Source organism: Comamonas testosteroni, from assembly GCF_000761245.1.
GTDB lineage: Bacteria > Pseudomonadota > Gammaproteobacteria > Burkholderiales > Burkholderiaceae_C > Comamonas > Comamonas testosteroni_C.
This window is the reverse complement of record NZ_AWOR01000046.1, coordinates 57672-173014: the sequence shown is the minus strand read 5'-3', so window position 1 is coordinate 173014 and position 115343 is coordinate 57672. Positions and strand designations below refer to the sequence as shown.

The 115343-nt window shown below is 61.8% G+C and carries 101 protein-coding genes, 3 tRNA genes, 1 pseudogene and 1 riboswitch (2 of these 106 cut by a window edge); of the genes and pseudogenes, 33 read left to right on the top strand and 72 right to left on the bottom strand.

The features are described from left to right. Together P353_RS12120 and P353_RS12115 are read right to left on the bottom strand one after the other, a co-directional pair. Nucleotides 1-672, bottom strand: the start of a protein-coding gene (locus P353_RS12120) for a cobyrinate a,c-diamide synthase (protein ID WP_232776449.1). The gene continues 696 nt to the left of window position 1, outside the view; the window shows 672 of its 1368 coding nt (coding positions 1-672); its start codon is at nt 670-672; the stop codon falls past the left edge of the window. A 75-nt stretch (nt 673-747) separates the two neighbouring features. After that, on the bottom strand, nt 748-2634 hold the full coding sequence (locus tag P353_RS12115) for a TonB-dependent receptor (RefSeq protein WP_232776447.1): 1887 nt from the start codon (nt 2632-2634) through the stop codon (nt 748-750). Between the two features lie 145 nt (nt 2635-2779). Further along, nucleotides 2780-3021, bottom strand: a riboswitch (cobalamin riboswitch). 240 nt (nt 3022-3261) lie between these two features. Between P353_RS12115 and P353_RS12110 the strand changes: the two genes are divergently transcribed. The 4 genes from P353_RS12110 (at nt 3262) to P353_RS12095 (ending at nt 5916) form a co-directional block, all read left to right on the top strand. Beyond that, the gene (locus P353_RS12110) at nt 3262-3471 is read left to right on the top strand and encodes a hypothetical protein (protein WP_003063053.1); all 210 of its coding nucleotides are present in this window, start codon (nt 3262-3264) and stop codon (nt 3469-3471) included. 40 nt (nt 3472-3511) lie between these two features. Then, nucleotides 3512-3892, top strand: a complete 381-nt coding sequence (locus P353_RS12105; RefSeq protein WP_034369518.1) for a cell division protein ZapA — start codon at nt 3512-3514, stop codon at nt 3890-3892. 411 nt (nt 3893-4303) lie between these two features. Beyond that, a complete protein-coding gene (locus tag P353_RS12100) occupies nt 4304-4705 on the top strand; it encodes a thermonuclease family protein (protein ID WP_232776445.1) in 402 nt (133 codons plus the stop codon). A 314-nt stretch (nt 4706-5019) separates the two neighbouring features. Next, complete coding sequence (locus P353_RS12095; RefSeq protein ID WP_034369966.1) at nt 5020-5916, top strand: PhzF family phenazine biosynthesis protein; 897 nt, start codon at nt 5020-5022, stop codon at nt 5914-5916. A 242-nt stretch (nt 5917-6158) separates the two neighbouring features. Here the strand turns inward: P353_RS12095 and P353_RS28090 are convergent, their stop codons facing one another. Beyond that, a complete protein-coding gene (locus P353_RS28090; protein ID WP_232776443.1) occupies nt 6159-6377 on the bottom strand; it encodes a hypothetical protein in 219 nt (72 codons plus the stop codon). A 16-nt stretch (nt 6378-6393) separates the two neighbouring features. On the opposite strand from P353_RS28090, the gene P353_RS12090 reads away from it, so the two are divergent. The 3 genes from P353_RS12090 (at nt 6394) to P353_RS12075 (ending at nt 9618) form a co-directional block, all read left to right on the top strand. After that, nucleotides 6394-6849 carry a LysR substrate-binding domain-containing protein gene (locus tag P353_RS12090; RefSeq protein WP_232776441.1) on the top strand — a complete coding sequence of 152 codons (456 nt, stop codon included), beginning with the start codon at nt 6394-6396 and terminating at the stop codon, nt 6847-6849. A gap of 848 nt (nt 6850-7697) precedes the next feature. Beyond that, nucleotides 7698-8087 carry a hypothetical protein gene (locus tag P353_RS29205; protein WP_034369512.1) on the top strand — a complete coding sequence of 130 codons (390 nt, stop codon included), beginning with the start codon at nt 7698-7700 and terminating at the stop codon, nt 8085-8087. A gap of 610 nt (nt 8088-8697) precedes the next feature. Then, entirely contained in the window at nt 8698-9618 is a 921-nt protein-coding gene (locus P353_RS12075; protein ID WP_034369965.1) for a GGDEF domain-containing protein, read from the top strand. A gap of 565 nt (nt 9619-10183) precedes the next feature. Here the strand turns inward: P353_RS12075 and P353_RS12065 are convergent. The 5 genes from P353_RS12065 to hemN form a co-directional block, all read right to left on the bottom strand. Next, a complete protein-coding gene (locus tag P353_RS12065; protein ID WP_034369505.1) occupies nt 10184-11434 on the bottom strand; it encodes a helix-turn-helix transcriptional regulator in 1251 nt (416 codons plus the stop codon). Nucleotides 11435-11616: 182 nt separating this feature from the next. After that, nucleotides 11617-14061, bottom strand: a complete 2445-nt coding sequence (locus P353_RS12060; RefSeq protein WP_230847651.1) for a bifunctional diguanylate cyclase/phosphodiesterase — start codon at nt 14059-14061, stop codon at nt 11617-11619. Nucleotides 14062-14102: 41 nt separating this feature from the next. Next, entirely contained in the window at nt 14103-15347 is a 1245-nt protein-coding gene (locus P353_RS12055; RefSeq protein WP_232776439.1) for an HD-GYP domain-containing protein, read from the bottom strand. 110 nt (nt 15348-15457) lie between these two features. Then, nucleotides 15458-16171 (bottom strand): sulfite exporter TauE/SafE family protein, encoded by a 714-nt coding sequence (locus P353_RS12050; RefSeq protein ID WP_034369498.1) that lies wholly within the window; start codon nt 16169-16171, stop codon nt 15458-15460. Nucleotides 16172-16174: 3 nt separating this feature from the next. After that, nucleotides 16175-17557 carry an oxygen-independent coproporphyrinogen III oxidase gene (gene hemN / locus P353_RS12045; protein ID WP_034369497.1) on the bottom strand — a complete coding sequence of 461 codons (1383 nt, stop codon included), beginning with the start codon at nt 17555-17557 and terminating at the stop codon, nt 16175-16177. 268 nt (nt 17558-17825) lie between these two features. Here hemN and fnr point away from each other — a divergent pair, with 268 nt between their 5' ends. Next, nucleotides 17826-18548 carry a fumarate/nitrate reduction transcriptional regulator Fnr gene (gene fnr / locus P353_RS12040; protein WP_034369963.1) on the top strand — a complete coding sequence of 241 codons (723 nt, stop codon included), beginning with the start codon at nt 17826-17828 and terminating at the stop codon, nt 18546-18548. Between the two features lie 63 nt (nt 18549-18611). Here fnr and P353_RS12035 read toward each other — a convergent pair whose 3' ends face one another. From P353_RS12035 to P353_RS11995, 9 genes are all read right to left on the bottom strand, one after another. Further along, nucleotides 18612-18875 (bottom strand): hypothetical protein, encoded by a 264-nt coding sequence (locus tag P353_RS12035; protein ID WP_034369494.1) that lies wholly within the window; start codon nt 18873-18875, stop codon nt 18612-18614. Between the two features lie 257 nt (nt 18876-19132). Continuing rightward, on the bottom strand, nt 19133-19438 hold the full coding sequence (locus P353_RS12030) for a FixH family protein (protein WP_034369492.1): 306 nt from the start codon (nt 19436-19438) through the stop codon (nt 19133-19135). A gap of 126 nt (nt 19439-19564) precedes the next feature. Next, nucleotides 19565-21007 (bottom strand): cytochrome c oxidase accessory protein CcoG, encoded by a 1443-nt coding sequence (gene ccoG / locus P353_RS12025; protein ID WP_034369489.1) that lies wholly within the window; start codon nt 21005-21007, stop codon nt 19565-19567. Nucleotides 21008-21089: 82 nt separating this feature from the next. Further along, nucleotides 21090-22001 (bottom strand): cytochrome-c oxidase, cbb3-type subunit III, encoded by a 912-nt coding sequence (gene ccoP, locus P353_RS12020; RefSeq protein WP_034369486.1) that lies wholly within the window; start codon nt 21999-22001, stop codon nt 21090-21092. A gap of 27 nt (nt 22002-22028) precedes the next feature. Then, nucleotides 22029-22166, bottom strand: a complete 138-nt coding sequence (locus tag P353_RS12015; protein ID WP_003063128.1) for a cbb3-type cytochrome oxidase subunit 3 — start codon at nt 22164-22166, stop codon at nt 22029-22031. Nucleotides 22167-22183: 17 nt separating this feature from the next. Beyond that, the gene (gene ccoO / locus P353_RS12010) at nt 22184-22816 is read right to left on the bottom strand and encodes a cytochrome-c oxidase, cbb3-type subunit II (protein WP_034369484.1); all 633 of its coding nucleotides are present in this window, start codon (nt 22814-22816) and stop codon (nt 22184-22186) included. 19 nt (nt 22817-22835) lie between these two features. Beyond that, the gene (gene ccoN, locus P353_RS12005; RefSeq protein ID WP_034369481.1) at nt 22836-24272 is read right to left on the bottom strand and encodes a cytochrome-c oxidase, cbb3-type subunit I; all 1437 of its coding nucleotides are present in this window, start codon (nt 24270-24272) and stop codon (nt 22836-22838) included. A gap of 63 nt (nt 24273-24335) precedes the next feature. Next, nucleotides 24336-24473: a cbb3-type cytochrome oxidase assembly protein CcoS gene (gene ccoS, locus P353_RS12000; RefSeq protein ID WP_003056328.1), complete on the bottom strand. Its 138-nt coding sequence runs from the start codon at nt 24471-24473 to the stop codon at nt 24336-24338. After that, nucleotides 24473-26854 (bottom strand): heavy metal translocating P-type ATPase, encoded by a 2382-nt coding sequence (locus P353_RS11995; RefSeq protein WP_034369960.1) that lies wholly within the window; start codon nt 26852-26854, stop codon nt 24473-24475. The genes ccoS and P353_RS11995 overlap by 1 nt, the downstream gene beginning before the upstream one ends. Nucleotides 26855-27042: 188 nt before the next feature. On the opposite strand from P353_RS11995, the gene P353_RS11990 reads away from it, so the two are divergent. After that, on the top strand, nt 27043-27486 hold the full coding sequence (locus P353_RS11990; protein WP_003063135.1) for a universal stress protein: 444 nt from the start codon (nt 27043-27045) through the stop codon (nt 27484-27486). Nucleotides 27487-27822: 336 nt separating this feature from the next. On the opposite strand, the gene P353_RS11985 is transcribed toward P353_RS11990, so the two are convergent. From P353_RS11985 to P353_RS11955, 7 genes are all read right to left on the bottom strand, one after another. After that, nucleotides 27823-29376, bottom strand: a complete 1554-nt coding sequence (locus tag P353_RS11985) for a malonate--CoA ligase (protein WP_034369958.1) — start codon at nt 29374-29376, stop codon at nt 27823-27825. A 161-nt stretch (nt 29377-29537) separates the two neighbouring features. Continuing rightward, nucleotides 29538-30554, bottom strand: coding sequence for a Bug family tripartite tricarboxylate transporter substrate binding protein (locus P353_RS11980; protein WP_034369956.1), 1017 nt, complete (start codon nt 30552-30554; stop codon nt 29538-29540). Between the two features lie 112 nt (nt 30555-30666). Continuing rightward, nucleotides 30667-32082, bottom strand: coding sequence for a malonyl-CoA decarboxylase (locus P353_RS11975; protein WP_034369479.1), 1416 nt, complete (start codon nt 32080-32082; stop codon nt 30667-30669). 156 nt (nt 32083-32238) lie between these two features. Further along, nucleotides 32239-33081 (bottom strand): prolipoprotein diacylglyceryl transferase, encoded by an 843-nt coding sequence (lgt, locus tag P353_RS11970; RefSeq protein ID WP_034369477.1) that lies wholly within the window; start codon nt 33079-33081, stop codon nt 32239-32241. A 145-nt stretch (nt 33082-33226) separates the two neighbouring features. Beyond that, nucleotides 33227-34234: a Bug family tripartite tricarboxylate transporter substrate binding protein gene (locus P353_RS11965; RefSeq protein WP_034369955.1), complete on the bottom strand. Its 1008-nt coding sequence runs from the start codon at nt 34232-34234 to the stop codon at nt 33227-33229. 124 nt (nt 34235-34358) lie between these two features. Continuing rightward, a complete protein-coding gene (gene ilvD / locus P353_RS11960) occupies nt 34359-36218 on the bottom strand; it encodes a dihydroxy-acid dehydratase (RefSeq protein WP_034369475.1) in 1860 nt (619 codons plus the stop codon). A 140-nt stretch (nt 36219-36358) separates the two neighbouring features. Then, nucleotides 36359-36598 carry a TIGR04438 family Trp-rich protein gene (locus P353_RS11955; RefSeq protein ID WP_034369472.1) on the bottom strand — a complete coding sequence of 80 codons (240 nt, stop codon included), beginning with the start codon at nt 36596-36598 and terminating at the stop codon, nt 36359-36361. 113 nt (nt 36599-36711) lie between these two features. Between P353_RS11955 and P353_RS11950 the strand changes: the two genes are divergently transcribed. After that, the gene (locus tag P353_RS11950; protein WP_034369953.1) at nt 36712-37017 is read left to right on the top strand and encodes a c-type cytochrome; all 306 of its coding nucleotides are present in this window, start codon (nt 36712-36714) and stop codon (nt 37015-37017) included. 82 nt (nt 37018-37099) lie between these two features. On the opposite strand, the gene P353_RS11945 is transcribed toward P353_RS11950, so the two are convergent. Then, complete coding sequence (locus tag P353_RS11945) at nt 37100-39085, bottom strand: alkyl/aryl-sulfatase (RefSeq protein WP_034369469.1); 1986 nt, start codon at nt 39083-39085, stop codon at nt 37100-37102. Nucleotides 39086-39243: 158 nt separating this feature from the next. Here P353_RS11945 and P353_RS11940 point away from each other — a divergent pair, with 158 nt between their 5' ends. Then, complete coding sequence (locus P353_RS11940) at nt 39244-40149, top strand: LysR family transcriptional regulator (RefSeq protein WP_034369467.1); 906 nt, start codon at nt 39244-39246, stop codon at nt 40147-40149. Nucleotides 40150-40268: 119 nt separating this feature from the next. Here P353_RS11940 and typA read toward each other — a convergent pair whose 3' ends face one another. The 7 genes from typA to P353_RS11905 all read right to left on the bottom strand — a co-directional run bounded on the left by typA (nt 40269) and on the right by P353_RS11905 (nt 49130). Next, nucleotides 40269-42095 (bottom strand): translational GTPase TypA, encoded by a 1827-nt coding sequence (gene typA, locus P353_RS11935; protein ID WP_034369466.1) that lies wholly within the window; start codon nt 42093-42095, stop codon nt 40269-40271. After that, the gene (gene truB, locus P353_RS11930; protein WP_034369462.1) at nt 42092-43084 is read right to left on the bottom strand and encodes a tRNA pseudouridine(55) synthase TruB; all 993 of its coding nucleotides are present in this window, start codon (nt 43082-43084) and stop codon (nt 42092-42094) included. Before truB ends, typA begins: the two co-directional genes overlap by 4 nt. Before the next feature lie 4 nt (nt 43085-43088). Then, on the bottom strand, nt 43089-43466 hold the full coding sequence (gene rbfA, locus P353_RS11925; RefSeq protein WP_003056352.1) for a 30S ribosome-binding factor RbfA: 378 nt from the start codon (nt 43464-43466) through the stop codon (nt 43089-43091). Nucleotides 43467-43561: 95 nt separating this feature from the next. Further along, nucleotides 43562-46396, bottom strand: coding sequence for a translation initiation factor IF-2 (infB, locus tag P353_RS11920; RefSeq protein ID WP_034369458.1), 2835 nt, complete (start codon nt 46394-46396; stop codon nt 43562-43564). Between the two features lie 23 nt (nt 46397-46419). Beyond that, a complete protein-coding gene (gene nusA / locus P353_RS11915; protein WP_034369455.1) occupies nt 46420-47907 on the bottom strand; it encodes a transcription termination factor NusA in 1488 nt (495 codons plus the stop codon). An 83-nt stretch (nt 47908-47990) separates the two neighbouring features. Then, entirely contained in the window at nt 47991-48569 is a 579-nt protein-coding gene (gene rimP / locus P353_RS11910) for a ribosome maturation factor RimP (RefSeq protein ID WP_003080490.1), read from the bottom strand. A 180-nt stretch (nt 48570-48749) separates the two neighbouring features. Then, nucleotides 48750-49130, bottom strand: coding sequence for a thioredoxin family protein (locus P353_RS11905; RefSeq protein WP_034369452.1), 381 nt, complete (start codon nt 49128-49130; stop codon nt 48750-48752). Nucleotides 49131-49359: 229 nt separating this feature from the next. On the opposite strand from P353_RS11905, the gene P353_RS11900 reads away from it, so the two are divergent. Beyond that, on the top strand, nt 49360-50340 hold the full coding sequence (locus P353_RS11900) for a DnaJ C-terminal domain-containing protein (protein ID WP_034369951.1): 981 nt from the start codon (nt 49360-49362) through the stop codon (nt 50338-50340). A gap of 11 nt (nt 50341-50351) precedes the next feature. Next, the gene (locus tag P353_RS11895; protein ID WP_034369449.1) at nt 50352-50684 is read left to right on the top strand and encodes a chaperone modulator CbpM; all 333 of its coding nucleotides are present in this window, start codon (nt 50352-50354) and stop codon (nt 50682-50684) included. A gap of 102 nt (nt 50685-50786) precedes the next feature. Here P353_RS11895 and P353_RS29545 read toward each other — a convergent pair whose 3' ends face one another. From P353_RS29545 to P353_RS11875, 5 genes are all read right to left on the bottom strand, one after another. Beyond that, on the bottom strand, nt 50787-50948 hold the full coding sequence (locus P353_RS29545; protein ID WP_196354051.1) for a hypothetical protein: 162 nt from the start codon (nt 50946-50948) through the stop codon (nt 50787-50789). 197 nt (nt 50949-51145) lie between these two features. Further along, nucleotides 51146-52801 carry an ABC transporter ATP-binding protein gene (locus tag P353_RS11890; RefSeq protein ID WP_034369447.1) on the bottom strand — a complete coding sequence of 552 codons (1656 nt, stop codon included), beginning with the start codon at nt 52799-52801 and terminating at the stop codon, nt 51146-51148. Beyond that, nucleotides 52798-53898, bottom strand: coding sequence for an ABC transporter permease (locus P353_RS11885; protein WP_113707717.1), 1101 nt, complete (start codon nt 53896-53898; stop codon nt 52798-52800). Before P353_RS11885 ends, P353_RS11890 begins: the two co-directional genes overlap by 4 nt. Nucleotides 53899-53946: 48 nt before the next feature. After that, a complete protein-coding gene (locus P353_RS11880) occupies nt 53947-54975 on the bottom strand; it encodes a microcin C ABC transporter permease YejB (RefSeq protein WP_034369441.1) in 1029 nt (342 codons plus the stop codon). Between the two features lie 299 nt (nt 54976-55274). After that, a complete protein-coding gene (locus P353_RS11875; RefSeq protein WP_034369439.1) occupies nt 55275-57089 on the bottom strand; it encodes an extracellular solute-binding protein in 1815 nt (604 codons plus the stop codon). 120 nt (nt 57090-57209) lie between these two features. Between P353_RS11875 and fabI the strand changes: the two genes are divergently transcribed. The 3 genes from fabI (at nt 57210) to P353_RS11860 (ending at nt 59807) form a co-directional block, all read left to right on the top strand. Next, a complete protein-coding gene (fabI, locus tag P353_RS11870; protein WP_003063172.1) occupies nt 57210-58010 on the top strand; it encodes an enoyl-ACP reductase FabI in 801 nt (266 codons plus the stop codon). A 172-nt stretch (nt 58011-58182) separates the two neighbouring features. Beyond that, complete coding sequence (locus P353_RS11865; protein ID WP_034369437.1) at nt 58183-58704, top strand: superoxide dismutase family protein; 522 nt, start codon at nt 58183-58185, stop codon at nt 58702-58704. A gap of 263 nt (nt 58705-58967) precedes the next feature. After that, nucleotides 58968-59807, top strand: coding sequence for a DNA ligase (locus tag P353_RS11860; RefSeq protein WP_034369433.1), 840 nt, complete (start codon nt 58968-58970; stop codon nt 59805-59807). A 61-nt stretch (nt 59808-59868) separates the two neighbouring features. Here P353_RS11860 and P353_RS11855 read toward each other — a convergent pair whose 3' ends face one another. Next, nucleotides 59869-60597, bottom strand: coding sequence for an IclR family transcriptional regulator (locus P353_RS11855; protein WP_034369430.1), 729 nt, complete (start codon nt 60595-60597; stop codon nt 59869-59871). Nucleotides 60598-60738: 141 nt separating this feature from the next. On the opposite strand from P353_RS11855, the gene P353_RS29540 reads away from it, so the two are divergent. The 3 genes from P353_RS29540 (at nt 60739) to P353_RS11840 (ending at nt 64063) form a co-directional block, all read left to right on the top strand. Continuing rightward, a complete protein-coding gene (locus P353_RS29540) occupies nt 60739-61674 on the top strand; it encodes a hydroxymethylglutaryl-CoA lyase (RefSeq protein ID WP_034369427.1) in 936 nt (311 codons plus the stop codon). Between the two features lie 45 nt (nt 61675-61719). Then, nucleotides 61720-62937 (top strand): CaiB/BaiF CoA transferase family protein, encoded by a 1218-nt coding sequence (locus tag P353_RS29535; protein WP_198529060.1) that lies wholly within the window; start codon nt 61720-61722, stop codon nt 62935-62937. Nucleotides 62938-63049: 112 nt separating this feature from the next. Further along, on the top strand, nt 63050-64063 hold the full coding sequence (locus P353_RS11840) for a Bug family tripartite tricarboxylate transporter substrate binding protein (RefSeq protein WP_034369421.1): 1014 nt from the start codon (nt 63050-63052) through the stop codon (nt 64061-64063). 91 nt (nt 64064-64154) lie between these two features. Here the strand turns inward: P353_RS11840 and P353_RS11835 are convergent, their stop codons facing one another. Continuing rightward, nucleotides 64155-64568, bottom strand: coding sequence for a VanZ family protein (locus P353_RS11835; protein WP_232776436.1), 414 nt, complete (start codon nt 64566-64568; stop codon nt 64155-64157). Between the two features lie 118 nt (nt 64569-64686). Then, the gene (locus tag P353_RS11830; RefSeq protein WP_034369415.1) at nt 64687-67224 is read right to left on the bottom strand and encodes an arginine/lysine/ornithine decarboxylase; all 2538 of its coding nucleotides are present in this window, start codon (nt 67222-67224) and stop codon (nt 64687-64689) included. 139 nt (nt 67225-67363) lie between these two features. Here P353_RS11830 and P353_RS11825 point away from each other — a divergent pair, with 139 nt between their 5' ends. The 5 genes from P353_RS11825 (at nt 67364) to P353_RS11805 (ending at nt 69301) form a co-directional block, all read left to right on the top strand. Further along, nucleotides 67364-67789 (top strand): NfeD family protein, encoded by a 426-nt coding sequence (locus P353_RS11825; protein WP_034369413.1) that lies wholly within the window; start codon nt 67364-67366, stop codon nt 67787-67789. Between the two features lie 90 nt (nt 67790-67879). Further along, nucleotides 67880-68800: an SPFH domain-containing protein gene (locus P353_RS11820; RefSeq protein WP_034369411.1), complete on the top strand. Its 921-nt coding sequence runs from the start codon at nt 67880-67882 to the stop codon at nt 68798-68800. 92 nt (nt 68801-68892) lie between these two features. Further along, nucleotides 68893-68983, top strand: a tRNA-Ser gene (locus tag P353_RS11815). A gap of 68 nt (nt 68984-69051) precedes the next feature. Next, nucleotides 69052-69142: transfer RNA gene (locus P353_RS11810), tRNA-Ser, on the top strand. A gap of 68 nt (nt 69143-69210) precedes the next feature. Continuing rightward, a tRNA-Ser gene (locus P353_RS11805) sits at nt 69211-69301 on the top strand. On the opposite strand, the gene P353_RS28075 is transcribed toward P353_RS11805, so the two are convergent. The 7 genes from P353_RS28075 to P353_RS11775 all read right to left on the bottom strand — a co-directional run bounded on the left by P353_RS28075 (nt 69261) and on the right by P353_RS11775 (nt 79687). After that, entirely contained in the window at nt 69261-69536 is a 276-nt protein-coding gene (locus tag P353_RS28075) for a hypothetical protein (protein WP_080750519.1), read from the bottom strand. The genes P353_RS11805 and P353_RS28075 overlap by 41 nt on opposite strands. Before the next feature lie 63 nt (nt 69537-69599). After that, nucleotides 69600-72008: a TonB-dependent siderophore receptor gene (locus tag P353_RS11800; protein WP_232776433.1), complete on the bottom strand. Its 2409-nt coding sequence runs from the start codon at nt 72006-72008 to the stop codon at nt 69600-69602. Between the two features lie 189 nt (nt 72009-72197). Beyond that, entirely contained in the window at nt 72198-73196 is a 999-nt protein-coding gene (locus tag P353_RS11795) for a FecR domain-containing protein (RefSeq protein WP_052084836.1), read from the bottom strand. Nucleotides 73197-73198: 2 nt separating this feature from the next. After that, nucleotides 73199-73681 carry a sigma-70 family RNA polymerase sigma factor gene (locus P353_RS11790; protein WP_034369408.1) on the bottom strand — a complete coding sequence of 161 codons (483 nt, stop codon included), beginning with the start codon at nt 73679-73681 and terminating at the stop codon, nt 73199-73201. A gap of 204 nt (nt 73682-73885) precedes the next feature. Next, nucleotides 73886-75301: an efflux transporter outer membrane subunit gene (locus P353_RS11785; RefSeq protein ID WP_034369405.1), complete on the bottom strand. Its 1416-nt coding sequence runs from the start codon at nt 75299-75301 to the stop codon at nt 73886-73888. Next, entirely contained in the window at nt 75298-78444 is a 3147-nt protein-coding gene (locus tag P353_RS11780) for an efflux RND transporter permease subunit (protein ID WP_034369402.1), read from the bottom strand. The genes P353_RS11785 and P353_RS11780 overlap by 4 nt, the downstream gene beginning before the upstream one ends. Before the next feature lie 64 nt (nt 78445-78508). Further along, nucleotides 78509-79687, bottom strand: a complete 1179-nt coding sequence (locus P353_RS11775; RefSeq protein ID WP_034369399.1) for an efflux RND transporter periplasmic adaptor subunit — start codon at nt 79685-79687, stop codon at nt 78509-78511. A gap of 193 nt (nt 79688-79880) precedes the next feature. On the opposite strand from P353_RS11775, the gene P353_RS11770 reads away from it, so the two are divergent. Together P353_RS11770 and P353_RS11765 are read left to right on the top strand one after the other, a co-directional pair. Next, complete coding sequence (locus tag P353_RS11770) at nt 79881-80444, top strand: TetR/AcrR family transcriptional regulator (RefSeq protein WP_034369397.1); 564 nt, start codon at nt 79881-79883, stop codon at nt 80442-80444. A gap of 129 nt (nt 80445-80573) precedes the next feature. Next, complete coding sequence (locus P353_RS11765; RefSeq protein WP_034369394.1) at nt 80574-80966, top strand: VOC family protein; 393 nt, start codon at nt 80574-80576, stop codon at nt 80964-80966. 59 nt (nt 80967-81025) lie between these two features. Here P353_RS11765 and P353_RS11760 read toward each other — a convergent pair whose 3' ends face one another. From P353_RS11760 to phaR, 5 genes and pseudogenes are all read right to left on the bottom strand, one after another. Further along, nucleotides 81026-82282: a tetratricopeptide repeat protein gene (locus tag P353_RS11760; RefSeq protein WP_232776431.1), complete on the bottom strand. Its 1257-nt coding sequence runs from the start codon at nt 82280-82282 to the stop codon at nt 81026-81028. A gap of 419 nt (nt 82283-82701) precedes the next feature. After that, nucleotides 82702-83094 carry a VOC family protein gene (locus tag P353_RS11755; protein WP_034369388.1) on the bottom strand — a complete coding sequence of 131 codons (393 nt, stop codon included), beginning with the start codon at nt 83092-83094 and terminating at the stop codon, nt 82702-82704. Between the two features lie 153 nt (nt 83095-83247). After that, nucleotides 83248-84012: an SDR family oxidoreductase gene (locus P353_RS11750; RefSeq protein ID WP_034369384.1), complete on the bottom strand. Its 765-nt coding sequence runs from the start codon at nt 84010-84012 to the stop codon at nt 83248-83250. A 139-nt stretch (nt 84013-84151) separates the two neighbouring features. Beyond that, nucleotides 84152-85533 (bottom strand): annotated as a pseudogene (locus P353_RS11745) (DUF1329 domain-containing protein). A gap of 215 nt (nt 85534-85748) precedes the next feature. Further along, nucleotides 85749-86294, bottom strand: a complete 546-nt coding sequence (gene phaR, locus P353_RS11740) for a polyhydroxyalkanoate synthesis repressor PhaR (RefSeq protein ID WP_034369380.1) — start codon at nt 86292-86294, stop codon at nt 85749-85751. A 262-nt stretch (nt 86295-86556) separates the two neighbouring features. On the opposite strand from phaR, the gene P353_RS11735 reads away from it, so the two are divergent. Next, complete coding sequence (locus tag P353_RS11735) at nt 86557-87048, top strand: hypothetical protein (RefSeq protein WP_034369378.1); 492 nt, start codon at nt 86557-86559, stop codon at nt 87046-87048. 60 nt (nt 87049-87108) lie between these two features. Here the strand turns inward: P353_RS11735 and murB are convergent, their stop codons facing one another. Next, nucleotides 87109-88206 (bottom strand): UDP-N-acetylmuramate dehydrogenase, encoded by a 1098-nt coding sequence (gene murB, locus P353_RS11730; protein WP_034369374.1) that lies wholly within the window; start codon nt 88204-88206, stop codon nt 87109-87111. 103 nt (nt 88207-88309) lie between these two features. Here murB and P353_RS11725 point away from each other — a divergent pair, with 103 nt between their 5' ends. From P353_RS11725 to P353_RS11715, 3 genes are all read left to right on the top strand, one after another. Then, nucleotides 88310-88795: a YajQ family cyclic di-GMP-binding protein gene (locus P353_RS11725; RefSeq protein WP_003063225.1), complete on the top strand. Its 486-nt coding sequence runs from the start codon at nt 88310-88312 to the stop codon at nt 88793-88795. A gap of 135 nt (nt 88796-88930) precedes the next feature. Next, entirely contained in the window at nt 88931-89560 is a 630-nt protein-coding gene (locus P353_RS11720) for a retropepsin-like aspartic protease family protein (RefSeq protein WP_034369943.1), read from the top strand. A gap of 15 nt (nt 89561-89575) precedes the next feature. After that, nucleotides 89576-90568: an HD-GYP domain-containing protein gene (locus P353_RS11715; RefSeq protein WP_034369369.1), complete on the top strand. Its 993-nt coding sequence runs from the start codon at nt 89576-89578 to the stop codon at nt 90566-90568. 25 nt (nt 90569-90593) lie between these two features. On the opposite strand, the gene P353_RS11710 is transcribed toward P353_RS11715, so the two are convergent. From P353_RS11710 to P353_RS11680, 7 genes are all read right to left on the bottom strand, one after another. After that, on the bottom strand, nt 90594-92330 hold the full coding sequence (locus tag P353_RS11710; RefSeq protein WP_034369366.1) for an NAD(P)-binding protein: 1737 nt from the start codon (nt 92328-92330) through the stop codon (nt 90594-90596). Beyond that, on the bottom strand, nt 92330-93880 hold the full coding sequence (locus tag P353_RS11705; protein WP_034369363.1) for a polyamine aminopropyltransferase: 1551 nt from the start codon (nt 93878-93880) through the stop codon (nt 92330-92332). Before P353_RS11705 ends, P353_RS11710 begins: the two co-directional genes overlap by 1 nt. Nucleotides 93881-94046: 166 nt before the next feature. Further along, nucleotides 94047-94262 carry a DUF350 domain-containing protein gene (locus P353_RS11700; protein ID WP_003056416.1) on the bottom strand — a complete coding sequence of 72 codons (216 nt, stop codon included), beginning with the start codon at nt 94260-94262 and terminating at the stop codon, nt 94047-94049. Between the two features lie 29 nt (nt 94263-94291). Next, nucleotides 94292-95818 (bottom strand): DUF4178 domain-containing protein, encoded by a 1527-nt coding sequence (locus P353_RS11695; protein ID WP_034369361.1) that lies wholly within the window; start codon nt 95816-95818, stop codon nt 94292-94294. An 80-nt stretch (nt 95819-95898) separates the two neighbouring features. Then, nucleotides 95899-96585, bottom strand: a complete 687-nt coding sequence (gene plsY, locus P353_RS11690) for a glycerol-3-phosphate 1-O-acyltransferase PlsY (protein WP_034369358.1) — start codon at nt 96583-96585, stop codon at nt 95899-95901. A gap of 194 nt (nt 96586-96779) precedes the next feature. After that, nucleotides 96780-97280, bottom strand: a complete 501-nt coding sequence (ybaK, locus tag P353_RS11685) for a Cys-tRNA(Pro) deacylase (protein WP_034369356.1) — start codon at nt 97278-97280, stop codon at nt 96780-96782. Nucleotides 97281-97349: 69 nt separating this feature from the next. Beyond that, a complete protein-coding gene (locus P353_RS11680; RefSeq protein WP_034369353.1) occupies nt 97350-98411 on the bottom strand; it encodes an aldo/keto reductase in 1062 nt (353 codons plus the stop codon). A gap of 157 nt (nt 98412-98568) precedes the next feature. Between P353_RS11680 and P353_RS11675 the strand changes: the two genes are divergently transcribed. After that, complete coding sequence (locus P353_RS11675) at nt 98569-99549, top strand: alpha/beta fold hydrolase (protein ID WP_034369352.1); 981 nt, start codon at nt 98569-98571, stop codon at nt 99547-99549. A 132-nt stretch (nt 99550-99681) separates the two neighbouring features. On the opposite strand, the gene P353_RS11670 is transcribed toward P353_RS11675, so the two are convergent. Then, a complete protein-coding gene (locus tag P353_RS11670) occupies nt 99682-102297 on the bottom strand; it encodes a penicillin acylase family protein (RefSeq protein ID WP_232776428.1) in 2616 nt (871 codons plus the stop codon). Between the two features lie 193 nt (nt 102298-102490). Here P353_RS11670 and P353_RS11665 point away from each other — a divergent pair, with 193 nt between their 5' ends. Beyond that, nucleotides 102491-102883, top strand: coding sequence for a hypothetical protein (locus P353_RS11665; protein ID WP_034369346.1), 393 nt, complete (start codon nt 102491-102493; stop codon nt 102881-102883). 35 nt (nt 102884-102918) lie between these two features. Here the strand turns inward: P353_RS11665 and P353_RS11660 are convergent, their stop codons facing one another. Further along, nucleotides 102919-103167, bottom strand: coding sequence for a hypothetical protein (locus P353_RS11660; protein WP_034369343.1), 249 nt, complete (start codon nt 103165-103167; stop codon nt 102919-102921). A 249-nt stretch (nt 103168-103416) separates the two neighbouring features. Between P353_RS11660 and fusA the strand changes: the two genes are divergently transcribed. After that, a complete protein-coding gene (gene fusA, locus P353_RS11655) occupies nt 103417-105540 on the top strand; it encodes an elongation factor G (RefSeq protein ID WP_034369339.1) in 2124 nt (707 codons plus the stop codon). A gap of 64 nt (nt 105541-105604) precedes the next feature. Here the strand turns inward: fusA and P353_RS11650 are convergent, their stop codons facing one another. The 10 genes from P353_RS11650 to P353_RS11605 form a co-directional block, all read right to left on the bottom strand. Beyond that, on the bottom strand, nt 105605-105970 hold the full coding sequence (locus P353_RS11650; protein ID WP_034369336.1) for an STAS/SEC14 domain-containing protein: 366 nt from the start codon (nt 105968-105970) through the stop codon (nt 105605-105607). A 122-nt stretch (nt 105971-106092) separates the two neighbouring features. Then, the gene (locus P353_RS11645; protein ID WP_034369333.1) at nt 106093-107907 is read right to left on the bottom strand and encodes a hypothetical protein; all 1815 of its coding nucleotides are present in this window, start codon (nt 107905-107907) and stop codon (nt 106093-106095) included. Beyond that, nucleotides 107904-108359, bottom strand: coding sequence for a hypothetical protein (locus tag P353_RS11640; RefSeq protein ID WP_034369331.1), 456 nt, complete (start codon nt 108357-108359; stop codon nt 107904-107906). Before P353_RS11640 ends, P353_RS11645 begins: the two co-directional genes overlap by 4 nt. Before the next feature lie 151 nt (nt 108360-108510). After that, on the bottom strand, nt 108511-109560 hold the full coding sequence (locus tag P353_RS11635; RefSeq protein WP_198529066.1) for an LD-carboxypeptidase: 1050 nt from the start codon (nt 109558-109560) through the stop codon (nt 108511-108513). Between the two features lie 293 nt (nt 109561-109853). Further along, a complete protein-coding gene (gene tadA, locus P353_RS11630; protein ID WP_034369330.1) occupies nt 109854-111245 on the bottom strand; it encodes a tRNA adenosine(34) deaminase TadA in 1392 nt (463 codons plus the stop codon). A gap of 61 nt (nt 111246-111306) precedes the next feature. Further along, a complete protein-coding gene (locus tag P353_RS11625) occupies nt 111307-112494 on the bottom strand; it encodes a branched-chain amino acid ABC transporter substrate-binding protein (RefSeq protein ID WP_034369328.1) in 1188 nt (395 codons plus the stop codon). Nucleotides 112495-112989: 495 nt separating this feature from the next. Further along, nucleotides 112990-113901, bottom strand: a complete 912-nt coding sequence (locus P353_RS11620; RefSeq protein ID WP_034369325.1) for an ADP-ribosylglycohydrolase family protein — start codon at nt 113899-113901, stop codon at nt 112990-112992. After that, on the bottom strand, nt 113898-114467 hold the full coding sequence (locus P353_RS11615; protein WP_034369321.1) for an NADAR family protein: 570 nt from the start codon (nt 114465-114467) through the stop codon (nt 113898-113900). Before P353_RS11615 ends, P353_RS11620 begins: the two co-directional genes overlap by 4 nt. Beyond that, on the bottom strand, nt 114464-115087 hold the full coding sequence (locus P353_RS11610; RefSeq protein ID WP_034369319.1) for an HAD family hydrolase: 624 nt from the start codon (nt 115085-115087) through the stop codon (nt 114464-114466). Before P353_RS11610 ends, P353_RS11615 begins: the two co-directional genes overlap by 4 nt. Further along, a protein-coding gene (locus tag P353_RS11605) for an RNA 2'-phosphotransferase (protein ID WP_034369317.1) crosses the window boundary here: on the bottom strand, nt 115084-115343 show its 3' end. 292 nt of this gene lie beyond the right edge of the window; 260 of the gene's 552 nt are visible here — the last part of the coding sequence; the start codon falls outside the window, past its right edge — the gene reads right to left on this strand; it ends in the stop codon at nt 115084-115086. The genes P353_RS11610 and P353_RS11605 overlap by 4 nt, the downstream gene beginning before the upstream one ends.

Genomic DNA, 115343 nt, shown 5'->3' with positions numbered 1-115343 from the left:
GTCCGAACCCCAGGCCCTCTGCCCCAGCGGCGTCTGGGCCAGGGCATCGGCTGCGGCATCCAGACGCTGCAGCGCATCGCCAAGTTCATGGGCGGCAATCAGGCCCAGGTGGCGCTCCGGCAGCAACGCCGCAGACCTGGCCTTGACTGCCGCATCGCCCAGTTGCACCCCAGGCATGGCCCCCAGCCACAGCGACTGATCGCGCAGGCCTTGCCTGAGCAGATCGGCATGGTGAACCGTGGCGACTCGGTTGGCCAGCATGCCGGCCCAGCGCAGACCCTCACGGAAATGCTGCAAGCCATAGGCCAACGCCCCGAAAGTGCCCGCCATGGCCGAGGCATCGACCACGGCCAGCACGGGCAGACCCAGCAACTGCGCCAGGTCGCCAGCACTGAAATTGCCGTCGAACAGACCCATCACGCCTTCGACAAGAATCAGGTCCGCATCCTGGGCCGCCTCATGCAGGCGCTGGCGCACATCGGCCTCGCCCGTCATCCACAAGTCCACCGAATGCACGGGCGAACCACTGGCCAGTTCGTGCCAGTAGGGGTCCAGAAAATCCGGCCCACACTTGAATACGCGTACCTTGCGTCCCTGGCGCGCATGCAGCCGTGCCAAGGCTGCCGTCACGGTGGTCTTGCCCTGGCCAGAGGCCGGAGCACTGATAAGCATCGCGGGGCAGCGGACTGCATCCTGGGCTGGTTGCAAAGTCAGTACAGCCTCCATTTCACTCCCTCTGCTCACTGATCAGAAATGCTGACGCAGCGTCGCCATGACGGTGCGGCCTGCCTCGGGATAGATAGACGTGGTGACACCGCCCGCGCAGCCATAGGCCTGGGTGTAGAACTTTCGGTTCATCAGGTTGCCCACGGCCAGCGCAAATTCCGTGTCCCGCCACTGGTAGGCGTAGCGCATGTCTGCGTTCATATAACCGGGCATGCGACATTGGTTGGAAAAATCTGGCCGCTGCGACGAAACCCACTGAATCCCGCCACTCAGACGATGCGCGGCTGCTATCTGCCAGCCTGCGCGCAGCGATATCGTGCGGTTTGGCGACAGGGGGACCTGGCGACCGGCATAAGGCCCTTCACGGAAGGTGGAGCGGCGCAGTGCGACATTGGCGCTCAAGTCAAACGCTGCGCTCACCGCATAGCTGGCACTGACCTCCAGCCCCCGGCGGAGCGTGGGATCGAAGTTGATGTTCGAGCCAGGACCGAAAGGTCCCACGCCGTTGGGGTCATAACCGATCTCATTCGTCAGCGCGCTGCGATACAGGCGGACATCAGCCTTGGCTCTCTCGCCCGCCCAGCGCAGTCCCAGCTCGGTATCGCGCGAAGTTTGAGGACGCAGAGCCACCGTGGGGTTGGTAAAAGTGAACTCGTCTACATTGGCCAGACGGAAGCTACGACCCACGCGAGCATAGGCAGTCCAGACCATGCCCAGAGGTTGGCTGACGCCCAGCTCCCAAGCATTTTGGCGATCGGACAAACCATCGGTACTCGACGACGAGAGTTTTTCGATCCGTTCGGTGCGCAGACCAAAACTCAGGCGGGTGCGGCTCCCCGACAGCGTCAGATCATCCTTCAGGTAGAACGCATGCGTAGTAGCCTTTGACCGCGATCCAGAGTTTCCCAACACATCGCGCGTCCAACGGCTGTAATCGCTGCCAACGACAAACACATTGTCCAGACCCGCCAAACGCGCGGAGTGGCGGGCGCGCAGCGCATAGCTATCAGCCTCAATGTCATAGGCATAGGCCCCCCAGGACGCCACATAGCGCAGTTGCTTTTCGCGGTGGCCCATATCGGCAGCCAACTCCCACTCGCCCAGCGTGGCGCTGGCAAACACCGTGGTACGTTGGTTGTCGATGCGGCCATGGTCCGCAGGAGTGTTGGTCTGTCGCGGATTGGCCGCATACTGGGCCGCCGTCAGCGAGCCCGGCAAGCCAGTGTCCAGCGAATCCTCGGCATAGCGCACGCCTGCACGCAGCCAGTCGTTGGCCCATTGCCCCGTAGCCGATATGCCGTCGAAGTCAGACTTGAAATTGTCGCGATGGTTGTCGGCTTTGCGCTTGGTGCCAGACACATCCATCGAAAAGCCTCCGCCCACCAGCGTTGCACTGGCGCGCGCCTCTCGCAAGCCATAGTTGCCGACGCCCGCCTGCACCATGGCTGTGTTGCCACGATCCTTGCCCGCACCGGCCTTGGTCGTAATGACTATCGCGCCCCCCGTAGCGCCTTCGCCATAGAGCACCGCACCGCTGCCGCGCAGCACTTCTATGCGCTCCACACTCTCGATTGGAATCCCGGCCAAGCGTGTGCCGCCCAGGTCGGCCTCGCTGACTTTGATACCGTCAACGATCACCGCCTGATTACTATCGGCCGTAGTCCCAAAGCCGCGCAAATCCAAGGCATAGTCGCCGCCCCCATACATATCTTGTCGCCCGACCACTCCGAGCATGCGCATCAGCGCTTCATTGACAGTACTCACGCCTGCGGCCTGGATGTCCTGCGCCGTAATCACACTCACACCCAGAGGCAGGCTGGCAGCCGGTTCCGGAAAGCGCGTGGCAGTGACTATGGTTTCGGGCAGTGCGCTGGCACCGGTTTCCTGTCCCTGTGCGGTCGCAGGCAATACACCAGCGATGGCAAGGTTCAGCGCGCCCAAATATGCGCACGAGGGATATCTCTTCATAGGGGGAAACAAAAGCAAAAAACCCCGCCGACTTCCCCGTCGACCTATGGGCAATAACGGCTGAGCACCCCTATCGGAAAAAGACGCGCGCATCCACTGTGTTGGCCGGTATCCGGGCTAGGCGAATCATCCTTTTGCCGGCCTTCCCAGCGCGCAGCGCCAGTGACCATGGGGAAAAGGCGGAATGCCGCAGCATTCCATTCGCCGACCGTTGCGGGGGCAGCGCAGGTTCGGAGTGCCAGTGCATCTGGCCAGCCCCCTCCCTGCTTCCCGTTGAACTGAGACCACAGAAAAGCGGCCTCGAGCACCAACAGGCGCCCATTGTAATGAGCGCTACGCGGCACAAATCCTTCATTCGGAGTAACCGTGCGCGGTTCAGGTGACGATTTTTTACCTTAAACATGCGTTTGAGGCACACAGAACTTGCTCAGCACGCTACGATTTTGAGAGAAATATTGCAGTTTTACGATTGCGGCAGTCAAGCAGACTGTGCTCTGGCGCAAACTGCGAATTTGCCTGCACATTTATACTCACCCACGGACTGCAAGACCTACAATGGCAGAGTCTATGACCACCCAGCCCTCTCTTGATCTCATTGCCGAGCGCGTGGAGCGTCTGCTGGTGCGCCACGAGGAACTGCAGCGCACCAACACCCTGCTCACCGATCAGGTCATCGCTCTGACACAAGAGCGCGATTTGCTGCGTCTGCGCCTGCAGGCTGCACGTGCGCGTGTCGATGCACTGATTGAACGCCTGCCCGCCAACCAGGGAGAGTGACAGCCGTCACCCTCCATCACCAGACCCGCCACTGACGCCCATGAAGCAGATCGATGTGCAAATCATGCAGCAAAGCTATGTGCTGACCTGCCCCGATGGTCAAGAAGAACGTGTGCAGGAAGCCGTTCGCCGCGTGGACGAGGCCATGACCCGCATCCGCGACAGCGGCAAGGTCCGCTCACGCGAACGTGTGGCAGTGCTGGCAGCCCTCAATATGGCTTTCGATGTGCTCGACCGCGACGCCCAGCAGGCCCACATGGCCAACGCCCAGGCGGAAATGCAGGCACTTGTTCAGGAGCAGCTCGCGCGCCCCGAGGTCAATGAGGCCGCCCAGGCTGAGCTGCAGCGCCAGCAGGAGCTGGCCGAGCAACTGGTGCTCAAGCTCGATCAGGCACTGGATGCTGACGCCAGGCTGCTCTGATTAGGTAACCTCAGCAGCAAAGCAGTCATGACCTCCGCGCGACTGCCAATACCCGTTAGAATAAAACCGTCTGCAAATCTGCCGGTTTTTATATTTCCTTGAACCAATGCTCAACGAGCATGGGCTTGATAAATCACCTATTGAGCGTGATCGTCTCGCGTCAGATGAACCCAACGATAGGTTGCTCTTGCCCACCTGAACCCCCGGTTCAGGATGACGAGCCGGTGGCATTTGCAGACACCTTTACACACACAAGCTGTTGATTTTCTTGCTTTCCAGCCACGAAGATTGCCTGAAGAATCAAACAAAGCCGAGCAATCGCAGGCAATTGAAATCAACAACTTGTGCATCTATCTGGATTGATGATTGGCCCGCATTGCGGGCCTTTTTCTTGCCCAATAGACTGAAACCATGCTTGCAGCTACTGTCCTCTGCCTCGTCATCGGCATCTCAGACGGCCGCACCCTGAACGTGCGCTGCGGTGAGCCTGGCGCTTATGAGCAGGTCACGGTCAGGCTGCAGAGCATCGATGCACCCGAGCGCAAGCAGCCATTCGGCGAGAGCGCCCGACAAGCATTGGCTGAGCTGACATTTCTTAAGGAGGCCGAACTGCGCTGCACCAAGACAGATCGGTACCAACCGCAGGTCTGCTCTGGTTGGGTGACGCCTGCATCGGCACCCAGCGGGCCGCGCACACTCGATGCCGGCCTGGCCATGATCACCCAAGGCATGGCCGGTGGCACCGCACCTGTGGCCACGAACAGTCTCCCCCGGCGCGTGGACAGTATGAGTTTGCCGAGCAAGAAGCCATGACTCGCGAAGTCGGGCCGTGGCGTGATCCAGAGCCGGTTGCGCCTTGCAATCGGCATATTCATGCAGATCTCTGCAAACTCTAAGTCAGTAGTCGCCCTAGTGGAGTAGATCGAGATTTTCATGCCATTGCCCGCTGCGCCGGGCGGATTCAACCGACCGTTGCAACACAAAGCAGCCGTTCCGACGTGAAATCAACAGCACGCGTATGACATGATTCATCGCCACCCTCGTCGCAGGCATACCCTGCCCCGCGCGCAGCTCCTTGCAGGCTGTGCGCCTTCTTGTTTGCCGCTGTCCACCAACATCCCTCCGCCATGAGCACCGCCATCCCCCTTCAGCCCCGCCCTTTCATGACCGTGGATGTCTTCACGGCCGTGCCCTACCGCGGTAACCCCGTGACTGTGGTGCTCGACGGGCGCGGCCTTGACGATGCTCAGATGCAAAACTTTGCGCGCTGGACCAACCTGTCCGAGACTACCTTTGTCCTGCCCCCGACGGACGCGGGCCGTGCCCAGGGGGCCGACTACCGGGTGCGCATCTTCACCCCGGCCGCCGAAATGCCGTTTGCCGGATACCCGACGCTGGGCACCTGCCACGCTTGGCTAGCCCAGGGCGGGGTCCCCAAGCATCCAGAGCGCATCGTGCAAGAGTGCGCCAAGGGTCTGATCCCCATCCAGCGCTCGATCCACGGACTGGCATTCGCCACTCCGGACCACCAGGCCTTGCCCCTGCCCGACCATTTGCACCTGATCTACGAGGCTCTGGGCATAGGCGCAGCACAGGTGCAGGATGCGGCGTACCTGGACAATGGAGCACAGTGGCTGTGCCTGCTGCTGGACAACACGGACAGCGTTCTCGGCCTGGTGCCCGACTTGGCACGCATCAAGGCTCTGGGCCACAAGGTGGGGGTGGCTGCTCTGTACCAGGCCGCCAATGGGATGCCACTGATCGGCGGCGCCTGTCAGGAGACACAGGCACAACTGGAAGTGCGCGCCTTTTCCACCACCGGTGTGGAAGACCCGGTTACCGGTAGCCTGAATGGCAGCCTGGCTCAGTGGCTAATCGCCCAGAAATATATGCAGGCGCCCTACGTGGCAAGCCAAGGAATCTGCGTGGGCCGCAGCGGCCGAGTGTCCGTGCAGCAGGATGCACAACAACTGTGGATTGGAGGCCACACAGTAGCCTGCATGCAAGGCACGGTCCAACTGTAAGAGCGCCCCTGATCCACGAGACGTGCGCCGACGATCAATGCAGCCAATTTCAGCAGCTCCTCGTGGACACCAATCGCGATTTGTACAAGCTGGCTGGCAGCTTGACCAAGCTTGAAGTGAGATGCTGTGTACAAGGTGACATGACAGACGCCGAACCGGTTTCTTAACGGCTCGGCCCATTGAGTCTGTCGCTGCTCGGTCGAGAAGACCGCAATAACGTTGTAACTGGGCCTGAAGTAGGCTCAGCTCGAAAGCACCGCACGAATCAATGCCTCTACGTGGATTTCAACGGTATCAAGGCAAGGAGCAGGGCTGTTGCAGCCACTAAGGATCAGCGGCAGTTCAGTGCGAGCGAGTGCTATACGGTCAATACCTTCACGTTGCTGCAAATCCTGAATGATGGCAACGAACTCCTGGTGAGTGTTCGCGTTGACCAGATCCACATCACGGTTGCTGGACATGGTTTAGCGTTATGAAGTGGATGCAGCACTGATTTCTAAGCCCTTCACGGCACCGGAACTGGCGACCCAGAAAGCATCCGATGAGGACCTGGTGCTCATCGCCGCACGCTCGGCTACCGGTGTGCTGGATTCGGAACAGTTGTCACGCTGCACAGTGATTGCATTCCCAGCAGGCTGTTCGTACCGTCGAATCCTGGAGGAATGGTTCGCCAGTATCGGAGCGGCCCCTCACCCCATTCTGGAGACGGCGTCCTACCACGCCATCGTGGCTTGCATTGCAGCCGGTACGGGAGTTGGCATCATGCCGCGCTCCATCTTGAGGGCAGTACATGCTGAACCACAGTTGCAAGTGCTTCCCCTGCCCAGACACTATGCAGACATGAGCACGCATCTGGTCTGGCTGCCACAGCAGGAGTCAGCCTCCACGGATGCGCTGAGGCAAATGCTGACCGCCGAGCCCCCAAAGAGTTGACTTAGGCTCCTTGAGCTTAAGCGGCCGCTTCTGGTCGTTTCCGACCGGACACCATGCCGCAGCCGCAACTGCCTGCTACGGGTCGCTCTCGTCTGCCCGATGAGCCACCGATCAAAATCGTCCACAAGCGCATCTGCCAAACCTTCCTGCAGCCCTGAAGTCCCACAACAACGCCTACCCAAGCTCATCAAAGTACCGCAGGAAGGGCTGAGGCAGGCCAACCACGTCAACTCCTTCGACAAGCCCAATGATTTCCTATTGAAATCGACGCCAACGCCACAGGCGTGATGATTGCGGTCGATGGCTGGGAAATGCCTTTGGTTGAAGGGTGCTGGACTTGCCCAGTCAATACTGGGCGATCGGAACCTCCTTGAGTGGCTGAGCGACAAGAGCGTGCAGTACCTAAAGGAAGATCCTTGGGGCGTCAGGGAAGAAATAGCGGCATTCGCGCAAGATGTGGTTCTTCCGGCTTAATCACGGCGCCAGCCAAGGCCTCCAGAAGTGTCATCCCCGCCTGCCCATAATGGCATGTTGCCTGGGCCTTGATACGCTCCACGCCCCCATTCATAGCGCATATCACTGCTTCCCATCGTCCGTTGGGCACCTTGCTCTTGCATGCGTCCGGCATCACGCCCCGGCATCATTGAGCAACCCGCCAGCGTACTGGCTACTGCTGCAATTAAAAGTAGCGCTTTCATGACAACTCCTTGAGAAGAAGGAGCCTTCAAGACTATTCCTGAGGAGTATGCCCTCTGTAAATTCTTGTTGAACGGCTACTTTGCTTACCTAATTCGTACAGCAGTCAGTATCCACGCGCTCTGTTTTTTGAAGCTTTGAAGCCATAAAGCTTGGATGCCTACCAGATGTCGGGGCTGATCGGCTCTTTCGCACAGGCTGATGAACCCTTTGTTCCAGTGAAGGCACCGCGCGACGAATTCGTGCGCCTAGGCTCGTATGCCGAGTGGCTGGACGAAAGGACCGTGCAGGGCCTCAAAACAAACCTTGACCCAGCTATTCACCTACATGTTCTGAGCGCCATAGAAGGCACCACCACCTCCGGTCCAAGGACCACCATTGTCGTCATGCATCCAGCGATCCCGGTCACCGCCCATATTCATGCCACCCATCGTCTGACTGGAACCCTCGGCAGGCATACACCCGGAACTATGCCCCGGCATCATCGATGCATTCTGGCAAGTGCCGCGATTAAAAGTAGCGCTTTCATAGCAGCTCCTTAAGAGCGTGGAACCCTGCAGACTAGTCTTGCCGCGCGCGCCGCATGCCAGCTCTTGTTGAACTTCCTGTTTGCCTACCCAAATCGCGCACCAGCCCGGCTCAAGCGGGCTTTTCTTGTTTCTGGAGCGCAATGTTCAAGAGCATGATCATTTACCGAAGTGCCGTAGGTCGGCATGTCGAGTTAATGGTGCCAGGAAACACCTCTACCGTTATAGCCCTCCAATGGGTCTGGGTCGCATTGCCGTATGCCCCGATAGCTATCAGTTCGGCCCGAGCTTTGTCAGGTCACTCATCGTAATTTTTCAGGGCCAGAATTCGGGCAAACTGTTATTTGTAACAACCAATCGCACTTTGCACTTTAGCGACCATTAACCGGCAATGGCTCACTCCCCTGAAAAAACACGCGCTCCACCGTTGTGGGGCCCTAAGTCTTCATCGCCTCTTGCCAATGAGACTCGGCATTTCGAACGCTGGCGTAAGCGCACTTGGCAGTTGCACGCTTCGGTCCTAGTGAGCCATCTATATGCATTCATGCTATTTCTCGGCCACTGCTGGGCAGGCTACGTACCGTTGCACGCAGTGCTGCTGTATGGACTCTGGATAGGCGCTGGGATGGCCTTTATCACCTGGGCCTACGCCAGTGGGTGGAGCCAGACTCAGAGTGACCCTGGCTTGTTCTTCTGGCACCAACTGGTCGCGGTTACAGGGGTGCTGGGCCTGCTTGTCGCAGCTCCTCAGGTTGCGTTCCAGGCGCTGGTTATGCTTCTGGTCTTCAGTACCGACGGCTTCCTTGCGCCGCGGCGTACCAGCTTCTGGATGACCTGGAGTTGCACGCTCATTGCAATTGCGCTGGCCGTTTACTGGGTAGGACCACAGATGCGCATGACCACCGATACCCTCATCGGACAATTCCTCACTGTCGGTGTCATGCTCGGAGCAGTCGTCCGATGCAGCGTGCTGGTCACCTACTTTCGCAGCATGCAATATCGACTCAGTGCGAGTAATGAAAAACTGGCCGTCGCGCTGAAGCAGATTGAAAACTTGGTGCGCAACGATGACTTGACGGGACTGGCAAACCGCCGAGGGGTCATGGATCGACTGCAACAATGTATCCATGCGGCTCAACGCAGAGACGCCCCGTTTTGCATCGCATTGCTTGACATTGACTTCTTCAAGCAGGTCAATGACCGCTACGGGCATGAAGGAGGAGATCAGGTGCTTCGTGCCTTTGGACAACTTCTGTCTTCGCAGATTCGTGCAACCGATTGCGCTGGTCGTTACGGCGGAGAAGAGTTTCTTCTGGTGCTCTGTGATACACAACTGGCCCAGGCAGGAGTGCTGCTCGAAAGAATTCGCGAAAGCACAGAAGCACTCCAGTGGGCACTGTTAGTGCACAAAGATCTGCGAGTGACATGCACGTTGGGCGCGACTCAGTATCGACTGGGAGAAACCGCAGAAGCCCTCATCTCGCGCGCTGATGCGGCCATGTATCGAGGCAAGGCCGCTGGACGCAATCGCGTGGTACTCGCCTAGTTCAATTTTTTGCTAGGCAAGATCCTTAGCCGTCAGATCATTTCATAGTGAATGGTCATTCCAGCCCACTGCCCACCGCTATCAAGCACTTTGCGCTTCTTGATGCGGTCATGAATGCCGAGAACCTGGATGATCGCAGCTTTGATACAGCTGGTGCCATTGCCAGGGGCGAGCACCGCCCTGCAGCAACCGTCGACAAATACCCCTGCATGCAGCCTACGCAGGCAACTCAGCCGACAGTGCTTGATGCTCTCGCCTCTGCAGCAATCGTGCTAAGCGACTAACTGAAAGACTGTGATCGGCATTCGACGGCTCCAGGCGTCGGCAGCGCACCTGCCTTCGCATTCAAAACTGATTTCAACCTTGCAGGCTGCGTCTCAGCCCTGATAGTGCCGACCTTTAAGGCATGACCCAGCCAATGAATGACGACTTCAAGCATCCTGACTGCGACTCCAACAACTACGAGGTAATGACAGATGCAAGCCCCATACTGGCAACAGCTTCCAACTGGGCACAAGAAACAGCCGGCAATGCAGGACTTTTTTGCCTGTTTTCCGTGCTGGAATCAATGGTTGCCCAGCCAGGCCACGCTGTTGAGAAAGAGTCGCACCAGTTCAGTCTGACGGCGAACCCCTGTCTTGGAGAAGATGGAGCGCAAATGGGCGCGGGCGGTATTGGGTTTGATACCCAGAGCCTCGGCCGCCTCCTCCAAAGACATGCCGTTGCTCAGGTGCGTGGCCACTGCTGTCTCTGCAGGAGTCAGATGGAAAAGCTGCTGCGTGAGCTTGACGGGCGGCTCTGCCTTGCCCGTCGTATCGCGCAGAAAAACCGCTACGCTGGGACGCTGCTTGCCTTCGGTCCATTCGTCGGGAGAGATGCTTTGCACCACCACTCCCCAGTTGAGTTGACCGGACTGGCGAGTGATGGACATGCCCTCGGTCATGGAGACGCTCTCCAGCTTGGGAGAAAGCAAGGCATCACGGATCAGACGCTGCAGCCGGCGATTATCATTGGCATAGACGGCCTCGAGCGCACCGTTGTTGACCCGTATTCCATCACCCACGTTCAAAATGGTGATGGCCGCTGGGTTGGCCTCTATCATTTTCCCCGTCTGATCGAGAATGACCACGCCCATCATCAGCTGCGCAGTGGCACGCCCGTATAGCGAAATGACCTGCCGGTCACGATGCAGATTCAGCTGCATGTTCAAAACCCGCTTGAGGTGCGGCACCAACATGCGCACCACGTCCAGATGTGTTGACTCGAATGCTCCCGCTGCCGCAGACCGCGTGATGCGCCAACCATAGGAGCAGCCGTTATCGGTCATGACATCCACGGCCAGAATGTGCTCGATGTCCACCCCCTTGCACCAGTCGGTGTAGTAGCGACAGGAATGCCATTCGGCCTCTGTCATCACATCCGACAGGGTGAGCACCTTGTCCTTGACGATACCGAGAAACGGACTCCATTGCGCATAAGGGTCGTAAGGAATGACTTCGGAGCGACCGCCCGTTGCTGAAATTACCCAGCCCACATTCTCACCATGAGGGTCTCGCACCACGAGCGAGGCGTAGTTGCCATTGGCGCTTGAGCGCAGCAGCTCCAGAAATACCTTCCAGTTCTGCGGGTCCATGGCTGACTCGTACAGCGCAGTAATCAGTTGACTCAAGGCTTCGGTACCGATGACCGAGGCCTGTTCCGGCGAAGAAGCAGCCTCAGGCTCCGCAGCATACGGAACGGGAAAGCCGGCGACGGTCTGAAGAGCATCCGAGCGATAGCTGTAGAAATCAAAAGTTGCGTAATCGCCTTTGGGCATTTGCTGTCTCAAAAAATCCGGCCCATCAAATACCGCACAGTTACTCAACTCTGCGCGCGCTCTTCATTGATGCACGCACCCGGAAGTCGGCCCAAGAAATGCCTTGATTTTGTTGAGTCCTCAGAAACTGCGCATCGTCAAATCAGACGATAGGAAACCTAGCAAAAAAGCATGCCCTCAGACTATTGCAGACCTGCAATATGAATACCGCTGACATCGTCATCCGGTGAATACGGCTGAACTCTCGGCTCCTGCTCGGATGCACCCTGCTCCAAACGCTTTCGGAATTGCTCCGCAGGCAAGGCTGGCGAGCACAGATAGCCCTGAAAGTAGTCGCCTTGTAACTGCTCGATTGCCTGGCATTGTTCCTGCGTTTCCACACCTTCTGCCACAAGTTCCACGCCCAATGCCTGCCCCATGCTGATGATGGCGCCCACAATGGCCTTGTCTCCCGCATCATGCGGCAGGCCGCGCACAAAACTCTGGTCGATCTTGATCTTGGAGATCGGCAGTTTTTTCAAATACGCCAAGCTCGAATAGCCGGTACCGAAATCGTCAATGACCAGACCCACACCCAGCTCTGCGATCTGGTGGACGCGCAAAGCCATTTCCTGCGCCTCCTGCAGCAAAATGCTCTCGGTCAGCTCCAGCTCCAGCCACTGTGCCGGCAAGCCGCTGGCTTCCAACACATATTTGAGGCGATCCACAAAGTCCGGCTGCCTGAACTCCAGCGCGGAGACATTCACCGATACCTTGACGGGCATGTCCATAGCCAGCCAGCGCGCCGCCTCTTGTACTGATTGCTCCAGCACCCAGGCATCCAGCGCAACCACGTAGCCGGACTCCTCCGCTAAGGGAATGAAGGCTGCAGGAGAGATCACCCCGAGTTCGGGGTCCGTCCATCGAAGCAAAGCCTCTGCCGCCACGATGCGACCCGAACGGATATGTACCTGTGGCTGAAAGTGCACGGCCATATGCCCTTTGTCCAGCGCCTGGCGCATGGCATGCTCCAGCTTCATGCGCGAGAGCAGACCCGCACTCATTTGCGGCTGATAGAAGCTGAAATTGCCGCGTCCACGCTCCTTGACGCGATACATGGCGATATCGGCCTGACGAATCAGCTCGTCCAGCGTCAAACCATCTGCCGGAAATTGCGCAGCCCCAATGCTGCACTGAACGGAAAAGCCCAGACCGTCAAGCATGAAGGGCTGGCGCATTTCGTCCAGAATACGGGCGGCCACGGCCGAAGCCCCTTCCCCCGTGCAATCATGCAGATAGAGAACAAATTCGTCCCCGCCCTGACGGCACAACACATCGGCAGGGCGCAGCAGTCCGCTCAGCCGCTGAGCAACCAGCTTGAGCACCCGGTCGCCGAAGTCATGGCCCAGTGAATCGTTGATGATCTTGAAACGGTCCAGATCCAGAAACAGAATGCTGAAGGGCTGCTGTGTGAAGCGCGCAGCAGTGATGGCGGCTTGCACGTGACGGCTCAAACTCAGGCGATTGGGCAGCCCTGTCAACGCATCACTGTAAGCCAGCTGCTCAATCTGCTTTTGCGCACTGCGCTGCATGGTCATGTCGCGCATAAAGCCAATGCTTTGTACCAGACGCCCATAGCCGTCACGCAATGCCACCCAGGACAGCCAGACCGCGCAGCGCTGACCGTCACTTTGCTTGAGCCAAAGATTGCCCTCCCAGAAGCTGCCCACATCCCAGCGCGCAGCGGCCAGCTCCAGCAGGTCGGACACAGCCCCCCCCTCAGACTCGAACAAAGTCCAGGCGGCGAGCCCCAGCACCGCCTTGCCATGCAGCAACTGCCCGCCAGCCGGGTTGACCTGAACGATGACACCATTGGCATCTGCAATGAAGATACCATCCAGGCTGGACTCGAACACTCTTGCAGCCAGACGCAGTTCGGTCGCCGAGCTGGACTCCACCGTGATATCTCGATAGGAGTAGATACGTCCTATCGCCACACCGCGACTGAGCTGAGGCACGGAGCGGCGCTCCAGAACCCTGCCACTGAGCAGTTGCAGCACCTCCGAGGTTTCAGGAGCCGACAGGTCCTGCGCATCCTGCAAAAGAGTGAACTGACTCTCGCTGCTGATGGTCTGTGCTTCCAGGTGGGTAAAGATGGCCGCATCATCTCGCTGCACGAGCAGTGGCTCGGGTAGTTGCCACAGCTCCGCGAAGCGGTGGTTGAATGCACGAATGCCGCCGCGCAGATCACAGACCAGCATGCCATCTGCAGCGGACTCAAGCGTCGCCCGCAACTCTGCAAGCAACATGTCCAGTTCGCTCTCGTGCCGCAACTGCTCGCTGCGGTCGAGCATGGTGAGCATCAACCAGCGTGGGTTCAGGGCGACGGAGCCCACCCCCATCTCAACAGCCGTCAATGAACCATTGGCTGTACAAATTTCCGTGAGAAATTTCGCCCCACCCACCCAGTTTGAGGCATCCTGCCAGAACGCTTTTTGCACCAGGGAGGCGCACAGCACATCAACATACTGCTCCTGCGCCTGCTCGGGCGTGTAGCCTGTGAGTTGCATACTGGCTGCATTGGCATGCACGACACGCAGTGTCTGTGCATCCAGCAGCCAGACCGCCTCCTGCAAACCATCGAGCATGGAGGCAAGCAGAGGGTCGATCAAAAAACTCTGCTGCAAAGTCACGCGATGTCTTTCTCGGCAGCAGGTGCTGCAGAACTATCAAAAAAGTAGCAAAGACGCCTTTGCGGCTGTAAAGCTTCTAACGCATTTCGAGAAAGCTGATTTCGCGTCAAACCTCGGCGAATACCCAAACCCACATATTCAAGCAAATCTACGAACCGCAGCTTCTGCGGCGCCTGCATGTCATAGGTCAGCACCTGCGGCTTGAGCGACTGGCTGGTGTTGACGGACACCACCACGCCCATCCGCCCATCACTTAGCTCCACCAAAGAGCCCGGCGGATAGACCCCCAATGTCTGCACGAATGCCTTGAGCACATCGGGCGCATATCGCTGGCGATACTGCCCGTACAGTGCAGCCATGGCTTCATGAGGCGTCATTTCGTTGCCTTGCAGTGGCAGATTGCACAAGCGCTCAAAATTATTGACCAGCGCCAGGATCTGTCCGGCAATGTCCATATCTGCGGCCAGCAAGCCGAGTGGAAAGCCTGACCCATCGGCCCATTCATGATGCTGGGCGATGGCCGTCGTGACGGAAGGAGGATAGCCCATGGATAGAGCCAACGCCACCGACTCTCCGACATGACGTGCATACACGGTCTCTCGCAGAGGCGTGCGGCCCGCACCTTGATTCAGTGCATTGGCCGATGCGGAAATCTCCAGCCCCGGCTTGCCGATGTCATGCAACAGGGCCGCCGTGCCCAGATCCTGCAATACGTCATTGCACAGACCCAGCGTCTTACCCAACAACAGGCTCAGTACGGAGACATTGACACCATGAACGCCAAAGGTGGCGCCCCCCGTATCCGCGAGCAGATGCAAACTCAGATCACGAGCCTGCGCCAGTTTGACGACTTGCTGCGCAACCAGCATATCCGTCGTTGTCCGCGCCTTCTCGGGGTTGACTGGCAACAAGGCCTGCACGTCATCAAATACGGAAACCGCGCCCAGAAACCTGGATTGCATGCCCAAAATACTGTTACGCCATGCATGCGCATCATTCTCGGGGGGGGAAGGTGCGAGTTGAGGGTCTGCAGCCGCAGACGCCGCTGCCTCTTCCAGATCGCTTCTCGATAGATCAACCTGAACTGCCTTGAGCTTCAGGGTCCTGAGTGTCTGCAACTGCTCGTCATTGACAATCTTGAAGCTGCTGACGGGAAACGGATGGCGCAACCAGCCAGTCTCCAGATGGACATACATACCGATACGCAGTTGTCCGATATCAATAGCAACGAAACGATTCACTTTGAGCGCTACACACAAGATAAGACATTATTCCGCAGTTCCATGACTGCTCAACCATGACTAGGGTCTGTTGGGATGCAAACAGCGTCAACAATCCCCTCTTGTGTGACTTATCGGCACCAAAGGCTGGGTTTGTAGACCAGGTCCATCCACAAAGCCCAACTCGCAACACCAATCAGCATCAGACCTGCGACTCTGGTGCCCCATCTGGCCCGCAATGCATTGACATGCGACTGTCCCAGCTGCCACAGCCAGGGTCCCGCCAACAGCCACAGTGCACCACCAACGGCAAAGGCTGCCATGGACAAAGCACCTTGCCAGGCGCCGCCACTCAAGGCCGCCACCAACACCGCCGAATACAGCAAACCACAAGGCATCAGTGCCCAGGCAAAGCCTGCTGCCAGACTGCCGCCCGGCGCGGTGACCCAGGGCTGAGCCCTGGCCCAGACGGAACGCCCCGCCCGCTCCAGCCAAGCTGGTTGCCGCGCCTGCACCACCATGGCCAGTCCCCAGGCCATTACCGCCACATGCATCAGCGTCCAAAGTCTCTGCAATGCCGTTGTCTGACTGGTCAGCCAGGCCAGACTTTCCATGGCCACGGCCGCGACCCCTCCCAGCAGGGCATAGGCAGCGATGCGACCCAGATGAAACAGGCTGGTACGCAGCCATTGGCGTTTTTGCAGGCCGTGCACGGCAACGGGCTGCCCGCCACCGACAGGCTTCGCTGCTGTGACCACACTGCAGGGGGCAGCGCACATTACAAGACAATGGGGCCCACCCACGAGCCCCATGATCAAAGCAGTCCAGACCAGCGAAAACAACATGCGCTAGATGATGCGCGAAAAGCGCGCGCGGTTTCGGTCGGCCTGCAAATATCGATCAAACAGCATGGCTACTCCGCGCACAAAAAACCAGCCCAGGCCCGTGACCTTGAAGCCCTCGTCGGATAGCTGAACCAGGCCATTGCGCTGCATTTCCGCCAGTGCGGCGAGCTCCGAAGCAAAGTACTCGCGGAAATTGATCAGCCAGGCCTGCTCCATCGGCTCATACAGGACGGAGCCCTGACACATGATGGACATGATGACGGCTCTGCGCACCAGATCGTCACGTGAAAGCGCCAGTCCACGCTGCACGGGCAGCATGCCGCCATCGACGGCATCGTAATACTCTTCAAGAGTCTTGACGTTCTGACTGTAGGTCGCGCCCACCTTGCCGATAGCCGATACGCCCAGTGCAATCAGATCGCAATCAGGCTGGGTGCTATAGCCCTGAAAGTTTCGATGCAAGCGCCCCTGGCGCTTGGCAATGGCCAGAGAGTCGTCAGGCAGTGCAAAGTGGTCCATGCCCACATAGACATAGCCGCCATTCATGAACGCATCGATGGCGCCGGAAAGCATGTTCAGCTTGTCCTGTCCCATGGGCAGGTCTGCCGACTCGATACGCCTTTGCGGCTTGAAGCGCTCGGGCAAATGCGCATAGGCATACAGTGCAATGCGATCGGGGCGCAGCTCATTGACCTGTGCCAGCGTGCGCGCAAAAGACTCGGGCGTCTGCCTGGGCAACCCGTAGATCAAGTCCACATTGATGGAGACAAAGCCCAGGCGGCGCGCCTCGGCCACCAACGCAAAGACTTGCTCGGCGGGCTGCTCGCGGTGCACCGCTTTCTGCACCGCGGGGTCAAAGTCCTGCACGCCAAAACTCAGTCGATTGAACCCCATGTCCTTGAGAGCTCTCAGCCGCTCGTTGCTGACGGTGCGCGGATCGACCTCGATGGAGTACTCCCCCGCGGGATCCAGCTTGAAATGCTCACGCATCAAGACCATCAGCTGCTGCAACTCGGCATCGCTGAAGAAGGTCGGTGTACCTCCGCCCAGATGCAGCTGGCTTACGAGCTGGCCTTTGCCGCAGTGCTCGGTATGCATGGCCAGCTCGCGGCTCAAGTAGTCCAGATACTCGGCAGCCTTTTCATGATGCTTGGTCACGATTTTGTTGCAGGCGCAGTAATAGCAAAGCGACTCACAGAACGGCACGTGCACGTAAACGGACAGGGGCAAAGCGCGCGAGCCAGAATGCGTCTTGCGCTGCTTGAGTGCCAGTATGTAGTCGTCTGCACCAAAAGCCTCAACAAAACGGTCGGCTGTTGGGAACGATGTGTAGCGTGGGCCGGGGATATCAAAGCGGCTCAGCAACTCAGGCGTGACTGCGGTCATAACTGGGAGTTAGGGTGCGCCCACACTCTGTATAGAGCATATTTCAATGGAAATCAGATCCTGAAAATCATGCCCCAAATAGGCAAAAGCGCATGTTTTTGAACGAATACGGTCAATGTGCCCCAAGGCAATCACCCTGTCCTTGATCAAAATCAAGAGACCTCAAGGCAAGTGCTGCGACAATTTGATCCATCTCATCTTCAACCACGAGGTCAATGACCAGCGCGACTCTCCACTCTGTGTCTGTCTGCGCAGTTGCAAAAAGCCCATGAATCTTCAGACCATCAAAGCATCCTGCTCCAACTGCAATCTGCGTGAACTGTGCATGCCCATGGGCCTGGACGATGAACAAATGGAGCGCATTGACGAGATTGTGGCCACGCGCCGCAAGGTCAAGCGCGGCGGGCTGCTGTTTCGCAATGGCGAAGAGTTCACCTCTCTGTATGCCATTCGAACCGGCTTCTTCAAGACCAGCGTGGCTACCGAAGACGGACGCGATCAGGTCACAGGCTTTCAGATGGCGGGCGAAATCATTGGTCTGGACGGTATCGTCAACGACCACCACACCTGTGATGCCGTGGCCCTGGAAGACGCCGAGGTCTGTGTCATGCCGTTTGACAAGCTGGAGCAGCTCTCGCGCGAGGTCACGGCGCTGCAGAACCATGTGCACAAGGTCATGAGCCGCGAAATCGTGCGCGAGCATGGCGTGATGCTGCTGCTGGGCAGCATGCGTGCCGAAGAGCGCCTGGCGGCTTTTGTGTTGAACCTGGTCCAGCGTCTGTCGGCACGCGGCTTTTCCAAGTCGGAGCTGGTGCTGCGCATGACGCGCGAAGAAATCGGCAGTTACCTGGGCCTCAAGCTCGAGACCGTGAGCCGCACTTTCTCCAAATTTGCAGAGGAAGGCATTGTGGAAGTCAAGCAGCGCCACCTGCGCATTCTGGATACCGAGGCGCTCAAACGCATCGTCAACAGCCAGCAATGCCAGAGCTGAACCGAGTCAGCAGACGCTCTCAAGACAAAGCCCGCGGACAGCGGGCTTTTTTATCTGGGCGAATTACTCGGGCAGAGGCTCGGAAACGATGCCGCCATTGAGATCGCTGACGGAGCGCCCCAGCATCACCGTCATCGCACCTCCCATCAGGGTCACGACCCAGAAGGCAAAAAAGGCGACCGTATAGATGGCCTGGCGTGACCAGTCCAGGGGAGAACCCAGCCAGTGCACATCCAGCGGGTCCACAAAGGCGAAAACCACCGTCTCCATGATTGCTGCCGCCAGAAAGGCCGGCCAGACAATCCACATCCAGCGTCGAGCATCCATCCTGATTCTCCTTGGGCTGTGGGCTTGGTCATATTTTGCACAACAGTAGTGGCCGTTCATGCAGGACTGCGGGCATGCACCGTGGCGGGAAACCCTGAATCACTCTCTTTTCAGTAGCACCCTGCGCCATCGGGATAACAAAAAACCATTTACTTCTATATCAACGTTAGACGGAGCATGCGCAACACGCTCTGATTTTGATATCGGCAACAAAAAAGGCCGCAAAAGCGACCTTGGCGAAGCAAGCACCGGAGCGCTCAGCGATCCAGAGGATGGTCCTTGGCTGGAGTGGCCGCATGATTGCGGCCGGTGACTGCAGGAGCCATGCTTTTTTCACTTTCGCTCAGGCGCTGGTTGATTTCCATGCCATGGCGGTAGTAGTCAGGGTCAATCACGGGATCGGGCCTGCTCAGTGCGATGTATGCGGTGACAAAGCCGGCAATCACCACGATCACCGGGCCGGCGATGATGAGCCAGACATGGGCAAACTTCCACCAGGACTTGCCGTCCTCGGGGTGGATGATCTTGGCCGTTTGCGAGACCTTGGCTTGTGCTGCCGACATGATGAAACCTCTTTCCAAAATTCTGGCCACCCAGGCACATATGGCAAGGTGGCATAGATTGTTGCCGATTGGCGGTGTCCTTGTCCGGCCTCCGTGATGGCTCACGAAGACCGGCAAGACCTGGCATTAACGCGGCACCAGGAACACCGTCTTCTCGGAAATACGCCCTGCTCCGGCAGTCACTGCATCCACATTGAAGTGTACGGGGTGCGAGCCGGGAGTTGCTGAGCCATACGGAATCTGCAGCCGCACCGCAATGCCGCGCGTCTCGGCAGGGCCAACGGTCACTTCCTGCTCGGATGCGACTTCCAGACCCTCCAGGCCCACGGCGCTGATACGGTAGCGCTGTTCGGACTCGGTGGCGTTCATGATCTGCAGACGGTAGACGTTCTCCAGCTTGCCGCCCGCCACGATGCGCGAAAGCGCCGCACGGTCGCGAATCACGTCGACCTTGAGCGGCTCGCGCAACACCAGACTGGCGATCATGGCGGCGCTGAGGGCCACCAGCACGGCCGAGTAGATCAACACACGGGGGCGGAAAATACGGCGAATCACCTGCACCTGCTTCCAGGCCTTGGCCACGGCATTCTGAGTGGTCAGCCGGATCAGGCCGCGCGGATACTCCATCTTGTCCATCACGGAGTTGCAGGCATCGATGCACAGACCGCAGCCAATGCACTCGTACTGCAGCCCTTTGCGGATATCGATGCCCACGGGGCAGACCTGAACGCAAAGCTTGCAATCTATGCAGTCCCCCAGGCCCTGTGCCTTGTAGTCAACGTCTTTCTTGCGCGGGCCGCGAGCTTCACCACGTTCGGCGTCGTAGCTGACGATCATGGTGTCCTTGTCGAACATGGCACTCTGAAAGCGTGCATAGGGACACATGTACTTGCAGACCTGCTCGCGCATGTAGCCGGCGTTGCCGTAGGTGGCGAACCCGTAGAACGCCACCCAGAAAATCTGCCAGTTGCCCTGGAAGGCCATCAACTGCACACCCAATTCACGGATGGGCACGAAGTAGCCGACAAAGGTGAAGCCTGTCCAAAGAGACAGAACGATCCAGAGAAACTGCTTGAACGACTTTTTCCAGATCTTCTCCAAAGTCCAGCCGCTCTTGTCGATACGCATGCGGGCACTGCGATCGCCTTCGACCTTGCTTTCGATCCACATGAAGATCTCGGTGTAGACCGTCTGCGGACAGGAGAAGCCACACCACAGACGCCCGGCCACGGCGGTAAACAGAAACAGCCCCAGCGCGCTGATGATCAGCAGCCCCGTCAGATAGATGAAGTCCTGCGGATACAGCACCAGTCCGAACAGATAAAAGCGCCGGGCTTCCAGGTCGAACAGCACCATCTGGCGCTCGCCCCACTGCAGCCAGGGCAGGCCGTAGAAGACGAGCTGGGTCAGAAACACCATGGCCCAGCGCCACCGTGAGAACACGCCACTAATAGAGCGTGAGTACACTTTTTGCTCGGAAGCGAACATAGGCACCAACTCAGGCCCGCCCTCATGAGGCTCAGGCGTGATCGGTATGACTTTTCGGGGCTTGCCCTGATCGCACGGCATCGCAGTTCCTTAATGTTTTTGTAATTACTGAAAATTGAAATGCGAAAAAGGCGGTGCCAGGGCACCGCCTTTTAATAACGCATTACTTCTGGTTTTGCGTATTCGAAAGACTCCAGACATAGGAAGCCAGCACCGCAATTTGAGCCTCCGTCAACTTCTCTTTCTGGGCAGGCATCTCATTGTGCTTGCCGCTGTTGACGATGTTGACGATTGCCGCCTCACCCCAGCCATGCAGCCAGATGTCATCGGTCAGGTTAGGTGCTCCCAGCGCAGGGTTGCCCTTGCCGTCCATGCCGTGACAAGCCGCACAGGCCACGAACTTGGACTTGCCTTGCGAAGCCTTGACGGCATCGTGAGGGCTGCCCGACAGGCTCAGCACATAGTGCGCCACATTGCGCACATCTTCCGCCGAGCCCACGGCTGCCGCCATGGGCGGCATCATGCCGATGCGGCCGTTGGTGATGGTCTCCCTGATCTTCTCGGGAGATCCACCATGCAACCAGTCGCCGTCCGCCAGATTCGGGAAGGACTTGCTGCCGCGAGCATCAGAGCCGTGGCATTGCGCACAGTTGTTCATGAACAGACGCTCGCCAATGGCCATGGCCTGAGGGTCCTTGGCCATTTCTTCGGTAGGCATGCTGGTGAACTTGGCATACAGAGGCTCCAGGTCTGCCTTGGCCTTGGCCATTTCCTTGTCGTAGGCGCCGGTCTGGCTCCAGTCCAGCTTGCCGCTGAAGCCGCCCAGACCTGGGTAGACCACAAGATAGGCCAGGCTGAAAACCACGGTGATCACGAACAGACCCATCCACCACTTGGGCATGGGATTGTTGAGTTCACGCAGGTCTTCGTCCCAGACATGGCCTGTGGTGTTGTCGCCCGAGGGAACGACCTTCTTGCTGGCCACCAGAATCAGCAGCAGCAAGCAGCCAAAGATGCCTATCAGCGTAATCGCCGCGACATACACCGACCAGAAATTGTTAATGAAATCGCTCATGGGATGTTCTCGTTGTGGTGATCAGACTCAGTCTTCCAGGAATGGGACCTGAGCTGCCTCGTCAAAACGGGCCTGGTTGCGGCGGGCATACGCCCACCACCAGATGCCCACGAAACACGCCAGCGATGCCAGCGTGGCCACGATACGCATGGTGGTGATATCCATTTCCAGCCCTTTCTCTCTTACTTGACGGCGCGACCAAGGACCTGCAGATAGGCAATCACTGCCTCCATCTCTGTCTTGTCCTTGACCTCGGCCTGAGCACCGGCGATTTCCGCATCGGTGTACGGCACGCCCACCTTGCGCAGCGCGCTCATGCGCGTTGCCACGGCCGTGTCATCCACCTTGTTGGCTTCCAGCCAGGGGTAAGCAGGCATGTTGGACTCGGGCACCACGTCACGCGGGTTGTTCAGGTGGATGCGATGCCATTCGTCGCTGTACTTGCCGCCCACGCGATGCAGGTCGGGACCGGTACGCTTGGAGCCCCACTGGAAGGGGTGGTCGTACACGAACTCGCCAGCTACCGAGTAGTGGCCATAGCGCATGGTCTCGGCACGGAAAGGACGGATCATCTGCGAGTGACAGTTGTAGCAACCCTCGCGCAGATAGACGTCGCGCCCCATCAGCTGCAACGGCGTGTAGGGCTTGAGACCCGCCACTGCTTCGGTCGTGGACTTCTGAAAGAACAGCGGCACGATTTCCACCAGGCCACCAATGGTCAGCACGAACAGCGTCAGCGCGATCAGCAAAAAGTTGCTGGTCTCGATCTTCTCGTGCGAAAAGCTCTTGGGAGCTGCGTTTTTTTGATCAGACATTGCTTTTGCTCCTCAATGCTCAGGCGTGAGCCACCACGGCAGGCACTGCCACCTTGACGGAACGGCCGGCCATTGCGGTCTTCCAGGTGTTCCATGCCATAACCAGCATGCCGCCCAGATACAGCAGACCGCCAGTCACGCGAATCACATAGAAGGGATAGGTCGCCTTCACGCTTTCCACGAAGGTGTAGGTCAGCGTGCCGTCGGGGTTGACAGCGCGCCACATCAGGCCCTGCATCACACCGGCAATCCACATTGCGGCGATGTACAGCACGATGCCGATGGTCGCCATCCAGAAGTGCAGCTCGATCGCGGGCAGGGAGTGCATCTTCTCGCGGCCGAACAGACGGGGGATCAGGTAGTACAGAGAGCCCATGGTGATCAGACCCACCCAGCCCAGAGCGCCGGAGTGCACGTGGCCCACGGTCCAATCGGTGTAGTGGCTCAGCGCGTTCACGGTCTTGATGGCCATCATCGGGCCTTCGAAGGTGGACATGCCGTAGAACGACAGGGACACGATCAGGAAACGCAGGATGGGATCGTCGCGCAGCTTGTGCCAGGCACCCGACAGCGTCATGATCCCGTTGATCATGCCGCCCCAGCTGGGAGCCAGCAGGATCAGCGAGAACACCATGCCCACGGACTGGGTCCAGTCAGGCAAAGCGGTGTAGTGCAGGTGGTGAGGACCCGCCCACATGTACGTGAAGATCAGCGCCCAGAAGTGCACGATCGACAGGCGATACGAGTACACGGGACGACCCGCCTGCTTGGGGATGAAGTAATACATCATGCCCAGGAAGCCGGCGGTCAGGAAGAAGCCCACGGCGTTGTGCCCGTACCACCACTGCACCATCGCGTCCTGCACACCAGCGTAAGCCGAGTAGCTCTTCATCCAGCCGGCGGGGATGGAAATATTGTTGACGATATGCAGCAGGGCCACGGCCAGGATAAAGGCGCCGAAGAACCAGTTGGCCACATAGATGTGCTTGACCTTGCGGATGCCGATAGTGCCGAAGAACACAATGGCGTAGGACACCCATGTCACGGCGATCAGCAGGTCCAGGGGCCATTCCAGCTCGGCGTATTCCTTGCCCTGGGTGTAACCCAGAGGCAGGCTGATAGCCGCACCCACGATGACAAGTTGCCAGGCCCAGAACGTAACGCTGGCCAGCTTGGGCATGAACAGCTTGGTCTGGCAGGTGCGTTGCACCACGTAGTAGCTGGTCGCGAACAGCGCCGAGCCACCAAAAGCGAAGATCACGGCATTGGTATGCAGCGGACGCAGACGTCCGTAGCTCAGCCAGGGAATGCCGAAGTTGAGTTCCGGCCAGGCCAGCTGGGACGCGATCAACACGCCCACCGCCATACCTACCACCCCCCATACCACAGCCATGATAGAGAACTGTCTTACGACGGTGTCGTCGTAATAGACAGCATTGTTATTTGTTGCTTCCATCGGGCACCTCTTAGATATCTTGCAAAGTGTTCATTGGTTTCTGGTCGGGCTCGTTGAGCCACATCAATCGTCGCGAAGAATGCGCTCGCCTTCTTGTTCCACGCTCTCGAACTGGCCCCGGTACACGGCCCACCACAGGGCAGCCACAATGGCCATGACCAGAACAACCGACAGCGGAATCAATACATACAAAATGTCCATCAATGGCCTCCTTGAGTCAGTGGCATGACGGTGCCCCGCGGCGCAAGGTGCGCGGGGGCGGACGCGTTGCTATCTGCAGCCTGCAGCGGCAACGCACGTGCAAGACGGGCTGCGTTGGCGACGACCAGCAAGGAGCTCAGCGCCATGCCGAGCCCTGCCAGCCAGGCAGGCATCCAGCCCACAAGGGCCAGAGGAATAGAGATCGCGTTATAGGCTGCTGCCCAGCCCAGGTTCTGGCGCACCACGGACAGGGTCCGTCGGGCCAGTAACAGGCTTTGCAACACTAACTCCAGGCTGTCTCCCAGTACCACGAAGTCTGCTCGCGATTGTGCCAGCGGCACTGCTTTACCAAAAGCAAAAGAGACATGCGCTCCGGCTAAAACTGGGCCGTCATTCAGGCCGTCGCCCACCATGGCAACCTTATGCCCTGCAGCCTGTGCCGCCTGCATGGCTGCCAGCTTGTCCTGCGGTTGGCAATCACCCTGCGCCTGCTCTATGCCCAGCTTGGCGGCCACGGTTTGCACCGCTGCAGAACGGTCACCCGAGAGCAGCTGCACCGCCACACCTTGCTGCCTGAGGTCGGCAATGACCTGGGCTGCTTCGGGACGCACGTCCTCACTCAGATGGAACTGCGCCAGGGGCAGCCAGCCACTTTGCGATTCCTCGGCCAGCATCACGCTCTGCCCTGGCTCATGCGGAGCCAACTCGGGCACGCCGCAATGCGCGGCAGAGCCCAGACGAAGGTGGCGGCGCAAAGCGGTATTGCTACGCGCCTGCACCCAGACGTCAAGGCCGCTGCCAGCAACTTCCTGAACGGAGTCCAGCAGCCACGCGCTTGCAGGCAGTTCGGCCACCTCGGCTGCCTGCGCCAGGGCCCTGGAAGCGGGATGCATGGACTGACGCGCCAGCAAGGCGGCCAGCGCCAGCAGCTCATCCGTGTTTTGACCTTCAGCAGGTGTCAGCGCGCGCAGCACCAGGCCGTCGCGCGTCAGCGTTCCGGTCTTGTCGAACACCAGCGTATCCACAGCAGCCAGCGCCTCCAGCCCCTGCAGATTGCGCACCAGCACGCCGCTGCGCGCCAGGGTGCCGGCCGCCGTCAGCATGGCCACGGGCGTGGCCAGCGAAAGCGCACAGGGGCAGGTGACGATGAGCACCGCCACGGCCACCATCATGGCCTTGCCCGGGTCGGTAGGCCACCACCAGATGGCCGCAGCCAGCGCCGCCAGCAGCACCACGACAAGGAAAGGCCGGGCCACCTTGTCGGCCAGCTGGGCCAGGGTGGGCTTTTGCAGCGAAGCGCTTTCCATCAGATTCACGATCTGCGCAAAGCGGGTGCCCTCACCCACGCTGTCCACTCTCACATCGACAACACTGTCCAGGTTGTAGCTGCCAGCGGTGACTGCATCGCCCTGTGCGCGCAAAACAGGCGTGGATTCGCCGGTCAGAAGAGCCTCATCGGCATGGGTGGTACCGCGCAGAATCCGGCCGTCTGCGGGGAAAGCCTCGCCCGTGAGCACACGCACCACATCGCCCACGCGCAGGCGGCGCGTGGCCACTCGCTCGAACTCGCCCGATTCGGGCTGCTGACGCAGCACCGAATCCGGCAGCCGGTTCATCACGGCCTCCAATGCACCGGCCGTGCGGTCGCGCAGGCGCAGCTCCAGCCAGCGCCCTGTGAGCAGGAAGAAGACAAACATGGTCAGCGAGTCGAAGAAGACTTCCTGACCGAAGGGACCGGAGGGATCAAAAGTGCCCAGCGTGCTGATGACAAAGGTGATCAGCATGCCTATGGCCACGGGCAGGTCCATGCTCACGCGGCGCTGGGTGATGTCCTTGAGCGCGCGCTTGAAGAACGGGCCGCAGCAAAACAGCACCACGGGCAGAGAAATCACCCAGGAGGCCCAGCGCAGCAAGGTCTCCATCTCCAGCGACAGGTCGCCGGGCCGCGCCGTGTAGGCCGGCCATGCATACATCATCACCTGCATCATGCACAGGCCGGCCACCAGCCAGCGCCACAGGGCACGGCGCGTCTCGGCCTGGCGCAGCTCGCGCGCAAACGCATCGCGCGCGGGCAAGGCCCGATAGCCGGCACGCGATACGGCCTCCATCCATTGCGATGGAAGCACCTGGGCAGGACGCCACTCGACACGGGCTCGGCGCGTTGCGGCACTGACTTCGGCTGCCTGCACTCCGGGGACGGCCCGAAGCGCCTCCTCGATGGTCAGCGCACATGCAGCACAGTGCATGCCCTCCAGAACCACGAAGGAATCCCACACCGGGGACTCGGTTGCGTTTTCGGAGATTGGGGCCTTGGGGCTCTGACCGGCGGGGCGACCAAACGAGCTCCATTCTTGCGGATCGTCCAGCAGATGACTGTGCATCTGGGACAAGTTCAGGAAACCGGTGTCAGCAACAGCATGCTCTGCCGCGGAAGGCTGGACAGTAGTGTGTTGGGACATGTTTCAAGCGTAACTACGCCAGATGATACCCACCTTGACATTAATCAACCGTTAACTGCCCAATCGACATATGCTTGTATTTACAACACCTGCAACCTAAGGAGAAAGCTATGTACAACCGCATTTTGATTGCTACCGACGGCACCGAACTCTCGGACAAGGCTGTGCATGCAGGCCTGGATCTGGCCGCTTTGTGCGGCGCCAGCGTGATTGCGCTCAAGGTTGTCTCGCACTATCCGCGCAGCTATCTGGAAGGCAGCGACTTGCTGGACATCAAGGAAGCCAAGCGCATTGAGGAGCAATGGACCAATCAGGCCCAGACCCTGCTGAACGGCGTCAAAGCCTTTGGTCATGAGCGCAAGGTCAACGTCACGACCGAAATCGCCCACTCCGACCTGGTGGCCGAGTCGATTGTGGAGATGGCCAAAAAGCACGACTGCGACCTGATCGTCATGGCTTCGCACGGTCGCAAGGGTCTGCAGCGCCTGCTGCTGGGCAGCGAAACCCAGCATGTGCTGACACATTCGCCCGTGCCGGTGCTGGTGCTGCGCTGACTGGCTCTCCTTGAGCCGCTTCGCGGCTTGCACTGAAGGGACGGCATCTGCACTGGGGAACGACCCTGGCCGGGCGCCCCTTGCTGGGCTTGCCCTGATATCCAGTATCCAGTGCACAGGCCGCTAAGAGGCCGCCGTTTGCTACTCACAAATTAAAAGCAGCTTGCGTACAAGCTGCTTTATTTTTAGGCCGATTCGATGCTGAATTCGCCTTCCAGGCTACGTAAACAGCTCACTTTTCAGGAGTCAAGTCAAAAGACAAGCGCCTGAAACGCAGCCAATAGTGCAGCCAAAAACCAACGCTTGGCGTGCGGCTGGAGACGCTCGGCAGCAGGTTCAGGAGAACTCCTGCTGATACTGATCGCGCAGCAGCTTCTTCTGGACCTTGCCCATGGTGTTGCGCGGCAGGCTGTCCACCACATAGCAGCGCTTGGGCACCTTGAAGTTGGCCAGCCTGGCCTTGAGCGACTCCAGAATCTTCAGCCCATCCAGCTGCGCGCCCTTGCGCGGCACGATGACGGCAACGCCGACCTCGCCAAAGTCCGGGTGCGGCACGCCCACCAGGGCGCTTTCGTCCACGCCAGGCAAATCGTTGATGAAGCCCTCCACCTCGGCCGGATAGACGTTGTAGCCGCCCGAGATGATCAAGTCCTTGCTGCGCCCCACGATGCTGAAATAGCCGCGCGCATCCTGCATGCCCACATCGCCGGTCTTGAACCAGCCGTCTGCCGTGAACTCCTCGGCCGTCTTCTCCGGCATGCGCCAGTAGCCCTTGAACACATTGGGCCCCTGCACCTCGATATTGCCGATCTCGCCTGCGGGCAGGGCCTTGCCGTCGTCGCCATGAATGCGCACGCCCACGCCGGGCAGGGGAAAGCCCACGGTTGCGCCGCGACGCTCGGCCTCGTTGCCGTAGCGCGCATCTGCCTGATAGGGGTTGGAGGTCAGCATGATGGTCTCGCTCATGCCATAGCGCTCAAGGATGGTGTGACCGGTACGCGTCTTCCAGGCGCGGAAGGTCTCGATCAGCATGGGAGCCGATCCCGAGACGAACAGGCGCATGTGCGCGGCCATGTCGCGGTCCAGCCTGGCATCGGCCAGCATGCGTACATAAAGGGTCGGCACCCCCATGAAGACGGTCGCATCCTTGAAGCGCGCCATGACGGCCTCGGGCTCGAAGCGGGCAAACCAGATCATGGGGCTGCCGTTGAGCAGCGCTCCGTGAATGGCGACAAACAGGCCATGCACATGGAAGATGGGCAGCGCGTGAATCAGCACATCGCCTTCCTGCCAGCCCCAGTAGACCTTGAGCATGGCTGCATTGCTCAGCAGATTGCCGTGACTGAGCATGGCGCCCTTGCTGCGCCCCGTGGTGCCGCTGGTGTAGAGAATCGCCGCCAGATCGTCGGCGCCGCGCGAAACGACCTGGTGCTCGTCGCTGTGGTGGGCCGCGCGCTCCAGCAAGCTGCCCGTGCGATCGGTGCCCAGGGTGTAGACATGGCCCACGCCGTGGTTGAATGCAATCTTGGACACCCAGCCAAAACAGCCGGGTGCGCAGACCACCACGGCCGGCTCGGCATTGGTGATGAAGTACTCCATCTCTGCGCTCTGGTAGGCGGTGTTCAGCGGCAGGAACACATGGCCGCTGCGCAGCGTGGCCAGGTACAGCATCATAGCTTCGACCGACTTTTCCACCTGCACCGCAATGCGGCTGCCCTCGGGCAGATCCAGAGAGGCCAGCAGATTGGCCATGCGTGCACTGCCCTGCTCCAGATCGGCCCAGGTGTAGTAGAGACTGGAGCCATCGGGCTCGATGGCCTCCACGGCATTTTTCGTCAGATCCGCAGGAAATGCAGCGCGCAGCGCGCTGAAAAGATTGGCTTGAGGCATATCGGTCATCGTGATGCTGTCGAACTGGGCAACGGTGAAAGCAAAAGGTCCATGGCCATCATAGGCCCGGCCCTGGCCTGGCTGATGGCAGCAGGCACTGAAAAAACGCACTTCTTAAATGGGGCGCCTGCAAAGGCCGCCCCGTAAAGCGGCCAGCGGGCTCAGGAGTCAATCTTCACATTCGCCGCCTTGACCACATGGGCCCAGCGCTGGATCTCGCTTTGCACCATGGCGGCAAACTGCGGCTGGCTCAGCTGCCCATAGTCGGCGCCGTTCTTGGCCCAGGCAGCCTTGATGTCCTCGGCTGCTCCGATCTTGCGCACCTCGTCCAGCATCTGCTGCTGCACGGCAGCAGGCGTGCCCTTGGGCGCCCATAGCCCATACCAGGTGGTGACGGTGAAGTCCGGCAGGCCGCACTCGGCAGCGCTGGGCACATCGGGGAAGGCAGGGTTGCGCTTGGCGCCCGCCACCATCAAGGCCTTGATGCGGCCGCCCTTGATATGCTGGGCCGATGAGCCCAGGCCGTCGAACAGCATGTCCACATTGCCGGCTATCAGGTCCTGCAGCGCCGGGCCCGCCCCCTTGTAGGGAATATGGGTGATCTGGGTCTTGGTCTGCAGCTTGAACAGCTCACCCGCCAGATGGTGCGAGGATCCCGGCCCTGCCGAGGCATAGTTGTACTTGCCGGGGTTGGCGCGCAAGTCCTGAACCAGAGCCTGCAAGCTGGCATGCGTCACCTTCTTGGGGTTGACCACCACGACCTGCGGCACGCTGGCCAGCAGCGCCAGCGGGATGAAGTCGCGCTCCAGATCGTATTCGAGCTTGGGGTAGACCGAGGGCGCAATCACATGGTGGGTGCCGCCCATGAAGAAGTTGTAGCCGTCGGGTGCGGACTTGGCCGCAATGCTGGCGCCCAGCGTGCCGCCCGCGCCACCGCGGTTGTCTATCACCAGGGTCTTGCCCGAGGTCTTGGCGAACTGGGCAGAGAACGGTCTGGCAAAGGTGTCGGTGCCGCCGCCGGCAGGAAAAGGCACGATCAGATTGACCGGCCTGCTCGGCCATTCCGATGCCTGGGCCATGCCCGTCCAGCCCGATGCCCCTGCCGCCAAAAACGCCCCCGTCGACCCAAGCAGCGTGCGCCGCTGCAAACCCACGCTCTTTGCCCAAGAATCCTGCATGTATGTCTCCTCTGCTCGCCCGGTCAGCAGCACCGCCGCAGCCGGGCTTGTGGTTGGAAGACGCAGCAGCAAAAGCCGGCTCAGGCCGGGTGCAGCGCGAGTCGCGATGCACTCAACCCTTGCACAGCGATTCGATCTCCGAGGACACGGGAATCTTGCTCTGCGCCAACAGGCTGCGGTGCTTGTCCAGGCGCTTGAGGTCATACAGATAGTTGACCATCAGCCCCATGGATTGCTTGAGCCCCTTGGACGACAGGTCTGCCGCCCAGTTCAGGCGCTCAACGCGCGCACCGTTGCCAAGGTGAAAGCGTGCCACGGCATCCAGCGGACGGCCCTTGGCAGTTTCCCGCCCCAGATAGCGCGCGGCGCAAAACATGGTGGCCTGACGCACCACCGACTTTTCCGGCAGCGAGCCGGGGTCGTCCAGCGCAGCCAGCAATTGCGCGGCACTCACTCCGCCGGCGACTTTTTCCAGGGCCGCCTTCTGCTTGTCGTCCAGCTCCGCCAGCGCCGCATCGCCGTTCTTGCTCAACCAGTTGCGCAGTCCCGGAATGGGCGACAGCGTGGCGAACTGCTTGAGCTTGGGGAACTCCTGCGTGAGTGTCTCCACCACATGCTTGATGAGCGAATCGCCGAAGCTCACGCCCTTGAGCCCGGTCTGGGTGTTGCTGATGGAATAGAAGATGGCGGTATTGGCCTTGGCCAGATCGGCAGCCGCTGCGGCCTCGTCCAGCAGCGGAGCCATGCTGCCCGCCATCTTGTCCAGCAGCGCCACCTCCACAAAGATCAGCGGAACATTGGGCATGCGCGGGTGAAAGAACCCATAGCAGCGGCGGTCGCTGTCGAGGCGATTTTTCAGATCGGCCCAGCTGCGGATATCGTGCACGGCCTCGTACTTGATCAGCTTCTCCAGCAGCGATGCCGGCGAATCCCAGTTCAGGCTCTTGAGTTCCAGCAAGGCCACATCGAACCAGCTGGAAAACAGATGCTCCAGCTCGGCATCCAGCGCCACATAGTGCTGCTCGGCCTTGGGCAAGGCCAGCAGTTCGGCACGCATATCGACCAAAAAGCCCATGCCGCCCTTGGGCTGGGCAAAGCGCTGCAGCAGCCGCGTGCGCGATGAAACCAGGGCGCGGCGCAGGCTCATCTCTGCCTCGCCGCGCTCCACATCGCTGCCCGCCTTGTCGTAGCGCTCGCGCGCCGCCTGCAAGGCCTTGGCATCGGGGCCGAACTTCTCGATCGCCAGCAGCCAGAAGTCCTTGCGTGCGGCCAGATCGGCCTTGCCATACCAGTCCATCAGCACCTGCGCGTGACGGCCGCCCTCCACGTCGCTGAGCGCGGTATCGGCCACCTGCTGCATGTCCTGCAGCAAGCGACGCAGCTCGCGCGGCGACAGCGACTCCTCCCCACGACGCAAGGTGGCCTCCAGGCGTTGCGCCAGCGGGCGATGCTGGCCATCGCCCTTCTCGCCCTCCGCACCGCGCACCCACAGCTTGGTTTGCTCAATCCACTCGGCTGCCCAGCCCATAAGCATCTCCTTGTTCCAGCACCATCATGCTCTCATTGAAGAAGCAGATACCGCAATTGCAGTAACGCTTTGAGCCATTATGTGCAGTTTTCCTGCCTCAGCCAGCGCCGTAAAAAAAAATGCAGACCGAAGTCTGCGTTTTCCAGGATCTGGCCTTCAGGCCGTGGTTCGCTGAACCACGTACGCCTGGCGCTTGCCGCACCACACCCACATGAGCACACCGGCCACGATCATGGGAAGGCACAGCCACTGCCCCATGCTCATGCCCAAAGACAGAATGCCCAGGAAGTCATCGGGCTCGCGGAAGTACTCGGCAATGAAGCGGAAGGCGCCATAGCCGATCAGAAAGACCGCTGCGATCTGGCCGGGCTTGCGTTCCTTGCGCGCGTACAGCCACAGAATGAGGAACAGCAGCAGCCCTTCCATCAGGAACTGATAGATCTGCGAGGGGTGACGCGGCAGCATGGAGCCGCTTTGCGGGAACACCATGGCCCAGGGCAGCTCTGCACTCGCAAAACGTCCCCAGAGCTCGCCGTTGATGAAGTTGCCGATCCGCCCCGCTGCCAGCCCGGTGGGCACACAAGGCGCGACAAAATCTGCGACTTCCAGCCAGTTGCGCTTGCGCGAGCGCGCAAACCAGATCATGGAGCCGATGACGCCCAGCAAGCCGCCGTGAAAGCTCATGCCGCCCTGCCAGACGGCAAGAATCTCCAGCGGATGCGAGAGGTAGTAGCCAGGCTTGTAGAACAGGCAGTAGCCGATGCGCCCGCCCACGACCACGCCCAGCACGCCGAGAAAGAGAATGTCCTCCACATCCTTGCGCGCCCAGGCACGCTCGCCCGTCATGTATTTGAATGGAGGGTGGTGCAGTCGGCGCGTGCCCAGAAACAGGAACAGACCAAAGGCCACCAGATAGGTTATGCCATACCAGTGCACGGCCAGCGGGCCAATCTGCACGGCTACAGGATCAATGTGCGGATACATCAGCATGTCAGGCATTGTGCCGCAGGCCGATGACGTTTCTGCAAAACTGCATGCACCAAGAACGCTGCAAGGCCTCATTCGTCGATTCAAAGACCTCAGAGACGCCAAACCCCGGCCTGGATGACTGCGGCATCCGGCACCGGCAGTCCTATGTGAAGCGTCAATGCGGCTTGTCCACCGCCAGGCCCTGCTCGCGCACGGTCTGGCGCACGACCTTGGCGGTCTCTTCCATCATGGTGCTCAGGCGCTGCGCCGTGCCGCCCAAGACATGCACGCCCATGGCCTGCAGACGCTCCTGCACGGCAGGCTCCTGCAGGGCCGCGTTGGCAGCGCCGTTGAGCCTGGTCACGACGGGCTGAGGCGTTCCTGCCGGGGCAACGATGCCAAACCAGGTGATGGCCAGATCGTTGAGCGCAGGGTGACCCAACTCCCTGAACGTAGGCACCTGCGGCAGGGCCGGCAGGCGCTCCTGTGCGGCCACGGCGAACGCAACCAGGCGGCCCGCAGCCACATGCGGAGCCGACGAAGGGTATTGATCGCTGAGCACCTGGGTCTCGCCCGACAGTGCACCGCTGATCACCGGCCCTTGCCCCTTGTAGGGAATGTGGTGCAGCTTGAGCTTGAGATCGGCATTGAGGCGCTCGGCAATCAGATGCCCGATGGAGCCTACTCCGGCCGATCCGATATTGAGCTGACCCGGCTTGCTGCGCGCAAGAGTGAGGAACTGGGCGTAGTTCTGCACACCCATATTGGGATGCACGGAGAACACCGACGGAATGGACGCCAGTGCAACCACCGGTACAAAAGCCTTGGCAGGATCTATGCGTGCCGACTGGGGCAGCATGATGGGATTGACCACCAGCGTGCTGATGGTGCCCAGGCCGATCGTGTAGCCGTCAGGCGCCGCATTGGCCACGGCCTCGGCCCCGAGGAAGCCGCTGGCGCCGGAGCGGTTGTCGACCACCACCGGCTGACCCAGAGTCGTGTGCATGGCATCGGCAACCAGGCGCGCCACGATATCAGTGGAGCCTCCGGGCGTGAAAGGGACCACCAGACGCACGGGACGCTGCGGGTAACGCCCTTCTGCAGCCTGCGCCGTCAATGCCCCCAGCAAGACCAGCAGCCCTGCTGTCTTCAACAAGAAGGAGGGGCGAACAGCGAAAGACATGGAGATCACTTTCTGGCAAGACAATAAAAACAGCCGCGCGACTTGCATCGAGCGGCTGTGGGATTGTCCGTCAGCATGGGAGCCCGCGCTGACGAAATGACGAAACAAACGTAACGGCGATTGTTCAGTCGTCGAGCAGCGACAGATCGCGTACGGCGCCGGTGTCGGCGCTGGTCACCAGCTTGGCATAGGCCTTGAGGGCCGCCGAGATCTTGCGGGGACGGGCTTGAGCAGGCTTCCAGCCCTTGGCATTCTGCACTTCACGGCGGCGGGCCAGCTCTTCGTCGCTGACCAGCATGTTGATGCTGCGGTTGGGAATGTCGATGCGGATGATGTCGCCGTTCTGCACCAGACCGATCGCGCCGCCGGCTGCCGCCTCGGGAGAGCAGTGACCGATGGACAGGCCGGAGGTACCGCCCGAGAAGCGGCCGTCCGTCAGCAGCGCACAGGCCTTGCCCAGGCCCTTGGACTTGATGTAGCTGGTGGGGTAGAGCATTTCCTGCATGCCGGGGCCGCCCTTGGGGCCTTCGTAGCGCACGATGACCACGTCGCCGGCCTTGACCTTGTCGGCCAGGATGTTGGCCACGGCCTCGTCCTGCGACTCGACCACATGGGCCGGGCCTTCGAACACCAGGATCGACTCGTCCACGCCTGCAGACTTCACCACGCAGCCGTCCAGCGCGATGTTGCCGCGCAGCACGGCCAGGCCGCCTTCCTTGCTGAAAGCGTGCTCATAGCTGCGGATGCAGCCTTCGGCACGGTCCAGGTCCAGGCTGGGCCAGCGGGTGTTCTGGCTGAACGCCACCTGCGTGGGAATGCCGGCCGGGCCGGCCATGTAGAAGTGGCGCACTGCCTCGTCCTGCGTGCGCACGATGTCCCACTGCTCCAGCGCATCCTTCATGGTCTTGGCATGCACCGTGGGCACATCGGTGTGCAGCTTGCCGGCTCGGTCCAGCTCGCCCAGGATGGCCATGATGCCGCCGGCGCGGTGCACGTCTTCGATGTGGTACTTGGGCGTGTTGGGCGCCACCTTGCACAGCTGGGGCACGACGCGCGAGAGGCGGTCGATGTCGGCCATGGTGAAGTCGATACCTGCTTCCTGGGCGATGGCCAGCAAGTGCAGGATGGTATTGGTGGAGCCGCCCATGGCGATGTCCAGCGTGATGCAGTTCTCGAAGGCCTTGAAGCCCACGGAGCGTGGCAGCACGCTGTCGTTGTCGTTCTCGTAGTAGTCGCGGGCCAGCTCGACGATGCGGCGGCCGGCGCGCAGGAACAGCTCTTCGCGGTCGGCATGCGTGGCCACCACGGTGCCGTTGCCGGGCAGGGACAGGCCCAGCGCTTCGGTCAGGCAGTTCATCGAATTGGCGGTGAACATGCCCGAGCACGAACCACAGGTCGGACAGGCGGAGCGTTCCACCTCGGCCACTTCGGCGTCGGAATAGCGCTGATCGGCCGCGATCACCATGGCGTCCACCAGGTCCAGCTTCTTGAACTCGATGGTCTTGGTTTCGGGGTTGGCCAGCCGGGTCTTGCCGGCTTCCATGGGACCGCCGGAAACAAAGATCACCGGAATGTTCAGGCGCATCGCGGCCATCAACATGCCGGGGGTGATCTTGTCGCAGTTGGAGATGCACACCAGCGCATCGGCGCAATGGGCATTGACCATGTACTCGACCGAGTCCGCGATCAGGTCGCGACTGGGCAGCGAATACAGCATGCCGTCATGACCCATGGCGATGCCATCGTCCACGGCGATGGTGTTGAACTCCTTGGCCACACCGCCGGCCGCCTCGATCTCGCGCGCGACCAGTTGCCCCAGATCCTTCAGGTGCACATGGCCGGGCACGAACTGGGTGAAGGAATTGGCAATCGCAATGATGGGCTTGTCAAAATCGCCATCTTTCATGCCGGTGGCACGCCACAGGGCGCGCGCACCGGCCATGTTGCGGCCGCCAGTGGAGGTTTTGGAACGGTATGCGGGCATGGGGTTCGCTATAAGACGTTATCGGGAAATGATTCTTTGGATTATGGCCCAGCACTGCAAGGCAGCGATGCCTAGCCCATGGCGGGCTGTCAGGCAAAACAATCACAAGACATCGTCAATCACGATGCCTGATTCGCTGCTCAGCGACGTCGCTGACCCGGTGCCATGGCTTGCTTCTGACGTTCGATACGCTCTTTCTTGCGCTGGTCCATCTTCTCCATGGCCTTGCGCTTGGTATAGCCGGAGGCATCGGCCCAGGCCCACCAGGCGGCAGCCGCGCCATAAAGGGCCAGAATCGGCCACCAGCTCCAGCCTGTGACAGGCCCGATCTGCGCAAGCTTGAGCAGCGACAGCACAATTGCCAAACCTAACAGATACATACATCCCCTTTTTTGTTGATTTTCCAAAACACAGAGTGCACTGGAGAGTACACAACCCAAGCACTACAATGCGCTAAAAGATCAACTTTAACCCCGCACCCTGGGAACCCATGATGAAGAAATTTTTGATCGCTTTCGCCCTTTCCGCCGCTGCCGTGGCCCCTGCCATGGCCGATCAGGCTCTGGCGCAGTCCAAGAACTGCATGGCCTGCCACGCTGTTGACAAGAAACTGGTTGGTCCCGCATTCAAGGATGTGGCCGCCAAGTATGCAGGCCAAAAGGATGCAGCAGACAAGCTGGCTGCCAAAGTCATCAAGGGCGGCTCCGGCGTGTGGGGTCCCGTGCCCATGCCCGCCAATCCCCAGGTGAACGACGCCGACGCCAAGAAACTGGTGGCCTGGATTCTGGCGCAGAAATAATCTGCCACTCCCACGCAGTGCAAGCTGCCAACAAAAAAACCGCGTGCCAGCCATGCGGTTTTTTTGTTTTCAGGCTACCGCCCTACCGGGTGACGATGGGGAAGTCGGGACGGCTGGCATCGAGCAGCTTCAGGAATGCCCCCAGGGCTGCACGGTCACCCTCGATTTTCATGGCTGCTGGCGCTTGCCCTTCCTTGGCAGCTCCGGACAAAAGCTTCAGGAATGCGGCTCGGCTGAGACTCAGCGACACATCCGCGCCATCCTGGGCTGGTGCCTTGCGGAAATGCAGCACCGCGTTTTCAAGCCAGATCACATAGCGCTCGCCCACATCATCCAGCGCCAGATTCATTACAAAGCGAGTGTCCGCGGCCTTGACTGCGTCCAGCCGTGTGGCCAGCACTTCGAGAAAACGCTCGGTCGGAATCTGCGCCATCATCTCGGCCATGGCCGATAGATCCTTGGACATGGGCACCAGACCCTGGCGCAACTCCAGCGCCGCCGTCAGATAACTGTTACGCCAGGTGGCAGACTCGGCGCGGTAGCCCAGCTGCTCATGGCAACGGGCCAGCAGCTCTTTGGCCACCGTGTTGTCCGGCTCGGCAAACACCAGTTGCTGCAGCAGCTCCACGGCCCAGCGATAGTCGCCCTTCTCGGCCGCTGCACTGCCTTGCTCCAGCACCTTGGCTGCGCCACCCAGCGCCGCCACATATTTCTGCGCCTTGAGCTTAGGCGGCAGCGGATCCAGATTGGCAGGGTTGCCATCGTAATTGCCAAGGTAGAACTGGTAGATGGCTTTGACGTTATGACGCAGATCGCCGTAATAGCCACGTCCGCCCCAGAAAGCCGCCAGCGACGGCGGCAGCTTGATCTGCTCGGCAATCTCGGCAGGCTGCAGCCCCTGGTTGATAAGGCGCACGGTCTGGTCATGCATGAACTGGTAGAGATCGCGCTGGCGGCTGATGAAGCTGGCAATATGCGCCTTGCCCCAGACCGGCCAGTTGTGCTGGTTGAACAGCACCTGCGCATCGCCAGCCTGCTCCAGCACCTTTTGCAGATAGGCAGACCACTGCAAGGCATCGCGTACCTTGGCGCCGCGTATGGGCAGCAGATTGTGCATGGTCTGCGCCAGAATCTCGGCCCCTCCAAAGGCCTTGAGATCCGGAATGCTGAAAGTCAGCTCGGCAGGGGCCTCGGCCCCGGGCATGTTGTGAAACACGAAGCGCACGCCGTCCAGCATCATCTCCTGATCGGCCCTGTCCACGCTGACCGTGGGGGGCAGAATGCCCATATGGCCGCTGACCAGGCTCTTGCCCAGGCCCGTGTCCACATTGCCCGTGGGCGACAACGGCAGCCGCGTGCCGAACTGGTAGATGGCGCGCCGCGCCATGGCTGTGCCCACGAGCAAGTTCTCGCTGGTGGCCTCATTCATGAAGCCCGCAGGCGCCACCACGGGCACTTTGCGTCGCGCCACTTCCGCCGGACTGATGACTCCCAAGGCACCGCCAAAATGATCTGCATGGCTGTGCGTGAAGATCAGCGCCGTCACGGGCTTGTTGCCCAAGTGCTGGCGCGCAAATGCCATGGCGGCCGCGGCAATCTCGCGGCTGGTCAGCGTGTCCACCACAATCCAGCCAGTCTTTCCCTCGACCAGGGTGATGTTGCCTATGTCAAAGCCGCGCAACTGGTAGATACCGTCGGTGACCTTGAACAGCCCCGCCTGGGCATTGAGCCGGGCATGGCGCCAAAGGCTGGGGTTGACACTGTCGGGCGCGGTGCCCTGCACAAAATCAAAGGAGGCAAAGTCCTTGAGCACGCTACCACCGACATCCCGGACCTGGCCCGTGGGCCTGGCAATCAGGCCTCGCTGCGCATCTTCGCGATCCTGAGCATCGTCAGGCGGCAGGCTTTGAGCAAAAGTGGCCAGCACCTCGCGCGTGGCACTGCTGACCTGGCCTGCCTGCAGCGAACCTGCGTTTTGCGAAACGGCAGAAGGTGCTGCGCAGCCAGCCAGCACGCCAGCGGCAAGCAATGCGGCAACACCGGCTTTGGGGGTGAGCCGAAATTCCATATATGTCTCCTTTTGTTATAGCTGTCAGCGCCTGATGGATCTACGTCAGAGCCCCAAAAGACGTCAAATCCACCGAGGCTGCTGTCACATTCTGGGCAGCGCCATGCATTGCGTCCAATGCATAGTCTGAGAAATTTCAATGCATTGAACTCATCGCTATGGACATACGCCGACTGCAGCATCTGGTCATGCTGGCCGACAAGGCCAATTACGCTCGTGCAGCCGAGCAGCTGCATCTGAGCCAGCCCGCACTGACGCGCAGCGTGCAGGCAGCAGAGGAGGAATTTGCGATGAAGCTCTTCGAGCGCGGTGCGGGAGAGGTTCGCCCCACGGCAGCTGGCCAGTTTGTGCTGGAGCGCGCCCGTGAGCTGGTGCGCCAAAGCCGCAATCTGCAACGCGATGTGCAGCTCTATCGAGATCGGCAGATGGGGGACACGGCCTGCGGCTTTGGCCCGTTTCCGGCTCAGTTCCTGCTGCCGCCACTGCTGCAACAGGCCCGTAAAGCCTTTGCTGCAGTACATGTGCGCGCCATCATGGGGAACTGGCAACAATTGCTGCAGCGCCTCAAGGACGATGAGATCGAATTCTTCGTGGCCGAAACCCGTGAGCTGCCCGCTGGCAGCGACTGCACGGTACGCGCCCTGCCCACCCAGCCCGGCGGCCTGTATGTGCGCAGCGGCCATCCGCTGCTGCAGTCCGCGCAAACCGATTTCACGCTGGCCCATTTGCATGCCCATGGCCTGGCTGCCGTGCGTCTGCCCCGAACCGTGCGCGATGCCTTATGCGCCCAGTTGCAGCTGGACCATGACAAGAATCTGCTGGCGGTGGAGTGCGACGATGTCAACAGCCTGATCCAGCTGACGCTGCACACCGATACCGTGCTGGCCGCCATCGAACCTGCGGTGCGTCCTTGGCTCCAAGGCGGACAGCTACAGGCCGTGAGGGTGCGACAGGTGCCGGCCATGACTTCGAGCTATGGCGTGGTCTGGCAGCGCGGGCGCAGCCTTTCGCCCATGGCGCAGTGGCTGGTGCAGCAGGTTTGCGAGCTGGCAGCACAGGCATGAAAAGTGATGTCCCACGCTCGCCCGCTGCGTGTTGCCGCCTCTTGCCTTTGGACGGCCTGGGGATAATAAAAAAAGGCCCCGAAGGGCCTTTTTTTGGATTCACAGCCTGGGCTTGTGAATTACGCATCACGCGAAGCACGCTTGCGATCGTGCTCCTTCAGGTGACGCTTGCGCACGCGCAGGCTGGTGGGGGTGATTTCCAGCAGCTCGTCGTCTTCGATGAATTCCACACCATATTCCAGCGACAGGTCGATGGGAGGCGTGATCTTGATTGCATCTTCCTTGCCGCTGACGCGGAAGTTGGTCAGCTGCTTGGTACGCGTGGCGTTCACCACCAGGTCATTGTCGCGGCTGTGGATGCCGATGATCATGCCTTCGTACACAGGGTCGCCGGCCTTCACGAACATGCGGCCGCGGTCGTCCAGCTTGCCCAGGGCGTAGGTGAAGATTTCACCGTCGTCCATGGAGATCAGCACGCCGTTCTTGCGGCCGCCGATGTCGCCCTTATGGGGTTCATAGCTGTCGAAGATGTTGGCGATCAGGCCGGAGCCACGTGTCAGGTTCAGGAATTCGTTGGTGAAACCGATCAGGCCGCGGGCAGGGATACGGTATTCCAGACGGACGCGACCGCGGCCATCGGGTTCCATGTTCACCAGCTCGCCCTTGCGCTCGCCCAGTGCCTGCATCACGCCGCCCTGGTGGCCTTCTTCGATGTCGGCCGTCACCAGCTCGATAGGCTCGTGCTTTTCGCCGTCGATCATCTGCATCACGACGCGGGGCTTGGACACGGCCAGCTCGTAGCCTTCGCGACGCATTTCTTCCAGCAAGATGGTCAGGTGCAGTTCACCACGGCCGGAGACTTCAAAGATACCGTCTTCGTCGGTTTCCTTGACGCGCAGAGCCACGTTGGAGCGCAGTTCCTTTTGCAGACGGTCCCAGATCTGGCGGCTGGTCACGAACTTGCCTTCACGACCTGCCAGGGGCGAGGTGTTCACGCAGAAGTTCATGGTCAGGGTGGGCTCGTCAATCTTCAGCATGGGCAGAGGCTGGGGATTGATCGGGTCGGTGACGGTTTCGCCGATACCGATGTTTTCGATACCGCTGATCAGCACGATCTCGGAAGGACCGGCTTCGGTGGCCTGCACGCGATCGATACCCTGGAAGGTATGCACCTGGTTGATCTTGCCGCTGTAGCTCTTGCCATCAGGGCCGGCCATCACAGCCACTTGCTGACCGGGCTTGAGCGTGCCCTGGGTGATGCGGCCCACGCCGATACGACCCACGAAGGTGGAGTAGTCCAGAGCGGAAACCTGCAGCTGCAGGGGAGCGTTGGCGTCGCCCTGCACGGCAGGCACGTGAGCCAGGATGGTGTCGAACAGGGCGGACATGTCCTCACCCCACTTGGCACCGGGCTCGCCCTCTTCCTTGGAAGACCAGCCGTTGATGCCGGAGGCGTAGACCACGGGGAAGTCCAGCTGCTCGTCGGTGGCGCCCAGCTTGTCGAACAGGTCGAAAGCGGCGTTGATCACCTTGTCGGGGTTGGCACCGGGCTTGTCCACCTTGTTCACCACCACGATGGGGCGCAGACCCAGGGCCAGAGCCTTCTTGGTCACGAAGCGCGTCTGGGGCATGGGGCCTTCCTGCGCATCGATCAGCAGCACCACGCCGTCGACCATGGACAGGGCACGTTCCACTTCGCCGCCGAAGTCCGCGTGACCGGGCGTGTCGAGAATGTTGATGTGGGTGTCCTTCCAGGACACGGCGCAGTTCTTGGCCAGAATGGTGATGCCGCGCTCACGTTCGATGGCATGGTTGTCCATCACGGTGTCGACGACTTTTTCGTGCTCGGCAAAAGTGCCGGACTGGCGCAGCAGCTGGTCCACCATGGTGGTCTTACCGTGGTCAACGTGCGCGATGATCGCAATGTTGCGGATTTGTTTGCTCATAATGTTTCCAAAATGCCGCTTGCTTGTGGACGCGGCGTTCCTTCCAAAATTTGTTGAATTTCTAGCGGACTGAGCAGGCGCTCGGGGATCAACTCCCCGCTCGCCACACGGCCTACCCCTAAAAGGGCATGCGGGCGCTCACCATACACCGCCACGGCCGGGGCATCAGCCCAAGACCCTCGACGGCGCAAGCCTGATAGAAAGCGACCTGCATCCTGTTCACCCAAGGTGACGACGGCATGACGATGCAGCAGGGTATCCACAGGCAGGACCTGTGCAACGCGCTCTTCATCGTTCATGGCTTCCAGCGCCTGCAGCGTCACGCAGCGCGACACTTCAAGACCGCCGGTTTCCACACGGCGCAGAAAACGCAAATGGGCGCCACAGCCCAAGGCCTCGCCCACGTCTTCGCCCAATGTGCGGATGTAAGTGCCCTTGCTGCAGGTCACTCTCATCTTGATGGCTGGATGCCCTTGATCGTCCTGCACCAGCGTCAGCTCCAATGCATGAATGGTGACATCGCGTGCAGGGCGCTCCACTTCCACGCCCGCACGGGCGTATTCATAGAGTGCCTTGCCGTCCTTCTTCAGCGCACTGTGCATGGGCGGCACCTGCTGGATGTCGCCCGTGAACTGCGCCTGCACCTGCGCCAGGCGCTCGGGCGTGATGGCGGCCAGATCGACGGCACGCTCCAGCACCACATCGCCCTCGGCATCGGCCGTGGTCGTGGTCTGGCCCAGGCGGGCAATGGCTTCGTAGGTTTTCTCGGCTTCGAGCTGAAGCTGACTGAATTTGGTGGCAGCGCCGAAACACAGCGGCAGCACGCCACTGGCCAGTGGATCAAGCGTGCCTGTATGCCCGGCCTTTTCGGCGCGCAGCAGCCACTTGACCTTCTGCAAGATATCGTTGCTGGACCAGCCCAGCGGTTTATCGAGCAGCAACACCCCATGCACAGGGCGCCGCTGCACCCGGGTGCGAGGGGCGTTCATGTGCTTATTCCTGTTCGGGTCCGCGCGACGCCACAGCCTTGGCGATCAAGGCGTTCATGTCGGCAGCGCGCTCTGTAGTGCGGTCGTAGACGAAATGCAGCGTGGGCACGGTATGAATGTGCAGACGCTTGAACAGGCCGTTGCGCAGAAAGCCTGCGGCCTGATTGAGTGCAGCCAGCGTCACTTCGGGATCGCCGACGAGCACGCTGAAGAACACCTTGGCGTGGGCATAGTCAGGAGTCACCTCCACGCCTTGCAGCGTGACCATGCCGACGCGCGGGTCCTTCAACTCGCGGGCGATCAGCTCCGACAGATCACGCTGGATCTGGTCGGAAACTTTGAAGCTGCGATTGGGAGCAGCAGATTTGCGTTTGGTTGCCATGAATAAAAAAGGAGCTATTTGCGCTTGCTGCACAAGGAGTTCAAGGCGTTTTCAGCCTCAAACCCTTGCGCAACAGGCGCTAGCAGCTATTGCTTTTACAGCGTACGAGCGATTTCCTTGATCTCGAAGACTTCCAGCACGTCGCCTTCCTTGATGTCGTTGTAGTTGCGCAGCTTGATACCGCACTCGAAGCCTTCCTTGACTTCCTTGACATCGTCCTTGAGGCGGCGCAGCGACTCGATCTCGCCCGTGTAGATGACCACGTTGTCGCGCAGCAGACGGAAGTGTGCGTTGCGGGTGACGTGACCTTGCGTGATGTACGAGCCGGCAATGGTGCCGATCTTCGTCGCCACGAACACGGTACGGATCTCGGCCATACCGATGATCTCTTCGCGCTTCTCGGGAGCCAGCATGCCGGACATCGCAGCCTTCACCTCATCCACGGCGTCGTAGATGATGTTGTAGTAGCGAACGTCGACATCGTTGCCTTCGGCCGTCTTGCGGGCCTGAGCATCCGCACGCACGTTGAAGCCGATGATGATGGCCTTGGAAGCCAGTGCCAGGTTGACGTCGGACTCGGAAATACCGCCCACGCCGGAGTACACCAGCTGGACCTTGATTTCGTCCGTCGACAGCTTGAGCAGCGATGCTGCCAGCGCTTCCTGCGAACCTTGCATGTCGGCCTTGATGATGATGGGCAGTGTCTGCACATCGCCAGCAGTCATTTCGGCGAACATGTTTTCCAGCTTGGCGGCTTGTTGCTTGGCCAGCTTGGTGTGGCGGAACTTGCCGGCACGGTAAGTGGCAATTTCACGGGCACGACGTTCGTCGCTCAGCACCATGAAGTCATCACCTGCCATAGGCACTTCGTTCAGACCCTGAATCTCGACAGGGATGGAAGGACCGGCTTCCTTGGTCTGCTTGCCGTCTTCGTCGAGCATGGCTCGCACGCGGCCATAGGTCTGACCCGCCAGCACCACATCGCCGACCTTCAGCGTACCGGACTGCACCAGCACCGTAGCCACGGTACCACGGCCCTTGTCCAGCTGGGCTTCGATCACGATACCCTTGGCAGCGGCTTCCACCGGCGCCTTGAGCTCCAGCACTTCGGCCTGCAGCAGCACTTGCTCCAGCAGCTCGTCGATGCCCTGGCCAGTCTTGGAGGACACGGCCACGAAGGGAGAATCACCGCCGTACTCTTCGGGCAGCACCTCTTCCACGACCAGCTCCTGCTTGACGCGGTCGGGGTTGGCTTCGGGCTTGTCGGCCTTGGTGATGGCCACCACGATAGGAACACCAGCCGCCTTGGCGTGCTTGATGGCTTCCTTGGTCTGGGGCATGACGCCGTCGTCGGCAGCAGCCACCAGAATCACGATGTCGGTGGACTTGGCACCGCGAGCACGCATGGCCGTGAAGGCCTCGTGACCGGGGGTGTCCAGGAAGGTGATGATGCCGCGAGGCGTCTTCACATGGTAGGCACCGATGTGCTGCGTGATGCCGCCGGCTTCGCCCGACGCCACCTTGGTGCGACGGATGTAGTCCAGCAGCGAGGTCTTGCCGTGGTCCACGTGACCCATGACGGTCACCACAGGAGCGCGGGGCAGTTGCTCGGCTTCGGCGTTGGAGACTTCCTCGGCAGTGAAGGCTTCGGGATCGTCCAGCGCAGCCACCTTCGCAGTGTGGCCCATTTCTTCCACCACGATCATGGCGGTGTCCTGGTCCAGCGGCTGGTTGATGGTGACCATCTGGCCCATCTTCATCAGCACCTTGATCAGCTCGGATGCCTTGATGGCCATCTTGTGGGCCAGTTCGGCCACGGTGATGGTCTCGGGCACCGAGATCTCCAGCTGACGGAACTCGGGAGCCTGCTGCTGTTGCTGCTCGTGACGGTCATTGCCACGACGGCCCCCCCTGGGACCGCCGCGCCAGTTGGAGCGGCCAGCGACGCCACCGGAGCTGTCGCCACGGGTCTTGATTTCCTTCTTCTTGGCCGCATCGTTGGACCAGCTCGAAGACAGCTTTGCAGACTTGACTTCCTTGCCGGGACGGGCGCCACCACCAGCGTTGGCTGCACCAGCGCTGCCTGCAGGCTTGTTGCCATCCTTGGCGGCAACAGGCTTCTTGGCATCCGCAGCGACCGGAGCAGCCTTCTTGGGCTCCTCGGGCTTCTTGGCGACCAGCACTTTCTTGGGCGCAGCCATCATGGCGCGGATGGCTTCCGCCTCGGCCAGGGCCTTGCGGCGGCGTTCATCCAGATCCTTGGCACGGCTGGCTTCTTCAGCAGCCTTGGCCTGGGATTCTGATTCCGCCTTGGCGCGTGCCTCGGCCTGGGCCGCTGCACGTGCAGCAGCGCCTGCGGCGTGCTCGCGCTTTTCCTCTTCCTTTGCCGCCTTGGCTTCAGCCACCTTGGCGACTTCCGCGGCTGCATAAGCTGCAGCACGTTCTTCGGCTTCGCGCTCGCGGCGCTCGCGCTCTTCGCGCTCTTGACGTTCCTTGGCCAATTGTTCTTCCTGATGGCTCAACAGCTCAACCTCGCGGCGAGCATCTTCTTCACGGCGTACCAGCTCTTGACTAGCGGCACGCTCCTGCACAGCCTTAGCCATGCTTTCCGCATTGGCCTGAGCCTCGGCGGGAGTGTCTTCCCGCTTCACGAAAGTGCGCTTCTTGCGCACTTCCACCTGAATCGTACGGGCACGGCCCGATGAATCCGCCTGCTTGATTTCGCTGGTGGACTTCTTGGTCAGCGTGATCTTCTTGGCACCGCTGCCATGGCTTGCCTGCAGGTGAGACAGCAAACGCTGCTTGTCACCTTCGGTCAGCGCATCAGCGGCATTGGCCTTGTCAACCCCGGCGGCCTTGAGCTGCTGCAGCAAGGTATCAGGGGTCGTGTTGCGCTCTTTCGCAAATTCTGCAACCGTATTACTCGACATAAATGCTCTGTACCTCCCTGACCTTACTCTTGCCCATCGGTAAACCAGTGCTCACGCGCCTTCATGATCAAGGCCTTGGCTTCTTCGGCAGTCTGACCGGTGATTTCGGTCAGCTCATCGATTGCCAAGTCGGCCAGGTCATCACGGGTGTGCACATCAGCTTGCGCCAGCCTGTCCAGCAGTTCGGCAGTCATGCCGTCCAGGGACACCAGATCCTCGGATGCCTTGCTCACATTTTCTTCGCGAGCAATTTCCTGACTCAGCAGTGCATCCTTGGCGCGGCTACGCAGCTCGTTTACCGTCTCTTCGTCGAAGGATTCGATTTCGAGCATTTCCTGCAGCGGCACATAGGCCACTTCTTCCAGGGTCTCGAAACCTTCTTCGATCAGGATGTTGGCGATTTCCTCGTCCACATCCAGCTTTTCCATGAACAGCTTGCGCGAGACAGCCGACTCGTCGGCCTGCTTCTGAGCAGACTCTGCAGCGTCCATGATGTTGATTTTCCAGCCTGTCAGCTCGGAGGCCAGACGTACGTTCTGACCACCGCGACCGATGGCGATAGCCAGATTTTCCTCGTCCACCACCACGTCCATGGCGTGCTTTTCCTCGTCCACGACGATGGAAGAGACATTGGCAGGAGCCAGAGCACCGATCACGAACTGAGCGGGGTCTTCGGACCACAGCACGATATCCACACGCTCGCCGGCCAGCTCGTTGGTCACGGCGTTCACACGGGTACCGCGCACGCCGACGCAGGTGCCGATGGGGTCCACGCGCTTGTCGTGGCTCAGTACGGCGATCTTGGCACGAGAGCCTGCGTCACGGGCGCAGCTCTTGATCTCCAGCAGGCCTTGCTCGATCTCAGGCACTTCATTGCGGAACAACTCCACCATGAATTCTGGGGCCGAGCGCGACAGCAGGATGGGAGCGCCGCGCAAAGTGGCATCGACTTCCATGATCATGGCGCGCACGCGGTCGCCATTGCGCAGATTTTCCTTGGGGATCATCTCGCCGCGCTTGAGTCGGCCTTCCACACGGCCGGATTCGACAATGATGTCGCCCTTGTCCATGCGCTTGACGGTACCGGTGAAGATCTTATCGCCACGGGCCAGGAATTCGTTGAGCAGCATTTCGCGCTCGGCGTCGCGAATCTTCTGCAGGATGACCTGCTTGGCAGCCATGGCACCGATACGACCGATGGGCAGCGACTCGATCTGCTCTTCAATGAACTCACCAATTTGAATGCCGGGCACGCGGTCTTCCGCATCCATAAGCATTTCTTCGGCGTCGGGGTTCTGCAGACCGGCATCGTCAGACACCACCACCCAGCGGCGGAAGGTGTCGTAGTCGCCGCTTTCGCGATCGATGGACACGCGGATGTCTACTTCACCTTGGTACAGCTTCTTGGTGGCCTGTGCCAGTGCGGATTCCACGGCACCAAAAACCACATCGCGCTCCACGTTCTTTTCACGCGAAATGGCTTCAACCAACATCAACAGTTCGCGATTCATGCGACGACTCTCCTATTTCAATCACACAAAGAGGATTTGCATGCGACCTCTTTGCCCCAAAAGATTCCAACGCTTCAGCTGCCTCATTCAGGCTTGGCTGCGCGTCCTTTGAAATTCACAATCGGTGCCAGACGAGCTTCGCGCAACTCGTCAAGCGTAAAGCCCATGGCGTTCAACGGCGCTGGCTCACGCTTCTTGCTGACGCGCACGCCCGGCTTAGGAGGCGGCTCATCGCTCCAGACGATCTGCCAGCCACCTTCTTCAGTCCGCTCCAGCGTGCCACGAAATTTCTTGCGGTTTGCATTGATCTTGTCGCCGCCAGCAGCCCCGATGGGAGCCTTGAGCGTCAGATCCACCTCCGAGCCTTCAAAACGGATGAAGTCCTGCTCATGGCGCAGCAAACGATCAATGCCTGGGGAAGAGACCTCCAGGCGGGCGTAGTCAGCACCATCGACTTCCAGCGCAAACTGAAGCTGGCGCGTGACTTTTTCGCAGTCTTCCACTGTCACGAACTGCTCGGGCAGCTCAGGCGCACCTTCCTCCGGCGCCTGCCAAGGCAAATCAATCGTGATGCGCAGCAGGCCACCGGCCGAGCGCTCGATTTCAACCAGGTCATAGCCCAGACCTGTTACGGTTTGTTCAACGATTTGCTGTAGTGCCACGTGTATTCAGTTCAATCCCGAAAAATCTGTCAAATCATGGACTTAGCTCTGTCAAAAACAGGTTTCGCCATGAATTGCCCAAAAAAAACGGGCGGTATGTACCCGCCCGTTTGGTCGTGAAGCCGTGATTGTAGCCGCAAACCATTGTTTTCGCAAAAAGTGTCTCGCATAAAACTGCGATCAACGCAAGACGTCCTGCAGGTCATCAGCGCGCAACAATCGCTGCAGCAAATCCTGAGCCTCCTGCACATCGGCAGGCCTCGCCGCTGCATCAGCAGGCAGGGAGTGCAGCATCCGTGCCAGCACCCCCGTCTGCGGAAGCACAGGCCCCAGGAATCTGGCCTGCTCGCCCTGCGCCACCAAGATGGACGGAAAGGTTTCTATGTCCAGATCGCCGGCTACATCCTCACGGTCTTCCACATCGAGCCAGACAAAACGCATCTGTGGAAACTGGGCAGCAAGAGCCTCGAAGGGCTGCCGGTACTGTTTACAGGTACCGCACCAGTCAGCACAGAGGCAGACAACCAGCCACGCGTCTGCTTTTGTAATTTCTTGTTTCATTTCAAACTCTGGGCAGGCCTTCGCACATGCCCCTGCATTGATCCCCGCAATGGTAGCGCCAGATGCACCCAAGGACTCAAACCCCGGCCATCACCCCACCAGCGCGCATTGAGACCCTTGAAGCCGCAGCACTCTATCCCTATTATTTTTCCTGAACCCGGGCGCGGCAATGGCAGCAGCCATAGCAGCTGGCTTGCGCCCTTCTTTCGACAAGAAGATTGGTGACTCCATGGATTACAAGGACTATTACAAGATACTTGGCGTGGACAAAAAGGCCTCCGCCGACGACATCAAGAAGGCCTATCGCAAGCTCGCCCGCAAATACCATCCGGACATCAGCAAGGAAAAAGATGCGGACGCTCGCATGGCCGAGGTCAACGAAGCCAACGCCGTGCTCTCCGACCCCGAAAAGCGCGCCGCCTACGACGCCATGGGCGACGAGATGCAGTTTGCGCAAAATGCCAGAGCCCAGGGCGGCGGAGGCTTTCGCCCGCCGCCCGACTGGGATCAGCAGGACTTTCACTTCAGCAGCCAGGGCGATGCCGGCAGCGACGCCGATTTCAGCGACTTCTTCTCGCAGATGTTCGGCCAGGCCGCTCGTGCGCGACGCCATCAAGGCCAGCAAGGCGCGCGCAGCACACCCGATATGCGCGGCCAGGACCAGCACGCCAGCATAGAGCTGGATTTGCAGGACAGCTACAGCGGAGCCGTGCGCTCGCTGCATCTGCGCAGCACCGTGCTCGACGACCAGGGCATCCCCACCCATAAGAACAAGGAGCTGCAGGTCACCATTCCAAAGGGCGTGCGCGAGGGCCAGATGATTCGCCTTGCCGGTCAGGGCAACCCGGGCCTGGGCAAGGGTGCCCCAGGAGATCTGCTGCTGGAGGTGCACTTTCGCAGCGACCCACGCTGGTGGTCCGAGGGCAAGGATGTGTACCAGCGAGTGCCACTCGCACCCTGGGAGGCCGAGCTGGGCGGCCCCATCCCCTTCAAGACGCTGGCCGGGGAGCTGGAAGTCACCGTGCCCGCCGGCTATCGCTCGGGTCGCAAGCTGCGCCTCAAGGGCAAGGGCCTGCCCGCCGCCACGCCGGGTGATTTGTATCTGGTGCTGGATGTGGTCTTCCCGCCCGCCGCGACAGCCGCGCAAAAGCAGGCTTACGCCGACTTTGCCAAGGCCTTCCCGCAGTTCGATGCCCGCAGCCTGAGTTGAAAGGTTTTCCCATGAGCACCTCCCACTACCCTTTCTACGAGCCTGCCGAGCTGCTGGAGCAGGCCGTGCTCGATCTGCACGAGTTGGCCCGTCATTGCTGCACCAGCCCTCAATGGGTGATCGAGCATGTACAGACAGGCGTCATCAGCTACGACAACGCTGGCCAGGTCCGCGAGATCAGCCACGAGCAATGGCGCTTCAGCAGCCAGACACTGGTACGCGCGCGTCGCATTGCCCAGCTGGAGCACAGCTTCGACGCCGACCCCCAGCTCGCCGCCCTGACCACCGATCTCATCGAGGAAGTGCAGCAGCTGCGCCGCAAGCTGAGGAATCTGCAGGGATAAGCCCGCCAGCACCCTGATGGCCCAAAAAGCAAAAAGCCCTCGCACCGAAGTGACGAGGGCTTTTTTGCGGGCCGCACACCAGGGCGCAGCCTGCTGCAGGAATTAGCCGTGGCGCTTGCCGGCTTGCTTCTTGCTGCGAGTGTGCGAACCACGCTCCAGGCTCACGCGCTGGCCACGGCCGGGAGTAGGCAGGGTCACGCCATTGGGTGCCTGGGGACGGGGAGTGGCCTTGCGGTCTGCTTCGGTAACGATCTTATTGCCCATGTCGAATTCTCAATTGGGAGGTTGAAAGGGACCAATTAGGCCACAGCCAGAGAATTCGCGCCAAACAAATACAAACTTTCGAGTGCGGATTCAGTGTTTTTCAGCACATGCCTGCCTCGCGAATCAGTGAATCGACAGCAATTGCAGGCATTCAAAGCCTCAAACCTTTGAAGGGAAAGCACTGCTCGCCATCACATTCAGACCACCGGCGACTCGGCAACGACCCCGGCGGCCTCGACCAGCTGGCGCGTATAGGCCTGACGCGGCGCCGCGAGCACCTGCTGGACACTGCCCTGCTCCACGATCTGCCCCTCCTTCATGACCAGCACCTCATGGGCCATGGCGCGAATCACATCCACATCGTGGGTGATGAGCAGATAGGCCAGACCACGCTCCTTTTGCAGCCGCTGCAGCAGGGCCAGCACTTGCTGCTGTATGGTGACATCGAGTGCACTCGTGGGCTCGTCCAGCACCAGGACCTCGGGCTCCATGATGAGCGCGCGCGAAATCGCCAGGCGCTGCCGCTGCCCGCCCGAGAATTCATGGGGATAGCGCTGCAGCAGGCCGGGAAACTGGGTCTCGGTCAACCCCACCTCTTCCAGCATCTTGAGCACGCGCTCGCGCCGCAGCGCGGCAGCGAGCTCAGGGGCATGGATCTGCAGGCCTTCGCCGACGATCTCCTCCACCGTCATGCGCGGAGACAGCGAAGAGAACGGGTCCTGAAACACCACCTGGATCTTGCGCCGCAGCGCCAGATTGGCGGCGCTGTTGCGAATTGCCGGCTGCTGCCATGGCCTGCCGGCCACCTGCAGCGCCCCGGCCGCAGGCAACAGCCCCAGCACAGCCTGGGCCAGCGTGGATTTGCCCGAGCCCGATTCACCGATCACCCCCAGGGTTCGGCCGGGCCGCAGCAGCATATCTGCGCCCTTGACCGCCACGAATGCCCCTTTTTTGAACCAGCCGCGAATGCCGGGCAAGGGCGTGGCATAGCTCACCTGCAGGGCCTGGGTCTGCACCACGGCCGCCTCGCCGGACGGCTCGCCCCCCTCCACCACATTGCGCACCGGCCGACTGGCCAGCAGCTTGCGGGTATAGGGGTGCTGCGGGTTCTGCATGAGATCGGCCACAGCACCCTGCTCCACGAGACGGCCTTTTTCCATGACCGCCACGCGGTCGGCGAAGCGGCGCACCAGGTTCAGGTCATGCGTGATCATCAGCACGGCCATGCCGGTCTGTCGCTGCAGATCGGCCAGCAGATCCAGGATCTGGCCACGCAGCGTCACATCCAGCGCCGTTGTCGGCTCGTCGGCCAGCAGCAGCCGGGGACGACTGGCCAGGGCCATGGCAATCATGGCGCGCTGACGCTGGCCACCGCTGAGCTGGTGCGGAAAGCTCTGCGCGCGGCGCCCAGGCTCGGGGATACCGGTGGTGGCCAGCAGCTCCACCGCCTGCTTCAAGGCCTGGGCACCGCTCAATGACTGCTTGAGCTGCAGCACCTCGGCCACCTGCGCGCCCACGGTCATCAGCGGATTCAGCGCCGTCATCGGCTCCTGAAAGATCATGGCGATATCGCCGCCGCGTATGCCCTGCATCTCGCGCTCCGAAAGCCCCAGCAGATCGCGCCCGTCCAGCAGGGCCCGGCCACCCAGCTGTGCATCGCCCACCAGGCGCAGCAGCGACAGCGCCATGACCGACTTGCCCGAGCCGGACTCCCCCACCAGCGCCAGCTTCTCACCGGCCGCCAGCTCGAAGCTCACATCCTGCACCACGGGCTTGCCCGCAAAAGACACGCTCAGATCGTGCACGCTCAGCAGTTGGCTGCGGCTGTCCATCCCGTATTTCTCCTGGCTCATGGCTTGCCTCCCGCACGCTTCGCGGCTTCGGTGCGCGTCTGCTTGCGCGGATCCAGCGCATCGCGCAGGGCGTCCCCCATGAAGGTCAGCAGCAGCAGCGTGATGACCAGCACGCCAAAGGTGGACAGGGAAATCCACCAGGCATCGATATTGTTCTTCCCCTGACTCAGCAGCTCGCCCAGGCTGGGCGTGCCCGGGGGAACGCCCAGGCCCAGGAAATCGAGCGAGGTCAGCGCCAGGATGGCCCCGCTCATGCGAAACGGCAAAAAGGTGATCACCGGCGTCATGCTATTGGGCAGGATGTGGCGAAAGATGATGGAGCGATTGCTGGCACCCAGCGCCTGGGCGGATTTCACATAGTCGAGCTGGCGGTTGCGCAGAAACTCGGCGCGCACATAGTCGGCCAGCCCCATCCAGCCAAACAGGCTCAGCAGGATCAGCAGCAGCGAGACGCTGGGCGCAAACAGCGCACTGAAGATGATGAGCAGGTAGAGCTCGGGCATGGAGCCCCAGATTTCCGTCAGGCGCTGAAAGGCCAGATCCGTCCTGCCGCCGAAAAAGCCCTGTACAGCCCCCGCCAGCACACCAAGCAGCACGCCCACAGCCGTCAGCGCCAGGCCGAACAGCACGCTGACGCGAAAACCGTAGATGAGCTGGGCCAGCAGATCGCGCCCCCGGTCGTCGGTGCCCAGCCAGTTGTCGGCCGACGGTGCAGAAGGGTTGGGCGACTTGGCAAAGTAGTTGATGGTGGACTTGCCATAGCGGTTGAATGGGAAGATCGCCCAGTTATCGCCCTCACCGAGCCTTTGCTGGATGAAGGGATCTAGGTAATCGGTTGGCGTATGGAAATCGCCCCCAAACGTGGTTTCCGGGTAATCGTGCAACAGCGGCAGATAGGTCTGTCCCTCATAGCGCACGATGAGCGGCTTGTCGTTGGACAGCAGTTCGGCAAACAGGCTGAGCACCACCAGCACCGAGAAGATCAGCAGGCTGACAAAGCCCAGCCGGTTGGATTTGAAACGCCTCCAGGCCCGACGCCCCGGAGATTCGGATTGGGCAGCAGCCGCCGCAGGCACACGCTCCGCTCCTGTATTCATAGCTTCTTGCGGCTGCAGGGCATTGGTTTGAGGCTTATCTTGCATAAATCAGTCAAACTTGACCCGGGGGTCCACCCAGACATAGCAAAGATCGCTGATGAGCTTGGTCACCAGACCGATCAGCGTAAAAAGATACAACGTGCCCAGCACCACGGGAAAGTCGCGGCGAATCACGCTTTCATAGCTGAGCAGGCCCAGGCCGTCGAGCGAGAACAAGGTCTCGATCAGCAGCGCGCCGGCAAAGAAGGCGCCGATGAAAGCCGAGGGGAAGCCCGTGACGATGGGAATCAGCGCATTGCGAAACACATGCTTGTAGAGCACCTGGCGCTCGGACAAGCCCTTGGCGCGGGCCGTCAGCACATATTGCTTGCGGATCTCCTCAAGAAACGAGTTCTTGGTCAGCATGGCCGTCACGGCAAAGCTGCCCGCCACCATGGCCGTCACAGGCAGCGCGATATGCCAGAGATAGTCCACCACCTTGCCCAAGGCGCTGAGTTCGTCGAAATTGGCCGATGTCAGCCCTCGCAGCGGGAACCACTGAAGCTGCCCACCAAAGATGACCAGCAGCGCCACACCCAGCACAAAGCCCGGGATGGCATAGCCGATGAGAATCACAATTGTGGTTGCCAGATCGAAGCGCGAGCCCGCTCGCACAGCCTTGGCCACACCCAGCGGCACAGCCACCAGATAGCTGATGAAAAACGTCCAGAGCCCCAGGCTGATGGAGACTGGCAGTTTTTCCTTGACCAGCGCCCAGACGCTTTTGTTCTGGAAAAAGCTGGTGCCCAGATCGAAACGCGCAAACTGGCCCAGCATCTGCACGAATCGTTCGACCGGCGGCTTGTCAAAGCCGTACAGCGCCTTGATCTCCTCCAGGCGCCTGGGATCCACGCCCTGGCCGCCTCGGTAGCTCATGGAAGCGCCTTCGGCACCATGTCCGGCGCTGGCCTTTGCCTCGGCCAGATACTGCTCCACCGGGCCGCCGGGCACGAACTGGATGACGACAAAGGTCAGCAGCAGCACGCCCAGCAACGTGGGGATCATCAGCAAAATGCGTTTGAGAATATAGGCAAACATCTTCGATCAACCCTTATTTCCAGCCGCAGCGGCGATGGCCGCAGCACCGGGCCGCCCCAAGCAAGGCCAGCCTCCCCTCTGTGGCAGTGGCCGGTGCAGCGGTGGAGCGCGGGGCCACTTTACTTGGGCCGCCGCGCCGGGCCGCCCCAAGCAGGGCCAGCCTCCCCTCTGTGGCAGCGGCTGGTGCAGCGGTGGAGCGCGGGGCCACTTTACTTGGGCCGCCGCGCCGGGCCGCCCCAAGCAGGGCCAGCCCCCTCGGGGGGCAGCGACCCGTGCAACGGTGGAGCGTGGGGGCCACTTTACTTGGCCCACCAGGCATAGACCGCCCATAGTTCGCCCGGCGAATAGGCCGGAATCTGCCCCGGCAGCGCCAGCCTCCAGGCGTCATAGACCATCCGGTGCGTGCCCGAGTAATACTGGGGAATCAGGTAATGGCCTTGCACGATGATGCGCTCCAGCGCATGGCAGGCGGGCAGCATCTGCTGCTCGGACTTGGCCGCAGCCATCTGAGCAATGATGGCATCCACCGCCTTGCTCTTGAGTCCGACATAGTTCGAGCCCCCCTCCACATCGGCGGCGGCGCTGCCGAACAGCTCGGCATATTCCTGCCCCGGATTGTGCGTACCGGGCACGTTCAGCGTCACGATGTCGAAATCGTATTTGTCCATGCGCTGCTGATAGAGCGCGTAGTCCACATTGCGCACCTTGAGCGTGATGCCCAGCTTTTCCAGGTTGCGCATCCAGCTGCTGACGATCTTGACGCCACTCTCACTGCTGTCCAGATATTCCAGCACCATGGGCTCGCCGCCGGCGTTGCGCAAGGCCCCGTCCCTGACCGTCCAGCCTGCATCGGCCAGCAGCTTCTGCGCGCGGCGCAGATTGCCGCGCAGGCCGTCGCCCGTATCGGTGCGTGGCGGCTGGGCCATGGGCCCCAGCGTGGCGGGCGGTAGGCTGGTCTTGAAAGGGGTGAGCAGGGCCAGCTCCGCCTCGGTGGGCTCGCCCCGGGTCTCGCACGCCGTGTTGCCGAACAACCCGTGCACACGCTGATAGGCGCCGTAGAACATCTGGCGGTTCATCCACTCATAGTCATAGGCCAGACCCAGCGCCTCGCGCACGCGCACATCCTTGAGCTGCTCGCGGCGCAGGTTCAGGAAAAAGCTCTGAAAGCCCGAGGGCAGCTTGTTCTCGAACGCGCCCTTGACCAGCTCGCCCGACGCAAAGCGCCGCCCCGTCAGACGCCGGGCCCAGTCACCCGCGCTATTGATGCGCATGAGATCGAACTCGCCGGCCTTGAGCGCCTCCAGCCGCGCCGTGCCGTCCTTGTAGATCTTGATGGTGATGCGGTCGAAATTGGCCAGGCCGACACGCACCGGCAACGCCGCGCCCCAGTAAGAAGGGTCGCGCACATAGCTGATGTCCTTGCCGAACTTGACCGGACCGATCTTGTAGGGCCCGCTGCCGATCGGCGTGTCCATCACCACCTGGTCAAAGGCCTTGGGCTTGCCATCCGCGCCCAGCCCCCAGTCGCGGCTGAACACCGGCAGCAGGGTGCCCACGGTCAGCGGCAGGTCACGATTGGGCTTTTTGAAGCGAAAGCGCACCGTGCGCTCATCGATCACGTCACAGCCGGCCACCTCGGCAAACAGCGTCTTGTAGCCGGGCGAGACATATTTGCTCAGCAGCGTCTCGTAGCTGTGCTTCACATCCTGAGCCAGTACCGGCTTGCCGTTGTGAAAGCGCGCCTGCTTGCGCAGTTTGAAGGTCGCGGACAGGCCGTCGGCCGCCACCTCCACATCCTCGGCCAGCAGGCCATAGCCCGTAGCCGTTTCGTCGAGGCTAGGGGTCAGCAGAGTCTCGAACAGCATGTCTGCCAGATAGGCAGGCGGCGAGCCCTTGATCGTGAAGGGGTTGTACTTGTCGAAGGTCGAATAGCGCAGATTGCTGACCATGCGCAGCTCGCCGCCCTTGGGCGCTTGAGGGTTCACATAGTCAAAGTGCTTGAAGTCGGCCGCGTACCTGGGCTGACCCCAGAGCGCATAGCCATGTGCTGCCAGGGCAGGTGTGGCAACTTGGCTGCTGACAATCAGGGCTGAGCAAATCATCCAATGGCGCATGCGACAATTCTGCCCTACCCCGACTGATTCGCACCCAGTTCGAACGGATACGTTTTCAAAGATGGCGCGTCTGCCACAGATGCAGCCATCGTCTCTTTCAATTTTCTTTGGAGAACAACAATGGGTTTTCTCGCCGGTAAAAAGCTGCTGATCACAGGCGTTCTGTCCAACCGTTCCATCGCCTACGGCATTGCCAAGGCATGCCACGAGCAAGGCGCAGAACTGGCTTTCAGCTATGTGGGTGAACGCTTCAAGGATCGCATTACCGAATTTGCTGCCGACTTCGACTCCAAGCTGGTGTTCGACTGCGACGTGGGCGACGACGCCCAGATCGAAAAGCTGTTCGCCGACCTGGGTGCCACCTGGGGCAAGTTCGACGGTTTTGTGCATTCCATCGGTTTTGCCCCCCGTGAAGCTATTGCCGGCAACTTCCTCGACGGTCTGAGCCGCGAGAACTTCAAGATCGCCCACGATATCAGCGCCTACAGCTTCCCTGCCATGGCCAAGGCGGCCCTGCCTTACCTGAACGACAAGTCCTCGCTGCTGACCCTGTCCTATCTGGGCGCTCTGCGCTCCATCCCCAACTACAACACCATGGGTCTGGCCAAGGCATCGCTGGAAGCATCCGTGCGCTACCTGGCCGAAGCCGTGGGCCGCACTGCCGACGGCCGCGCCATCCGTGCCAACGGCATCTCCGCCGGCCCCATCAAGACCCTGGCGGCCTCGGGCATCAAGGACTTCGGCAAGCTGCTGGGCCGTGTGGCCGATGCCGCCCCCCTGCGCCGCAACGTGACGATTGAAGACGTGGGCAATGTCGCCGCCTTCCTGCTGTCCGACCTGGCCTCCGGCGTGACCGCCGAGATCACCTATGTGGACGGCGGCTTCAGCCAGACCGCAGGCCTGTCGGCCGACCAGGTCTGAGCCCCAGGCTTTTGACGACACCAGCCCCGCAGGCTTCCAAGGCCTGCGGGGCTTTGTTTTTTGGGCCCGCTCCCGACATCTTGGCCCTTGCCCTACAAGCGCGGCAGAGCACTGACGCTATGGTTCACAGTGTTTTCTCTATGGTTCTTACGAATATTCAAGAGGAGCTTACATGCCATATCGTTTTCTCATCCTGACCGCATTCGCTGCTGCCCTGACGGCCTGCAGCACCCCCGAGCCCCAACCCGCCCAGGCCATCGCCAGATTGCAGGCCACTTCGGGCAGCAAGGTCAGCGGCGATGTGAAATTCACCCAGAAGAGCGGCCAGCAGGTCGTGATCAATGCCGTGATTCACGGCCTCAAGCCCAATTCCGAGCACGGCTTTCACATCCACGACAAGGGCGACTGCGGCGACAACGGCAATGCTGCTGCCGGCCACTTCAACCCGCTGGGCAATCCCCATGGCAAATATGACTCGACCCAGCACCATATGGGCGACCTGCCAAGCCTGAAGGCCGACTCCAACGGCGTGGCCACCGTCAACGTACAGTCGGCAGACATCACCTTGCTGGCCGGCCCTGGCAATGTCATAGGCCGTGCGGTCATCGTCCATGCCCAGCCCGACGACTACACCACCCAGCCCACGGGCAACGCCGGCGCACGCATCGCCTGCGCCGTCATCAGCCGCGACTGAAGGCCTTGCCCCTTGACAAAAGCCGCTGCCTGGCTGCAGCGGCTTTTTCATTGAAATCACCGCAATCCCTATAGATAAACCGCTGATAGCTATAGATAAGCCGCCGATAGCTATGTTTTTTGATATGGGTTCGTACCCGCATCGACACCATAGGCTCCGCGCTCTAGCATGAGCTGCCTCATTACCGGGAGATAGCCATGCCTGAGCCACGGCACCGATCCCTTCGGGAATGCATTCACTGGCTGCTCTGCGCCTGCCTCTGCATGGGCTTTGTTGCCGTGCGGGCCCAGACCACGGCCCAGCCGCCTTCGCTGATGCTGGCCCAGGTCTGGCGCAGCGGCCTGCCGCTGCAGGACTATTGGGTCAGCGAAAAACTGGACGGCGTGCGCGGCTACTGGAACGGCCACCAGCTCGTCAGCCGTGGCGGGCTGCGGATCGCGGCGCCAGAGTGGTTTGTTCGGGACTGGCCGGCCACCCCCATGGATGGCGAGCTCTGGGCTGGACGCGGCCGGTTTGCCCATGCCCAGTCCACCACGGCACAGGCCATCCCGAACGATCGGGCCTGGCGCCAGATGAGATTCATGGTGTTTGATCTGCCCGCAGCTGCGGGCAGCTTTGACCAGCGCCTGCCGCTGCTGCAGCGCACCGTCGGGGCCATTGCCCAGGACTGGGTGCAGATGGTGGAGCAGCGCAAGCTGGGCTCGGAAGCCGAGTTGCGGCAATGGCTGCACACAGTCGTCACAGGCGGCGGCGAGGGCTTGATGCTGCACAAAGGCAGCGCGCCCTATCGCCCGGGCCGCAGCGACGACCTGCTCAAGCTCAAGCCTTTCGATGATGCCGAAGCCCGGGTCATAGGCTACAAAAGCGGACGCGGGCAATGGCAGGGCATGACGGGTGCGCTGCTGGTGCAGACCCCGGACGGCAAGCAGTTTTCACTGGGCTCCGGACTGACGGCGCAGATGCGCAAAAGCCCGCCTGCGCTCGGCAGCTGGGTCACCTACCGCTACCAGGGCCTGCATGAAAAAAGCGGCCTGCCGCGCTTTGCCCGCTTTTTGCGCGTGCGCAGCGAGCCGGGCTTTCAGCCCGAGCCGGCAGGCCCGTGACTCGGGCTTCATCGCGGCCTGCGACTGCCGAGCATGCGCCTCACGCCCACGGCGCCCCAATCTACGGCAGTTGCGCCCCCAGGTCGCGCGCGGCCTGCAACACGTTTTTGACATAGCGTTCGTCATAGCGATGCGCAGGCATGGTCAGCGTCAGGGCAGCGGCCAGCTCCCCGCTGCGGCGAAAAACCGGGGCCGAGATGCCGGCGATCTCGCTATGCCTGTCACCCACCAGGGCTTCGTAACCATCGGCCCGTACACGCGCATAGTGGCTGCGCTGCTTCTTCACCCAGTCGCCCAGCTCAGGATCGAAAGCGACCAGCACGCGCCCGCCAGCTCCCTTATCCAGGGGCAGCAGATCTCCGACACGCGCATGGTCGCGCACCGGATGCGGCGAATCCACGCGGTACAGACACAGACGTTCGCGCCCCTGACGCACATGGTAGGCAGCGCTCTCGCCCGTGGCCTGGACCAGTGCGCGCAGCACCGGCATGACCAGCTTGTCCAGCGAAAAGCTCTGCTCGTAGACCGCATGCAGCCTGGCTACGGCCGGGCCCACCGCGTAGCGCCCGTCATCCTGGCGCTGAACCCAGCCGCCATGCTCCAAAGAAGCCAGCAATCGCAGCACCGTGCTTTTGTAAAGGCGCGTGCGCTCGGCCAGCTCGGCCAGGCTCAGCGCGGCATCGCCATCCTGGAATGCGCTCAGCACGCTCAGGGCCCGATCCACTGCGGCCACACCGCCAGGCGCGGCATTCTCGTCGGCTACGGATTCATTCAGGGATTTACGCGGCATAAAAACTCCTGCCCCTCAGCTTGACAGGGCATCAGGACGCAAGGCAATATTTCAATAGAAAGAATTCAGTTCTATTAGATAGAACACCATTAAAGCATTGTGCCAGCCGCAATGCAAGCATGAAATCCAAGTGAGGCAACCATGTCACTCCCCCACCGCTTCGATCTCCTGATCAGCGAAGTCGGCCCCCGCGACGGCCTGCAGTCAGTCTCGGCCACCATGAGCACGGCCCACAAGTGCGCCTGGATCGACGCCCTGGTGGCAGCGGGCGTGCAGGAAATCGAAGTCGGCTCCTTTGTCTCGCCCAAGCTGCTGCCGCAGATGGCCGACGCCGCCGAGGTCGTGCGCCACGCCGTCACACACCCCGGCGTCACCATCATGGCCCTGGTGCCCAATCTCAAGGGAGCCGAAGCCGCCATGCGCGCCGGCGCGCACAAGATCACGCTGCCCGTATCGGCCAGCCCCGCGCACTCCATGGCGAATGTGCGCAAAACCCCGGCACAGATGGTGGACGAGGTGCGCGCCATCGCCAGGCTGCGCGACGAGATGGCCCCCGGCGTGCATATCGAGGCCGGTATCTCCACCGCTTTCGGCTGTACCTTGCAGGGCCTGGTGCCCGAGGACGAGGTGATTGCGCTGGCTGCGGCCTGCGTGGCCGCCGGAGCCGATGAATCGGGGCTGTCCGACACCACGGGCATGGCCAACCCGGCCCAGGTCAAGCGCCTGTTCACGCGCCTGCGCAGCGAACTCGGCGACAGGGCCGGCGCCGCGCATATGCACAACACCCGAGGCCTGGGTCTGGCCAACTGCCTGGCCGCCTATGAGGCGGGCGTGCGCACTTTCGACGCCTCCCAGGCCGGACTGGGCGGCTGCCCCTATGCCCCCGGTGCCTCCGGCAATGTGGTGACCGAAGATCTGGTCTTCATGTTCGAAGCCATGGGACTGCGCACCGGCATTGATATTGAGCGATTGCTTGCAGCGCGAGAAACGCTGGCCGCCGGCCTGCCGGGTGAGGCGCTGTACGGCATGCTGCCACCTGCAGGCCTGCCCAAGGGCTTTGTGCCTCACCGTTACTGATCACCAAGCGGCTCGCAACCGGGCCAAGAACAAGAAGAGATGAATATGCACTCCTCAACCGAATCCGCCGGCACCGGCGCCGCACCCCTGCCCTATGCCGGCATCCGCGTGGTGGAATTCACCCATATGGTCATGGGCCCCAGCTGCGGCCTGATGCTGGCCGACCTGGGCGCCGAAGTCATCAAGGTCGAGCCCGTGGGCCACGGCCGCAGCGGCGACGCCACGCGCAAGCTGCTGGGCTCGGGCTCGGGTTTTTTCCCGCTGTTCAACCGCAACAAGAAAAGCCTGACGCTGGATCTGCAGACGCCCGAAGGCAAGGAGGCCGCGCTCAGGCTGATCGCCACTGCCGATGTGGTGACCGAGAACTTCAAGCCCGGCACCATGAAAAAGCTGGGTCTCGACTACGAAAGCCTCAAGAACCAGTTTCCGCGCCTCATCTATGTGAGCCACAAGGGCTTTCTGCCCGGCCCCTACGAGCACCGCACGGCCCTGGACGAGGTGGTGCAGATGATGGGCGGCCTTGCCTATATGACGGGCCGCCCCGGCGACCCGCTGCGCGCGGGCACCAGTGTCAACGACATCATGGGCGGCATGTTCGGTGCCATGGGAGCCATGGCGGCCCTGGCCCAGCGCGAGAAGACGGGCAAGGGCCAGGAAGTGCAAAGCGCACTGTTCGAGAACAATGTGTTCCTGATCGCCCAGCACATGATGCAGTACGCGGTGACCGGCAAGCCCGCAGCGCCCATGCCCGCACGCATTTCGGCCTGGGCGATCTACGACGTGTTCGAAGTCCAGGGCGGCGAGCAGATATTTCTGGCCGTGGTCAGCGACGGAGCATGGCGCGAGTTCTGCAACGCCTTTGGCCTGGAGCAGCTGCGTGACGATCCGCGCCTTGGCAGCAACAACGACCGCGTGCAGGCCCGCAGCTGGCTGATGCCGCTGCTGCGCGAAACCATGGCCGGCTACAGCGCCGCACATATTGCCAGCGTCTTCGAGGACAAGGGCCTGCCGTTTGCGCCCATCGCCCGTCCGCACGACCTGCTCGAGGACCCGCACCTGAACGCCACCGGTGCGCTGGCCCCCATCACCTTGCCCGACGGCCGCGACAGCAAGACCGTGCTGCTGCCGCTGACCCTGGACGGCAAGCATCTGCAGGTGCGCCTGTCGCCGCCCAAGCTCGGCGAGCACAGCCTGGAGATTCTGACGGCGCTGGGCTACAGCCAGGCCCAGGCCCAGGCGCTGGCACAGGGCCAGCCCGACTGAGCGGCCCTGCGGGGCCATCGCCCCGCACGACTCACCCACCCCAGAACAGGGCGCCCACGCGCGCCCTGCGGGGATTCTTTCGCCCCATTTTCATCATTCAGGAGACAAAACCATGCCACACAACCCCTATTCCGGATACCCGAGCCGCCGCCAGGCAATGGCAATGGCCGCCTGCGCGCTGACGGCCATGACGCTGGCCGCAGGCAGCGCTGCGGCACAGCCCGGGGAATGGCCCGCCAAGTCGATCCGCATGGTCGTGCCCTTCACGCCTGGAGGCGGCACCGACACGGTGACGCGCCAGATCAGCGAGCGCATGGCGACCGCGAATCGCTGGGTCATCGTGGTGGACAACAAGCCAGGTGCGGGCGGCAATATCGGACTTGATGCCGTCGCCAAGGCACCGGCCGACGGCTATACCTTCGGCATGGGACAGACCGCCAATCTGGCCATCAACCCCTCGCTGCTGCCCAGCATGCCGTTCAATGCCAGGGCCGACCTGCTCCCCGTGGCGCTGGTGGCCTCGCAGCCCGTGGTGCTGGTCGTGCCCACCGATTCGCCCTGGAAATCGCTGCAGGATCTGATCGCTGCGGCCAAGGCCCAGCCCGGCGCCATCAAGCAAGGCCTGGCGTCCACGGGCACCGTGGGCCATCTGGCGGGGGAAATGCTTTCCTACAAGGCCAAGATCGATGTGCTCAACGTACCCTACAAAGGCGCCGCGCCGGCCGTGACCGATCTGCTGGGCAAGCAGACCCACTATATGTTCGGCACGCCTCAGGCGGTCTACCCCATGATCAAGGGCCAGCGCCTGCGCGCCCTGGCCGTGACCTCGGCCAAGCGCCTTTCCATCCTGCCCCAGGTCCCCACCGTGGCCGAGTCCGGCTTTCCGGGCTTTGAAGCCGTGGACTGGAAGCTGATCGTGGCGCCCAGGAACACGCCTGCCGCGCTGGCGCAGAAGATCAACGCCGCCGTGAACACCGGCTTGCAGGACCCTGCCGTGCTCAAACAGCTGCAGTCCGAAGGCAGCACGCCCATGGGCGGCAGCCTTCAGGATGCCCAGGCCTATCTGCAAAAGGAGCAGGCCAGCTGGGCCGCACTGATCCGTGACGCGAAGATCACGCTGGAATAGTCATCAAAATCAGGAGCGTCTTGCGCAATAAATGCCTATGTTTCAAATAGATTTATACCTATATATGAGACAGGTCAATCGCAAGCAGCTACTATTTTTGCTTCATGCAGCGCAGCCCCTGAATGAACAGCACAGCCAGGCTCGCGCCCACTGCATTGGCCAGCGCATCGAGCCACTCGGCTGACCGCGTGGGGGCGACGCTGGCCTGCAGCAGCTCGATCACGCCGCCGTAGCCAGCACAGATCAGCACCACGGCCAGTGCTTGCCAGGCTGTCCAGCGCAAGCCCATAGCATGCGCACGCGCCAGCCCCGCGCAGCAGAGCAAACCCGCCAGCACAGCATGCAGGCCGGCATGCACCAGCTTGTCCGTGTGCTCGAAGCCACGCAGAAACGGGAACAGCCTGAGAATCAGCCCGCCGCTGCTGCCTGTCTCATTGAGGCAGCCCCACAGCATGAACAGGGCCCAGCCCAGACTGGCTGCCGCCAACAGTTTCCACAGGGGCACGGTGCCAGCCGGTTGCAGGAATGAATGCATAGCAGGGACATGAAAAAGCCCGAAGTGCAGGCACTCCGGGCTGATGTGCAAAAGGCCGGGATCGCCCCGACCTTGCAAAAGCCAAGGCTTATGCAGCCTTCCTTGCCGTTTTGGCTGCAGCCTTCACTGCAGGCTTTGCGGTGGACTTGGCCGCTGCCTTTGTTGCCGGCTTTGCTGCCGCCTTTTTGGCAGGCGTCTTGGCAACTGTCGTGGCTCCGGGCGCCGCAGCCGTCTTCTTGGCAACCGTCTTCTTGGCAACCGTCTTCTTGGCAGCGGGCTTCTTCACCGCAGCAGTCTTCTTCACAGCCGCAGCCTTGACGCTTTGCTCGGCCACGCAGTCCGCGTAGTAGCGGATTTCGCCGTTTTCGTCTTCCAGCTCCACCAGACCGTGGATATCGGTCTCGAAGCCCGGGCACTCCTTGGCGAATTCGCGCGCGAACACCAGGTAGTCCACGATCTTCTTGTTGAAGACTTCACCGGGAATCAGCAGCGGAATTCCGGGTGGGTAAGGCGTGACCAGACCCACTGTGGTGCGGCCGACCAGATGGTCGATTTCCACACGCTCGGTCTTGCGCTGCGCGATATGCGCATAGGCATCCGAGGGCTTCATCGCAGGCTTGAGATCCGACAGATACATCTCGGTCGTCAGGCGTGCAATATCGTACTTGGCATACAGCTCGTGCACGTGCTGGCACAGGTCCTTGAGGCCCATGCGCTCGTAGCGGCGGTGCTGCTGGCAGAACTCGGGCAGGATGCGCGCCAGCGGCTGGTTGCGGTCGTAGTCGTCCTTGAACTGCTGCAGCGCCGTCAGCATGGTGTTCCAGCGGCCCTTGGTGATGCCGATGGTGAACATGATGAAGAAGGAATACAGACCCGTCTTCTCGACCACCACGCCATGCTCGGCCAGGTACTTGGTGACGATGGAGGCGGGAATGCCGGTGTCGGCAAAGTCTCCGTCCAGGTCCAGGCCGGGCGTGACGATGGTGGACTTGATGGGGTCCAGCATGTTGAAGCCGTCGGCCAGATCGCCAAAGCCGTGCCAGTTGTCGAACTCCTTGCCGTTCTTCTTGGAGCGGGTCTTGGTCGATGCGTCCGTGCCGCGGATGATCCAGTCATGGGCCGTGCCCACGCCTTCCTCGGCCAGCGCTTCAGGTCCCCAGACCTCGAACCACCAGTCGTCGTCGCCGAACTCGTCTTCCACCTTGCGCATGGCACGGCGGAAGTCCAGCGCCTCGACGATGGACTCTTCGACCAGAGCAGTGCCGCCGGGCGGCTCCATCATGGCGGCCGCCACGTCGCAGCTGGCAATGATGCTGTACTGGGGGCTGGTCGAGGTGTGCATCAGGTACGCCTCGTTGAACAGCGGGTGATCCAGCTTCTCGGTCTGGCTGTCCTGCACCAGCACATGCGAGGCCTGGCTGATACCGGCGAGCAGCTTGTGGATGGACTGGGTGGCATAGACCACCGAGTGCATCGGACGCTTGCGCTTCTTGCCCATGGCGTGATAGCTGCCGTAGAAGGGGTGGAAGGCAGCGTGGGGCAGCCAGGCTTCATCGAAGTGCAGATTGGCCACATAGCCGTCCAGCATGCCCTTGATGGTCTCGGTGTTGTAGAGCACGCCGTCGTAGGTGGACTGCGTCAGCGTCAGCACGCGGGGCTTGACGGCCTTGGCGTCCACGCCCTTGAGCAGCGGGTTGGCGGCAATCTTGGCCTGGATCGACTCCACGCTGAACTCGCTTTGCGGAATCGGGCCGATGATGCCGAAGTGGTTGCGCGTGGGCTTGAGGAACACCGGAATCGCGCCGGTCATGATGATGGAGTGCAGGATGGACTTGTGGCAGTTGCGGTCCACCACCACCACATCGCCGGGTGCCACGGTGTGGTGCCAGACGATCTTGTTGGAGGTCGATGTGCCATTGGTCACAAAGTAGCAGTGATCGGCATTGAAGATGCGCGCGGCATTGCGCTCGGACTCGCCGATGGCACCGTTGTGGTCCAGCAGTTGGCCCAGCTCCTCCACGGCATTGCAGACGTCGGCGCGCAGCATGTTCTCACCGTAGAACTGGTGATACATCTGGCCCACGGGGCTCTTGAGAAAGGCCACGCCGCCCGAGTGACCAGGGCAGTGCCAGCTGTAGGAGCCGTCTTCGGCGTAGTCCAGCAGCGCCTTGAAGAAAGGAGGCTGCACGCTCTCCAGATAGCTCTTGGCTTCGCGGATGATGTGCTTGGCCACGAACTCGGGTGTATCCTCGAACATGTGAATGAAGCCATGCAGCTCACGCAGGATGTCGTTGGGCAGGTGACGGCTGGTCTTGGTCTCGCCGTAGATGTAGATGGGCACCTCTTCATTCTTGCGGCGCACTTCACCGATGAAGTCGCGCAGGCTGTGAATGATGGGGTCCTTGTCGCCGCCGAGCTGGAATTCCTCGTCGTCGATCGACAAAATAAAGGCGCTGGCCCGGCTTTGCTGCTGGGCGAACTGCGACAGATCGCCATAGCTGGTCACGCCCAGGACTTCAAAGCCCTCTTCTTCAATGGCTTGAGCCAGGGCGCGGATGCCCAGTCCCGAGGTGTTCTCGGAACGATAGTCCTCGTCGATGATGACGATGGGAAAGCGAAACTTCATGAACAGCCTCCGTACCAATCAGGCCTAAAAAACGAAACAGCCGCGAAGTGTAAGGAATATCCTTATTGCGGCTTTGAAACAGGCTGTTTTTAACCCAGAATGTGGTGCACTAAATACAGCCTCTAACAGGAGTTCAGATATGGATCTCTCCACCGCATGGTGGTTGCTTGTCGGTTTGCTGGTCATTGCGGAGCTGTTGACCGGCACTTTCTATCTCCTCATGCTGGCTCTGGGTGCCATTGTCGGCGCACTGTGCGCTCATTTCGGCATGGGCACCAGCAGCCAGATCGTCGCCGCGGCGCTGCTGGGCTCGGGCGCCGTCCTTGTCTGCTATCTGCTGCGCAAGCGCAGCCCGCGCAGACAGCCCGCCTCCAGCAATCGCGATGTCAACATGGATGTGGGCGAAACCGTGGTCGTGGAGCAGTGGAATTCCGACGGCACGGCCCAGGTCCGCTATCGCGGCGCCACCTGGACCGTCATGGGGCGCCAGGGCGCCCTGCCCATTCCCGGCACGCACCGCGTGGCCGAAGTCATCGGCAACCGCCTGCTGGTTGACAAGATCTGATCACCGGCCAACCCCGGCATGGTTATGCTGGACGCTGGAACGCCTCGCACTCTTTCTTCACACCAACGCCCCACAAGGGCTGGAGACAATATGGATTACGCAGTCCCTCTCGCCATCGCCATCATTGCCGTCATCTTCATCGTCCGCTCGATCAAGGTGGTCCCCCAGCAGCATGCATGGGTCAAGGAGCGTCTGGGCAAATATGCAGGCACGCTCACACCCGGCCTGAATTTTCTGATCCCCTTTGTCGACCGCATCGCCTACAAGCACAGCCTCAAGGAAATTCCCCTGGACGTGCCCAGCCAGGTCTGCATCACGCGCGACAACACGCAGCTGACCGTGGACGGCATTCTCTACTTCCAGGTCACCGACCCCATGCGCGCCAGCTATGGCTCGTCCAACTACATCATGGCCGTGACCCAGCTCGCCCAGACCTCGCTGCGCAGCGTGATCGGCAAGCTGGAGTTGGACAAGACCTTTGAAGAGCGCGACATGATCAACGCCCAGGTCGTCAATGCCATCGACGAGGCCGCACTGAACTGGGGCGTGAAGGTGCTGCGCTACGAAATCAAGGACCTGACACCGCCCGCTGAAATTCTGCGCTCCATGCAGGCCCAGATCACGGCCGAACGTGAAAAGCGTGCCCTGATCGCCGCTTCCGAAGGCCGCCGCCAGGAGCAGATCAATATCGCCACCGGCGAGCGCGAGGCCTTCATCGCCCGCTCCGAAGGCGAAAAGCAGGCTGCCATCAACAAGGCCCAGGGTGAGGCTACCGCCATCACCACCGTGGCCGAAGCCACCGGACAGGCGCTGGAGCGCGTGGCCACGGCCATCCGCCAGCCCGGCGGCGAGCAGGCAGTGCAGCTCAAGGTGGCTGAAAGTGCCGTGGAGGCCTATAGCAAGGTGGCTGCGGACTCCAACACCACCTTGGTCATTCCAGCGAACATGACCGAGGTCTCCGGCCTGATTGCCTCCGCCATGAAGATGATCCAGGTGGGCAAGAGCGCCTGAGCCTGTGTGCCTGAGGTGGCGTGCAGAAAAGAACTTTCTGCACTTTCATTTTGAGGTCGAAATTTCTGGTTAGAATAGCGGCTTCATCACACGGAGCGGTGGATGAGTGGTTTAAGTCGCACGCCTGGAAAGCGTGTGTGGGTTAATAGCCCACCGCGGGTTCGAATCCCGCCTGCTCCGCCAGATTTAAAAATCAAGTCGACCACACTTGGTTTTTTACTTCAGACATGAAGTATTTTTGGGATCGCTGTGGAGCGGTGGATGAGTGGTTTAAGTCGCACGCCTGGAAAGCGTGTGTGGGTTAATAGCCCACCGCGGGTTCGAATCCCGCCTGCTCCGCCAGATTTAAAAATCAAGTCGACCACACTTGGTTTTTTACTTCAGACATGAAGTATTTTTGGGATCGCTGTGGAGCGGTGGATGAGTGGTTTAAGTCGCACGCCTGGAAAGCGTGTGTGGGTTAATAGCCCACCGCGGGTTCGAATCCCGCCTGCTCCGCCAAATGACAAAAGGCCTTGAAGCAATTCAAGGCCTTTTTTCTTTTTACCGCATTCGAGCGTGAATGCGATTTGAATTCATTGCGCAGCAATAGCATCTTGCATATTTTGCGCGGCACCGGCCAATGCCACGGGCCTGAACTGTCCAAGTCGAAGCCGGCCATTTCCGGGCCGGCTTGAAAACCGCAGCGCGTGCTGCCTGCCAGCAATGCCCCGAGAGCCGGCTCTCGCGCCTGCATTGCCAGGCTTTCAGGGGCCAGGACATCTGCAGCCCGGCCCGGGGCTCGCCTTGAACCAGGCGCTCAGAACCTGCCGCGCAGCGTCAGCATCACATTGCGCGGCTCACCATAGTAGTTGGAGCCATAGGCCGCCCAGACCCGCTGGTAGTACACCTTGTCAAAGACATTGTTGACGGTCAGCGTCGCATCCAGATGCTTGTTGAAGCGGTAGCCGATCTGCAGCGCAGCCGTGGTCACCGGCCCCTGCGAGAACTTCACATCGCCATTGAGGCGGTACATGCGGCTGGTGCTGCGCAGACCGCCGCCCAGGCTGAAGCCTTCCAGGGCACCCGGGCCGAACTGATAGCGCGTCCACAGGTTGAAGCTGTGGCGCGGAGCGATGAAGGTATAGAGCTGGGCCTTCTCGTCCGGCGTTCCTTCCAGGGTTTTGGTCTGCGTGTATGCATACCCGACAGCCAGATTCCAGCCCGCAGCGATACGGCCATTGATTTCGGCCTCCACCCCCTGACTTCGCATCTTGCCTGCGGCAACCGAAAACAGCGGGTTTGCCGGGTCGGTCATCGCACGATTGCTGTCCTCCATGCGGAAAATCGCCGCGCGGGCATTGAGCTGCTTGTTCAGCCACTCCCCCTTCAAACCTGCTTCGTACTGCTGACCCACGCGTGGACGCAATGTCATGCCGTCGACATCGCTGGCGGTCTGCGGCGCAAAAATGCGGGTATAGCTGGCATAGGCGGACAGCTGTTCGCTCAGATCGAACACCACACCCGCATAAGGAGTGAACTTGCCGCTGATGCGCGTATGGGTTTCGGAGAACTGGTTGAAATAGGCGTTGCGATTGACGGCATGGTTGTCCCACCAGGTCATGCGTCCACCCATGCTGAGCAGCACGCCGCCGGCCGGGCGCAGATTGACCCGCCCATACAGCCCGTACTGCTCCGTACGATTGTCGTTGCCATTGGAGAAACTGTAGTTCGTCGGCTTGGGAACGTTGTTGTCAGGATCGAAGATGTTGATCGGAGCACCATCGCCGCCCCCGTACTTGAAGCTCTTGTGCACCTTGCGATAGTCTGCTCCCAGCGTCAGCTCGTTGTTGGATGAACCCAGAGCGGTAAACGGCGTGCTGATGAAACCGTCCAGGCCATGCGTCTTCCAGTGGCTGCGGTAAGCCCAGCTGATGAGGCAGCTGTCGCCGCTGGCGGGGTCCGCTGCACAGTCCGACCAGCCGAACAGCCGCGAGGGCTCGTCCTGCTCACGGTAGCTGGCGTTGAGCTTGATCTGCCCGCCGTTGTCCAGGCGATGCTGCAGCTCTGCGAAGTACTCGGTATTGCGTTCGGTGATGTGGTTCCAGATGGGATCCAGATAGCTGGAGCGCGGAATGTCCAGCAGGCGTCCATCCGGATAGGCCGGCAGCCCGAATGCGGGGCGTCCCTTGTATTGCTGATGGCTGGCTCCGGCAGTGAGCGTGCTCGATGGCGTGAGATCGGCCTCCAGCACTCCATAGATCAGCGGCTTCCTGGAATACACATGATCCACAAAAGAGCCCTGGTCCTGGTAGGCCGTGACAAGACGCCCGCGTATGCGCCCATCACTGCTCAGAGGCCCCGTCATGTCCGCCTCGGCGTAATAGCGGCTCCACGAACCGGCCGACAGCTGGGTGCTGAACTCCTTGTGCGCCTTGGGGCGCTTGCGCACCAGGTTGATGGAGCCGCCAGGATCGCCGGCTCCCTGGAACAGTCCTGCAGGGCCGCGCAGGACTTCGATACGGTCGTACATCGCCATGCCGAATCCGCTGGATAGATCATTGCCCGTACTGGCCGGGTTGTTGATACCGTCCACCTGCACGGTATCCACCGCGTAGCCGCGCAGATAGAAATTGCCATGATTGCCTCCGGTGCTGCCGGGCTCCACGGTGACGCCGGGCACGGTGCGCATGGCGTCATCGAGACTCTGGATATTCTGGTCCTCGAGCATCTGACGCGTCACGACGGAAACCGACTGCGCAATCTCGCGCAGGCTCTGCGCGCTCTTGCCGATGGTGACCAGCTGCGCCGCATAGGAGCCCGTACCCTCCGAGAAGGTCGACACCTCGGCTGGTGCGGTCACCAGCACTTCCGCCAGGCTGGGGGCCGTGCCGACCGCCACAGGGGACGGAGTGCTTTGGCGCAGGATGAAAACGCCGGGCTGGGTCTGGACGGCCTCAAGCCCTGTGCCGCGCAAAAGCTGCGCAAAACCCTCAGCGACCGCGAATCTGCCATGCAGACCTGGAGTTTGAATCTCCCCGGAAAGTGCGGAGTCCGCAGACAGCGTGACACCTGACTCTCCCGCAAAACGCGCCAGAACCTGACTCAATGGCCCGCGAGGCAGGCTGTACTCTCGCCGCTCCGGCTCGCTTGGAAAGCTCTGGCCAGACTGGGCCCGAACGCCGCCGGCAGCGGCCATGCCCAGCAGCAGTATCAGCCCGGCTTGCACGGCGCTCTGTTTGAATCCCTGTCCGCCGGCGGACAGGATGGACGGTGAAAGTAGCGAAGTCTGCCTGCAAAAATGCTGCGCCATGACCATGGAGTAACCCTTCTGAAAAACGCCGATAAATGTGTTGTCTTTCTTGTATGACCGGCGTCCCGCCAAAAGGGGACATGGAAGCGGAATGAATCGAATGCCTCAGCGCGGCACGATGCTCACCCAGTAGCGCGAGCGCTGCAAAACCCTGATGGGCAAGGAGGCCGCCAGCGCCGCCAGCGCCTGATCCGTATCACGCAGCTGAAAGGCTCCGCTCACCGACAGGGCCGCCACTGCGGGATCGCACCGCACAATGCCCGGACGGTAGCGCGAGAGTTCGGCAGCAAAGACGCCCAGCGCCGTCTTTTCCGCATAGAGCACCCCTGCCGTCCAGCCATCGGCGGCAAGATCGGCGGCTTCGGGCGCGTCCACATGCTCTGCACTCATATGTGCCTGCTGCCCCGCATCGATGCGCACCGCCGCGCCGCCGTTGGCGGGGATCAGCTCCACCGCCCCCTGCTGAACCGCGACGAGGGAGCTGCGATCCGTCAGCGCAGAAGGTGGAGCGATACGCACGGTGAAGCGCGTTCCCAGCGCGCGCGCCGTTCCTTGCGCCGTCTGGACCAGAAACGGCCGCTGCGCGACATCGGCAGCAGTCTGCACCCAGATGGCGCCCGCGCGCAGGATCAGGCGGCGCTCCGACGATGTGAACACCATGTCGACGGCACTGCCGGTGTCCAGTTGCATTCTGCTGCCGTCGACCAGCGTCGACTCACGGCGCTCGCCCGTGTGGGTACGCATATCCGCCGACCATTCCTGCCAGGGCGCAAGACGCCAGGCACCATAGCTGAGCGGCCCTGCCACGATCGCGGTCGCCAGCAGCCGCGTGAGGGCCCGCCGCTGCGACCGGTTCGCTTCGCGCAAGGCCGCCGCGCTCAGCACACCCAGCGACTTGCCGGCCCGGCTTGCATGCAACTGGCCGAGAACCCGTTCGGCGCGCTGCCAGGCGATTTCATGGCGCGGGTCAGAGTTGCGCCATTGCATGAGTTCTGCCTGCAGCGTCGCATCGCCTTCATCGGCGTGCAGCCGCACCAGCCACTGTGCTGCCTGTCGCTCTGCACTCGGATCGATAGCCAGGGTCGAGCACGGTGAAGCAGACATGCTCAGACCACCAGCAAGATGCACTGCTCGAAGGCCTGTGCCATATAGCGCTTGACGGTGCGCACCGTGACATCCAGGCGCTGCGCCACCTGCGCATAAGTCAGGCCATCGAGTTGAGACAGCAAGAACGCCTCACGCACCTTGGGGGGCAGGCCGTTGAGCATGGCATCGATCTGATGCAATGCCTCCAGCACCAGCAACTGCTGCTCGGGCGAAGGCGCCAGGGGCTCGGGCAGCTGGGCCATTGCGTCCAGCCAGGCCTGCTCCAGCGACAGCCGCTGCACATGATTGATGAGCAAATTGCGCGCCACCGTGGTCAGATAGGCTCGCGGCTCGCGCAACACCAGCGCGCGCTGCTCGGCCTGGGCCGCAAGCACTCTCACAAAAGTATCTTGCGCCAGATCCGCGGCGTGATCCGCACCGCCTAGCTTGCGCCTCAGCCAGCCCAGAAGCCAGGGGTGATGCTCTCCATAGATCGCGGCCATGTCGGTCAAGGAGTGGGATGGGTATGACAAGATACAACAGCTTACTTGTTTTGATAATGAGAATTATTATCGATCAACAAGCAAACTGAAATAGCTGTGGTTTTTCCGGGGCGACCTGCCCGGCAGCCATCTCCGGCTCACGGGGTGGACTCCAGCCCACCGAGGCTCAGGGGCAGCACCCGATGCGCCGCCCCCGGAGCGCACTCAGCCTTGTGCCCCCTGCTGCGCCTGCCAGCCTCCACCCAAGGCCTTGAACAGCGTGGCCAGGGCCATCTGCCGCTGCATGCTGACCTCGATCAGGGCCATCTGCTGCGCAAAGTCCGTGCGCTGCGCATCCAGATAGCGCAGATGACTGTCCAGCCCGGCGCGATAGCGCAGCTCGGCGAGCTTGAGCGTATTCGCGCTGGTCTGCGCCAGCCGCTGGCGGGCCAGCTCCTCGCGCCTCAGGGTCTCGACGGAGGCCAGCGCATCACTGACTTCACGAAACGCCGTCTGGATGCTGCGCTCGTAGCTGGCTACCGCCATGTCCTTGCGCAGCTGCGCGATTTCCAGATTGGCGCGGTTGCGGCCTCCATCAAAAATCGGCAGGCTCAGCTGCGGCATGAAGGCCCAGGAGCGCTGGCCGCCGGCAAACAGATCGGAGAGCTCGGCACTGGCCGAGCCATAGGAGCCCGTGAGCGAGATACGCGGAAAGAACGCGGCCCGCGCAGCGCCGATGCTTGCATTGCGCGAGCGCAGCTGGTATTCGGCAGCACGGATATCGGGGCGCAGCACCAGCAGATCGGATGGCAGACCGGCGCCGATCTCCTGCACCACGGGTGTGGCACTCAGTTCCGCTGCCGCCTGGAGCGAGCCGTCGCCCACCAGCCAGTCCAGGGCGTTTGCCGCCTGGCGCAGCTCGCGCGCCAGGCGCTCGACTTCGGCGCGCGCCAGTTCGAGCTGGCCTTGAGCCTCCTGCTCGTCCAGGCGACTGGACGTGCCGGTCTTGCGGCGCTCGCTCATCAGCTGCCACTCCTTCTCGCGTGCCTGCAAGGTGCGCAGCGCCAGAGCCTGGCGTTGCCGCGCGCCGTCCTGCGCCAGCGAGGCCTGGATCACTTCGGTGACCAGACTGATCTGCACGCTGCGCGCGGCCTCCTCGGTGGCCAGGTATTCCATCAGCGCGGCCTCGGACAGTGAACGCACGCGGCCGAAGAGATCGAGCTCGAAAGCCATCAACCCGACGCCTGCCTGAATGTTGCTCTGCACCGTGGCCGCTCCCGTGCCGCTCAGGTCGGCAGGCAGGCGCTGGCGGTTGCCGCTGGCCTGCGCCTCCAGACCGGGCAGCTGGTCCGCACGCTGCACCCGATAGGCCGCGCGAGCAGTCTGTACATTGAGCAGTGTCTGACGCAGATCGCGGTTGTTGGCCAGCGCCGTTTCGATGCGCGAGCGCAGGCGCTCGTCGATCACGAAATCCTTCCAGTGCAAGCTCTGCGCCGATGCAGGCGTGGCCGGCGAGGCCGCGCTCCAGCTGCCGGGGACGGGCGCAGCCGGCCTGTCATAGGTTGGTGCAAAAGAGCAGCCGGCCAGTGCCGCGGTGATCAGCGTCAGCGCCGCCCTGCGCATGGGTTCATGCCGGTTCATGCGGCTTCTCCTTCGGAGTCTGGTTTCTTTTCCTGAGGCACTGCACGGCGCTTGCGCCGCAGCGAGAGCACGAAGACAAAGAAGATGGGCACGAACAGCACGCCCAGCAAGGTGGCGCTGAGCATGCCGCCGATCACGCCGACGCCGATGGCGGCCTGGCTGGAGGCACCTGCGCCGGTGGCCAGCGCCAGCGGCACTACCCCGAGGATGAAGGCCAGCGAAGTCATCACGATGGGACGGAAGCGCAAACGGGCTGCCTGCAATGCTGCCTCCGTCAGCGAATGGCCGCGCTCGTGCAGGTCCTTGGCGAACTCCACAATCAGGATGGCGTTCTTGGCCGCCAGGCCGATGATGGTGATCAGACCGACCTTGAAGTACACGTCGTTCGAGAGACCCAGCGCCGAAGTGGCCAGCACCGAGCCCAGCGCGCCTATGGGCACGATCAGCATCACGGCTGCAGGAATGCTCCAGCTTTCGTACAGGGCCACAAGCAGCAGGAACACCACCACGATGGCCAGTGCGAACAGCTTGGGGGCCTGTGCGCCAGCGGCCTTTTCCTGATAGGACAGCGCCGTCCACTCGTAACCTATGCCGCGCGGCATCTCGCCCAGTATGCGTTCGAGCTCGGCCATGGCCTCACCCGTGGTGTGGCCGGGCTTGGCGTCGCCCGCAATTCGGAAGGCCGGATAACCGTTGTAGCGCGAGATCTGCACCGGCCCCTGCTCCCACTCCACGCTGGCAAACGAGGCCAGCGGCACCTGCTCGCCCTGGGCATTGGGTACATACAGGCGCAGCAGGGCCTCGGGCGTCATGCGCGCGGCCGTGTCGGCCTGCACCACCACACGCTGCAGGCGCCCCGCATTTGGAAACTCGTTGATCACGGCCGAGCCATAGGCCGTGGACAGCACGGCACTGATGCTGGCGAAGCCCACACCCTGAGCCTGGGCCTTGCGCCGGTCTATGTCCAGGCGCAGCTGCGGCGCATCTTCGAGGTTTTCCATCATCGCGTAGGCGATCACCGGCGAGGCATTGGCCTTCTTGAGCAGCTCGTCGCGCGCGGCAACCAGGGCCTCGCGACCCAGATTGGCGCGATCCTGAAGACGCAGCGCAAAGCCGCCGGAATTGCCCAGGCCATCGATGGGTGGCGGGTCCACCGCCATGGCCGCACCATCGGACAAGCTGCCGAAGCGCTGATTGAAGGCCTGGACCTCGTCCCACGACGCCTGGCCCTTGCCGCGCAAGGACCAGTCCTTGAGCGTGACGAAGGCCATGGCCGCGTTCTGCCCCATGCCCGAAAAGCTGTAGCCCATGAGGAACTCGGCCTGGGCCGTGGCTGGTCGGCTTTGCACATAGGCTTCCATGTCGCGCACCACAGCCTCGGTGCGTGCTTCGGTTGCGCCAGGCGGCAACTGCACGCTGACGATGTAGTAGCCCATGTCTTCATAAGGCACAAAGGACTCGGGCATGCGCGTATAGGCAAAGCCCAGCCCGCCCACGATGGCTACATAGATCAGCATATAGCGGCCCGTGCGCTTGACCAGACGCTGGTTGAGCAGCGAAAAGCGCTCGGTCAGCTTGGCAAAGTGGCGGTTGAACCAGCCGAAGAGGCCTTTCTTCTCCTCGTGGTGATCCTCGGCAACAGGCTTGAGCAGCGTGGCGCACAGCGCCGGCGTGAATGTCAGCGCCAGCAGGCCCGAGAACAAGATGGAGACGGCCAGCGACAGCGAGAACTGACGGTAGATCACGCCCACCGAGCCGCTCATGAAGGCCAGAGGCAGGAACACGGCCACCAGCACCAGCGTGATGCCGACGATAGCCCCCGATACCTGCTGCATGGCCTTCACCGTGGCGGCCAGCGGCGAGAGGCCCTCCTCGGCCATGAGACGCTCCACGTTCTCCACCACCACGATGGCATCGTCGACCAGAATGCCGATGGCAAGCACCATGCCGAACATGGTCATCATGTTGACCGAGAAGCCCAGCGCATACATCACCGCCAGAGTGCCGGCCAGACACACCGGGACCACGATGGTGGGAATCAGCGTATAGCGCAGGTTCTGCAAAAACAGCCACATCACCAGGAACACCAGCACCACGGCCTCGACCAGGGTCTGGATCACCTTGCCGATGGCGACTTCGACAAAGCGCGAGGTGTCATAGGGCACGGCGTACTGAATATCGTCGGGGAAGTTCTGCGACAGCTCGGCTAGCCTCGCCTTGACCGCCTTGGCGGTCTGCATAGCATTGGCACCAGGTGCCAGTTGCACGGCGGCCGCCACTCCTTTGTGGCCGTCCTCGCGCGAGGCGAAGCTGTAATCGAGCTGGCCGACTTCGAGACGCGCCACATCGGCCAGGTGCACGGCCGAGCCATCGGCCCTGGCCTGCAACACGATCTGGCCGAACTCCTCGGGCGAACTCAGCGTTCCCTTGACGGCAATCGTGGCGCTGAGCTCCTGCTCGGACGATCCGGGCTGGCTGCCGAAGCTGCCTGCCGGCACCTGGGCATTTTGCGCAGCAATGGCCGCATTCACGTCCGCCACCGACAGGCCGTAGCCCAGCAGTTTCTGCGGATCGACCCAGACCCGCATGGCGACATCGGCGCCGAAGTACTGCACCTTGCCCACCCCGGGCACGCGGCGGATCTCGTTATTGATGTTGCGCACCGCATAGTCGGAGAGGCGGACCTCGTTCTTGCCGCTGTCGTCGCCCTTGTAGGTCAGCGAATAGATCAGCAGGAAATTGGCGCTGGCCTGCTCTACCTGCAAACCCATCTGCATCACCGATGCGGGCAGTCTGGCCTCGGCCTTTTTGATGCGGTTTTGCACCTCGACCTGAGCCAGTGCGGGATCGGTACCAGGCGCGAAGGTGGCCGTGATTTCGGCCAGGCCCGTGGCACCGCTGGAGGAGTCGAAGTACAGCAGACCCTTCGTGCCATTGAGCTCCTCCTCGATGACGCTGGTCACCGACTCCATGACCGTGGTGGCCGATGCCCCCGGATAGGTTGCAGAGATGGAGATCTGCGGCGGAGCCACGTTGGGAAACTGCGCCACTGGCAAAGCCGGGATCGCCAGCAGGCCGGCAAGCAGGATGAAGATCGCGACCACCCAGGCCAGCTTGGGGCGATCAATAAAAAACCGGGACATTATCTATCCTTGAATAAGGCTTGTCTTTTTGGCATTCAGCGCTTGCAGGACCAGCGCATACTGCTCATTTTTTTACAGTGGCTTCCGCGTCTTTGACGATGTCGGCGGCATTTGCAGCGGCAGCTCTGATCTGCACCTTGGTGCCGGGCACGGCTGCCGCCAGGCCTCCGACCAACACCCTGACGTCTTCCTTCAGGCCCTCGGTGATATGCCAGTCGGAGCCGTACATGGCGCCGGTGCTCACCTTCTGGGACTGCACAATGTTGTGCTCGTCGAGCACCAGCACATGGGCCATTCCATCGCTGCCGCGCTGCACCGCACGCTGAGGCACGAGAATGGCCGCGGGATCCTCACCCAGCCCCAGGGTCACACGCACATACATGCCGGGCAACAGCAAACCATCCTTGTTGGGGAATTCACCACGCAGCGCAAGCTGGCCGGTGCCGCGATCCACCGTCACATCCGAGAACAGCATGCGTCCCTGGCGTTCCTGATCCAGGCCGTCAGCCACCAGCGTCACCGCAGTGCTGCGCGGCGACTGGCCCTGCAACTGCTGGGCACGCCAGCGCGTGGCCAGCGCTGCGGGCTGGCGAAAATCGGCGTAGACGGGGTCCAGTTGCTGGATCACCGCCATCGCTGTCGCCTCCCCCTGGCCGACCAGGGCGCCTTCCGTCACCAGGGCACGGCCGATGCGGCCGGCGATCGGGGCTTTCACCGTCGCATAGTCCAGGTTCAGGCGTGCCGCCTCCACTTCGGCCTGAGCCGATTGACGCGTGGCCATGGCACTGTGCAGCGTGGCCTTGGCGCTGTCGAAATCCTGGCGGCTCACGGCTTCCTGCGCCACCAGCGGTTCATAACGGCGCATCACGGACTGCGCTTCAGACAGCGCAGCCTCGGCTCGCGCCAGCTCGCCCCGGGTCCGCGACAGCGCAGCGCGCAGCGGCGCAGGGTCGATGCTGAACAGCACCTCACCGGCCTTCACATCGGCGCCCTCCTTGAAATGGCGGCTCAGCACAATACCCGGCACACGCGCACGCACCTCGGCCACGCGTACAGGCTCGATGCGCCCGGGCAGTTCAGCGCTGAGGCTCAGCGCCCTGGGCTTGACGGTCACCACATCCACCAGTGGCAATTCCTGAGGCGGGCTGCCCGCCTCCGACTTGATGCAACCGCTCAACATCATTGCTGCCGCCAATGCGGCCAGGGCCGGCCAGGCACGCACATTCTGGCTTTTCTTCTTCATGGCTTTTGAGTCTTGTCAAATCTTGAAAGAAGTGCATGATGCATGAAAATATTTTTTGAATCAAATTTGATTCATTAAGACCTATATTGATTCATGGCATTTTGATACCAAGTAAAGTTGCCATCCCAAGCTTTTAAGCTCGCTGCTTGAATCAAAATAGGTTCATCCGTATCCGCCCCAACCGGAGCCACGAATGACAACAGCCCCTCACGACAACACAGCAATCCTCCCCCCCCTGGCCCTGGCCCTGGTCAACCACCCACGCGCCACGCTTCAGGAACTGGCCAAGGCCATAGGCATCAGCAAGGCCACGCTCTATCGCTTCTGCCCCACGCGCGATCTGCTGATCAAGCGCTTGCTGGAGCAGAGCCTGCGCACGCTGGACGATGCACTGGACGAAGCCCGTATCGAGGAAGGCCCGGTGCTCGAAGCACTTAAGCGCCTCAATGCCAAGCATCTTGAACATCGCGAATTCACGCTGTTCCTGACCTATTACTGGAACGAAGTCGAAAAGCCCGTGGAGGAAAATGCGATCTGGGAACCCAAGGTCGACGCTTTTTTCCTGCGCGGCCAACAGGAAGGCGTGTTCCGCATCGATTTCAGTGCCGCAACGCTGACCGAGTTATGGCTGGGAACCGTGATCGCACTCATCGATGGAGAGCGCCGCGGTCGCATCCCTCGCGCCCCGCTGGCACAGCTTGCAGAGCAGGCATTTTTGCAGGGAGTCATGCGCCAGGACGAGACGGCGGCAGTCTGACAGAATCGACCCGGACTGCAGCCTTAACGGCGATGCCGACCTCCAGCTGCACCATGGTCATGCCGCTCCCCTGCAACGCGAGCCCGCGTGCCTTCACACTCGTTTTCACAACCAGACAGTAGCCTTGTCATGATCAGTCACCTCGACCACCTGGTTCTCACCACGGCCAATGAAGCGCAATGCATACGCTTTTACACCGAAGTCCTCGGCATGCGGCTGGAATCCTTCATCGGCGGCACTCCGCCCGTGGAGCGCAAGGCCTTTGTGTTCGGCCGGCAGAAGATCAATCTGCATGTGAAGGGGAAAGAGTTCGAACCCAAGGCTCATACGCCGGTACCCGGAGCTCTGGATCTGTGCTTTCTGGCCTCCGTGCCGCTGAACGAGGTCATCGCCCGTCTGCAGCAGCTGTCGATTCCCATCGCCGAAGGCCCCGTGATGCGCACTGGAGCCACATCCCGAATCCGCTCCATCTATTTGCGTGACCCCGACCTGAACCTCATCGAGATCTCGGAGCCGGCCTAGCCGACTTCGCCCTCGCCCGGGCCAGCCGGGGACCGCGAAAACGGTCCCCGCTTGTCAGGTCAGAGCTGTGCCAAAGCCTTTTTTGCCGATGCATGGCCTTGTGCGGCAGCACGCTGCAACCATTCACGCGCCAGCTTGGCGTTCTTCTTCACACCCAGACCGTCCCGATACAAAGTGCCCAGCGCATACTGGGCGGGGGCATCCTGCTGCTCGGCGGCCATACGGTACCACTTCAGCGCCTGCGACAGGCTTTTGCCCACACCCTCGCCGTTTTCATACAAGGTGCCCAGGTTGTACTGGGCCTTGGCATAGCCTTGATTGGCTGCCATGGTGAACCACTTGGCGGCCTCGGTGTAGTTGGGCTGCGCAAAGCCCTTGCCCAGATATTGAAAGACGCCGACGTTGTACTGGGCCAGAACATTGCCCTTGAGAGCAGAGTTCAGGTTCTCCATGTATTCCATGGACTGCGCAAACTCCGCGGACTTGGGCGATGAAGCCGAGAGCTGCTCCAGCCGCTGCGCCGCCGCAGCATGCTGGTACTTCAGCGCCTGGGTGTAATAGGCAATCGCCTCTTTTTCGTTGCGATACTCGCCCTCTCCCTGTTCGAACAGGCGGCCCAACTCATAGTAAGCCTCACCCGAGCCGCGGATGGCAGCAGCGTGCAGCAGCAGCACGGCCCGCTTGTAGTCGGGGTCCACACCCTGGCCTTCGAAGCAAATCTTTCCCAGCAGCAACTGGGCCTTCTGCACGCCTTTGTCCGCCAGCGGGGTAAGCCATTTCGCGGCTTCGGCACGATTCTTCTCCACACCTTCGCCAAGGTAATACATCTCGGCCACCGTGAACTGCGCAAGCACATCGGCTTGCTGGGCCGCCTTCAGATACCAGCGAAACGAGGCCTGCAAATCCTGGGCAAGCAGCTCGCCTTTGCGGTAGACGAAGCCCAGGCTATTTTGTGCCGCTGCAGAGCCCTGCTGCGCGGCGCGCTCCAGCCATGCGACACCTGTTGCGGCATCCTTTTCAACCGCTTCGCCTTTTAGATAAATAGTTCCAAGCAGGTTCTGGGCATCGAGATTTCCAGCGTTTGCAGCCTGATGAATGTGTGCCAGGCCTACCTCAGGATCCTTTTTCACACCCTCGGCACCCAGTACATAGACCAGACCCAGCAGATACTGGGACGGCGCATGATTGTGCTCAGCGGCCAGACGCAGCCAGCGCAAGGCATCGTCGGCATTCTTTTCCACGCCCTGGCCGTAAAGATAGGCCTTTCCCAACTCGTACTGTGCCGCGACATCGCCTGTCTTTGCGGCATTGACCATTTCGCTGGGCTGAGCCTGCGCACAGCCCAAAACTGACAGCCAAGCCGACAGAACCAAAGCACCAGACCATCGCGCAAGCATTGCTTCCCCTATTCACATAAAAAAGTGAGTATATAGAAGCAATCCCCTGTCCATAAAGCGCTGACAGCTATCAAAACCATACTGACCCGACTCAACACGGAAATGACTGCCGATGGGGCTAGCCCTGCACTGTCGTCACAGAGCCGCTATGTGCCCGCGAGGTTTTTCTTGTCTCGGGACAGCATTGCTGCTCAAGGCTCTCTCAGGCCATGCAGCAAAGAGATTTGCCCGGTCAAACTCTGCCAGCGCGCAGTTTGCGCTGCATGGTCGCGATACTGCAAACAGTGCGGAAAACCAGGCCTGGACCCTGCGTCTCCGCGGCCAAGCATCTCTACGGCTCAGCCAGCAATGGGCGTACAAAGCTCTACCACGCAGCCATCGGGGCAACGCAGATAAGACACCATCTGACCCCAGGGCTTGGCTGTCGGTGCGGCCATCTCGGCAGCGCCGGCGCTCAGTGCATTTCGATGGGCCTGCTCGACATCCTCCGTGACCAGCGCGATTTCGAAACCCAATGGCTTGGCGGAGCTATGCGCTTCGACATGGCCTCCAGGAAAATTCAGCGCGCCCAGTTCATGGGCGGCAAATGCCAGCGTGGTCTGCCCAGTCTCGAGCTCGCCGTAGGTTCCGGATTCATGCAGAAAACGCCGCTGCAGCCCGAATGCCCGGCTAAAGAAATCCAGAGATGCCGAGACATCGGGGACGTAGACGATTGTGTAACCCAACTTCATGAAAACACCTTCTCAAAGCTCGAGCGAATTTGAACGTTGAACGTTGAACGCATGCCTGTTTGTCGTTCAGAGCCTTCATCCTACCCTGCAGAACGACAAGGCCTTGAAATGATTCAAGACCCTGGTGGCTGCTTGCCGGCATCAGGCCGTCATCTACAGCCCCATGCCCAGAATCGAGTTATCGGCATGCAGCTCACTGCCACTCATGACACTGGACTCGTCGCTGGCCAGGAACATCACCAGCTGCGCGATACGCTCGGGCATATAGGCGCGCCCGGCGCGGTTGAGCTTGGGGTCATGCAGGATCATTTCCTTGCTCACGTCCTTTGGCAGCGAAGCCTGCATCATGGGCGTATAGATGCCATCGGGATGAATGGAATTGACGCGAATCGCATAGCCTTGCTTGCGACAGTTCAGTGCAGCGGCGCGGGTCAGTGCCGACACTGCGGCCTTGCTGGCGCTATAGCCGGCGTATTGCTCTATGGGCAGCCAGCTCGATATCGAGGCCATATTGATGATGGAGCCTCCTGTCTCCTTCATCGCCGCAATGCCCTGCTGGCAACCAATGAAGACTGACTCGGTGTTGATCTTGAGCAGGCGGCTGAAATCCTCCAGACGCCCTGTCTCCATATCACCAGGCAGCAGGATGCCGGCATTGTTGACCAGCACATTGAGCGTGCCCAGACGCTGCTGCACCGCCGCCATCACAAGCGTCCAGTCCGCCTCGCTGCTCACGTCATGGCGGACAAACATGGAGCGTTCGCCCAATTCAGCCGCCAGCTGCTGCCCCACCGCTTCATTGATATCGCTGAATGCGACCTTGGCGCCTTCTCCAAGAAGCAGCTTCACCACCTCCAGACCCACACCACTGGCGCCACCAGTGACCAACGCCACCTTGCCCTGCAAACGATTTGTCATCTACGTCTCCTCTTTTTTTCAAAGCCCTGAGAAGGGCATTGCTGCTGCCACATAAGGACGCGCAAGCGCCTCCTAGCTTGAATGGCAAAAGTCCACAGCCGCACAAGTTACGCCGCAGGCCGTTTGCCGGATTCATCTTTTAGTTGCCTGCATTACGTGCCGCTTCGGGCGTAAACATGGCTGCAGTCATATTGCCCTTGTTCAAGACAGGGCCCTGAGGGCGCTCCTGGAACAGGTTGTAGGCCACATAGCCGCCAGAGTTCAGATCGTGATAAAGCTGGTGCCCGCATGCCAGATCCGGGCGTCGAAGGCGTAGTAATGATTGACCACCGACTGAAGCCACAGCTGGCCGCGGGCATCGTAGTAATCGCTCATCAGAGCCTGACCGGTATCTTCATCGAGGAACAGCACGCGCCTGCCGAACATGTGGCGATAGCCGTCCTTAAGCGAAGCCTCCAGCACCCAGACACGGCGCAGCTCATAGCGCATGTAGTCGGGGTTTTCATGACCGGGTTTGAGCAGGTCGGCATACTTCACGTTGCTGCCGTGAATCCTGAAGGCATTGGCCGGCACATAGACCTCCCTCTTGCCCAGCGCCTTCCAGTTGTAGCGCTCGGGCGAGCCATTGAACAGGCGATCGGAGTCAATCGTCAGCTTGCCACCGGTACCCGACAGAGGCTGGTCGAAACCGTACTCGGGAATCTGGCGCACACGACGTGTGCCGGGGTCATAGCTCCAGCCCAGGCGCTTTTCCTTGCCAAATTCAACCGGCTCGGACACCACGCTGACGCTGCCTTTCTCGCGTTCGGGCAACTTGACCGCATTCATGCCCTGGGACATGGGACTGCTCAGTGGCTGACCTGCGTTGGCCGGGTCGTTGATCTGACTGAAGGCGCGATTGTCGGCACGGCCCCAGACGATGCTGCCATCGACCAACACATTGGCGTTGTCACGCAGCGTGTGTTCGGTGAAAGCACGCGAAGGCAGCAGATTGTTGAAGGCCAGTTCCAGTCCATTTCTGGGGAACGGGAAGGGCAGCGCACCCTTGACCGCCCCCGTTGTGCCCTGACCGTCAGCGTTCATTACGGCATCCTGGGCGTTCTTTCTGGCCGCCGCGCAGACGGCATCCGGGAAGCGAAAGTCACGGTGGCCCTGATAGACCGGGATACGATAGGTCTTGGGGTATTTGGCAAACATGGCCTTCTGACCCTCGCTCAGGCGCTCTCCATACTGCGCCAGATTCTCAGCCGTGATGGTGAGCAACGGCTTTTCACTGGCATAGGGGTCCACCGGGTGCTGGCCAGCGTGCGGGTTGTATTGAATGCCGGGCGGCGTACCCAGCCATTTCCCTGTGAACTCGGGCACACCACTGGCTGTACCCGCTTTTTCTCCCCCCGTGCAGGTCAACGACTTGCCCAGCCTGGCCAGTTCATCGGGCGTCGCCTTGGCCCAGGCCGCCCCCACAAACAATACACCTGCAGCCAAGACCGCCAGCAAACGGGACCCCTCTCCTAACTTCATGCCTAGTCTCCTCGGATGCATCCGCCATGCATCTACCTTGCATTGAACTTCTCTTATCGTTCTTCTTCCTTGTCGACCCGCAATTGCGAAGCAACGAAATCATTGTTCGACCATTGGCAATCGCAAGCATCGTCAATTAGGACTAGCACAGGCAGGCGCCAGCAACAGACAAAAAAAAGCGGGCCATTGGCCCGCTTGGGAAAAGCAGATTTCGTTCAGCGCTTGATGCCGAACACACCCAACATCTGTTCCGTCTGCTTTTGCATCTGCTCCTGCATCTGGGTGAACATGTTCTGGGACTGCTCCATATAGCTGCCCATCAAACCCTGCATGGCTTGAGGCTGCATGCTCATGAACTGCTTCCAGGCCTCGGGGTTCATACCCTGGGGCTGGCCCGCCAGCTTGCTCTGGAAGTCCGTGAACATCTGCACATTCTTTTCGATGTAGCTCCCCATGAAGCCCTGCATGGCATGTCCATAGAAGCGAATGATGTTGCCCAGCATGGCCTCGGAGAACATGGGGGCCCCACCCGCTTCTTCCTCCAAAATGATCTGCAGCAGGATGGAACGCGTCAGGTCTTCATTGGTCTTGGCATCCCTGATGACCACCGGCTCGCTATCCATGACCAGTTGCTTGACCTCGGCCAGCGTGATGTATGAAGAGGTATTGGTGTCGTAGAGGCGACGATTGGGATACTTCTTGATGATTCGCTGGCGCCCCGCCTGGACATCACCCTCTTTGCCCTCTTTGTTTTCTTGCATCGCAAGTCCTTTATGTTCTGGGGGTCGGCCCCGTCGTCAATTGAGCTATTGCAGTGCAACAGATTTTAGGCAGTGCACAAGCCTCATCGGCAAGCAGTAACCCTGACACCCCAGCTTGTCCGTGCTGCAACAAAGTCGCACCACCGTCACAGCCAGCATCAGGTCTTTGCCATTTATTCACAAAAAACAGTTTGCCGTCTATCGAAATCAAGCTTGCAGAAGGTTTACAGTGCCTGTCGTTGTTTGACGAAAGGCTCAACGGATGATTACCACCAAAACACGCAATGCTGTTTGTCTGACCGCCCTGCTGGCTGCTGCCGGCTTCATGACTGCAGCACAGGCCCAGCCCGATGCTGCTGCGACCGATGCCGCCAAGGCCGCTGCACCGCAGGCTGCTCCCGCAACTCAGGCAGCCCCTGCCAACGTGGACGCCGCTGCCGCAGACGCCGCATTGCGCAAGCGCCTGCAGGCAGTTGTCGCAGCCATGGACGGCAAGTCCAAGCTGGCTGCCAACAATTTCAACGAGGAGTTCCTCAAGAACTCCCCCATCGACACCGTGCAGAAAGCCCTGGACTCCGTGCGCACCGGCGTCGGTAGCTGCCAGACAGTTGGCCGCATGGAGAGCTCCACACCTTTGGCCACCAGCGTGCTGCTGAGCTGCACCAAGGGCTTTGTGCCCATGGAACTGGCGGTCGAGCCCAAGGCTCCTTACCGTATTTCCGGCATTTTGCTGCGCCCGGCATTCTGGAAATAAGCCGTTGCAGCTCTCAAAAATGGAGCCCAAGGGCTCCATTTTTTGTGGGTTCTCGCAAACTCAGATCACCACTGGTTCGGGTTCCAGGCGAATGCCAAAGCGTTCATAGACACTGGTCTGAATCGCCCCCGCAAGCGTCATCACCTCGCCGCCGGTCACGCTGGCGTCAATGCTGTGGCGATCTCCTCGGTTGACCAGTACCAGCGCCTGCTTGTCGTAGACACCCGCCCGGCCCATGGTCTTGCCTTTCCAGCCGCAGGCATCGATCAGCCAGCCGGCCGCCAGCTTGATGGAGCCGTCATCCATGGGATAGTGAACAATCTTGGGCTCGCGCGCGATGATGTCCGCGCATTGCTCGGTCGTCACCGTGGGGTTCTTGAAAAAGCTGCCCGCATTGCCAATGACTTCGGGGTCCGGCAGCTTGGCACGACGAATTTCGCAGACCCATTCAAAGATCTGCTGTGCGCTCGGCTGCTCTACGCCTTTTTCCGCCTGCTTGCGCTGCAGGTCGAGATAGCCCAGGTCCGGTTGCCAGCTCTTGGGCAGCGCCAGACGCACCCGGCAGATCACCGCCCGTCCCTTGAGGCCCAGGCCACGAGGGACAGCGGTCGAACCCGTCACGGGCCAGTACTTGGGCTGAGCAGGTGCATGCTTGAACACCGAGTCACGGTAACCGAAGGCACATTGCGCAGCATTGAGGCTGAACTGCTCGCCGGTGACCAGATCGATCGCGTCCAGGGAGTCAAAGCGATCCTGCAGCTCCAGACCGTAAGCGCCGATGTTCTGCACTGGGGCCGCGCCTACCGTGCCTGGAATCAGGGCCATGTTTTCAAGGCCTGTATAGCCCTGGGCCAGCGTCCATGCCACCATGTCATGCCAGCGCTCGCCCGCCCCGATCTCGACAATCCAGTGCTTGTCGGTTTCGCGCAGCAGCCGCATGCCCATGATCTCCATCTTGAGCACCACGGGGGCCACGTCGCCCGTGAGCACCACATTGCTGCCACCGCCAAGGACGAACACAGGCTGCCGTCCCCATAGCGGGTCGGCGAGAAACTGGCGGATATCGTCCTGGCTACGAATGCGCACCAACGTTTCGGCGCGCGCGGCAATGCCAAAGGTGTTGCAATGCTGCAGGGGAACATTTTTCTCGACTAACATCCATCCAATTGTCGCACTGCGCCTGCTCTGCTGCTGGCAAGCAGCTCATCACGGCCCGGCGCACTGTGGCTGTTTACCGCTCTGATACTGATAGGAATTACACATGCCTTCTTTTGACACTGTTTGCGAAGCCGATTTCGTCGAAGTGAAGAACGCCGTTGACAACGCCACCAAGGAAATTGGCACCCGTTTCGACTTCAAGGGCACATCGGCCGCCGTCGAACTCAAGGACAAGGAAATCACCATTTACGGCGATGCCGAGTTCCAGCTGCAGCAAGTCGAAGACCTGCTGCGCAACAAGCTGACCAAGCGCAATGTGGACGTGCGCTTCCTGGACATCCAGAAGGCACAGAAGATTGGCGGCGACAAGGTCAAGCAGCTCATCAAGGTCAAGAACGGCATCGAGTCCGAGCTGGCCAAGAAGATCCAGAAGCTGATGAAGGAAAGCAAACTCAAGGTGCAGGCTGCCATTCAGGAGGAGAAGGTCCGCATCACCGGAGCCAAGCGTGACGATCTGCAGGCGGCCATGGCATTGATCCGCAAGGATCTGGCCGACCACCCTCTGTCGTTCAACAACTTCCGCGATTGAATGAAGCCCCCCCTGCGCAGCTCCGCTGCTTCCCCTTCTCTCGCCCTGCGGGATGGAGACGAGGCCGTTGCCGCAGGGCGACGCGGCCAGCGCAGGCTCTTGCCTGGCGTCTCTCGCCTGCGTCGCGTGGGGCTCATGCTTTCAGTCGCTGTGGCCTCCAGCGGCGCCTTTGGACAGTCCGTTGCCCTGACCGGCGTGCTGGGCAGCAAGGCCTTGCTGGTCATTGATGGCAGCGCCCCCAAAGCGCTGGCCGTCAACGAAAGCCACAAGGACGTGCGCCTGCTGCAAGTCAGCGGCGACTCAGCCGTGGTGGATATCAAGGGCCAGCGCCAGACTGTGCACCTGGGAGCAGCTCCGGTCAGCGTAGGCAGTCGGGGCGGCATTGGTGGTGCCGCGCGCTCGGGCCGGCTGGTTCTGATCGCCGACTCGCGCGGCCATTTCATCGATCGTGGCTATATCAATGGCAAAACCATGCAGTACATGGTGGACACCGGCGCCAGCACCATTGCCATAGGCCGAGCCGATGCCGATCGCATGGGCCTGCCCTATGAGCAGGGTGCCCCCATTCTGATGCGCACTGCCAACGGCACTGCCCAAGGCTGGCGCATCAAGCTCGACAGCGTCAAACTGGGCGAAATGGAGGTCTACGACATAGAGGCCGTCGTCGCCCCCCAGTCCATGCCCTATGTGCTGCTGGGCAACAGTCTGCTGACCCGGTTTCAGATGACCCGCAAGGGCAATGAGATGGTTCTGGAAAAGAACTGAACCCGCCTCTCGCCCATGCACGCACGCTACGACGACCCCTATGAAGACCTGCTGGGCCTATGGTCGGATCTGGAGGCCGCACTCGCGGTTTTGCTGACCGAGCCGCTGCGCATTCCCGGCTTTGCCATCAAGCTGCATCAGCTTGATCTATGGTTGCAAGACCTCATCACGCAGGACAGCGATGCCGCGCTGTATCTGATGTTTCAGCGTGCCAGCTCGACAACCGTGGGCTACAGCCCGTCTCACGCCGTGGTCTGCGCAGGCCTGTGCCATATCCTTGCCAAGGAGCTTGACCTGCCTCAATCCGAGCGCGACACGCTGATCCGGGCCGCTCTGACCATGAACATCGGCATGACCGTGCTGCAAAACCAGCTGGCCGAGCAACGCACACCGCTAAGCAGCCAGCAGGCCGAAGCCGTCAAGCAGCACCCCACAGAGGGCCGCCTGATGCTGGAGAGGCTAATGGTGCGTGAGCCGCTCTGGCTGGACAGCGTGCAGTACCACCATGTGGTGCTGCAGCCCGCGCCGCTGGCACAGTTGCAGCCGCTGGAGCGTCTGGTACGCATTCTGGGCACGGTAGACCGTTATGCAGCCCTGATCAGCCCGCGCAAGACCCGTAGCGGCCGCTCGGCCACCGAGTCTCTGCAAGTGCTGCAGCAGGGCGGTCAATACGCCGATGAGGTCAAGCAGGCCTTGATCGATGTCGTGGGCCTGTACCCGCCCGGCACCTATGTACAGCTGGACAATGGCGAGGTGGCAGTCGTGCTGCGCCGAGGCAAAACCCTTGAAGAGCCCCAGATTGCCAGCGTGATCGACCGCGACGGCCACAGCATGTACCCGCCCATCTGGCATCTGGACGGGCGCAGGCCGGCCATCACCTCCGCGCTGGCCCGTTCGTCGCTGACGCTGGATCTGGACCTGCGCTCCATGGCACAGCTGGGCATTCACAGTGCACGCGGCAATGCCGAGCTGTACCGCATGGTGAAGCTGCCAGGCAGCAGGCGCTGACTCTTTCCAAGAGCCGGTTGACGTTCTAGACGCCCTGCGCCGCCATCAACCCTGCATGGTGGCCACGCGTGAACGCCTCTTCCAGCACCGAATAGCCGGCCCAGTCCGAATGCGCAAAGCTCAGGCGCGCCGTCGCAGGCGTGGGCAGGCCCTGCACTCGCTCCCCATTCAATAGCAGATTGCGCCTGCTGGAACTGAACTTGACGGCTATTTCGCTCAATATCTGCTGATCGCCAGGGCGCGGAATCGCCATCGCATGGCCATAGCGAGTGATTTCCATGCGTGTGGCATGCTGCAGCAAGTCTGGGTGCGGCTCGCTCAGCGTGTTCACGACGCGCTCGCGCCAGAAGGCAAACGGCTGCTGCATCAATTGCCTGCGTCCATCGGCCCAGTCACCCAGCGCCTGGTAGTAACTCAGCACCGTGGGCTGGCTGCGGATGCGGTCCAGCCGCTGATTGCCCGCATCCACATAGCCCAGCCCACCCGCATTGCCATCGCGATACAGCACATTGTCCCAGGCGGGCTCGGCGCCAGGGTAGTCGGCCAGCGGTCGGTCGATATGGATGTTCGCCACCAGCCAGGGGGCCCAGTCCAGGCGAGCCGCTACGACACGCAGAAAATCGGGCGCATTGCGCAGCACTCTTGCGGCAACAAAGCTGGGCAGCGCCACCACGCAATGGCGCGCCAGCCAGCGTTCGTGCTGCTGGCGGCCATGGTGATAAACCTCGATCTGCACGCTGCCCGCATCCTCGGTGACGGCGAGCACGCTGCAATCGGTCTGCAGCTGCGTGGCTTTCAGCCCCGCCACCAGTTGCTGCGCCAGCCAGCCATTGCCCTGGGGCCAGGTCAGCACCTGCTCGCCGTCCGCTTCGCTCTCATGCTCGGACTGCGGACGCGGCGCGTGAAAACCATGGCGGCTGGCGAAATAGTGAATCCCGGCCCAGGCCGAGACGCGACTCAGACCGGCACCGAAATCATCCCGGCAGCTGTAGTCCAGATACCAGAGCAGACGCTCGTCATCGAGGCCCTGCGCCGCCAGCCATTGATCGAAGCGCTGCGCATCGAGCACGGCATGAGAGGCAGGCAGACCCGCTTGGCGCTGCCAGACACGGATCGATGGCATGGCAAAGGCCGCCGCCCGAGCCGCTGCCTCGACCTGCTTTTCAAACAGCGCATATTGCTCCAGCGTGCGCTGGCTCACGCCCTGCACGGGCAGCAGTCCCTCATGCCAGCCGCCCTGCCAGTACAGGCGCTCCTGCGGGCTGTGGCAGAGATAGCGCTCGTCGTAGCGCCAGCGGCCCGCCAAGCGCTGGCGCACGCCCAGCTCCTCCAGCCAGTCCTGCACCTCATGGGCATCGTCTCCGGGCACGGGCAGATAGTGCGCGCCCAAGGGGCAGGCAATGCCCTTGAGCTGCCCAGCCTGGCTGTTGCCTCCCATGGCGGCCTGGGTATCGAGCAAGGCTGCGCCCTGAACGCCCGCCAGCTCCAACGCGCGCGCCGCTGCCAGCCCGGCCATGCCCCCGCCCACAATCACGACCGGCGCCCGGTGCACCACCGCAGGTGGGGGCAGCTCCAGCCCTTGCGCCAGGCGCTGCCAGAAAGGGCGCAGGCCATGACCGCGCTCCAGCGCCACGCCGCTGAAGCCGCCTGGCAGATCTTCCAGCCTGGGCGCTGGCTGCTTGCAGCCGGCCAGGCCCGCTGCGCCCAAAGCGCCAGCGGCCGCCAGCCCGAGCCAGTCGCGCCGCTTCAGATCGGACCGCATCAATGCTCCACCTTGCCCCACTCGCGCTCATAGGTGTTGACCAGCACCTGATTGGACAGGCGATTCACCTCGGTCGGCACGCGCGCCATATCGAGAGGGAAGTCAAACATCAGGCGCAGCGTGGGCAGGGTCAGAAAACGCATGCCGGCGGGCAAGGCCTCGGGCTCGCGCCAGGGACGGTGGCTGGCCAGCACAAAGCCCCATTCGCCAAAACTGGGCACATGCACGTGATAGGGCCTTGCCGTCAGAGCCACGGACTCCACGGTCTGTACCACGGTCCAGAAGCTCTGGCGCGCAATCAGCGGCGAGGTGGTCTGAATCACGGCATAGCCACTGGCTGCCAGACGCTTGTCCAGCAACGAATAAAAACTGTTGGTGAACAACTTGCCAATGGCGAAATTGGTGGGATCGGGAAAGTCCACCACGATCACATCGAAAGTCTCCGCGCTTTGCTGCAGCCAGTGAAACGCATCGGTATTGACAATGCTCACGCGGGCGTCGTTGAGCGCATTGCCATTGAGCGCCGTCATCATGGCATTGCTCTTGAACAGATCAGTCATGGCCGGGTCCAGCTCCACCAGCACCACGGACTCCACGCCCGGGTACTTGAGCACCTCACGCACGGCCATGCCGTCGCCGCCGCCCAGCACCGCCACCTTCTTCGGTGCACCATGTGCGGCCATGGCGGGGTGGACCAGCGCTTCGTGATAGCGGTACTCGTCGCTCTGGGCAAACTGCAGATTGCCGTTCAGGTACAGCCGCGCGCCCTGGCGTCCCTGGGTCACAACGATGCGCTGATAGGGCGAGCTGCTGGAGAGCACGATGCGGTCCTGGTAGAAATGATCGTCGGCCAGCCGGGTCAGCTGATCCGCGCCCGCGATGCCGCCGCCCAGGGCCAGCAGCACCAGCGCGCAGGCCCAGGAATGGGCTCGCAGATTGCGCAGCTCATGCTTGAACAGCACCAGGGCCCAGACGGCGATGGCCGCATTCATGAAGCCGAACAGCAGACCTGTGCGCACCAGGCCCAGCTTGGGCACCAGCACGATGGGAAACGCCAGCGACACAGCCAGGGCCCCCAGATAGTCGAAGGTCAGCACCTTGGAGACCAGATCCTTGAGCGATGCATTGCGCTTCAAGATGCGCATCACCAGCGGGATCTCCAGCCCCACCAGCGTGCCCACGACCATCACCATGCCGTAGAGCAGAAAGCGGAACGCGCCCGGCGCATAGGCATTGGCCAAGAACAGCACGGCCGGCAAGGCACCGCCGACCAGCGCCACCATCAGCTCCACACGCAGAAAATGCGCAGGCAGTTGATCTTCGAAATAGCGCGACAGCCACGAGCCTATGCCCATGGCAAACAGGTAGGTGCCGATGATGGTGGAGAACTGCAGCACCGAATCGCCGAGCAGATAGGACGCCAGCGCGCCGGCCGCCAGCTCGTAGAGCAGGCCGCAGGCCGCGATCACGAAGACGCTGGCCAGCAGCGCCACATCAATGGGCCTAGGCCCCTGGCCAGCGCTATGCTCCTTGGCCACCATCGAAGTCATCTAATTCCTTTAACCGTAAAACAGGCGCGCGCCGTCCTCTGCCTGCCAGGGACAGCGAGCAAGGGCCTGGGCGGCCCCGCCGCCCCGCAGCGAAGCTGTCGTCCCCCTCCCCTAGCGCCCAGCGCGTCAAGAGAGGGGGAAGGCGCGCCGCGCCTCAGGGGGAGCCTCAATGTATCGCCGCAGCGACGATGATGCTGATGCCCAGGCACATGGCGGCCACCACCATGGCCAGCGCCTTGTTGTGCTTCTCCACGATCTCGGCCCACATGTCCACGGGCGTGATCTTGTCGATGATGATGAAGCACAGCCAGAACACCACCACGCCCACCAGGGCGTAGATGATGGAGCCGAAGAAGTTCTGGGGGTTGAACCAGTCAAACATGATCTGTCTCCTCGAATGAGATAGGGGTGCTATTTGTGGCTTCCGCCGGAGGTATAGCCGCCATAGGAGCCGCTGCTGGAGCGGCTGTAGCTGCAATTGGGGTCGGTGCGCGGGTCGCAGTTGGGGCTGGACATGCAGGCACGCAGGAACGGCAGGATGAACAGCAGCAGGAACAACCAGAACAGAATCGTGCCCCAGCTGAAGCCGCTGCCCGACAGCGGACTGACCTGGGAGCGGTCCTTGAGCTTGGCCACGCCGAACGCCTTGGCCACCGTCTCAGCCGAAACGCGCTGGCCATGGGTCCAGGTCGTTTCCTGGTTGGCAGTCTCCAGCGCCAGCGTGGACTGCTTGCCTCCATTGGCAAAGTCCACATTGCTGGACTTGGCTCCCTTGAAGACGGGCCAGTAGAACTCGCCCTCGGCATATTCCGTCTCGGCCAGATAGGCGTAGTCGCGCTGATATTTGCGCTGCAGATAGGTGGCAGTGGCGCCGTTCTTGCTGAGCTTGGGTGCGCCCGTGATGACGCGAGCCGTGCTCCAGCCGTCTTCCGAATCGACGATGAACGAAAAGCCCGCCTTCTTGTTGTAGAGCAGGTACTCGTCCCAGGTGAAGCTGTCGTCCTCATCCTCACCCAGACCACGCCCGCTGCGCCTTTGAAAGCCCACGACCTGCCATTTCAGGCCATCGAGCGTGCCTTCGCTGCCCAGCGCGATCAGAGGCTTGACCTTTCGGCGCTGCTCGGCATAGCTCAGCTCCGCCCCCATGCCCTTGGACATGTCGATCAGGCTGCCGCAACTGGGGCAGCTCAGGGCCTTGGTGGTGTCAAAGCGCACGGGCACCACGGCACCGCACTTGGGACAGTTGAAGTGGCGACCCTGGGCTTTTTGCTGGGCGCTGCTGCGCAGTCCCTGCATCTGCAAAGCCTCCAGCGCCACGGCAGCCCCCAGGCTGAAGGCCGGTGTCTTGTCGCTGAAGTCGATGGAGAGGATCTGGTTCTTGTCGCTGCGCAGCTCCACCAGCTTGAAACTCTTGCCCAGCTGGGGCAGCTGGGGCAGCTCGCCCTGGGCCGCCATCAGCTGCGCATCCTGAATGCTGGTGACGGTGAAGGATTCAGTGCCGGCCTGGAGCTCGCGACCCATGCGCCATTCGCGCTGCTGGAACTCTTTCACGTTCCAGCCCGGCGGCTGCCAGTTCACGGCAAAGACAAAGCTGCCGTTGTCCTCGCTCAGCCAGGCCAGCTCGCCGTTGCTGAGCGCAGCCACCCATTCCGACCAGTTGCCGGCCGCGCTTTTGTACTGCGCGCGGCCCACGACGGTAAAGGGCTCGGGCTTGCCGTTGCGCTTGACCATGCCCGAGGCACCCAGCTGCAGCGGGCTGTAGTCCTCGAACACCTCGGCCATGGAGCCGATGCGCTTGAGCGTCTCGCCATCACGCAGCACGGTGCTGCGGCAGAACTCGCAGACGGCAAAGCTCGATTGCGCACTGGCGAAGTGGACCGGCGCGCCACAACCAGGACAGGGAGCGCTGTAGTCGCGCTGCGATGGGCTGGAAGCCATATCTTTTTGCTATTAAATTAAGAGCTTGCGCTTATATATATAGGGTCTGGCGACCCTCATGGACTATCTGCGCAAGCGTCCTAGCGATGCTTGCTCTTGCTGCTCTTGCGGGCCCCGCCCTCTGCAGGCTTGGAGCCGTCGGTCTTTTTCTGCCCCAGCCTGGATTCCTTGCCCGCAATCAGGCGCTGGATGTTTTCGCGATGACGCCAGACCAGCAAAATCGCCATCACGACAATCGCGGCAGTGATGGGCGTTTCCGCATCCCAGACAACGCCGCTGCACAGCACGTAGTACACGGGTGCGAACACCGAGGCCACCAGCGCAGCCAGGGAGGAATAGCGGAAGAACACGGCCACGATGACCCAGGTCAGCGCCGTCGCCAGACCCAGCCAGCCGCTGATGCCCAGCAGCACGCCCAGCGCCGTGGCCACGCCCTTGCCGCCCTTGAAGCCAAAGAACACCGGATACAGATGGCCCAGGAAAGCGGCCAGACCGGCCAGTGCCACCGTGCTGTCGCCCAGACCGAACGGCTCGCCGAAGGCCTTGACCAGCACCACGGGCACCAGGCCCTTGAGCGCATCCAGCAGCAGCGTGACAGCCGCAGCCGCCTTGCTGCCCGAGCGCAGCACATTGGTGGCGCCGGGGTTGCCGCTGCCATAGGTACGCGGGTCGTTCAGGCCCATGACGCGGCTGACGATGACGGCAAAGGACAGCGAACCAATCAGATAGGCCGCGATGACGGCGATAACGGGATAGAGGGCGTTCAAAGGAATTCCTCGGCCAGAGACTGGCCCTTAGGCCCGCCAACCAAAGTCGACGGAGCCGATTGTTGTCACGACTTACGCAAGCTAGGACCGTGCATGCTGTCTTGTCGATAGCAATGCCGTTGCAGATTCTTGATTGCGTATGTTTTAGTTGTTTGCTTTTTTGCCAGTCGGCGTCTGCCCCGGCTGACCAGCCCCTATTCTGCCAGCGCGCAGTGCACCGGCCGGGCATCGAGCAACCGGGTGCAGACCTCGGGGGCCAGTTGCACCAGATAGCCGCGCCGCCCGCCGTTGATGGCGATGCGTGGCAGCGCGAGTATGGTTTCCTCGATATAGACCGGCATTTCGCGTTTGGTGCCGAAGGGCGAGGTGCCGCCCACCAGATAGCCGCTGTGGCGGTTGGCCACCTCGGGCTTGCAAGGCTCCACGCTCTTGGCCCCGATCTGGCGCGCCAGGTTCTTGGTCGATACCTTGCAATCGCCATGCATGAGCACGATCAGCGGCCTGGCATCCTGATCCTGCATCACCAGGGTCTTGACGACCGCATGCTCGTCCAGCCCCAGCTGACGCGCCGACTCCTCGGTGCCGCCATGCTCCACATAGTCATAAGGGTGCTCGGTGAACTCCACCTTGTGGGCCTTGAGCATCTGCGTGGCCGGCGTCTCGCTGACATGGGTGTTTTTGTCTTTTTTTGCCATGATTCAATTTTGATAGCTTCCAGCCCATGAACTACATGGGATAGCAGCCATTCTCCCTCAATAAATCGATCAGATTGCCGGGTCGCGCATCTCCCAGCGGATGGCATCGATTTCGGCCAGCAGCTCGGCAGGCAGCTGCGTGCCCCAGGCGTCGAGATCCTCGTCAAGCTGGGCCACCGAGGTCACACCGATGATGGTGCTGGCCACCTGCCACTTGGTGTAGCAAAAGGCCAATGCCAGCTGCGTGGGAGTGAGGCCGTGCTCGCGCGCCAGCGCGTTGTAGCGGCGCGCGGCGGCCAGCGCATCGGGGCGGCCCCAGCGCTGCCTCTGCACGGATTCATATCTGGCGATGCGTGCCTGCTTGGGAGCGCCCTCCTCGGTCGGCGCAAACTGGTCGAACTTTCCCGTCAGCAGGCCGAAAGCCAGCGGCGAATAGGCCAGCAGTGAGACATCGAGGCGGTGACAGGTTTCGTCCAGCCCGTTCTCATAGCTGCGGTTGACCAGGCAGTAAGGGTTCTGGATCGCCGCCACGCGCGGCAGTCCGTGCTGCTCGGCCAGGCGCACAAACTCGTGCACGCCGTAAGGCGTCTCGTTGGACAGGCCGATATGGCGGATCTTGCCCTGCTTGACCAGGCCGGCCAGCGCCTGCAGTTGCTCGTGGATGGGCGTGAGCGAGCTTTCTTTCTTCGGGTCGTAGTACATGGTGCCGAAGGCCGGCACATGGCGCTCGGGCCAGTGAATCTGGTAGAGGTCGATCACCTCGGTCTGCAGACGCTCAAGGCTGGCGTCGCAGGAGCGCACGATATCCTGGGCCGACATGCCAGAGCCTTCACGGATCCAGGGCATGCCGCGCGATGGACCGGCCACCTTGCTGGCCAGCGTGATCTGCTCGCGCATGCCGGGGCGGGCCTTGAGCCAGCGGCCGATGATGGATTCCGTCGCGCCAAAGGTGGCCTCACGGGCGGGCACGGCATACATCTCGGCCGTATCGAAGAAATCCACGCCACGCTCCACGGCTCGATCCATGATGCGCCAGGCTTGAGCCTCATCGACCTGCTCGCCGAATGTCATGGTGCCCAGACAGATGGGGGTGACGCGCAGATCGCTCTGTCCCAGAGCAACGGGATTCATGGAAAGACGGGAAGTGGATGCAGCAAAAGTCATGCTTCCAAGTTTAGAGCCTGACAGTACAAGATCAGGGCAGACGCCTTGATTTTGCTGACACAGCTGTCCCGCGCACGACGGGCCATGCTGCAAGCGCAGCAATAATCAAAGCAACGGAGACACTATGACAACGCACAACCCCACGCAGACCGGCCAGCTCACCGATATCCCGCCCTATCAGCCTCGCCGCCAGTGGCGCTCGCAGATGCTGCCCGTGCGCAATATGCACTACCACCTGCGCAGCTGGGAGCCCGAGCCAGCTTCAGGAATCGATCCCGAGCTGCCCGTGCTGGTGCTGGCCCACGGCTGGATGGATGTGGCCGCCTCCTACCAGTTTGTGGTCGATGCCTTCAGCGACGCCTTTGTGCAGGGTCGCCGCATTCTTGCCCACGACTGGCGTGGCTTCGGCCTGAGCCGCAGCAACGAGCCCTGCGACAGCTATTACTTCACCGACTATCTGGCCGACCTGGACATGCTGCTGGAGCAGATCTCGCCCGATCAGCCCATTGACCTGGTCGGCCACAGCATGGGCGGCAATATCTCCTGCATGTATGCGGGCGCGCGACCCGAGCGCATACGCCGCTTTGTCAATCTGGAGGGCTTCGGCATGGCGCCCACAACGCCCGAGCAGGCCCCCACGCGTCTGGCCCAGTGGATGGATCAGCTACGCGAGCAGCGCGCGGGCGGCATGGGTCTCTCGGACTATGACAGCGTGGAGGCCGTTGCCAACCGGCTGCAGAAGACCAATCGCCGCCTGCCCCGCGACAAGGCACTGTGGCTGGCTCACCATTGGTCGGCCCCCGATGCCCAGGGCCGCTGGCATATTCTGGGCGACGCCGCGCACAAGCTCTCCAACCCCTATCTGTATCGCGTGGACGAGGCCCTGGCCTGCCTTGCCGCCATCACCGCGCCCACCTTGTCGGTCGAAGCCTCGGACGACAGCCTGGGCCAGTGGCATCAGGGCCGCTACACGCTGGAGCAATACCACGAGCGCATACGTCATATTCCCCAATGCGAGATCGCCCGCGTGCAGGACGCAGGCCATATGCTGCACCACGACCAGCCAGAGGCCGTGGCCGGCTTGATCGAGGATTTCCTGCGCTGAACGCCTGCGATTGCGACTGCTTTCATTCCTGCATCTGCTATTTATACAGGAGCTTGTAGCACATGAATTCATTGAGTTTCAGCATCTTTTATATCTGAAATCAATATATTAAAGTCGATGTAAGCTCACTTATTAATAGCTACCCACATCCTGACTGGCCTGCAACTCCAGCACATGGCGCCAGCGCCCCGGCTGCATCTGCAGCTTGCGATAGCGGCCGTCGGCCCATTCCCGGCTCATGTCCGCATAGCGGCCCGACAGCGCCAGCCCGCTCTGCCCGGTCTGGTAGATGAACTGCGAGGACTCCGGATCGCCCAGGTCGTAGATGGCGCGCAGCGAGGGCCCGTGGCGGCTGACAAAGCGCCCGCCCAGCGGGCCTTTGGCATCGGAGGGCGACGGGTTGGCGTTGTACTGCCCGACGTTGACGCTATAGGTGTCACCGCCCGAGGCCACGCTCACATTGAACACGCCGGCCAGCGCCGCCACCGAGCCCAGTGGCTTGTGCGCGCTGAGCGCCGGATGCGCCGTGCCCCAGCGCCACTGGCGCGGGTCCTGGCCATAGGCGGCCTGCAGCTTGTCAAGCGCGCGGGTCAGCGCTTGTCCTGCCTGTTGCTCGCAGCTCAGCGGCGCGCACCACCAGGCGTCATTGCGCGCCAGCATTCCCTCCAGCCCGGCGCGGAAGTCCCGCTTGCCGTAGCTCATGGCAAAGCGCTGCTCGCCAATGCGCGCAATCACCAGGGCGCGCGTCAGCTCGTCGGCCCAGACCGAGAAGATCAGCGGCTCGGGCCTGTCCCGCTCCATCTGTCCGTCAAAACCCGCCAGCAGCTGCTGCGCCTGCTCTGCCAGGGCGTGGCTCGATGGCGCCTTGCGCAGCACGGGCAGCAAGGCGCGGGTGGCCAGGGACTGCACATCGTTCTGAATCGCCGCCATGCTGGTCACGTCATGCTGGCTGCCGGCCGCCAGCAGTTGCTCTATGCGCTGGTGGCGATAGGGCAGGCTCCAGTCCTGGGTCAGAAAATGTGCATAGCCCGCTTCCGTCACGCGCTGGTTGGCCGTGGCCACAAAGCCGCGCGCAGCGCCATCGTCCTGCGGCGTCTGCTCGTAGCTCAGCCAGCCCTGCCAGTCATAGCGCGCCTGCCAGCCGGGTGCCGGTGCCACTCCGCGCAAGTCATTATCGGGCGCACGAAGCGGCACCCGGCCTGCGGCCTTGAAGCCGATATGTCCCTGCACATCGGCCGCCACAATGCTTTGCATGGGCGAGTGGTAGATGGAAAACGCCTCGAACAGTTCGGCCACGGTCTGCGCCCCGTTGGCTCTGAGGCCGGCCTCCACCGTACGGTTGTCCGTGTCCAGCGCCGCCCAGCGCAGGGCCAGTGCATAGCGGTCGGTGTTGATGACCTTGCCGTATTGCTGCTGCGCATCGCTGATCACGGGGCCGTGGCGCGTGCTGCGCAGCGTCACCCTGACATCGCCCTGGCCCTTGACCTTGAAGACTTCCTCGCGCACGGCAAAATTTTCCCAGCCTGTGGGCGTGCGGTACTGGCTGGCATCGGCCGGGTTGATCTGCTCCAGATACAGGTCCTGCACATCGGGGTTGGTGTTGGTAAAGCCCCAGGCCACCTGTGCCGTGCGGCCCAGCACCACGAAGGGCATGCCGGGCAAGGTGGCCCCTGTCACATCCAGCGCGCTCAGGGCGCTGCCGTCGCTGGCCCGCCCCTCTTGCGACTGAAGGCGCGCGAAGTACCAGATGGCCGGAGCGCTCAGGCCCAGATGCGGATCGTTGGCCAGCAAGGGCTTGCCGCTTTGGGTCTTGCTGCCGGCCACCACCCAGTTGTTGCTGCCCAGTCCGTCGTTGCTGCCCATGTCCCGCACCATGGCCAGCGCCCACTGGCGCAGCGCCCACTGGCGCAGTGCCGACTGCTGCAGTGCCGACTGCCGCAGCGCTGATTGAGTCTGCCCGGCCGGTGCCGAGACCTCGGGCTTGGCATCCGCCTCCCGGTAGACACCGAGCTGCCGGTACAGACTGGCGAGGTCCAGTGCCGTGGCGGGCTGCTCGCCCGGATAGGCCGGCATCAGCTGCCACAGCTGCTCGGTGCTCAGGACCTGCAGCAGATTCAGCCGCGCGAACTCGTTGCCCCAGTTGCCCCCCAGATCCAGCGCCATCATCAGCGCCCAGCCCACAGTGTCTTCCGGCTCCCAGCTCGATGGCCCTGCTGCTGCGGCCCTGGTGCCCAGCAGCAGGAACTCCGGCGCTGCAGCCTGCGAGGGCCTGGCGTAAAAGGCGGCAATGCCCTGGCTGTAGGCCTGCAGGGCCTCCTGCACAGAGAGCGGCAGCGCCGCGTACTGGCGACGCGCCGCGCCATGAATATCGAGAGCACGCATCAGCTTGTCCAGCTCCAGCGTGGCCGGCCCCAGAATCTCCGACAACCGCCCCTGCATGAGACGGCGGTTGAACTCCAGCTGCCAGCCGCGCTCCTGCGCATGGACAAAGCCCAGGGCCCGCCAGGCATCCTGGGGCGACCGGGCGCTGATATGCGTGACATCGGACTCGTCGCGCCTGACCCACACGCTGCGCTCAAGCCCGGCGAGGACCAGCTTGCCGTCCATGCGTGGCTGGGCCCGCACGCCATAGACCGCCAAGGCGGCCCCTGCCAGCAAAACCAGTCCGCAGGCCGCAGCCGCCAGATGCAGTGTGCGCCTGAGCCAGGGATGTGCAGAGGGCTCTGCCGCCGAAGTGATGTCTCCCATATCGCCTCTTGTCATGCGTCCGGTGCGCAACATCCACATGCTGATCGCGTCCAGCCATGGGCGACAATACCCGTTTGGGCCCCGGCCCGGTGTTAGGAAAACGACTTACGCAGATTCGGATCGGGCATGGCGCTTTGTAGGTAGGAATGCCCGTCGTGCCCCCTGTTTGCGTCAGTCCCAAGGAATTCAACGCATGTGGCCCTTCAGTCTGTTCAAGAAACTCAGCCAGGACCCGGCCGTGGGTCAGCCCCGGGGCGACTATATCGGCTGCTATCTGCTGGGCACGCATACCAGCGGGCGCGACGATGACATCAGCTATATCTCGCTGGCAACCACGCGCGAGCAGCTTGAGCTGGATGCACGCCAGTATCTGCAGGAGTTCCTGGAGCAGCATCCGCAGTTGACCGAAGCAGAGCGCCATGCCCTGCAGGATCTGCTGGAGCACTGGAATGCGCGCGCCGATGCCCATCTGGCCAAAGCAGCCGGCAAGCCTAGTCAGCCCCTGGCCGTGCAGGGCGGCAGCGAGCTGTTCCTGCGCACCGGCATGCGGGCGCGCAAAAAGGAAAAAGGCGTTTATCTGGAATAGGCGCCGGGGCGGCGGCTGCTGCCCGACGCCTGCCGCTACTGCGTGAAGTTCATGTCAAAGCCGGCCTCGGTCAGGCGCACCTCGTCGCCTTCGGCTTTCTCCAGCCAGCCCTTGCCGACGGCCCAGTCCAGCGCTGACTGGCGCTCTCCCTCGCCTATGCCGTGTCTTTGCAGGTCGGCAGCAAGCGCTTTCTCGCTCATTGCCTCGCCGGCACGCAAGCTTTGCTCCACCACCAGGATGTAGACCATCTTGTGGGCGGCTGTCTGAATGCTCTGTTCTGTCATGTGCAGGAGTCCTTTGGCCGCAAGGCCTTTGAATGCAGAAGACGACCAGGCGGGGGCCGGGCCGAAAGCCCTGCGCTTTCGCCAGAGCTTGGTCTGGTCACCGCTGTTTGTATGCCGCCAGCCATACCCACTCTGGTAGTGAGTTTGTAGCCATCTCTCTAGTATTTCCTGTGCGTTTCCTCTGCTTGCCGGCTCCGCGACCATGGTGCCGGCGCTTCAGTTTCAGAACTGTGTTTCAGGGAGGTCATCATGGCTCGCCACACGCCCATAGAGCGCTATCGCAATATCGGCATCTCCGCGCATATCGATGCCGGCAAGACCACCACCACCGAGCGCATACTGTTCTATACCGGGGTCAACCACAAGCTCGGCGAAGTCCATGACGGCGCGGCCACCATGGACTGGATGGAGCAGGAGCAGGAACGCGGCATCACCATCACCTCGGCGGCCACCACGGCCTTCTGGTCGGGCATGGAGCACAACTTCCCGGCCCATCGCATCAACATCATCGACACCCCCGGCCACGTGGACTTCACCATCGAGGTCGAACGCTCCATGCGCGTGCTCGACGGCGCTGTCATGGTCTACGACTCCGTGGGCGGCGTGCAGCCTCAGTCGGAGACCGTCTGGCGCCAGGCCAACAAGTACAAGGTGCCGCGCCTGGCCTTCGTCAACAAGATGGACCGCGTGGGCGCCGACTTCTTTCGCGTGCGCCAGATGATGGTGGACCGACTCAAGGCCCACCCGGTCCCCATCGTCATCCCCATCGGGGCCGAGGCCGATTTTCACGGTCTGGTCGACCTCATCAAGATGAAAGCCATCTTCTGGGACGACGAGTCGCAGGGCGTGAAGTTCGAGTACCAGGAGATCCCGGCAGCGCTTTTGGCCAGCGCGCAGGAGTGGCGCCAGAAGATGGTGGAGGCCGCCGCCGAGGCCAATGAAGCCCTGACGGAGAAGTACCTGGACAGCGGCGACCTCGGCGCCGAGGACATCATCACCGGCCTGCGCCTGCGCACCATTGCCACCGAAATTCAGCCTATGCTGTGCGGTTCGGCCTTCAAGAACCGCGGCGTGCAGCGTCTGCTCGACGCGATTGTCGAGCTCATGCCTTCGCCGCTCGATGTTCCGGCTATCGAAGGGCATAGCGAAGATGACAGCGCCAGCACCACGCTGATACGCCATGCCAGCGATGATGAAAGATTCGCCGCCCTGGCCTTCAAGCTCATGACCGACCCCTTCGTGGGCCAGTTGACCTTTGTGCGTGTTTATTCGGGCGTATTGACCAAGGGCGATCTGGTCTACAACCCGACCCGGGGTAAAAAGGAGCGCATAGGCCGCATCGTGCAGATGCATGCCAACGCACGCCAGGAGATCGACGAAATCCGCGCAGGCGACATTGCGGCCTGCGTGGGTCTCAAGGACGTGAGCACGGGCGAGACGCTGTGTGATCCGCAAGCGCCCATCGTGCTGGAAAAAATCTCCTTCCCCGAACCCGTGATCGCCCAGGCCGTGGAGCCCAGGAGCAAGGCCGACCAGGAAAAAATGGGCCAGGCACTGGCGCGCCTCGCGGCCGAAGACCCGTCCTTCAGAGTCAGCAGCGACGAGGAGTCGGGCCAGACCATCATTGCCGGCATGGGCGAGTTGCACCTGGAAATCATCGTCGACCGCATGAGACGCGAATTCAATGTGGCCGCCAATGTGGGCAAGCCTCAGGTGGCCTACCGCGAAACCATTCGCAAGAAAGTCAGCGATGTGGACGGCAAGTTCGTGCGCCAGTCCGGTGGCAAGGGTCAGTACGGCCATGTGGTGCTGACCGTGGAGCCGCTGGAATCGGGCAAGGGCTTTGAATTCGTCGACGAAATCAAGGGCGGAGTGATTCCGCGCGAATTCATCCCCGCCGTGGAAAAAGGCCTGCGCGAAGCCATGAACTCGGGCGTTCTGGCCGGCTACCCGGTGGTCGATGTGCGGGTGCGGCTGACCTTCGGCTCCTACCACGAGGTGGACTCCTCGGAGCAGGCCTTCCGCATGGCCGCCATCCTGGGCTTCAAGGAAGCCTGCAAGAGAGCCGACCCGGTGATTCTGGAGCCCATCATGGCCGTCGAGGTGGAAACGCCCGAGGAATACGCAGGCGCCGTGATGGGCAATCTGTCCTCGCGCCGCGGCGCCGTGCAGGGTATGGACGATATGGCGGGCGAAGGCAAGACCATCAGGGCCGAGGTGCCGCTATCGGAAATGTTCGGCTATGCCACGCATCTGCGCTCCATGACTCAGGGCCGCGCCACCTACACCATGGAGTTCAAGCGCTATGCCCAGGCCCCGCAGCAGGCGGCGGCCGCTGCGAGCGCAGCGACCGGCCACCGGAAACAGGGCTAGGCCCATCCAGGCAACTCGGCTGCGACTCGGCAGCAGAGTTGCCGGACTGGTTCAGACAGGCAACTCAGACCGCATGCAGCCACTGCATGGCCATGGCATCTTCGGTAAAGGGGAAATGCCTGACCTCGGCATGCGTGAGATGCCTGCCGACGAACTCGGCCATGCCCGCCAGATGGCTGTCGGTCACCAGAGCAATCTGCTCCACCTGATGGCGGTGGCTTCTGACAAAGCCCATATGGGCGCTGAAGCCGGCCCAGTTTTCCCAGCCGGGAAAGTCCTTGGACTGAATCATCACCCCATGCAGTTTGGGATGCTCGGCCAGGAAATCGTCCACGTCCTGACTGACGCCGTCGAAATCCTGCTCGGTCAGGGGCCCATGGGGCTCCAGCAGCAAGATGCCTTCGGGTTTCATGAGGGAGTAATTGAGCATATGCAACTCCTGCAGCGAAACTTCACTGTACGCCTGCACTCGCAGGAATGCAGCCCTAGACAGCACCCGCAGCGCAGGTTTTCACGGCTCCTGGCGCAGCGCCGGGCCGACTGCGGAGTCGACTAGGGGCAGCCCATGGCCCGGCTCAGGCCCTGCAGCTGCTCGTCCAGTGCGGCACGCAGATCGGCGCGCATGGCATCGCGTGTGAGCAGCTCTTCGGCATAAAGTGCCGCCCAGTCAATCCCCACGCCCAGCACCACACCGGCGACTGCTCCCGCCACCGCCCCCACGGCAGTACCGACACCGGGAACCACGGAGCCCACGGCCGCACCGGCTACCGCTGCCCCGGCCTTGCCAAGACCCTGCTTGGCGGCGGCCTTGGCCAGCACCTTGCTGGCGGCCTTCATCGAGGCCTTGGCCATGGCTTTGCCCGCGACAGCTGCGGCAAAAGCACCGCCTCCTGCGCCCGCCAGGGCGCTGGCCGTCAGACGCTGGCGTGCATCGCCCAGAAGCTCCAGCGCAGGCAGACTGGCCACCTCGGCACGCACCAGACACTGCCCCGGACTCAGGGCCAGATGATGGCGCGCCAGGGTTTCCTCGATGCGCTGCTGGCCCTCGGCCAGAGCGGCGCCGCTGGTCAGTGCCTGCTTTTGCAAAGCCTGCACCCAGCCCTCCAGTCCTGGCGTGGCTCCCAGGGTTTCGCTCAGCTTGTTCTGCAGAAACTGGCTCACATCGCCCGTGAGCAGGCTGAGGATGCGCCCCCACTCCGCGCCCAGGCTGAAATACCAGTCCAGATAGCGCTCGACGGCCGCATCCAGCTGCCGGTTCATCTGTGGGATGCTCTGGCACAAGGCCTGCCCGGCATGGGCCCGGCCCAGCAGCTGCAGAACCTGCTGGCGTGTGGCGTCCAGCGTGCCAAGACTGTAGAGTTGCTGCCCGATGCGCTCGCACTCGGGCAGGCGCTTGAGCGCCAGCGGGCTCTCCTGGGCACGCGCCAGGCCGTCAAGGGCGGCCGTGGTCTGCACCAGTATGCCCAGCACCAGCACCGCAACCAGGGCCAGCAAAGGCGCGGCCGGCAAAGGCGCTGCCGGCGAAGGCGCGGCATTGCGCACTGCCGCCAAAGGCCTGGCCTGCAGCAGGAGGGCCGAGGAAGTCGATGCCCCCTGCATGGCGCGTCCCAGGCACAGCAGCACGCCTACCGGGCCAAACAGCGCCAGCAGCAACAGGCGCAGCACGGGTAGTTGGGGCAGGTCGGCTATGGCGCCACTCGCCAGCTGCACGGCCAGCAGGGCATCCAGCCCCCAGCGCACCAGCCCCGAGGGCGCGGCATGAATCTGCGCCAGAGCAAGATTCAGCGCTTCGGGCTCCATGCCGGCCGCCAGTGCCCGCCCCATATCCTGCTGACTGGCCATGCCATAGAGCCAGCCACCGCCCAGAAGCGCCAGCAGCAGCCAGGTAGCAGCGCGCTGAGTGAAGGCCCAGGCAAAGGCCGTGGATGAAAACTCTCGCCTCAGGCCCGCCTGCATGCCGTAGGCCAGCAAGGCATAAAGCAAGGGAGCCAGCGCCAGCAGGGCCCATTCCCAGGGCGCCAAAAACCATGCCTGCCAAAGTGAGCTGGTGCACAACAACAAGGCCAGCGCCAATGCCTTGCAGCCAGGCCACCAGCCCCCGGACAGCCAGCGGCCCATATGCCCTTGTGGTGCAAACTGCAAACGCAGCAGCTTTTTGCGCAGCATCAAGAGCAGCCAGTGCCCCCATGCCGGCAGCAGCACCAGCAGCAGGACTGCGAGCAGCCAGCCCCAGGGCGGCAAGCGCGTCAGCCAATGGGAAAAGCCGGCCAAGGCCGCCAGCCACAGCCAGCCCAGCAGTACCGCGCGCAGCAGGGTCTGCGGCCGGTTCGCCGCAAGCTCCGTCACTGGCGCGGCAGCCGAATTCATGGCTCCAGACTCTTGCCCGCTCCCCGGCCCGCTGCAGCAATCCCCCTGGCGATGCGAGCGTTGTAGACCGTCAGGCGGCTCAAGCCCAGTTGATCGGCAATCTTGGCATCGGATGCGGTGCCCAGCAAAGCCACAGCCTCGTCGCACCAGTCAAAAGCACTGCTGGCCGCAGCTCCCGTCACCGAGGCAATGCCCCGCTCGGTGCGCTTGGCCACCACGCTGGCCTTGCTGATGCCCAGCTGCTTAGCCACTTCGGCATCCGCTTCCAGGCCCAGCAAAGCCAACGCTGGCTGCGTCCACTGGAAATGCCCGAAAGCCGGGATGCCCAGCGCATTGCGCTTGAGGTTGACCGTCTTGGCCGATGTGCCCCAGCGCTCGGCCAGCACGGCGTCTTTCTCCTGGCCCAGGCGGGCCAGCATTTCCTCGGTCCACTGCAGTGCAGCCTTGCCCATGCATGCGTCCTTCCCGATCTCAAAAATACAAGCTACATTGGCATTCAGCCCAAAAGCAGCCTACGTTAACAGCTATTAAAACTGAATCATCCTAGGCACAGACACGAGGCGCAGGCCATGCTGGCGGCTCAACCTCAGCGGCAGTCTGCCGTCACACATGCCCCCAGTAGATCAGCGCATCCCGCCCTTCCACAGACAGCGACACCTGCGCGCCCACGGGCAGCAGCACCTTGGTCGGCACATGACCAAAGGGCAGGCCTTGCAGCACGGGGCGCTTGAGCTGCATGCGCAGCCAGTCGATGACGGTCTGCAGCTTGAAGCCCTTGTCATGCGTGGTGAGCTTGAATTCGGTGAACTGGCCGAAGACGATGGCTTTTTGCTTCTGCAGCACGCCTGCCAGCAGCAGCTGCGTCAGCATGCGCTCGATCCGGTAGGGGTGCTCGCCCACGTCTTCGATGAACAGAATGCCGCCATCGATCTGCGGGAAGTAGGGCGTGCCCAGCAGGGATACCAGTACCGCCAGGTTGCCACCCCACAAGGTGGCTCCGCCGGGAACATAGAAGTCCTTGAGCTGGGGCTTGCCATTGGACAGCTCGCCAATCCTGGGCATCTGCCAGCCCGCGCCCTCGCCCTGGCCGCTGAGCAGGTCCTCAAAGCAGTCCAGCATGATGTCGTCCACGGGCTCGCCGGTCTTTTTGCTGTCCACACCGAAGTCGGCGTTGAGCGCGGGACCCGCCCAGGTGACCGAGCCGGTCTGTGCCAGCATGGCCAGCTGAAAAGCCGTGAAGTCGCTGAGGCCGACAAACTTGGTGCCGCCCGCAATCGCCTTGGCCACGGTCTTGTACTTGATGCCCGGCAGGATGCGCGTGAGGCCGTAGCCGCCGCGCGAAATCAGCGCCACATCGGCTCCGCTGGCCGCTGCACGATGGATAGCAGCCAGACGGGTGGCGTCGTCACCCGCAAAGCGCTGGCTGCTGGCCAGTGCATCGGCATCGATCTCCACTTCGTAACCCAGGGCCTCCAGCTGCCTGATGCCGCGTTTGAAGGCTGCCTTGTCGCGCACCGCACCCGAGGGCGAATAGATATAGACATGCTTGCCGCCATGGCTGTGATCATGGCCGCAGCAGCTGCCATCGGCGCTGTGCACATGGTCGTGATGATCGTGGTGGCCGTGCTCATGGCTGCAGTGCTCGTCATGCACATGTGCCTGGTGGGCCGGCTCATGCCCGTGCGAGTGGGCGTGGTGCTGCGGATCTTGCTGCTGGGGCGCTGTAGTGGATGCAGGGGATTTGCGCGAGGTTGCCAAAGCCTTTTCATGCGGCCATCGGCCGCATGCTCCGTGAAAAGTGGATGAATCCGCAGATTCAGAAGTTCATACGACTTACGCAAACAGGTTCAGGCCGGGCGACTGCCTCAGAAGGCGAGCCCTTGTTGCATTCTTGTCTGCGTAAGACTCCTAGTTCAGATGCTTGCTCCGCCGGTCTGGCCGTCGGGCTACGGCGCAAAGTATTCCACAGCCGCTGCACCGCCGCCCTGCCGTGCTGCAGGAACCGGAGCGCCAGGCCGGGTTTGCCGCCAGACTCCGGCCTGCGCCGCCAGTTGCGGCACGGCCTGCAGCCAGGCTGCCTGCCATTGCGCAGCAGAGAGAGAATGATCCGTGGACGGTGCCTGCAGCCACAACCTGCCGGCCTGCGCCCATTGCTGTAGCAGCTCGGCGGGCGGCACAGCCAGCTCGGTCTGCAGGCGCGGCCAGGCCTTGAGTGCTGCCCGATGGCCGGGCTGCGCAAACGGGGCATTCCAGGCGCGCGCCTCTTCAGGCCCTTGGGCATCCACGGCTGTGTGCAGCCCTTGCAGCCCTGCCATGGCCCCCGCCACATCCCAGCCCGGCTTGCGCGCAGCCTGTTCAAACCATTGCTGACGCTGCTGCGGCTGCGTGTTCAGCGGCCAGGTATCGATCAGCCACGCGCCAGCAAAGCGCTCTGGCAGGGCTTGCGCTGCAGCCAGACCCAGGCGGCCGCCATCGCCCTGCCCGACCAGTACCAGCCGCCGCAGGTTGAGCGCTTCGATCAGCTCGGCGATGATTTGCAAATGCCATGACGCGCTGTGCTGCTTGTCTTTCTTGGGCTGGTCGCTGCGGCCAAAACCCGGCAGATCGGGCACCACCACACGATGACCGGCGGCCAGCAGATCAGGCAGCAGATGCCGGAAGCCATAGCCCCAGCCCGGGCTGCCATGCAGACACAGCCAGGTCAGCACAGCATCCTCAGGCCCCTCATCGACCACCGCCAGACGCAGACCCTGCAGCGCCGGCAGGTCGCTGCGCCACTGCGGCTGCCAGGGCCAGGCGGGCAGGTCGGCAAACGCCTCATCGGCATTGCGCAGCGCCCAGTCCCTGAGCGGGTGCGGCTGCTGCGCCTTTTTTTCCTGGCGTCGCAGCTGGAAGAACTCTGCCATCAGCGCCGAGCATTGCGCGGCCAGCACGCCGCGCAGCACCCGCGTCTGGTGATTGATGGCGGGGTAGCTGAAGACATCGAGCACCGATCCTGCCGCACCGGTCCTGGGTTCGGCCGCACCATAGACCACGGCATCCACGCGCGCATGCAGCATGGCGCCGCTGCACATGGTGCAGGGCTCCAGCGTCACATACAGCGTGCAGCCCTCAAGCCGGTAATTGCCCAGAGTCCGAGCTGCTTCGCGCAGGGCCAGCACCTCGGCATGGGCCGTCGGGTCCTGGGCAGAGAGCGGGCTGTTATGACCGCGACCTATGACCTGCCCGTCCTTGACGACCACGGCCCCCACCGGCACCTCGCCGCAGGCGGCGGCGCAGCGCGCCTGCTCCAGCGCCTGGCGCATGAAGTGTTCGTGCACGGAAGCATCAAGATTCATAGCTCTATGCGCCTGACAGACAAGGCCCGAATAACAATTGCTCGAAAAAAATCAATGCCGCTCAATGGCCGCTGATCACCAGCTCCTTGCGTTCGCCGGAGTCATAGCCGTAGAGCGTGACGCGCGGATTCTGCAGCTCGCCCTGCGAATCAAAGGCAATCGTGCCCGTCACCCCCTCGTAACGCGTCTGGCGCAGGCGCGGCAGATACGCCTCGGCCTGGGCTGAATCGGCGCTCAGCATGGCCTTGGCCAGCACCATGGTCGCGTCATACGCGTAAGGGCTGTAGACCTGATACTGGCCGGGAAAATGCTGGTCGTATTTCTGCTTCCAGAGCAGACCGCCGGGCATATTGCCCAGGGAGCTGCCGCTCATCACGCAAACCACGTTCTTGAGCGCCGGCGCCTTGTCAGCCATGGCAGGCAAGCGCTCCGAGCATTGCGCATCGCCGCCCAGGAACTTCACCTGATTCATGGCCAGCTGCGACATCTGGCGCAGCATGAGTCCGGCCTGTGCATCGAGCCCTCCGAAGAAGATCGCATCGGGCTTGCGGCCTTTGATGGCGGTGAGGATGGACGAAAATTGCGTGGCCTTGTCGCTGGTGTACTGCTTGTCGACGATCTGCACATCGCGCTCGGCCGCTGCGGCTTCAAACAGCTTGACGATGCCCTGCCCATAGGCCGTGCGATCGTCCACGATCGCGATGCGTTTGACGCCCTGGTGCTTGACGGCATAGTCAAGCAAGGCATTGACCATGGCACGGTCATTGGCGATGACGCGGAAGGTGTCGTCATAGCCGGCCTCGGTAATCGCGGGATTGGTGGCTGCAGGGGTGATATTGGGAATACCGCAGTCGTTGTAGATCTTGGCCGCCGGCAAGGTCGTGCCCGACTGAAGATGCCCCACCACGGCCGCCACCTTCTTGTCGCAGAAGCGGCGTGCCAGCGCCGTGGCCTGGCCGGGATCGCCCACGTCATCGCCGGCTTCCAGCTTCCAGTGCACGGGACGGCCGCCCAGTTGCAGCTTGCGGGCGTTGAGCTCGTCGATCGCCATGCGCACGCCGTTCTCCTCATCCTTGCCCAAGGCTGCGATAGGACCGGAGACCGGTCCGCCATGGGCGATGCGCACCACCAGAGGCTTTTCCGCATCCGCTGCATGGGCGGACGCCAGGGACATAGCGACCAGCGCCAGACTCAGGGCAGACGAGGTGCGGACACGGCGGCTCTGGGCCGGGCGATCAGTCATGGACATGCTTTCTCCTTGATGAAGCGGAAGGCTGTGGCATGCAAGCCTACGCCAGGCCAAGGCCTCAGGCGTAGCGGCAAAGCCCGCGATACCAGTTCAATGTGCAAGCGAATGGGCAACCCCTGGAGTCTAAGGAGCAGAACTCCATTGGAGCGATTGCTAGCAAGCCAGAGCAGACTCGACTCTTGCGGCGTTGAGCACAGACTCAGGCAGCTGGGGATATTTCGGATTTCGGCTGAAGCTGCCGACCTTGCTCTTGCACCGTCGCCAACTCAGCGCCTTGATTGTGCCGCGTTGGCAGGGATGGTGCACGCTGCGCCGGACTTTCCTGGCTGCCGGGCAAGCCTTTTGGAGGGCCGGCATGTTCACCACGGCTACAGGCACCTGCAGACCGCGCAGGCCCGGCGCGGCTTTCGCGACCTCCGCTGCGACAACCAAGGGCCTGCGACCTGCTTGCAAGGTGTGAACAGGTCCCGCGAAGGGAGCATGGCCACGCAAAATCTATCGGGCCAGCACCTGATTCAGCGCATAAATCGATTGCGCCAGCGCGCGAATATCGGCCTGCTGATGCAGCCTTTGCAGCCAGTGCGCAGGAATGCCGTTGCGCCCCCAGAACGCACCCGCTATCTGGCCGGCAATGGCCGCAGTGGTGTCGGCATCGTCACCCAGATTGGCCGCCTCCAGCACGACGGCTTCAAAGCTCTCGAGCCTGTCAAAACACCACAAAGCAGCTTCCAGACTGTGCACCACATAGCCCGAGCTCTGGATCTGCTCGCGGCTTTTGCTGCGCCAGCTGCCTTGTGCAATCTCGGCGATGCGCGGGCTACCAAACGGCAGCGCAGCCAGATCCAGCACCTGCGCCTTGTCTGCGCCCAGCAGGGCTCGGCTCAGTACCACGGCAAACAGACGGCAGGCGTCCAGACACTCCGCAGCCGCATGCGTGGTGCAAGAGCTCAGCGCCGCCCGCTCCTGCACCTCTTGCTCATCATGGGCATAGGCCATGGCCACCGGAGCCAGCCGCATCAGCGAGCCATTGCCGGCGCTGCGCGCATCTTCACTTCCCGCCAGCGCATTGCCGGTGCGCAGATAGTGCTGTATCGCCTCGCGCGTTGCCATGCCGATGTCAAAGCAGTGACCGGTGGAGCTCCAGTAACCCCACTGATACCAGTTGGCGTAGCGCGTCATCTGGTCCCCGGGGTCGCAACCTTCCTTGACGACCAGACTCTCGGCCAGGCACAAAGCCATGGACGTGTCATCCGTCCATTGTCCGGCCCTCAGTGAAAACGGCCCGCCCCCCACCATATCGGTCAGCGGCACAAAGCTGCCGCGCGCCCGAAACTCCAGCGTCGTACCCACGGCATCGCCGCAAGCCAGCCCCAGCAGAGCGCCTTCAAAACGGTCCAGCGTGCTCATTGTCCGGCCCTCAGCCTTGCACGCGCGGCCATCAGCGCAAAACCCAGCAAATTCTGTCCACGCCATTTGCGCGGCTGCTCGGCATCGGGATTGGCAGCGCCCAGGCCGATGCCCCAGATGCGGTCGCGCGGACTGGCCTCGACCAGCACACGCTCACCGGTTTTCAGCAGAAACTCTCCCATGGCCGGGTTCTGGGAGAACTTGGCCACACTAGCGCGCACCACGATGTCGAAGCACTCCGCCTTCCAGCGTGCCTCATCGAAATTGCGCACGCTGCGCCCTATCTGCTTGGCACTGGCCGGAGACGGCGCAGCCAGCACCTGCACGCGCGCCTCTTCATCCCCGAACAGCCGCGCCTTGCCGGCCATCATGAAATGCTCCGCCGTGGCAAAGCGGTCTGCGTCCACGGTGAATGGAGCCGCAAACCACTGGCTCAGGCAGCCTTTCCCCACCGAGCCATCCCTTTCGGCTTGATGGCCCCAGAAACAAAGGTATTTGGGACGGTAGCCTTGGTCGAGCTGGGCCACCAGATCGGCTGCGGATCGAATTTCGTAATCTCGGTTCATGTCTGTTCTTCTTGATAATGGTTCAGCCACCAGCGGGAAAAGTCCGCCAAAGTGGCGTGAGTGGAGTCAATGGCCTGCAGACCCGGTCCAGTATTGGGTGAGCCGCCCTGCTCGCGCAGCACCAGCGCCTTGTGAACCCTGCCATCCACACCGTCGAAATACGGCAGAAAGTCATCGACAAATGCCAGAGGTCTCAACTGCGCCAGGGCTTGTGCCTTGGGGCTGGGACCCGGATCGGCACGGCCGCTGGTGGCGACCACACGCGATATGGGAAAGCCCAGCTTGCGCAGATTGGTCTGCCGAGCCTCGGCGAACTGCGGCTTGATCGCCGACACACAGACCAGCTCGTAACCGGCGGCGCACAGCTGCTCGCAAGCCTGGAGCGCTCCGGCAATCGCGGGAATGCTTGACCAGAACTGCGCATCAAAGCTGGTGCGAAAACGGTTCAGAGCCTCGCCCTGCAGGCTGGCGACACCCCATCGCTCCATGGCCCAGTAGGCGTCAGGCTGCCTCAATACAGGCCGCTCGCCAAATACCCGCTCCCAGGCTGAGGCATATGCAAGGTTGTAGTCCAGCAGCACGCCATCTGCGTCGAGAGCTATGATTCTTGAAGCTTTCATGACGGCAGCTTCAGCAGATACCGGGGCGGGACGACATCGGTCAGCCACACACCGTTGTCGGAGCGGTAGAACACATGGCCCTCGCCATGCATGCGCGAAGCATCCACCTTCAACAAGGCCAGCTTGCCGTGACGACTGCCGACCTGAGCAGCCACTTCCACGCTCTCGGAAAGATGGACATGGTGGCGTGACTGCCGATTCAGGCCCTCGTGAAAAATCGCATCCAGAAAACGCGTGGCCGTGCCATGGAAGAGCA

What these genes read in the sequence shown, in the direction of transcription:
- P353_RS12110 (WP_003063053.1), top strand. Translation starts at nt 3,262, where the DNA reads ATGACCACCCAGCCCTCTCTTGATCTCATTGCCGAGCGCGTGGAGCGT.
- P353_RS12105 (WP_034369518.1), top strand. Translation starts at nt 3,512, where the DNA reads ATGAAGCAGATCGATGTGCAAATCATGCAGCAAAGCTATGTGCTGACC.
- P353_RS12100 (WP_232776445.1), top strand. Translation starts at nt 4,304, where the DNA reads ATGCTTGCAGCTACTGTCCTCTGCCTCGTCATCGGCATCTCAGACGGC.
- P353_RS12095 (WP_034369966.1), top strand. Translation starts at nt 5,020, where the DNA reads ATGAGCACCGCCATCCCCCTTCAGCCCCGCCCTTTCATGACCGTGGAT.
- P353_RS28090 (WP_232776443.1), bottom strand. Translation starts at nt 6,377, where the DNA reads ATGTCCAGCAACCGTGATGTGGATCTGGTCAACGCGAACACTCACCAG.
- P353_RS12075 (WP_034369965.1), top strand. Translation starts at nt 8,698, where the DNA reads ATGGCCTTTATCACCTGGGCCTACGCCAGTGGGTGGAGCCAGACTCAG.
- P353_RS12065 (WP_034369505.1), bottom strand. Translation starts at nt 11,434, where the DNA reads ATGCCCAAAGGCGATTACGCAACTTTTGATTTCTACAGCTATCGCTCG.
- P353_RS12060 (WP_230847651.1), bottom strand. Translation starts at nt 14,061, where the DNA reads ATGCTCGATGGTTTGCAGGAGGCGGTCTGGCTGCTGGATGCACAGACA.
- P353_RS12050 (WP_034369498.1), bottom strand. Translation starts at nt 16,171, where the DNA reads ATGTTGTTTTCGCTGGTCTGGACTGCTTTGATCATGGGGCTCGTGGGT.
- hemN (WP_034369497.1), bottom strand. Translation starts at nt 17,557, where the DNA reads ATGACCGCAGTCACGCCTGAGTTGCTGAGCCGCTTTGATATCCCCGGC.
- fnr (WP_034369963.1), top strand. Translation starts at nt 17,826, where the DNA reads ATGAATCTTCAGACCATCAAAGCATCCTGCTCCAACTGCAATCTGCGT.
- P353_RS12035 (WP_034369494.1), bottom strand. Translation starts at nt 18,875, where the DNA reads ATGGATGCTCGACGCTGGATGTGGATTGTCTGGCCGGCCTTTCTGGCG.
- P353_RS12030 (WP_034369492.1), bottom strand. Translation starts at nt 19,438, where the DNA reads ATGTCGGCAGCACAAGCCAAGGTCTCGCAAACGGCCAAGATCATCCAC.
- ccoG (WP_034369489.1), bottom strand. Translation starts at nt 21,007, where the DNA reads ATGCCGTGCGATCAGGGCAAGCCCCGAAAAGTCATACCGATCACGCCT.
- ccoP (WP_034369486.1), bottom strand. Translation starts at nt 22,001, where the DNA reads ATGAGCGATTTCATTAACAATTTCTGGTCGGTGTATGTCGCGGCGATT.
- P353_RS12015 (WP_003063128.1), bottom strand. Translation starts at nt 22,166, where the DNA reads ATGGATATCACCACCATGCGTATCGTGGCCACGCTGGCATCGCTGGCG.
- ccoO (WP_034369484.1), bottom strand. Translation starts at nt 22,816, where the DNA reads ATGTCTGATCAAAAAAACGCAGCTCCCAAGAGCTTTTCGCACGAGAAG.
- ccoN (WP_034369481.1), bottom strand. Translation starts at nt 24,272, where the DNA reads ATGGAAGCAACAAATAACAATGCTGTCTATTACGACGACACCGTCGTA.
- ccoS (WP_003056328.1), bottom strand. Translation starts at nt 24,473, where the DNA reads ATGGACATTTTGTATGTATTGATTCCGCTGTCGGTTGTTCTGGTCATG.
- P353_RS11995 (WP_034369960.1), bottom strand. Translation starts at nt 26,854, where the DNA reads ATGCACAGTCATCTGCTGGACGATCCGCAAGAATGGAGCTCGTTTGGT.
- P353_RS11990 (WP_003063135.1), top strand. Translation starts at nt 27,043, where the DNA reads ATGTACAACCGCATTTTGATTGCTACCGACGGCACCGAACTCTCGGAC.
- P353_RS11985 (WP_034369958.1), bottom strand. Translation starts at nt 29,376, where the DNA reads ATGCCTCAAGCCAATCTTTTCAGCGCGCTGCGCGCTGCATTTCCTGCG.
- P353_RS11980 (WP_034369956.1), bottom strand. Translation starts at nt 30,554, where the DNA reads ATGCAGGATTCTTGGGCAAAGAGCGTGGGTTTGCAGCGGCGCACGCTG.
- P353_RS11975 (WP_034369479.1), bottom strand. Translation starts at nt 32,082, where the DNA reads ATGGGCTGGGCAGCCGAGTGGATTGAGCAAACCAAGCTGTGGGTGCGC.
- lgt (WP_034369477.1), bottom strand. Translation starts at nt 33,081, where the DNA reads ATGCCTGACATGCTGATGTATCCGCACATTGATCCTGTAGCCGTGCAG.
- P353_RS11965 (WP_034369955.1), bottom strand. Translation starts at nt 34,234, where the DNA reads ATGTCTTTCGCTGTTCGCCCCTCCTTCTTGTTGAAGACAGCAGGGCTG.
- ilvD (WP_034369475.1), bottom strand. Translation starts at nt 36,218, where the DNA reads ATGCCCGCATACCGTTCCAAAACCTCCACTGGCGGCCGCAACATGGCC.
- P353_RS11955 (WP_034369472.1), bottom strand. Translation starts at nt 36,598, where the DNA reads ATGTATCTGTTAGGTTTGGCAATTGTGCTGTCGCTGCTCAAGCTTGCG.
- P353_RS11950 (WP_034369953.1), top strand. Translation starts at nt 36,712, where the DNA reads ATGAAGAAATTTTTGATCGCTTTCGCCCTTTCCGCCGCTGCCGTGGCC.
- P353_RS11945 (WP_034369469.1), bottom strand. Translation starts at nt 39,085, where the DNA reads ATGGAATTTCGGCTCACCCCCAAAGCCGGTGTTGCCGCATTGCTTGCC.
- P353_RS11940 (WP_034369467.1), top strand. Translation starts at nt 39,244, where the DNA reads ATGGACATACGCCGACTGCAGCATCTGGTCATGCTGGCCGACAAGGCC.
- typA (WP_034369466.1), bottom strand. Translation starts at nt 42,095, where the DNA reads ATGAGCAAACAAATCCGCAACATTGCGATCATCGCGCACGTTGACCAC.
- truB (WP_034369462.1), bottom strand. Translation starts at nt 43,084, where the DNA reads ATGAACGCCCCTCGCACCCGGGTGCAGCGGCGCCCTGTGCATGGGGTG.
- rbfA (WP_003056352.1), bottom strand. Translation starts at nt 43,466, where the DNA reads ATGGCAACCAAACGCAAATCTGCTGCTCCCAATCGCAGCTTCAAAGTT.
- infB (WP_034369458.1), bottom strand. Translation starts at nt 46,396, where the DNA reads ATGTCGAGTAATACGGTTGCAGAATTTGCGAAAGAGCGCAACACGACC.
- nusA (WP_034369455.1), bottom strand. Translation starts at nt 47,907, where the DNA reads ATGAATCGCGAACTGTTGATGTTGGTTGAAGCCATTTCGCGTGAAAAG.
- P353_RS11905 (WP_034369452.1), bottom strand. Translation starts at nt 49,130, where the DNA reads ATGAAACAAGAAATTACAAAAGCAGACGCGTGGCTGGTTGTCTGCCTC.
- P353_RS11900 (WP_034369951.1), top strand. Translation starts at nt 49,360, where the DNA reads ATGGATTACAAGGACTATTACAAGATACTTGGCGTGGACAAAAAGGCC.
- P353_RS11895 (WP_034369449.1), top strand. Translation starts at nt 50,352, where the DNA reads ATGAGCACCTCCCACTACCCTTTCTACGAGCCTGCCGAGCTGCTGGAG.
- P353_RS29545 (WP_196354051.1), bottom strand. Translation starts at nt 50,948, where the DNA reads ATGGGCAATAAGATCGTTACCGAAGCAGACCGCAAGGCCACTCCCCGT.
- P353_RS11890 (WP_034369447.1), bottom strand. Translation starts at nt 52,801, where the DNA reads ATGAGCCAGGAGAAATACGGGATGGACAGCCGCAGCCAACTGCTGAGC.
- P353_RS11885 (WP_113707717.1), bottom strand. Translation starts at nt 53,898, where the DNA reads ATGAATACAGGAGCGGAGCGTGTGCCTGCGGCGGCTGCTGCCCAATCC.
- P353_RS11880 (WP_034369441.1), bottom strand. Translation starts at nt 54,975, where the DNA reads ATGTTTGCCTATATTCTCAAACGCATTTTGCTGATGATCCCCACGTTG.
- P353_RS11875 (WP_034369439.1), bottom strand. Translation starts at nt 57,089, where the DNA reads ATGCGCCATTGGATGATTTGCTCAGCCCTGATTGTCAGCAGCCAAGTT.
- fabI (WP_003063172.1), top strand. Translation starts at nt 57,210, where the DNA reads ATGGGTTTTCTCGCCGGTAAAAAGCTGCTGATCACAGGCGTTCTGTCC.
- P353_RS11865 (WP_034369437.1), top strand. Translation starts at nt 58,183, where the DNA reads ATGCCATATCGTTTTCTCATCCTGACCGCATTCGCTGCTGCCCTGACG.
- P353_RS11860 (WP_034369433.1), top strand. Translation starts at nt 58,968, where the DNA reads ATGGGCTTTGTTGCCGTGCGGGCCCAGACCACGGCCCAGCCGCCTTCG.
- P353_RS11855 (WP_034369430.1), bottom strand. Translation starts at nt 60,597, where the DNA reads ATGCCGCGTAAATCCCTGAATGAATCCGTAGCCGACGAGAATGCCGCG.
- P353_RS29540 (WP_034369427.1), top strand. Translation starts at nt 60,739, where the DNA reads ATGTCACTCCCCCACCGCTTCGATCTCCTGATCAGCGAAGTCGGCCCC.
- P353_RS29535 (WP_198529060.1), top strand. Translation starts at nt 61,720, where the DNA reads ATGCACTCCTCAACCGAATCCGCCGGCACCGGCGCCGCACCCCTGCCC.
- P353_RS11840 (WP_034369421.1), top strand. Translation starts at nt 63,050, where the DNA reads ATGCCACACAACCCCTATTCCGGATACCCGAGCCGCCGCCAGGCAATG.
- P353_RS11830 (WP_034369415.1), bottom strand. Translation starts at nt 67,224, where the DNA reads ATGAAGTTTCGCTTTCCCATCGTCATCATCGACGAGGACTATCGTTCC.
- P353_RS11825 (WP_034369413.1), top strand. Translation starts at nt 67,364, where the DNA reads ATGGATCTCTCCACCGCATGGTGGTTGCTTGTCGGTTTGCTGGTCATT.
- P353_RS11820 (WP_034369411.1), top strand. Translation starts at nt 67,880, where the DNA reads ATGGATTACGCAGTCCCTCTCGCCATCGCCATCATTGCCGTCATCTTC.
- P353_RS28075 (WP_080750519.1), bottom strand. Translation starts at nt 69,536, where the DNA reads ATGCAGGCGCGAGAGCCGGCTCTCGGGGCATTGCTGGCAGGCAGCACG.
- P353_RS11795 (WP_052084836.1), bottom strand. Translation starts at nt 73,196, where the DNA reads ATGTCTGCTTCACCGTGCTCGACCCTGGCTATCGATCCGAGTGCAGAG.
- P353_RS11790 (WP_034369408.1), bottom strand. Translation starts at nt 73,681, where the DNA reads ATGGCCGCGATCTATGGAGAGCATCACCCCTGGCTTCTGGGCTGGCTG.
- P353_RS11785 (WP_034369405.1), bottom strand. Translation starts at nt 75,301, where the DNA reads ATGAACCGGCATGAACCCATGCGCAGGGCGGCGCTGACGCTGATCACC.
- P353_RS11780 (WP_034369402.1), bottom strand. Translation starts at nt 78,444, where the DNA reads ATGTCCCGGTTTTTTATTGATCGCCCCAAGCTGGCCTGGGTGGTCGCG.
- P353_RS11775 (WP_034369399.1), bottom strand. Translation starts at nt 79,687, where the DNA reads ATGAAGAAGAAAAGCCAGAATGTGCGTGCCTGGCCGGCCCTGGCCGCA.
- P353_RS11770 (WP_034369397.1), top strand. Translation starts at nt 79,881, where the DNA reads ATGACAACAGCCCCTCACGACAACACAGCAATCCTCCCCCCCCTGGCC.
- P353_RS11765 (WP_034369394.1), top strand. Translation starts at nt 80,574, where the DNA reads ATGATCAGTCACCTCGACCACCTGGTTCTCACCACGGCCAATGAAGCG.
- P353_RS11760 (WP_232776431.1), bottom strand. Translation starts at nt 82,282, where the DNA reads ATGGTCAATGCCGCAAAGACAGGCGATGTCGCGGCACAGTACGAGTTG.
- P353_RS11755 (WP_034369388.1), bottom strand. Translation starts at nt 83,094, where the DNA reads ATGAAGTTGGGTTACACAATCGTCTACGTCCCCGATGTCTCGGCATCT.
- P353_RS11750 (WP_034369384.1), bottom strand. Translation starts at nt 84,012, where the DNA reads ATGACAAATCGTTTGCAGGGCAAGGTGGCGTTGGTCACTGGTGGCGCC.
- phaR (WP_034369380.1), bottom strand. Translation starts at nt 86,294, where the DNA reads ATGCAAGAAAACAAAGAGGGCAAAGAGGGTGATGTCCAGGCGGGGCGC.
- P353_RS11735 (WP_034369378.1), top strand. Translation starts at nt 86,557, where the DNA reads ATGATTACCACCAAAACACGCAATGCTGTTTGTCTGACCGCCCTGCTG.
- murB (WP_034369374.1), bottom strand. Translation starts at nt 88,206, where the DNA reads ATGTTAGTCGAGAAAAATGTTCCCCTGCAGCATTGCAACACCTTTGGC.
- P353_RS11725 (WP_003063225.1), top strand. Translation starts at nt 88,310, where the DNA reads ATGCCTTCTTTTGACACTGTTTGCGAAGCCGATTTCGTCGAAGTGAAG.
- P353_RS11720 (WP_034369943.1), top strand. Translation starts at nt 88,931, where the DNA reads ATGCTTTCAGTCGCTGTGGCCTCCAGCGGCGCCTTTGGACAGTCCGTT.
- P353_RS11715 (WP_034369369.1), top strand. Translation starts at nt 89,576, where the DNA reads ATGCACGCACGCTACGACGACCCCTATGAAGACCTGCTGGGCCTATGG.
- P353_RS11710 (WP_034369366.1), bottom strand. Translation starts at nt 92,330, where the DNA reads ATGCGGTCCGATCTGAAGCGGCGCGACTGGCTCGGGCTGGCGGCCGCT.
- P353_RS11705 (WP_034369363.1), bottom strand. Translation starts at nt 93,880, where the DNA reads ATGACTTCGATGGTGGCCAAGGAGCATAGCGCTGGCCAGGGGCCTAGG.
- P353_RS11700 (WP_003056416.1), bottom strand. Translation starts at nt 94,262, where the DNA reads ATGTTTGACTGGTTCAACCCCCAGAACTTCTTCGGCTCCATCATCTAC.
- P353_RS11695 (WP_034369361.1), bottom strand. Translation starts at nt 95,818, where the DNA reads ATGGCTTCCAGCCCATCGCAGCGCGACTACAGCGCTCCCTGTCCTGGT.
- ybaK (WP_034369356.1), bottom strand. Translation starts at nt 97,280, where the DNA reads ATGGCAAAAAAAGACAAAAACACCCATGTCAGCGAGACGCCGGCCACG.
- P353_RS11680 (WP_034369353.1), bottom strand. Translation starts at nt 98,411, where the DNA reads ATGAATCCCGTTGCTCTGGGACAGAGCGATCTGCGCGTCACCCCCATC.
- P353_RS11675 (WP_034369352.1), top strand. Translation starts at nt 98,569, where the DNA reads ATGACAACGCACAACCCCACGCAGACCGGCCAGCTCACCGATATCCCG.
- P353_RS11670 (WP_232776428.1), bottom strand. Translation starts at nt 102,297, where the DNA reads ATGGGAGACATCACTTCGGCGGCAGAGCCCTCTGCACATCCCTGGCTC.
- P353_RS11665 (WP_034369346.1), top strand. Translation starts at nt 102,491, where the DNA reads ATGTGGCCCTTCAGTCTGTTCAAGAAACTCAGCCAGGACCCGGCCGTG.
- P353_RS11660 (WP_034369343.1), bottom strand. Translation starts at nt 103,167, where the DNA reads ATGACAGAACAGAGCATTCAGACAGCCGCCCACAAGATGGTCTACATC.
- fusA (WP_034369339.1), top strand. Translation starts at nt 103,417, where the DNA reads ATGGCTCGCCACACGCCCATAGAGCGCTATCGCAATATCGGCATCTCC.
- P353_RS11650 (WP_034369336.1), bottom strand. Translation starts at nt 105,970, where the DNA reads ATGCTCAATTACTCCCTCATGAAACCCGAAGGCATCTTGCTGCTGGAG.
- P353_RS11645 (WP_034369333.1), bottom strand. Translation starts at nt 107,907, where the DNA reads ATGAATTCGGCTGCCGCGCCAGTGACGGAGCTTGCGGCGAACCGGCCG.
- P353_RS11640 (WP_034369331.1), bottom strand. Translation starts at nt 108,359, where the DNA reads ATGGGCAAGGCTGCACTGCAGTGGACCGAGGAAATGCTGGCCCGCCTG.
- tadA (WP_034369330.1), bottom strand. Translation starts at nt 111,245, where the DNA reads ATGAATCTTGATGCTTCCGTGCACGAACACTTCATGCGCCAGGCGCTG.
- P353_RS11625 (WP_034369328.1), bottom strand. Translation starts at nt 112,494, where the DNA reads ATGTCCATGACTGATCGCCCGGCCCAGAGCCGCCGTGTCCGCACCTCG.
- P353_RS11620 (WP_034369325.1), bottom strand. Translation starts at nt 113,901, where the DNA reads ATGAGCACGCTGGACCGTTTTGAAGGCGCTCTGCTGGGGCTGGCTTGC.
- P353_RS11615 (WP_034369321.1), bottom strand. Translation starts at nt 114,467, where the DNA reads ATGAACCGAGATTACGAAATTCGATCCGCAGCCGATCTGGTGGCCCAG.
- P353_RS11610 (WP_034369319.1), bottom strand. Translation starts at nt 115,087, where the DNA reads ATGAAAGCTTCAAGAATCATAGCTCTCGACGCAGATGGCGTGCTGCTG.